48 protein-coding genes and 1 pseudogene are annotated in these 99,833 nt (G+C 64.7%); 25 read left to right on the top strand and 24 right to left on the bottom strand.

Annotated features, from left to right (window positions below):
* The first annotated feature begins 349 nt into the window (after nt 1-349).
* The 7 genes from ACOZJV_RS33940 (at nt 350) to ACOZJV_RS33910 (ending at nt 8,558) form a co-directional block, all read left to right on the top strand.
* Nucleotides 350-1,045, top strand: coding sequence for a Crp/Fnr family transcriptional regulator (locus ACOZJV_RS33940; RefSeq protein ID WP_421549539.1), 696 nt, complete (start codon nt 350-352; stop codon nt 1,043-1,045).
* A 183-nt stretch (nt 1,046-1,228) separates the two neighbouring features.
* Nucleotides 1,229-1,657, top strand: coding sequence for a hypothetical protein (locus ACOZJV_RS33935; protein WP_238596250.1), 429 nt, complete (start codon nt 1,229-1,231; stop codon nt 1,655-1,657).
* Entirely contained in the window at nt 1,654-3,147 is a 1,494-nt protein-coding gene (locus ACOZJV_RS33930) for an RAD55 family ATPase (protein ID WP_421549538.1), read from the top strand. Before ACOZJV_RS33935 ends, ACOZJV_RS33930 begins: the two co-directional genes overlap by 4 nt.
* Before the next feature lie 9 nt (nt 3,148-3,156).
* On the top strand, nt 3,157-4,758 hold the full coding sequence (locus tag ACOZJV_RS33925; protein ID WP_421549537.1) for a diguanylate cyclase domain-containing protein: 1,602 nt from the start codon (nt 3,157-3,159) through the stop codon (nt 4,756-4,758).
* A gap of 363 nt (nt 4,759-5,121) precedes the next feature.
* Entirely contained in the window at nt 5,122-5,727 is a 606-nt protein-coding gene (locus ACOZJV_RS33920; RefSeq protein ID WP_020296877.1) for an SCO family protein, read from the top strand.
* Entirely contained in the window at nt 5,727-6,215 is a 489-nt protein-coding gene (locus ACOZJV_RS33915; protein ID WP_078473966.1) for a copper chaperone PCu(A)C, read from the top strand. Before ACOZJV_RS33920 ends, ACOZJV_RS33915 begins: the two co-directional genes overlap by 1 nt.
* A gap of 255 nt (nt 6,216-6,470) precedes the next feature.
* Nucleotides 6,471-8,558 (top strand): sensor domain-containing protein, encoded by a 2,088-nt coding sequence (locus ACOZJV_RS33910; RefSeq protein ID WP_421549541.1) that lies wholly within the window; start codon nt 6,471-6,473, stop codon nt 8,556-8,558.
* An 18-nt stretch (nt 8,559-8,576) separates the two neighbouring features.
* On the opposite strand, the pseudogene ACOZJV_RS33905 reads toward ACOZJV_RS33910, so the two are convergent.
* The 3 genes and pseudogenes from ACOZJV_RS33905 to ACOZJV_RS33895 form a co-directional block, all read right to left on the bottom strand.
* Nucleotides 8,577-9,488: pseudogene (locus tag ACOZJV_RS33905) on the bottom strand (universal stress protein).
* A 110-nt stretch (nt 9,489-9,598) separates the two neighbouring features.
* Nucleotides 9,599-10,672, bottom strand: coding sequence for an NAD(P)-dependent alcohol dehydrogenase (locus ACOZJV_RS33900; protein WP_020296873.1), 1,074 nt, complete (start codon nt 10,670-10,672; stop codon nt 9,599-9,601).
* 139 nt (nt 10,673-10,811) lie between these two features.
* A complete protein-coding gene (locus tag ACOZJV_RS33895; RefSeq protein ID WP_421549536.1) occupies nt 10,812-12,050 on the bottom strand; it encodes an MFS transporter in 1,239 nt (412 codons plus the stop codon).
* A gap of 395 nt (nt 12,051-12,445) precedes the next feature.
* Between ACOZJV_RS33895 and ACOZJV_RS33890 the strand changes: the two genes are divergently transcribed.
* Together ACOZJV_RS33890 and ACOZJV_RS33885 are read left to right on the top strand one after the other, a co-directional pair.
* Nucleotides 12,446-13,576 (top strand): HlyD family secretion protein, encoded by a 1,131-nt coding sequence (locus tag ACOZJV_RS33890; protein ID WP_421549535.1) that lies wholly within the window; start codon nt 12,446-12,448, stop codon nt 13,574-13,576.
* Nucleotides 13,573-15,162 (top strand): DHA2 family efflux MFS transporter permease subunit, encoded by a 1,590-nt coding sequence (locus tag ACOZJV_RS33885; RefSeq protein WP_078473962.1) that lies wholly within the window; start codon nt 13,573-13,575, stop codon nt 15,160-15,162. Before ACOZJV_RS33890 ends, ACOZJV_RS33885 begins: the two co-directional genes overlap by 4 nt.
* A gap of 6 nt (nt 15,163-15,168) precedes the next feature.
* Here the strand turns inward: ACOZJV_RS33885 and ACOZJV_RS33880 are convergent, their stop codons facing one another.
* The 8 genes from ACOZJV_RS33880 to ACOZJV_RS33845 form a co-directional block, all read right to left on the bottom strand.
* On the bottom strand, nt 15,169-17,235 hold the full coding sequence (locus ACOZJV_RS33880) for a hypothetical protein (protein ID WP_421549534.1): 2,067 nt from the start codon (nt 17,233-17,235) through the stop codon (nt 15,169-15,171).
* A complete protein-coding gene (locus ACOZJV_RS33875) occupies nt 17,232-18,359 on the bottom strand; it encodes a VWA domain-containing protein (protein ID WP_421549533.1) in 1,128 nt (375 codons plus the stop codon). Before ACOZJV_RS33875 ends, ACOZJV_RS33880 begins: the two co-directional genes overlap by 4 nt.
* Entirely contained in the window at nt 18,356-20,812 is a 2,457-nt protein-coding gene (locus tag ACOZJV_RS33870) for a DUF5682 family protein (RefSeq protein ID WP_421549532.1), read from the bottom strand. The genes ACOZJV_RS33875 and ACOZJV_RS33870 overlap by 4 nt, the downstream gene beginning before the upstream one ends.
* Nucleotides 20,796-21,896, bottom strand: a complete 1,101-nt coding sequence (locus ACOZJV_RS33865; RefSeq protein WP_078473958.1) for an ATP-binding protein — start codon at nt 21,894-21,896, stop codon at nt 20,796-20,798. Before ACOZJV_RS33865 ends, ACOZJV_RS33870 begins: the two co-directional genes overlap by 17 nt.
* 33 nt (nt 21,897-21,929) lie before the next feature.
* Nucleotides 21,930-25,613: a DUF4132 domain-containing protein gene (locus tag ACOZJV_RS33860; protein ID WP_421549531.1), complete on the bottom strand. Its 3,684-nt coding sequence runs from the start codon at nt 25,611-25,613 to the stop codon at nt 21,930-21,932.
* A 107-nt stretch (nt 25,614-25,720) separates the two neighbouring features.
* Complete coding sequence (locus ACOZJV_RS33855) at nt 25,721-26,161, bottom strand: carboxymuconolactone decarboxylase family protein (RefSeq protein WP_020295525.1); 441 nt, start codon at nt 26,159-26,161, stop codon at nt 25,721-25,723.
* Between the two features lie 107 nt (nt 26,162-26,268).
* A complete protein-coding gene (locus ACOZJV_RS33850; RefSeq protein ID WP_201131799.1) occupies nt 26,269-27,711 on the bottom strand; it encodes a mechanosensitive ion channel family protein in 1,443 nt (480 codons plus the stop codon).
* Nucleotides 27,712-27,850: 139 nt separating this feature from the next.
* Complete coding sequence (locus tag ACOZJV_RS33845; protein ID WP_078473954.1) at nt 27,851-28,723, bottom strand: pirin family protein; 873 nt, start codon at nt 28,721-28,723, stop codon at nt 27,851-27,853.
* 219 nt (nt 28,724-28,942) lie between these two features.
* Here ACOZJV_RS33845 and ACOZJV_RS33840 point away from each other — a divergent pair, with 219 nt between their 5' ends.
* Together ACOZJV_RS33840 and dkgB are read left to right on the top strand one after the other, a co-directional pair.
* Nucleotides 28,943-29,479, top strand: coding sequence for a PaaI family thioesterase (locus ACOZJV_RS33840; protein WP_421549530.1), 537 nt, complete (start codon nt 28,943-28,945; stop codon nt 29,477-29,479).
* A gap of 238 nt (nt 29,480-29,717) precedes the next feature.
* Complete coding sequence (gene dkgB / locus ACOZJV_RS33835) at nt 29,718-30,521, top strand: 2,5-didehydrogluconate reductase DkgB (RefSeq protein ID WP_078473953.1); 804 nt, start codon at nt 29,718-29,720, stop codon at nt 30,519-30,521.
* Between the two features lie 54 nt (nt 30,522-30,575).
* Here dkgB and ACOZJV_RS33830 read toward each other — a convergent pair whose 3' ends face one another.
* Nucleotides 30,576-31,004 (bottom strand): chemotaxis protein CheY, encoded by a 429-nt coding sequence (locus ACOZJV_RS33830; protein ID WP_078473952.1) that lies wholly within the window; start codon nt 31,002-31,004, stop codon nt 30,576-30,578.
* Nucleotides 31,005-31,606: 602 nt separating this feature from the next.
* On the opposite strand from ACOZJV_RS33830, the gene ACOZJV_RS33825 reads away from it, so the two are divergent.
* Nucleotides 31,607-31,921: a hypothetical protein gene (locus ACOZJV_RS33825; RefSeq protein WP_078473951.1), complete on the top strand. Its 315-nt coding sequence runs from the start codon at nt 31,607-31,609 to the stop codon at nt 31,919-31,921.
* A 29-nt stretch (nt 31,922-31,950) separates the two neighbouring features.
* On the opposite strand, the gene ACOZJV_RS33820 is transcribed toward ACOZJV_RS33825, so the two are convergent.
* The 4 genes from ACOZJV_RS33820 to ACOZJV_RS33805 all read right to left on the bottom strand — a co-directional run bounded on the left by ACOZJV_RS33820 (nt 31,951) and on the right by ACOZJV_RS33805 (nt 38,477).
* Nucleotides 31,951-32,667, bottom strand: coding sequence for an MgtC/SapB family protein (locus ACOZJV_RS33820; RefSeq protein ID WP_020295518.1), 717 nt, complete (start codon nt 32,665-32,667; stop codon nt 31,951-31,953).
* 348 nt (nt 32,668-33,015) lie between these two features.
* Nucleotides 33,016-35,781, bottom strand: a complete 2,766-nt coding sequence (gene mgtA, locus ACOZJV_RS33815; RefSeq protein WP_201131801.1) for a magnesium-translocating P-type ATPase — start codon at nt 35,779-35,781, stop codon at nt 33,016-33,018.
* 744 nt (nt 35,782-36,525) lie between these two features.
* Nucleotides 36,526-37,863, bottom strand: coding sequence for a lysine N(6)-hydroxylase/L-ornithine N(5)-oxygenase family protein (locus ACOZJV_RS33810; protein ID WP_078473949.1), 1,338 nt, complete (start codon nt 37,861-37,863; stop codon nt 36,526-36,528).
* A gap of 131 nt (nt 37,864-37,994) precedes the next feature.
* On the bottom strand, nt 37,995-38,477 hold the full coding sequence (locus ACOZJV_RS33805) for a sigma-70 family RNA polymerase sigma factor (protein WP_421549529.1): 483 nt from the start codon (nt 38,475-38,477) through the stop codon (nt 37,995-37,997).
* 327 nt (nt 38,478-38,804) lie between these two features.
* On the opposite strand from ACOZJV_RS33805, the gene ACOZJV_RS33800 reads away from it, so the two are divergent.
* From ACOZJV_RS33800 to ACOZJV_RS33790, 3 genes are read left to right on the top strand one after another with little or no spacing between them, the layout of a single operon-like run.
* Nucleotides 38,805-39,977, top strand: a complete 1,173-nt coding sequence (locus ACOZJV_RS33800) for an efflux RND transporter periplasmic adaptor subunit (RefSeq protein WP_421549528.1) — start codon at nt 38,805-38,807, stop codon at nt 39,975-39,977.
* Nucleotides 39,978-41,948, top strand: a complete 1,971-nt coding sequence (locus ACOZJV_RS33795) for a MacB family efflux pump subunit (RefSeq protein ID WP_421549527.1) — start codon at nt 39,978-39,980, stop codon at nt 41,946-41,948.
* 7 nt (nt 41,949-41,955) lie between these two features.
* Nucleotides 41,956-43,350 carry an efflux transporter outer membrane subunit gene (locus tag ACOZJV_RS33790; protein ID WP_421549526.1) on the top strand — a complete coding sequence of 465 codons (1,395 nt, stop codon included), beginning with the start codon at nt 41,956-41,958 and terminating at the stop codon, nt 43,348-43,350.
* 49 nt (nt 43,351-43,399) lie between these two features.
* On the opposite strand, the gene ACOZJV_RS33785 is transcribed toward ACOZJV_RS33790, so the two are convergent.
* Both ACOZJV_RS33785 and ACOZJV_RS33780 read right to left on the bottom strand, forming a co-directional pair.
* Nucleotides 43,400-43,744, bottom strand: coding sequence for a DUF6124 family protein (locus ACOZJV_RS33785; RefSeq protein ID WP_078473944.1), 345 nt, complete (start codon nt 43,742-43,744; stop codon nt 43,400-43,402).
* A 463-nt stretch (nt 43,745-44,207) separates the two neighbouring features.
* Nucleotides 44,208-45,830: a PvdJ/PvdD/PvdP-like protein gene (locus ACOZJV_RS33780; protein WP_421549525.1), complete on the bottom strand. Its 1,623-nt coding sequence runs from the start codon at nt 45,828-45,830 to the stop codon at nt 44,208-44,210.
* A gap of 186 nt (nt 45,831-46,016) precedes the next feature.
* On the opposite strand from ACOZJV_RS33780, the gene pvdM reads away from it, so the two are divergent.
* The 7 genes from pvdM (at nt 46,017) to ACOZJV_RS33745 (ending at nt 67,779) form a co-directional block, all read left to right on the top strand.
* The gene (gene pvdM, locus ACOZJV_RS33775) at nt 46,017-47,372 is read left to right on the top strand and encodes a pyoverdine-tailoring dipeptidase-like protein PvdM (RefSeq protein WP_421549524.1); all 1,356 of its coding nucleotides are present in this window, start codon (nt 46,017-46,019) and stop codon (nt 47,370-47,372) included.
* A 9-nt stretch (nt 47,373-47,381) separates the two neighbouring features.
* Nucleotides 47,382-48,662 carry an aminotransferase class V-fold PLP-dependent enzyme gene (locus ACOZJV_RS33770; protein ID WP_078473941.1) on the top strand — a complete coding sequence of 427 codons (1,281 nt, stop codon included), beginning with the start codon at nt 47,382-47,384 and terminating at the stop codon, nt 48,660-48,662.
* Nucleotides 48,663-48,692: 30 nt separating this feature from the next.
* On the top strand, nt 48,693-49,601 hold the full coding sequence (locus tag ACOZJV_RS33765) for a formylglycine-generating enzyme family protein (protein WP_078473940.1): 909 nt from the start codon (nt 48,693-48,695) through the stop codon (nt 49,599-49,601).
* Nucleotides 49,602-49,813: 212 nt separating this feature from the next.
* Nucleotides 49,814-51,463, top strand: coding sequence for a cyclic peptide export ABC transporter (locus tag ACOZJV_RS33760; RefSeq protein WP_421549523.1), 1,650 nt, complete (start codon nt 49,814-49,816; stop codon nt 51,461-51,463).
* A 127-nt stretch (nt 51,464-51,590) separates the two neighbouring features.
* On the top strand, nt 51,591-58,088 hold the full coding sequence (locus ACOZJV_RS33755; protein WP_421549522.1) for an amino acid adenylation domain-containing protein: 6,498 nt from the start codon (nt 51,591-51,593) through the stop codon (nt 58,086-58,088).
* A complete protein-coding gene (locus ACOZJV_RS33750; RefSeq protein ID WP_421549521.1) occupies nt 58,088-66,748 on the top strand; it encodes an amino acid adenylation domain-containing protein in 8,661 nt (2,886 codons plus the stop codon). The genes ACOZJV_RS33755 and ACOZJV_RS33750 overlap by 1 nt, the downstream gene beginning before the upstream one ends.
* A gap of 68 nt (nt 66,749-66,816) precedes the next feature.
* A complete protein-coding gene (locus ACOZJV_RS33745) occupies nt 66,817-67,779 on the top strand; it encodes an alpha/beta hydrolase (protein WP_421549520.1) in 963 nt (320 codons plus the stop codon).
* Nucleotides 67,780-67,884: 105 nt separating this feature from the next.
* Here the strand turns inward: ACOZJV_RS33745 and ACOZJV_RS33740 are convergent, their stop codons facing one another.
* The 4 genes from ACOZJV_RS33740 to ACOZJV_RS33725 form a co-directional block, all read right to left on the bottom strand.
* Complete coding sequence (locus ACOZJV_RS33740) at nt 67,885-70,452, bottom strand: TonB-dependent siderophore receptor (RefSeq protein ID WP_078474075.1); 2,568 nt, start codon at nt 70,450-70,452, stop codon at nt 67,885-67,887.
* A gap of 320 nt (nt 70,453-70,772) precedes the next feature.
* A complete protein-coding gene (locus ACOZJV_RS33735; protein ID WP_421549519.1) occupies nt 70,773-74,021 on the bottom strand; it encodes a non-ribosomal peptide synthetase in 3,249 nt (1,082 codons plus the stop codon).
* Nucleotides 74,018-84,304 carry an amino acid adenylation domain-containing protein gene (locus ACOZJV_RS33730; protein WP_421549540.1) on the bottom strand — a complete coding sequence of 3,429 codons (10,287 nt, stop codon included), beginning with the start codon at nt 84,302-84,304 and terminating at the stop codon, nt 74,018-74,020. The genes ACOZJV_RS33735 and ACOZJV_RS33730 overlap by 4 nt, the downstream gene beginning before the upstream one ends.
* A 68-nt stretch (nt 84,305-84,372) precedes the next feature.
* Nucleotides 84,373-94,191 (bottom strand): amino acid adenylation domain-containing protein, encoded by a 9,819-nt coding sequence (locus ACOZJV_RS33725; RefSeq protein WP_421549518.1) that lies wholly within the window; start codon nt 94,189-94,191, stop codon nt 84,373-84,375.
* A 175-nt stretch (nt 94,192-94,366) separates the two neighbouring features.
* Between ACOZJV_RS33725 and ACOZJV_RS33720 the strand changes: the two genes are divergently transcribed.
* Both ACOZJV_RS33720 and ACOZJV_RS33715 read left to right on the top strand, forming a co-directional pair.
* Entirely contained in the window at nt 94,367-95,341 is a 975-nt protein-coding gene (locus tag ACOZJV_RS33720; protein ID WP_421549517.1) for a siderophore-interacting protein, read from the top strand.
* A 148-nt stretch (nt 95,342-95,489) separates the two neighbouring features.
* Nucleotides 95,490-96,620 (top strand): cupin-like domain-containing protein, encoded by a 1,131-nt coding sequence (locus ACOZJV_RS33715; protein ID WP_078473839.1) that lies wholly within the window; start codon nt 95,490-95,492, stop codon nt 96,618-96,620.
* Nucleotides 96,621-96,698: 78 nt separating this feature from the next.
* Here ACOZJV_RS33715 and ACOZJV_RS33710 read toward each other — a convergent pair whose 3' ends face one another.
* Both ACOZJV_RS33710 and ACOZJV_RS33705 read right to left on the bottom strand, forming a co-directional pair.
* Nucleotides 96,699-97,439, bottom strand: coding sequence for a thioesterase II family protein (locus ACOZJV_RS33710; RefSeq protein ID WP_421549516.1), 741 nt, complete (start codon nt 97,437-97,439; stop codon nt 96,699-96,701).
* 54 nt (nt 97,440-97,493) lie between these two features.
* Nucleotides 97,494-98,687 (bottom strand): MFS transporter, encoded by a 1,194-nt coding sequence (locus tag ACOZJV_RS33705; RefSeq protein ID WP_421549515.1) that lies wholly within the window; start codon nt 98,685-98,687, stop codon nt 97,494-97,496.
* A 137-nt stretch (nt 98,688-98,824) separates the two neighbouring features.
* Between ACOZJV_RS33705 and ACOZJV_RS33700 the strand changes: the two genes are divergently transcribed.
* On the top strand, nt 98,825-99,442 hold the full coding sequence (locus ACOZJV_RS33700; RefSeq protein WP_421549514.1) for a TetR/AcrR family transcriptional regulator: 618 nt from the start codon (nt 98,825-98,827) through the stop codon (nt 99,440-99,442).
* The last annotated feature ends 391 nt before the right edge of the window (nt 99,443-99,833 follow it).

The following is a 99,833-nucleotide window of genomic DNA, read 5'->3' as shown; positions in this document are numbered from 1 at the left end:
GGCGTCCTGGAGATCCGCAAAGGCTTTGCCGTCCTTGGCGTTGAAGGGGTAGCCCATTCGGGAGGTGGGTTTGGGGGCAACGGTCATCTTTGATGTGCTCCTACAGATTCAACGGGTGAACTGCCAGACCCAGGTCTCGCCATAGGCGTGCGGGCTGGTCCCGGCTGCGGGAATCTAAGGCCCGGATCGAGAGCCGGGCTATAAGGTGAGTCTGAAACTCAGCCGCCGGTCTTTTGGCCCTCCCCTCTTCGCCACACTCTGTGCTGTAGCGAACAGACCCGCTGCCGGATGTTGCCCACACTGCATCACCACTCATCCTCTGCTCCCTGATGCGCTACAGGACCTTCGCATGCCAGCCACCGTGATCCGCAGTGCACACAATCAGCTGATCCAGGGTTTGCCCCCGGGGCAGCGCCTGAGTGTGCTGGCCCATTGCGAAACCGTGGAGCTGAGTTTCGGCAAGGTTTTGTGCGAGGCACGCCAGCCGCTGGAGCACCTGTATTTTCCGCAGACCGCGTTTATCTCCCTGGTGGCGACCCTGCGCGGCCACCCGCCGCTGGAGATGGGCCTGACCGGCAACGAGGGGGTGCTTGGGGCCAGTGTGCTGCTGGGGGTCGAGACGGCGCCGTTGCGCGCGGTGGTCCAGGGCGCCGGTAGTTGCCTGCGCATGGGCCTGGGCCAGTTGCCCCTGGCCCTGGCCGCCAACCCGCTGTTGCGCGCGGCGCTGGATCGCAGCCTGTATCGCCTGCTGCTGCAACTGTCGCAAACGGCGGTGTGCACGCACTTTCATGAAATCGAACCGCGCCTGGCGCTGTGGCTGCTGATGATTCACGACCGCGCCCACGCCGACCATTTCCACCTGACCCATGAGTTCCTCGGCAATATGCTCGGTGTGCGGCGCAGCGGCGTGACCGTGGCCGCGGGGGTCTTGCAGCAGCGCAAGCTGATCCGCTACAGCCGTGGCGAGATCACCATCCTCGACCGCACGGGGCTGGAAGCCGCCGCCTGCGAGTGCTACGCCACGCTGAATCGACAGACGCCGTAGGCCCATTGCCCGATTCTGGACAAGGTCCAGGCAATCGCAGTGCCACTATGTGCGCTAACAGACAGACAAGGCCCGGGCTCCCCTCCAGACTGTCGCGACAGGTATACGGCACAGGCCTTGATGCCTCGCCGGCACTGGTCGCGACACACCGCCTGGCCCCAACAATTTTAGTGAACCAAGCCCATGGAAAGCGAAGACAAGCGCCGGATCACGGAATCGCTGACCCGGCGTGCCGGGGAGAGTCCGAGTGCCCCGCAGGTCGCCGCCGCCACGGTGTCGACCCTGCAGGCTATGGACGCCGCCCTGACGCCTATCATCGGCCAGCGCGGAGTCGCCGCCCTCTACAGGCGCAGCCTGTTCCTCTGCACGCCCGGCTGCGACGGCCTGACGGCGGTGCTTGAAAACGTGCACAGCGTGATGGAGCTGGCGCCACTGGAGCAGTTTCTGGCCGGGCAACACAGCGCCGACACCTTCACCGCCAGCGTCACGCTCCTGACCACGTTCAACGAGTTGCTCGCCACCCTGGTCGGCCCCTCGCTCACCGAACGTCTGCTTCGTTCTGTGTGGGAACACTCTTTTAGCGGTACAGCCCCGCAGGACATTTCGCCATGAGCAGCAAAGTGACAATCAACCGCCTGGCTACCGGGGTTCCAGGCCTGGATGAAGTACTGGGCGGCGGGCTGCCGGAGTTCTCCTTCAACCTGATCGCCGGTCCCCCAGGCTGCGGCAAGACCACCCTGGCCCACCAGATGATGTTCGCCCTGGCCACGCCGGAACGCCCGGCGCTGTACTTCACCGTGCTCGGCGAGCCGCCGCTGAAGATGCTGCGCTACCAGCAGCAGTTCGACTTTTTCGACAGCGAGTCGGTCAACCATTCGGTGCGCTACATCAACCTGGCGGACGACACCCTGGCCGGCGACCTGGACGAAGTGCTGCGGCGCATCGTCGCCGAAGTCGAGGCCCATGGCCCGGCGCTGGTATTCGTCGACTCGTTCCGTTCGGTGGTGCTGGCCAGCCGCACCCAGGACAACCCCAACAACAACCTGCCGCAGTTCGTGCAACAGCTGGGCATGTTGATGACCACCTGGCAGGCCACCACCTTCCTGATTGGCGAGTACTTCACCGAGACCGACACCAACCCGATCTTCACCGTGGCCGACTGCCTGATCTGGCTGCGCCAGAGCGTCCAGCGCAACTCCATGGTGCGCAAGATGGAAATCATGAAGATGCGCGGCCAGCCAACCCTGCCCGGCCTGCACAGTTTTCGCATCAGCCAGGCCGGGGTGAAGATCTTCTCCCCGAGCGCCTGTCACAGCCCGGCACCCGGGGCACTGAGCCCGCAGCCGTTGAGCGAGCGCCTGCCGATGGGCGTGCCGGGCCTCGACGAGATGCTCGGCGGCGGCCTGCCCCGAGGTTATTCACTGCTGGTGGCCGGCCCGTCCGGCTCGGGCAAGAGCATCCTGGCCGCGACCTTCCTCGCCGAAGGCGCGCGCCGGGGCGAGACCGGGGTGATCGCGGTGTTCGAACAACACCCCAATCGCTCCCATAACCCGGGCCTGATGCAGTTGATCGAGTCGGGCCAGGTTGGTCTGGTGGACAGCCGCGCGCCGGACCTGTCGATCGATGAGATCGTCCACCTGCTGCTGGACGAGATCCATCGGCTCAAGGCAACCCGGGTGGTGATCGATTCGCTGTCCGGGTTCGAGCTGGCCCTGGCGCCGACCTTCCGCGAGGACTTTCGCGAGTCGCTGTCGCGCCTGGTCAGCGCCATGGCCCAGGCCGGGGTCAGCGTGCTGATGACCTCGGAACTGGAAGACCGCTACACCGACCTGCGCTTCAGCCCCTATGGCACGGCCTTCATGACCGACGCCATCATCGTCCAGCGCTACATCGAGGTCGACAGCCGCCTGCTGCGGGTGATGGCAGTGGTCAAGGTGCGGGCCAGCACTCACTCCGACCAGTTGCGTCTGTATGACATCGATGACCGCGGGATCCGCATCGGCCAGATGCTGCCCGACCGTGAAGGGTTGCTGGGTGGCCGGCCATCGCGCAAATCGGCGGTGGACGTGCCCTTGCCCCTGCACAGCCTCCCTGAGCAGTGAGCGGCACTTATGAACGATGCCCGCAGCGATAACCCGCGCTCACTGACCGCCGCTCAGCAAGAGCTGGCGCAGTTGCGGGTGCAGACGCTGGAAGTGCGGGCGACCCTGGCACGCCTGCAGGATGAGGTGGTGCAGGCGCAGCGCGGCCCGGCGAATACGTTGCTGGAGGCCAACCAGGAACTGGTGATCCGCCTGCTGCGGGCTCAGGACGAGGCGCAGACGGCGGCCAAGGCGCTGCACGAGATCTCCCACTCGATCGGCATCGATGACCTGACCAACCTGCCCAACCGCCGGCAATTGCTCACCCGCATCGAACACGCCATCGCCAACGCGGTGCGCCTGGGCGATGGCTTTGCCCTGCTGTTTCTCGACCTCAACGACTTCAAGGTGATCAACGATCGCCTTGGCCATGGGGTAGGCGATGCGATGCTCAAGCAAGTCGCGCAGTGCCTCAAGGCCTCGGTTCGCGAGACCGACACCGTGAGCCGCTACGGCGGCGACGAGTTCCTGATCCTGCTCAATAACGTGTCGCGCAAGGCCGATGCGACCCGGGTCGTGGAAAAAATCATCAGTTCCCTGAGTACGCCGTACCACGTCGGCCAGCACGAGTTGAGCCTGAAGGTCAGCATCGGCATCTGCCTGTACCCCGATGACGCCGAGCACCCGCAGCAACTGATCGACCAGGCCGATGCCGCCATGTATCGGGCCAAGCGCCAGGGCAGCGGCGGTTTCGAGTTTCACGACCCACACCTGCTGCCGGGCATCGCCCTGCCAGCGCCTTTCGGTGACATCAGCCACGACCGGCGCGGGAATGAAGCGGAACACCTGCATATCGGGCAATTGCGCGAGGCCAACGAGCAGCTGGTGATGGCCGCCCTCAGCGCCCAGCAGCTGCAATCGGGGGCCGAGCAGGCGTTTCTGCAGCAGAAGGACCTGTTGGCCAAGGTCGCCCATGAACTGCGAACTCCCCTGACCCCGCTGAGCCTGACGGCCGGCATGCTGTTGCGCCTCAAGCATGAGGAGCTGCCGCGGATCCAGGCAATCATCGAGCGCCAGGTGCGGCATATGTCGCGGCTGGTGGAAGACCTGGTGGACGTGTCCCGGGTCAGTGCCGGCAAGTTGCGCCTGGACCGGCAGCCGATCGACCTCGGCGTGATCATCACCGAGGCCCTGGAAACCTGCCATGAGGCAATGGAACTGCGCCGGCAGCAGATCAGGGTGCAACTGCCGAAACAGGAAATCCCCGTCAACGGCGACTCGCTGCGCCTGGCGCAGATCTTCGGCAACCTGTTGGGCAATGCCTCCAAGTACACGCCGCTGGAAGGTGAGATCGCGCTTTCGGTGCATGTCGCCGAGGGGGCCGTGGAAGTCATCATCAGCGACACCGGGATCGGTATCTCGGCCGCCATGCTGCCTTTTATCTTCGAGCCCTATGTGCAGGATGTGCACGCCATGAAGTTCGATGGCGGTGGGCTCGGCATCGGCCTGACGGTGGTCCGCGAGCTGGTGCTGGCCCACGACGGCCACGTCTCGGCCCACAGTGCCGGGCCGGGCCTGGGCAGTCAGTTCGTGCTCAAGTTGCCACTGCTGGGGTGCACAGTCGAGGCCTGAAACCCCACAGTTACTGGGGTTACAGGGCCAGCGGCGGCGCTGCCCGCGCGCCTGCGGCGCAATGTCGCACGGAACAGGCATGGGGCCAGCCTTGCGCAAACCGCATCTGCCCACCGCCGGTTTTTCCTTGGTCTGCGTGCAGCCCGCCCACAGCAGTGCCTGCGCGGTTTTTCAGGTGGTCGCGAGGGCTGCCGGCGCAGCGTTGATCCAGGGCCTGGCGTGGCGGTTCGGGGGCGGGCCGCGGTGACCTGTCGTCGTGCTCCGGCGCCCCAACGGCCCGGGGTTTGTTAATATCCGCGGCCTTGAAACAAACCCACCGCCTGGCCTTCTTCGACTGCCAGCCTTGGCAAAGGGCAGTAATGCATGAGTGTTTTAGTCACCCGCCGCAAAGTGATTGCCGGCATGGGCCTGCTGGGCCTGGGCCTGCTCGCCGGCTGCGACAGCAGCAGCAAACTCTCCTACAAGTACGGCAAGGACTTGAGCGACAAGATCCTCGGCCGGACCTTCAAGCTGCGCGACACCGACGGCAATCAGAAGCTGCTGTCGAGCTACCGGGGCCTGATGCCCATGGTCTTCTTCGGCTTCACCCAATGCCCGGCGGTCTGCCCCACGGCACTGGCGCGGGCGGTGCAGGCCAAGAAGTTGATGGGGCGCGACGGTGATCGCCTGCAGGTGATCTTCATCACCCTGGACCCGGAGCGCGATACGCCCGAGGTACTCAAGGCCTACGTCAAGGCCTTCGACCCCAGTTTCGAGGCGCTGTACGGCACCCTGGAAGAAACCGCGGAGACCGCCAAGGAGTTCGGCGTGTTCTATGAAAAGATCCCCAGCGGCTCGACCTACACCCTGTCCCACAGCGCCACCAGTTTTGTCTTCGACTCCCGCGGCGTACTGCGCCTGGGGCTGTCCCCTTCCCTTACCGCGCAGGAATGCGCGGAAGATCTGCTTACCGTGATGGAGGTCTGCTGATGCACCCCGCCCCTCGTAACCCTGCTTTTGCCCGCCGCGCCAAACAGGCCGTGGCCATTCTTTCGCTGCTGGGCCTGGCCTGGCACGCGTCGGCCCAGACCCGGGTCGACGACGCCTGGGTCCGCGCCACCGTACCCGGCCAGCAGGCCACCGGCGCGTTCATGACCCTGACCGCCGACAGCGACAGCAAACTGCTGAGCGTGCAATCGCCGGTGGCCAAGACCGTGCAGATCCACCAATCGAGCATGAACAACGACGTGATGCGCATGGAAGCCGTGCAAGCGGTGGACCTGCCGGCCGGCAAGGCGGTCAACTTCGACCCCCACGGCTATCACGTGATGCTGATCGACCTGGTGGCCCAGGTGAAGGAAGGCGACCAGGTGCCGCTGACCCTGACGGTGCAGAACGCCAAGGGCGAGCAGGAGTCGATCCAGCTCCAGGCGCCGGTGCGGGCGCTGAACATGCCTGAGCACCACATGCAGCACTGAGCCTTGATCGGGTAATGCCAGCGGCCTTGAATCCTCCCGGATCAAGGCCGTTTTGCTGTGTGCGGCCCGGTGCCACGTCCCTCTGACAGCCCTGCTCCCGAGCCTCAAGTACAGCGCTGAACCCGACAAAACCTGTACTAAAGAACCATTGTCAGACAAAAACCTGTTTGCTATTCAGTGCGGCCTCTTTTTGAGCCCCACCCGCAGGCGTGTGTTGCCCCTGTAAGCGGTCTGGCCAATACCCGTTTCGAGACCCTGACGATGATAGAAAACTCCGATGTGATGTACCGCCTGCTGGTACAGAGCGTGATCGACTACGCCATTTATAGGCTGACCCCGGACGGCATCGTCTGTAACTGGAATGCCGGGGCCCAACGGGCCAAGGGCTACACCTCGGAAGAAATCGTCGGCGAGCATTTCTCGGTGTTTTACGACCCCGTGGAACAGGCTGCCCAGACCCCGCAACAGAACCTGGATACCGCCCGCGACACCGGGCGCTTCGAAGCCGAGGGCTGGCGCCTGCGCAAGGACGGCAGCTCGTTCTGGGCCCGCGTGGTGATCGATGCCATCCATGACGATGACGGGCAGTTGGTCGGCTTCGCCAAAATCACCCGCGACATCACCGAACGCCGCCAATATGAAATGGACCTGCTGCAGGCCAAGGAACTGGCGGAAAGCCAAAGCGAGAAAATGGCCTCGCTGTCGATGTTCCTCGATTCGGTGATCTCCAACATCCCGTCCAGCGTCATGGTGCAGGACGTCGCCACACGGCAGATCCTGCTGGCCAATCCCCAGGCCGAACGCCTGTTCGGCAACGAGCGCCGGCACATGATCGGGCGCACCGCCAGCGACTGCATGGCGCCGGCCATCGCCGGCTATATCGAACATCTCACCGAGCATTGCCTGCACCACGACGGCCTGCACCTGACCGAAGATCGCCTGGACACCCAGTCGGGCACGCGCACCCTGCGCACCCGCACCCTGCTCAGCAAAAGCACCGAGGCCCGTGGCAACTATGTGTTGCAGATCGCCGATGACGTCACCGATGAAATCGCCGCCCATGCCCAGATCCATCACATGGCCCACCACGACGAACTCACCGGCCTGCCCAACCGCACCCTGTTCCATGCCTGCCTCGACGAAGCCCTCAAAGAAGGCAGCCGGCGGCAGAACCTGACGGCGGCGCTGTGCCTGGACCTGGACAACTTCAAGAACATCAACGACGCCCTGGGCCATGCCTTCGGCGATCGCCTGCTGCGGGCCCTGGGCCAGCGCCTGCGCGGCGTGCTGCGCGACCAGGACACCCTGGCGCGGCTGGGGGGCGATGAGTTCGCCATTGTCCTGCCCCACCTCGCCAGTGCCGAAGACGCCCAGAGCACCGCGCGCCGCTTGATCGAGGCAGTCGCCCCGCCCTTCCTGATCGATGGCCACAGCTTTGCCGTGGGCCTGAGCCTGGGCATCGCCATCGCCCCCGACGACCACAACACCCCGGAGCAACTGCTGCGCTACGCCGACATGGCGCTGTATGAAGCCAAGCGCAACGGCCGCAACCGCTATGAACTGTTCCGCGCCGAGCTGGATGAAGCGGCACGCCGGCGCCGCGTGATGGAGACCGACCTGCGCACCGCCCTGCACCTGGGGCAGTTGCAGCTGTATTACCAGCCGATCATCGGCCAGCACGACCAGCAGATTTCCGGCTACGAGGCCCTGATGCGCTGGCAGCACCCGAGCAAGGGGCTGATCATGCCGATGGACTTTATCCCCATCGCCGAAGAAACCGGGCTGATCCACGAGATCGGCGCCCGCGCCCTGAACCTGGCCTGCCAGGAAGCCGCGAGCTGGGCCACCGAGCAATCGGTGGCGGTCAACCTGTCGCCGATCCAATTCAAGAACAACGATCTGCTGGGCATCGTGCAACTGGCCCTGGCCGACTCGGGGCTGGCACCGTCGCGCCTGGAACTGGAGATCACCGAGTCGGTGCTGCTGGACAACAGCGAAGGCAACCTGCGGACCTTGCAGGCCCTCAAGGAATTGGGGGTGTGCATCGCCCTCGATGACTTCGGCACCGGCTATTCGTCACTGGGCTACCTGCGCTCGTTCCCCTTCGACCGGATCAAGATCGACAAATCCTTTGTCAAGGACATGGGCCAGAGCCGCGAGGCGCTGTCGATCATCCGCGCCATCACCGGGATGAGCAGCAGCCTGCTGATCAAGACCACCGCCGAAGGTGTGGAGACCCACGAACAGTTCAACCAGTTGCAGGCCGAAGGCTGTTCGCACTTCCAGGGCTACCTGTTCGGCCACCCGCGCCCGGCGGCGGAGCGCTGCAAGAAACTGCCGTGACCCGGCGCCGGGCCGGGCCTACCCCTGGCCCAGGGGCTTGACCGCCAGCACGCTGCCGGGCATCGAGTACAGCGCACGCTCGGTGGTGCTGCCGATCAGCCGGCCAAAGCCGCTACGGTGCACGGTGCCCATGACCACCACGTCCACCAGAAACTCGTCGACGAACTCGGCGATGGTCGGCACCGGCGGGCCCATGACGAAATGCCGCTGTTCGGGCGGCACCCCGTATTGCTCGGCCAGGGCGATAAAGGCGCGGTGCAGGGATTCGCGCAACTCTTCCATGATGTTGCTGGCCTAGGCGGACGCCGTCATCGGCACCTCGGGGTTGAAGGCCGGAGTCAGGTCGTAGGCGTACAGCAGGTGCAACTGCGCGTCGCATTGCAGGGCCAGGGCATTGGCGGTCTGAATGATCTGGCCGTTGTGGCCGCTGATCAGGGTGTCGGGATCGGCCGGGTCGACGGCGGCAACGATGCGCCGTGGCAGCGCATGGGCCACCTGATTGACCAGGTGCACCGGCACCGGGCATTCGCGCAGCAGGTGACAATCGATGGGGGTCACGAACGCGCGCTTCAGTGCCGATTCCAGCACCACATCCTTGATCAGCAGGTCCGGCTGAAACTCCGCGACATACTGCAACATGTCCTTGAGCGGCTCTGCGGTCCAGACCACCTGGGTGGTGACCTTGACCCCCTGCTCGCGCATCCACTGCGCCTCCACCTGCAACCAGTGTTCGGCCCGTTGCAGGTAACGCTCGCGCGCCGCGTCACTCATGCGCTCCTCCCACAGGTGGATGCGCGGCGGCGGCTCGACAAATATCAGCGCATGCAGGCTCGCCTCACTGGCCAGGGCCAGGGCGGCGGCACGCCGCGCGGCGGGTGAGCGGTGCTGCTCGGGGTCGACGATCAACAACAGGCGCTGATACTGGCTCATTTTTTCTCTCCATGACCTTGAGTGTCGGGTATGGAGCCCATGGTGAGCGCTCTGCCGGCGCGACACTTGATCTCCATCAAGCCAGTGCCGCGCCGAGCGTCATCCGCCACTCAGGGGGTAATGGCAATCTTCATGACGCCATCGCGCTGATGGGCGAAGAGCTCATACGCGGCCTCGATGTCATCCAGCTTGAAGCGGTGGGTGACCAGCGGCGAGAGGTCGACGCAGCCGCTGGCGACCACTTCCATCAAGCGCCGCATGCGCTCCTTGCCGCCCGGGCACAGGGTGCTGACGATGCTCAGGTCGCCGAGGCCGGCGGCAAAGGCATCGAGAGGGATATGCAGGTCGCTGGAATACACCCCCAGGCTCGACAGCGTGCCGCCCGGGCGCAGCACCCGCAGCGCCGACTCGAAAGTGCCCTGGGTGCCGAGCGCCTCGATGGCCACGTCCACCCCACGGCCCTGGGTCAGGGCCATGATCTGCTGCACCACGTCGCCGTTCTTGAAATCCACCACATGGGTCGCGCCCAGGCCACGGGCGACCTGCATGCGCTCGGCCACGGTGTCGATGCCGATGATGGTGGTCGCGCCCTTGAGCCGCGCCCCGGCCACCGCACACAGGCCGATCGGCCCTAGGGCGAACACCGCCACCGTGTCGCCGATATCCACCGCGCCGCGCTCGGCCCCGGAGAACCCGGTGGACATAATGTCCGGGCACATCAGCACCTGTTCGTCGCTGAGGCCATCGGGGATCGGGCACAGGTTGGCCAGGGCATCCGGCACCAGCACGTATTCGGCCTGGCAGCCGTCGATGGTGTTGCCGAACTTCCAGCCGCCGGCGGCCCGGAAACCGTGGCGGGTATCGGGTCCATCCTGGGCGCCGCAGCCGCAGAGGCAAGCGAAACTCTGGCCGCTGGGAGTGATGGCGCCGGCAATCACCCGCTGACCCTCGCTGAACCCGCGCACCTGGGAACCCAGGCGTTCAATGATGCCCACCGGTTCGTGGCCGATGGTCAGGCCCTTGGCCACCGGGTACTCGCCGCGCAGGATGTGCACGTCGGTGCCGCAGATGGTGGTGGTGGTAATGCGCACCAGCGCATCCAGCGGGCCGACCTCAGGGATGGTCTTGTCTTCGAGCACGATCCGGTTTTTCTCGACGAATACCGCCGCCTTCATCTTGGCCATGAGCATGATCTCCTGTTGGATTGAGCGATCACTACAGGCTGCGCCCCAGGCGCCACCCAGGGGTTGATCATGGTCAACAAAGCGCGGATTGACAGCCGCGGATGCTCCCTGAAGCCTGCCCAGCGCTCTATTGCGGGGCTTACGCGTGGATCGGAGCGCTGCTATTGCGACGAACGGCGAGTTGCAGAAAGGCCGCCGAGGCTAAAGCGCACAACGCGCCCAGGGCGATGGTTGCACTGTAGCTCTGGTACAGATCGAACAGCAGCCCGCCCAGACTGCCTCCGGCCAACGCCGCAACGCCCACCGAGACATACAGCGCACCGAGGATGGCCCCCAGGTTTGCGGTGCCGAACCAGCCAGCCGCCACAGACGGATAGAGGGCGATGCAACCGCCATTGGCCAGGCCGAACAACAGCGCGAACAGGCCGAGGGTCACTGGGGTCTGGGCGCCCAGCCACAGCCCATTGAGCCCGCCCAGGATCAGGGTCAGTACCAGCAGCAGGCGGTGGGCGCCGATGCGGTCACCCAGGCGCCCTAAAAACCGGCGCCCGACAATATTGCCGACGCCGATCAGGCCAATGAACAGGTTGGCCTGCGCGCTCGATACGCCCAGCGCCCGTGCATAAGGGTTGATATGCACCAGGGCGCTGAACAGCCCCACGGAACCCAGGAAAATCGCCACGAAGTAACACCAGAAACGCGCCGTGCCGAGGGCTTCCCCCAGACGCATGCCCTGAGGCGTGCCAACACCCGGGCCCGGCGCGCCGACGCCGGGCCTGGCGCCATCCGGCAACAAGCCCAGGGCCTGGGGCGAGCGCCGGACCAGCAGCGCCATGGGCAAGCCAACCAGGGCTATCACCAGGGCAAAGATGCGCAGCGTCGACTCCCACGACAGGTGCTGCATCAGCAAACCGGCCGCCACCGGCCCGATAAACGTACCGACCCCGGTGCCCGCCAGCGCGATGCCCGACGCCTGGTTGCGCTGGATGACAAACCAGCGCTGCACGGTCGCGACCAGGGGCACATACACCAGGCCGACACCCAGCCCGACCAGCGAGCAGAACAGGGCAATAAACAGCGACAACGAGCCGGATGCATAGCTGCTGAAGAAAAACCCCAGGGCCAGCAACACCACCCCGGCCCCCACCACGGCCCGGGGCGAGGTGCGATCGGCCAGGGCCCCGGAAAAAACCCCGGCGCCGTAATAGATAAACGCCGTCAGTGAAAACACCGAGGCCACGGAAAAGCGCCCGACGGCAAAGCTGTCCTGAATGGGCACGAAGAACGCGCCAAAGGAGTACGCCGCGCCAAAAATCAGGGTCAGCAGCACATGCGCCGCACCCACCAGATACCACCCTGGAAATACTCTGGATTTCATCCTGTCGATCCTGCGTCTGCCTGAGACCCTTGGAGGTCGCGCCCGCGCCCCTCATGTATATACAACCATATGCAAGTTTTCGACCAAGCGAATCCAGCGCCCTGCACTCACCGTCGACAGGCTAAAAAATCATTGATTAACAGTGGGTTGAGCGCCTGAAGTGGTGTTCGGGGTCGGGGGCTTGTCACTGCAGCATCGGGCCGGCATGCGGTGTTTGGTAACGGCCATGACCTGAAATGAATCTGTACTGCGGCACACCTCCGCGCCTGCCCCAGCACGCTTGCCTGGCAATAGGTGGGTCCCACAACCGGATGATCGGCAGAAATCCGTACTTGTTAGAAAATATTACATGAATCATATTACACACATAATATTTCAGCCTCGGATGCCCTCCCATGACCAGCCTGTCCGCCGCCACCGAAACCGCCATCACCCCGCCACCGGCCCCACCGCGCCGACGCAAACCCCTGCTGTTCGGCGCCCTGGGCCTGGCTGCCCTGGTGGCGCTGGGGCTGTACGCCGAGCACTGGTGGAGCGCCGGGCGTTTTATCGAAACCACCGACGACGCCTACATCGGCGGCGATGTGACGGTGATCGGGCCCAAGGTCGCCGGGTATATCGAGCAGGTGCTGGTCAGCGATAACCAGCGGGTACAGGCCGGTGATCTGCTGATTCGTCTGGATTCGCGGGACTACCGCGCCAACCTGGACAAGGCCGAAGGCGCGGTGGCCGGCCAAGAAGCGCTGCTGGCCAACCTGGACGCCACCGAGCAATTGCAGCACGCGGTGATTGGCCAGGCCCGGGCCGGGATCGACGCCACGGGGGCGGAGATGAGCCGCTCGCGGGAAGACAATGCGCGCTACAAACGCCTGGTGGGCAGCTCGGCGGTGTCGGTGGAAAGCGCCCAGCGCGCCGATGCCACGTTCAAGACCGCCCAGGCCCTGAACGCCCGGGCCGAGGCTGAGTTGCTGGCCAGCCAGCGCCAGTTACAGGTGATTGCCACGCAAAAACTCCAGGCACGCGCCGCGTTGATGCAGGCCCGGGCCGAACGCGACCTGGCGCGCCTGAACCTGGCCTACACCGAGCTGCGGGCGCCCGTGGACGGGGTGATCGGCAACCGCCGCGCGCGTCCCGGCGCCTATGCCCAGGCCGGCTCGCAACTGCTGTCGCTGGTGCCGGCCAGCGGCCTGTGGGTAGACGCCAATTTCAAGGAAGACCAGCTCGAACACATGCTCCCCGGCCAACGGGTGGTGATTCGTGCCGACGTGCTGCCCGGGCGTGAATTCCACGGTCACCTCGACAGCCTGGCACCGGCCACCGGCGCGCAGTTCAGCGTGCTGCCACCGGAAAACGCCACCGGCAACTTCACCAAGATCGTGCAACGGGTGCCGGTGCGGGTGATCCTCGACCCGGCGGACGGCGTGCTTGGCCAACTGCGCCCGGGGCTGTCGGTGAACGCGGCGGTCAACACCCTGCATGAAGACCCCGCGCCGGCCTCGGCCGTGGCCCAGGCCAGCGCGCCATGAGTCGCGCCCTCGCCGCTCCGGCGTTGCCCTTCGATGCCGCGAGCATGGCCACCGCGACCAAGGTCTTCGCCTTTGCCAGCATGTGCATCGGCATGTTTATCGCCCTGCTGGATATCCAGATCGTCTCGGCGTCGCTGCGGGATATCGGCGGCGGCCTGTCGGCCGGCACCGATGAAACCGCCTGGGTCCAGACCAGCTACCTGATTGCCGAGATCATCGTGATCCCGCTGTCCGGCTGGCTGTCGCGGGTGTTCTCCACACGCTGGCTGTTCTGCGCCTCGGCCGTGGGCTTCACCCTGGCCAGCCTGCTCTGCGGCGCGGCCTGGAACATCCAGAGCATGATCGCCTTTCGCGCCCTGCAAGGCTTTCTCGGCGGCTCGATGATCCCCCTGGTGTTCACCACCGCGTTCTTTTTCTTCACCGGCAAGCAGCGGGTGATTGCCGCCGCCACCATCGGCGCAGTGGCGTCTCTGGCGCCGACCCTGGGCCCGGTGATCGGTGGCTGGATCACCGATGTTTCATCCTGGCACTGGCTGTTCTACATCAACCTGGTGCCGGGGATTTTCGTCGCCGTGGCGGTGCCGATGCTGGTCAAGATCGACCAGCCGGAGCTGTCGCTGCTCAAGGGCGCCGACTACCTGAGCATGGTCTTTCTCGCGCTGTTTCTCGGCTGCCTGGAATACACCCTGGAGGAAGGCCCGCGCTGGAACTGGTTCAGCGACAGCACCATCCTCTGCACGGCGTGGATCTCCGGGCTGGCCGGGCTGGCGTTTATCGGCCGGACCCTGCACGTGGCCAACCCGATTGTCGACCTGCGGGCGCTCAAGGACCGCAACTTCGCCCTCGGCTGTTTCTTTTCGTTCGTCACCGGCATCGGCCTGTTCGCGACCATTTACCTGACCCCGCTGTTCCTCGGCCGGGTCCGTGGCTACAGCGCCCTGGACATCGGCATGGCGGTGTTTTCCACGGGGGTGTTCCAGATCCTGGCGATCCCGCTCTACGCCTTCCTCGCCAACCGTCTCGACCTGCGCTGGATCATGATGACCGGGCTGGGGTTGTTTGCCCTGTCGATGTGGGACTTCAGCCCGATCACCCACGACTGGGGCGCCCGCGAACTGTTGCTGCCCCAGGCACTGCGCGGCATTGCCCAGCAACTGGCGGTGCCACCGGCGGTGACCCTGACCCTCGGCGGCCTGTCCCAGGCCCGGCTGAAACATGCCTCGGGGCTGTTCAACCTGATGCGCAACCTGGGCGGGGCGATCGGCATCGCAGCCTGCGCCACCGTCCTCAATGACCGCACCAACCTGCACTTCACCCGTCTCGCCGAGCACCTGAACAGCAGCAACGAGGCGCTCAACCAGTGGCTGGCCACGGTCGGCGGCAACTTCGCCAGCCAAAGCCTGGGCGGCGACGCCGGGCTTAATGCCAGCCTGCATCAACTGTGGCTGCTGACCTACCGCGAGGCGCAGACGCAAACCTATGGCGATGCGTTTTTGATGATCATGCTGTGCTTTATCGTCGCCACTGCCATGGTGCCGCTGATGCGCAAGGTGGCACCGCCCACGGCCCCGGTGGCCGATCACTGAGGCCCTTCAGCGGGCGGGAATTTCGCCACCGGCGGCCTGCAAGTGCTGGTATTGCAGGCACAGGTAGTGGGCAATGATCAGCCGCGCCGGCACCCCGGCCTCCGGCGCCATGCGCTCAAAGGCGCTGTAGCCCGCCGCGCGCAGGGCCAGGCCGCGCTGCTGCAAGGCCTGGTCGACACCCGACGCCACGTGCGGGTCCACCCCACGCTCGGCCTGCTGGCACAACCAGCCGGCGAACTCCGGTAGCAGGTGGCCGCTGGGCAGCAGCACCTCCTGCTCTGGCGCGTCCAGCGTCTCATCCACAGCCGCCAGCGGCGTTGCGGTGGCCGGTGCCTGATCGAAATGCAGCGCATCGAGCAACGGCTGGCCGGGGGCGGCATCGGCGCGAATCAGGCTCAAGGGCTCGGCAATCAGCCGGCCCGCCTGCTCATAGACCCGCGCCACCAGCCGCGCCCCCTCGACCCAGGGTTCGCCAGCCACTTGCTCGATCCGGCCGATGGCGTGCCGGGTGTAGGCCGAATAGCGCAACTCGACCCACAGGGTCGCGCCTTGATGGTCGTGCAGCGGCCAGACCAGGGTCTGGCGTGTGCTGTCGAACTGCACCGTGCCCACGGCAGCCGGCTGCAACAGCGTCCAGTCGTTCATCGGCCGCGCCGGGGTCAGCAAGCTGCGGCGCTGGGCCGAACGGGCCTGGAGCAAAGCGCTCCAATCCTCTGCCGCCGGCAGTTGCTGCCACTGCGCCGTGGTCAATGGTTCAAGCACGGTGGCCTGTACCGACTCGGCCACCGACAGGCGCCCGTCGCCATTGACCTGGGCGCCCATCAACGACAGCCGCCGGCCGCTGGCATGGGCCGGCGACAGCAGACCGCTCCAGGGGCCCGGATGGCGGTAGCGCAGCAACGGGTTGAAGCCGCGTTGCAGCTCGGGCCGGGCCTCGGTGCAGGACAAAAAACCCTGTTGCGCCGGGCTCCAGAACACCAGGCTCAAGCCCTGGTAACCGGATGCCGTGCGCCAGGCATTGGCGCCCAACCCCCACAGTTCCAGGGCCGTCGACGGCGTGTACTGGCTGCGCGCCTGGCCCAGCAGGCGCACCGGCTCTTCGCCACGTTGCGCGGCGCTGGCCAAGGCCTGGAGCAAGGCATAACAGCGGCTCAGTTCATCGAACAGGCGCTGGCCATCGGCCCCGGCCGCCCGCTCCAGCAGCAGTTGCACCTGATCCGCCAGGCGCCGCAGCGACAGGGCCAGGCGCGGGTAATCGGCGCCCTGGGCCCACACCGCCAGGGTCACGTAACGCTGCTGCATGGCCTGGGACAAATGGGCCAGGCCCACCGCCACCGACTCCTCCAGCAATTGCCGCGCGCCCTGGCGCAATCTGCTGCGCGCGGCCTCCCGCAGGGCCGGGCTCGACTCGGCATTGGCGCCGCCCAGCGGCTCGGGCGCGATCAGTTCCAGCCCTTGCCGACGGCGCAGCGCCAGCACCGCCGCCACCTGGTGCTTCTCCAGGGCGCCGCTGCGCTGGTCGGCGAGCATGCCACCCAGGGGGCCGCCCATATAGCGCAGGGTCAGGGGTGGCGTGCCCAGGGTCAGGGTCAGGTTGTGCTCGCCGCCCAGGTGCAGCTCCTGTTCCATGTCCAGGTCCATGACGAACTGCCAGGCCCAGCGATAACCCGGCTTGCCCCCATGCTTGAGCAACTCGGCATGGGGCAGCGCGAGCAAGCTGTCGAGCAGCACCTGGCGCTGATCCGGCGCCGGTTCGGGCTCGGCGCCAGGCGCCAGCGGCGGACCCTGCTCGGCCAAAATCTCACGCAGACCCAGGGCGCCGGCCAGGATGTGCTGGCACACGCCGCTGGCCGGGCAGCTGCACTGGGCAAAGGCCGGCCCGCGCTGATCAAAGCGCAGTTGATAAGGGCCGCACTCCAGCAGCAGGTGCTCCGGGCCCTCCTCCAGCAGCCGTGGCGGGCTGTTTTCCAGGTCTTTATAGGCGCGGCGCAACAGGCCGCGATTGGCCAGGGCGACAAAGGCTTCGTCGTCAAAACTCAGCAGTTGCGCCAGCAGCGCCGGGCGCAGGCTCATGAGATCACCTTGAGCAGCCAGTGGGCCAGGCGCTGCGGGCTCAGGGCGGCGATCTGCATGCCGCAGGCGGCGAGGCTGGTGGCCATCTGCCGGTCGTAATCGGGGTTGGCCTGGTCGTCGAGAGCGGCCAGCCCGAGCAGGGTCACCCGCGCCTCGGCCAGTTGCTTGACGGTGCGCAGCAGCTCATTGGGCGATGCCCCTTCGTAGAAGTCACTGACCAGCACCAGCACCGTGCGCTGGGGGTTTTCCAGCAACTGGCTGCAGTAGCGCAGGGCCTTGCCGATATCGGTGCCGCCCCCCAGTTGCACGCGCATCAGGGTTTCCACCGGATCGCCCGCATGCTCGCTGAGGTCGACCACGTCGGTGTCGAACACCACCACCTTGACCCGCAGCGCCGGCAGCCCGGCGAGAATCCCGGCCATTACCGCGCTGTGGATCACCGAATCGGCCATGCTCCCGCTCTGGTCCACGCAGAGGATGATGTCCCACGGCAGGCGCCGGCTGTTGCGCTGGAAGAAGTACAGTTTTTCCACCACCAGCCGCTGGCGCTCGACGTCGTAGTGCTTGAGGTTGCGCCGCAGGGTGCCCAGGGCATCGAAATTGCGGGCCACGGCCATGGGCGAATGGCGCTGGCGATTGAGGCGCCCGGACAGCACCTGGCGCACCTGCGGCTCCAGCCGCTGGCGAATCTCTTCCACCACCTGGCGAATGATGCGCCGCACCATCACCAGCACCTCGCCCTGCAAGTGCCCGCGCAGGGCAAGCAAGGTGCGCAACAGCTGTTGGTTGGGTTCCAGGCGCTCCAGGGCCTGGGGGTCGGTGACCAGCTCGGTCAGGCCGTAGCGGTCCAGGGCGTGCTGCTCGATCACCTCCACCGTGTCCACCGGGAACAGCTCGCGTACCTCGCCCAGCCAGGTCACCAGGGTCAGTTGGCTCGGGTCGAGGGAGCCAGCGCGAGCGTCTTCACGCAGCCCCCGGCCCTGGTATTCACGGCCGTAGAGGTATTCCAGGGCCACGTCCATGCGCGCCGCCCGGCCTTCCAGCCCGGCACCGCCGGCGGCGTCACGCAGGGGTTTATCGGCGTATTTGCCCAGCACCAGGCGCCAGCGTTCGAGGGGGGTCATGGCGTCATCCAGGGGTCGAGGCCGTCGCCCTGCAACACCAGGGCCAGGCTTTGCGACAGGCGCAGGTTGGCCTGGACCTGATCGGCCTGCAGCGAGGCATGGCGCAACCGGCCCAAGTCATCGGCGCCGTGCAATTGGGCGACCCGGGTTGCGATGCGGTCGGTTTCACGCGGGGTCATTTCGGCAAAGGCCAGGCGCAGCTCCGGCAGGCAGGCGACAAACTGCGCCTCGCCCCACTGGCTGAGCAATGGGTCCAGCACCTCGAGCAGGCTGGGGACCTGCCAGGCGCTCTCGCGAGCGGTGGACAGCAAGCCGCGCAGGTAGGCCACGGCTTCCTGGGGTTGACGCAGGCCGTGCAGGTGCCCGGCCAGTTCCGTGGCCAGTTGTGCTTCGGACAAGCGCCCGGCCAGGTACAGCAAGCCGGCACAGGCACCGCGCAGCAGCAGGTTGGGCTGCTGGTGCAACTGGCTGACCAGGGCCCAGTACAACGCCTGATCCAGCTCCGCACCCGCGGCCCCGGCCAGCAATTCGCGCAACTGCACCAGGCAGGCCACATGCCCCAAGGCCTCGGCTTCGCTCACGCCCTGGGCGCCGAGGTAGGTGGCACGCTGATAGGCACTGCGCAGCAACCCCGGCAAGCCCGGCAGATGCGCGGCCTGCAACGGCTCGCGGGACTCCAGCAGCAGCGACAGGCTGGCCGTGGCCGCCACCAGCGAGGCAAATACCGGGTCGGCGCCTATGGCGTCCGCCAGATGCTGCAAGGGCGTGGCCAACTGCTCATGCAGCCCCAGCACACAGGCCTGCACCAACAGCGCCGCCGCACCCCGGGCATCGGCCACGCCGTCGCCGGCCTGCTGCTCCAGGCGCTGGGCGAAGCGACTGGCCACCGCCTGGGGCAGGGTCGCGCCATACACCGACGCCTCCACCAGCGCTCCTTCGGTGCTGGCCGTCCAGGCGTACTCCCAGTGTTCCTGGAGCAGATGCAAACCGTGGCCACCGACAAAATCCGGGCCGCCGGTGCGCCAGGCGAAGGGGATGCCCAACAGCAGCAGGCCATGCAGCAACTGGCTGCTGCGCCGGTGTTCGGCGCGCCGGTACAGGTCCAGCACCACCCGGCGCGGCTGCGAGTCGTGGAGCTTCAGGCGCTGGCGCCGGGCACGGTATTCCACGTCCTTGACCAACGGCGGCGTGCCAGCCCCGGGCGGCACGCGGCCCAGGGCCTGGCCGGTGAAACAGGCGCGGGCCACTTGTCGCACCCGGACGCCGTCGGCGTCGGCATCGCCCTGGATAAAACAACTGAGGATGGCGTCGTCGACATCCACCCGGATCGGCGCATCGCGCCCGCGCAGGGTGGCCAGACGCAGCATCTGTTCGTAGGCGGCGGTGAGGGTCGGCAACGGCAGCGCCACGGCCTGCTCGCGGAGCTTTTCCGCGACCTCGAACAACAGCTCCAGGGCCGCCGCCTGCCGTGGCCGGGCCGGAGCCTGCGCGCTGCGCTGCGAGTGCTTGAGCTGGGCGTGCCACAGCCGCTGGTGCCAGGCCGGTGCGGTCATGCCGGCGGCGTAGCCATTGAGGCGTTCCAGGCGGTCGAAGCTGTAGCGGATCAGCGCGCTGGCTTCATCGGTCAGCCCGGCGCGGCTGATGGCCGGCCGCTCGACCCCGGTCGCGAGCAAGCCCGGTAACGCCACCGCATGCAGGCCACCGACCACCACCAGCACCGGCCCCTCCCCCGGACGCCGGGCGGCCAGGGCCTGCTGGATATGCCAGGCCATTTCCGCCTCACGGGCCAGGGTGCCGTCGGCCTGCAGCTCGTCGTGGCTGCAATCCAGGCGCGCCAGTTGGCAATAGGCCGCGACCCGGGTCAGGTGCTCGGACCAATCGCCCCGGGTCGCCGGCACCTCGAACAGGTGCTCCCAGAGTTCTTCGTGGTCGCGGCAACCCAGCTGGCTGGCCAGGCGTTGCAGGTGTTCGCTGCGCTGGTAACGACCTTCGTCGAGCAGCGAGTCCTGGCCGAGCTCCACCTCAGGCGGCGACGCCTCCAGGGCGCATTGCTCGGCAAAGTCGAGGTCGATAAAGCGTGCGGGAATGCCCTGGGCCGCTGCGGCGCGCAGGGCCACCAGCTCCGGCGAATAGTCACAGAACGGGTAATAGGCCGCGCGCCGCGAATCCGCCGCCGCGCCGCCCACGGCGTAGGTGTAGATCGCCAGGGGCATCTGCGCTTGGGGGTGCACCAGCAGCGGCAGCAACGGGTCGAAGGACCGTGGCCCTTCCACCAGCACCACGCTCGGCGGATGGCTGGCGAACAGTTGCTGCAATTGCCAGGCGCAACCTGGGCTGTGGTGGCGCACGGCAAACACAATCAACTCATCGCTGGCCAGGCTCTGACCCAGGGCGCGCAGGCTGGCGCTGTCCAGCCCGGTGCCAGCCAGGGACGCCTCAGCGATCAAGCTCACGCCGCGCCTCGAGCACCCGCTGCCATTGCGGTTGGCGCTGGGCCCGCTGGCGCACCACCACGTCGAAATAGTGGCGCAGCTTGCCGCCGTCCTCGGGGTTGTCCTTGAGCACGGTGCCGATCAGTTGCCGGGCAATATGCTCGCCGCCGACCACGCCGTTGCCGAAGTAGTGGGCATCCAGGCTGGCGGCGTACCCCACCGCCACCGCTTCGGCGGCAGACATCACCGCGCTGGGTTTCTCCAGCACCGTGCCTTCGGCGGTGGCGCCGTGGCGCAGGTCGTTGAACGCAGTCACCAGCAGTTCGAGCACGTCGGGGCTGAAGTCGACCTTGACCTGGGCCTGTTGCAACAGGGCTTCGGTCTGTTCGCGCACCAGCTGGGTTTCCAGGCGCCGGTCGCTGATGGGGCGCACGGTTTCGAAGTTGAAGCGGCGCTTGAGGGCGCTGGACATCTCATGCACGCCCCGGTCACGCAAGTTGGCGGTGGCCAGGATATTGAACCCCGGCGCGGCAAATACCGTGGCCTCTTCGCCCTTGAGTTCGGGTACGTGCAGCACTTTGTCCGAGAGCAGGCTGATCAGGCTGTCCTGGATCTCGGGCTGCATGCGGGTGATTTCTTCGATCCGGCACAGGCTGCCGCTGCGCATCGCCTCATACATCGGGCCGCGCACCAGGGCGCGCTGGGTCGGGCCTTCGGCCAGCAGCAAGGCGTAGTTCCACGAATAGCGGATCTGCTCCTCGGTGGTCCCGGCCGTGCCCTGTACCGTGCACAACGACTGGCCGCAGATCGCCGCCGCCAGCAGCTCGGAGAGCATCGACTTGGCGGTCCCCGGCTCGCCCACCAGCATCAACCCACGGTTGCTCATCAGGGTCACGATGCAGCGGTCGATCAGGGCATCGTCGCCATAGAACTTGCGCCGCACCTGCAACGCCCCGTCGCCGAGGATAAACCCGCGCACCGCACGCGGTGACAGGCGCCAGCCGCTGGGGCGCGGGCCGCTGTCGTGCTGTTGCAGGCGCGCCAGTTCTGCGGCGTGGGCCTGTTCGGCCGGGGCCTTGAGCATTGCGCCAGGCGCAGGGGTCATGGGCGTGGTCCTTTAAGGTGGCGTGCCAGGCGTTCAGTATTCACTTTTCTTTTCCCAATCCGGGTCGAACCCTGTGCCCTGGGCGGCGATCGAGCGCAGGTCGTGGTAGCACTCCGAGAGCAGAATCGTCGGCACCTCGGCCAGGGGCATGCTGTAGCCGCCGCGGTAGAACGTCAGGTCGACCAGGGCCACGGTGCGGTTGCTCTCCGGCAGCGGGTTGCCGGTAAAGCGGATATCGGCCGACAGCCCGAGGCTGACAAAGGACTTTTCATAGGTGTAGAACCAGCCGGCATCCTCGGTCGCGCCCCGGGTATAACCCAGCTTCAGCGCGCGGCCGCGCAGGGCGAAGGCTTCCAGCAGGTGGCCCTTGAAGTCCTCGATGGCATGGGCGTCGCCCTGCCCTTCGGGCAACTGATAGACGCCCTTGCCCAACTGCTGGAACAGCGGCGTCACTTCGTAGTCCACCAGGTGCTGCTGCCACTGGGCCAGTTCCTCGGCGCCCAGCAGCGAGTCGTGGGCCAGGCGCACCTGGGCGTCGTCGGCCAGGGTCAGCGGGTTGTCCTCGCAATCGGTCAGGCTGCCATCGTCCAGCGGGCGGAAGCTGGCCACTGCCCGGTCCCCCTCGACCTGCACCCAGACCAGGCGCTGCAACAGCCGGCGCATGATCGGGTGCTGGTTGAGGTAACGCTGCCAGTCCGCGTACGGCCACTCACGGCCCGTGCACAGAGCTTCGTAGAGGCGCTCGGTCTGCTGTTTGACGATGCTGGCCAGGGATTTCTTGGCGCTGGCGAACTGCTTCTTCGCCTCTTTGGCTTCGTCGGCGTCGTCGTCCTGGCGCGGGTCGGGCAAGGCGGCGATTTTCTTGCCGTCGGGGTTGTACAGCTCGATCTTGAAGTCGGCCAGCAAACGCGCGCTGAACAGCCGCTCGCCGTAACTCAGCTCCAGCAGGCCGTGCTCGTCGAAGCCGGCCGAAGGCAAGGTGCGGTCCGCCAGCTCGGCCAGGGTCCAGTGGTTGCGTTCGGCCAGGGCCTGGGCTTGCTGGATGGCTTCTTCCTGAAAGCCTGCGGTGCGAAAGCGACTGGCAATGGACAGCAACAGCTGGGTCGCGGACGGGTGCTCGACCCAGGCCAGCATGGCGATCAGCGCCTTGCCCTGGGACGCGCGGGTGCCATAGAACTCCTTGAGGTAACGCCCGGCCGGGGCCGCAGCATCAGCCCCGGCACAGGCCGCCACCACCGCCAGCAAGCCTTTGCTGGCCGCCGCCGAGCCTTGGGGCTGGCGCATGAAACGCGGCAGAAAGCTGGCGCTCAGCTCGTCCAGGCTCTTGCCCAGGTGCGGGCTGTCCTTGTAGTCGTCCGGGTAGCGCTGGATGAAAAACAGGGTGTTGGTGGCATGCTGCTCGGCCAGCTGCTGGGCCTGCTCCAGCGGGATCGGCCGGGTGTCTTCGGCGAGCCAGATTTCCAGCACGAACTGGCCGAAACGCTCGCGGCCGCGGGCCTCGAACATCCCGCAGAAACGCCGCAGCAACGCCCCCGGCTGCGCCGACTTGAGCTTGACCGCCTGGGCCAGCAGGCCCTGGGCCGCCAGGGCCGGAACCGGCTCCTGGGTATCGGCCCAGCGCAGTTCGGGCAAGGCGTCCCACGGGAACCACGCCAGGTCCTTGGGCGCGCCCTTGGCCATGGCCTTGCTGGTGTCGATGACCCATTGTTCGCGGTCCAGGTACTGCTCCACCGGCTGGCCCATTTGCTCCAGGGCTTCGATCATGGCGGTGCGCACGCCGTCGTTCTTGTCCTTTTTCAGGGCCTGTTCCAAGGCCGGGATCGCCGGCTGATGGCCCAGGTTGCCGAGCCACTTGGTGGCCAGCAGCCGGACCTCGGACTTGCCGGAACCCAGGGCGGCAATCAGGTGCGCCTCCTTGCCCGGCAGCTGTTCCAGAGCACGCTGGGCCAGGGCCCGCTCACCCTGGTTGGAGCCCAGGGCGATCTCGAACAGACGGTTGATCAAGGACGCGGGCGGCGCTGTCATCTTAACCACCGCGGCGTACAGCGCGTCGGTGTGATACACCTCCAGGGCCGCCAGCGCCTGCTCCAGCCAGCCCACGTGCAGGGCAAAATACGGGGCCACGGCGTCGGCATCCCAGCCCTCGGCGAACCCGTTATTGAAGCAGTCCTGCAACAGGCTGTCGCCGTCGCGGCCACGGTCCTCGAGCATCTGTGCCAGGGCCATCAGACTCAGCGAATCGTCCTGCCGATAGGCTTGCTCCAACGCGCGACAGGTGATGTGGCTCAGGCGGCCCTCGCCACTGCCCAGGGCGTTGCAGAAATCCAGGACCTTGAACGCCATCACCGCCGTCAACGCCTCGCTGTCAGCGAAGGCCTGCATCGCCGAGCGGGAAAAGTACTCACTGTGGTCTTGCGGCAGCTCGCGGGACGCCGGCGGCACCACCTCGGACGAGGCCAGGAATGCCTTGAGCTGGTTCAGGGCCGCAGCGCTGTAGTTGGGCCACAACTCCGACTTGCCGGCGGTTTTTTTCTCCGGGTGGGCGGTGTAGTACTCGGTGATGCTTTCGTTATGCCGGTCGATCAGTTGATTGAGGTCGGCCCACAATTGCTCGACCACTTCCAGGCGCTCGGGGGTCAGCGCCACCGCCCAGTCAATCACCGGGCCGCTGTAGTGAACCGGCCCCTGCTCGTGGGCAGGCTCGGCGTCCCACTCGGCAAGCAGGCCGCGCACCGAGGCCGCACGGTCGGCTTCGGCCAGGGCCCGGGCCTCGGCGCGCAGGGGCGAATCAGCCAACTGGTTGGCCAGGGCCCACAGCAGGCGCAGGGCATGGGCGCGCTGCTCGGGTTTGCCGCCCTGGATCATCAGGGTCAAGGGTTGCAGGGCACCGCGCTGGCACTTGAGCAGCAGCGGCGCCGCCTGCTCACGCACTTCGCGATTGCCGCCACAGGCCATCTCACACAGCTCACCGGCCATGGCGCTCATGACCGGCGGATCGAGGTCGTTCATCAGGTTCAGAACCTGGTGCTTGAGGTACATGTCCCCCGCCAGCAGCAACGGCCGCAGCGCCTCGACATGGCGCAGCACCCACTGTGAATAACCGTCCATATAGGGCACCAGGTAGATGCCGTAGCCCTGGCGGTAGGCGTCGTTCGAGCCGCTGAAACACGCGGTCAGCAGCGCCGAGGGCGGCAGCTGCGCTTCCAGCAGCAGAGTTTCCATCAAGGGTGCGCTGATGCGCTGGACGATGCGGGTTTCGTCGGTCTGCGGGTCGCGCAACAGCTCGACGCTGTGGGTCAGGAGCAGCTCCGGCCAATGGCTGCCGTCGGCCATGGTGATGCCGAAGCGGCGTGCCGGGCAGGCTTGCAGCACCCGCGCCCAGCGCAACAGCTGGGCCGGGTCGACATCGGTCAGATCGTGATACAGCTGCGGCCCGAGGCTGCCGACCCGGCACGCGTGCCCGCTCAAAATGTGCAGGTAGTTGGCGACGGCGTAACGCTGGCCCAGTTCGGCCAGGACCTGCGGCCCATCGCCCTGGCGCACATAGGTCAGGATCGCCTCGGCCAGGCCGGCGCGGCCGCCGTTATCGGGCAAGTGGTCAAGGGGTTCGAGGTAGGTCTGCAGGCGCTGCAGCCAGACGTTGCCCGGCACGTCGCGCGCCGCTGCGGCCGGCGTTGCGCTGGCCCCACCCAATACCTTGCCTATCCATTTGAGCATCTGTCGTCCTGTTCGCTATCGGTCCGTTTCGGGCGCGCAGGATATAACACAATGTCCCTCGGCGGCAGGGCGGCCTGCGCCGCAGGTGCCCTGCCCGGGCCGTTCGCTTATGCCTGCGGCAGCTTGCGGAAGCCCACGGCCAGGCGGTTCCAGCTATTGATGGTGGAGATTGCCACGGTGAGGTCGACCATTTCGCTGGGGCTGAACGCGCTGGCCAGCAGCTCGTAGTCGGCGTCCGGGGCGTGGGTCTGGCTGATCAGGGTCATCGATTCGGTCCAGGCCAGGGCGGCCCGTTCGCGCGGGGTGAAGAACGGCGCCTCGCGCCACACCGACACCGCGTACAGGCGGCGCTCGGTCTCGCCACCCTTGCGCGCATCGGCAGTGTGCATGTCGACGCAGAAGGCGCAGCTGTTGATCTGCGAGGCGCGCAGCTTGACCAGCTCGATCAGCGATTTTTCCAGGGGCAGTTTCGACACCGCATTTTCCAGGGCCATCATGGCTTTGAGGGCATCGGGCGAGGCGGTGTAGAAATCGATACGAGGTTGCATGAACGTGCTCCGGTACAAGTGAATGTGCCGCTACGTTAAGCCCGCCACCGCTGCCGACCCATATCCAATTGTGACAAAGATGAGGTGGCCAATCGGCCACCGCCGGCCTAGGTGTGGCTGCGCAACCACTGCATAAAGCCTTTTTTCGCCGGGGCCGGGGGCAAGTCGGCGGTCAGCACCTGGGCGCTGTGCAGGCGCAGGTCGAGCAGGTTCTTCATGGCCTCGCCGATATCCTGGCGCGCTTCCAGGCACGGCTTGAGGTAGTCCTTCTCGATGCGGTACAGGCTGCAGAAGGTCTTGGCGCTGAAGTCCGCCGGCACCGATTGCTCAGCCAGGATCCCCGCTTCGCCGATCACCTCCCCCGGCCCCATGCGCCCGGCCTCGAACGGCACGCCGGCGCGGCTCAGGGTCACCGAGACCACGCCCGACTCGATGATGAACAAATGGTCGCTGACCTCCCCCGCCGGCAGGATCATCGCCCCGGCGCGGAAGGTCTGCAGGTGCATGTTCTGGCTGAAGGTATCTTTTTCCTCCTGGCGCAGGGTCGAGAAAATCGACGAGCTTTCGAGCAAGGCCCGGGGCCGCGACAGGTTGCTGGGGGCGGCGCTCTCGCCAGTGGACAGCAGGCTCACCCCGGCGGTCTGCAGGTGGCGGAACGCCAGGTCATACAGCTGATTGCGCACCTCGCGCTTGAGCCCCATAGAGGCCACGAAGCCACTGATTTCGTACTCGACGCCGGCGCTGCCGGAGCTTTTGAGGGCCACGCTGGGCGCCGGGGTCGCCAGCAACTGGCGACAGCCGAGCATCGCCCGCTCCAGTGCCTCGATCACCCGGTGCGGCCGGGCATGGGGGCTGACCTGCACACTGATGGACACCCCGTGCATATCGCTGGGGCGGCTGAAGTTGATGATCTTGGCCTTGGCCGCCAGGGAGTTGGGGATCACCGCCATGCTGCCCTGGGCGGTTTGCAGGCGCGTGGCGCGCCAATCGATATCGGTGACCCGGCCTTCGGTGCCGTCGATGGAGATCCAGTCATCGAGCTGATAGGGCTTGGTGGTGTTGAGCACGATCCCGGAAAACACATCGCTGAGGGTGCTCTGCAACGCCAGGCCGACAATGATCGCCACGGCCCCGGAAGTGGCCAGCACGCCCTTGACCGGCAGGTCGAGCACGTAGGCCAGGGCGGCGATGATCGCGATCAGGAAGATCACCGCCCCCAGCAGGTCCTGCAACAACCGCCCGGTGTGGCCGACCCGCTGCATCATCAGGGTGCCCAGGAGCACGGTCAGGGTGCGCGCGCCAAACAGCCACCAGCCAATCTGCAAACCGGTGGCCGCCAGGTGCAGCGGCACGTTCTCCGGCCAGGGTGCCGGCTGCATGGGGTTCATGCCTTCGTTGAACAACAGCAGGCTGAACAACGAGAAAATCAGCACCCGCACCGCCAGTTGCCACCGGCTGCCCCGGCTGCCGATCAGCCGCCACAACACAATGTCGATAAAGATCAGCGCCAGGGCGCAGAGCAACGGGTGATCGGTGAGGACAGACGGCATCGCGCAACTCCAGCAAACCAGTGGCGCGAAGATCGCACACCACCTGCAGCAGCAGGTATAGCTGGAAATAAAAAACCCGGGGAATGGCGGGAAGGCGGGCTGCGGCGCGGGGCTCAAGCCCGACCGCAGCGATGGCTACCTAATGCGCGGCGTCCATCCGGCCAAAACCACCGGACTGGAAGTCGATGAAGGCCTGGTGGATTTCCTGCTCGCTGTTCATCACGAACGGGCCGTGGCCGACGATGGGCTCGTCGATCGGCTCGCCGCTGAGCAGCAGCACCACCGCATCGTTGTTGGCCTCCAGGCTCAGTTGCTGGCCGTCGCGCTCGAACAGCACCAGTTGCCCTTCGCGCGCCAGTTCCTGGCCGTTGACCTGGACCGTGCCATGCAGCACCACCAGGGCCGTGTTGCGCCCGGCGGGCAGGTCCAGGGTCAGGGGCTTGCCGGCGTTGAGGCGGATGTCCCAGACGTCGATCGGGGTAAAGGTGCGCGCCGGTCCCTGTTGCCCGGCGAACTCACCGGCGATCAGCCGCAGGTTACCGGCGTCGTCAGGCAGGCTGATGAGCGGGATATCGCCATCGATCAGGGTCTGGTAGCCGGGCGCGGCCATCTTGTCCCGGGCTGGCAGGTTGACCCACAACTGGACCATTTCCAGGGTGCCGCCACGCTGGGCGAAACCCTGGGAGTGGAACTCCTCGTGCAGGATGCCCTTGGCGGCGGTCATCCACTGCACGTCGCCGGCGCCGATGATGCCGCCGCTGCCGGTGGAATCGCGGTGCTCCAGCTCGCCCTGGTAGACGATGGTCACGGTCTCGAAGCCGCGATGGGGGTGCTGGCCCACGCCACGGCGCTCGGTGGTCGGGCTGAACTCGGTGGGTGCGGCGTGATCGAGCAGCAGAAACGGGCTGATGTGCTGGCCCAGGTTGTCGTAGGAAAACAGCGTGCGAACCGGGAAACCATCGCCCACCCAATGTGCTCGGGGGCTGGTGTAGATACCGATGATGTTCTTCATGGCGGGCCTCGAAGGGGTGGATAAAAACCGATGCGCCACCTTAAAGCAGCGCCCCGGGGCGCACTAGACGGCAAAAATCAGTTACTGCGTTCCATGGAGAGGACGATGGTGCACGCACCGCCAGCTTCCGACCTGTGGCGGTTTTGACACTGGCCGATGAAATATTTCGAGCATAATATTCACCCCTCATCGTCCTGTCCGCTCCCAGAGGAAATGCCCATGCAAAGCCCATCCCGTGATGCCACCCTGGCCCAATGGATCGCCCAGGAGCAGGACATGCGCGCCCGCCTGGCCGGGCCCGGGAGCCTGAGCCTGGCCGAAGTCAGCGCGCTCTCGCCCAGTGAATTCTTCGAAGGCATCGGCAATGGCGAACTGCCCTCGCCGCCGATTGGCAGCCTGCTGGACTTTATCCCCATCGAATGGTCGGCCGGGATGTTCCTGTTCCAGGGCACACCGGATTCACGGCACTACAACCCCCTGGGCAGCGTGCACGGCGGCTACGCCGCGACCCTGCTCGACTCGTGCATGGGCTGCGCGATTCATACCCAACTGCAAAAGGGCCAGGGCTATACCACCCTCGACCTGCGCATCAGCTACGTCCGCGCCCTCACCGGCAGCAGCGGCCCGATCCGCGCCGAAGGCAAAGTCGTGCATCTGGGCCGCTCCACCGCCCTGGCCGAAGGGCGCATCTACGATGTGGATGGGCGCCTGTATGCCACGGGGTCGACCACCTGCATGATCTTGCAGCCGCGATGAAGACGGGCGGGCCACCAGGCTGCGCTGGCCATGACAGGCGCTGTGTACATCCGGAGTATCTCCGGCGTTATTGAGGGACTGCGCAGCCTAGCGGCAGTGGCTACAGGTGTGGGTCTGGGTGCGGGCGGGGGATGGATTCGTGCGTGGGGGGCAATATTGCTTTGCCCGACCTTGGGTTTTTCTTCGGGCGGCAGGTGCGGATACTCGGGGCATTCCCACCACACTTTCGGAGTTTCTTATGTCTGTACCCGCCTTTGGCCTTGGCACGTTTCGTTTACAGGGCCAGGTTGTGATCGATTCGGTGAGCACCGGCCTGGAGCTGGGTTACCGGGCAATCGATACCGCGCAGATTTATGACAACGAAGCCGAGGTCGGCGAGGCCATTGCCGCCAGTGGCATCGCCCGCGACCAGCTGTTTATCACCAGCAAGATCTGGGTCGCCCATTTCGCCGCCGACACACTGATCCCCAGCCTCAAGGAAAGCCTGCGCAAGCTGCAAACCGACTACCTGGACCTGACCCTGATCCATTGGCCCTCCCCCGATGACCAAGTGCCGGTCGAGGAATTCATGAGCGCGCTGCTGGAGGCCAAGCAACTGGGGCTGACCCGGCAGATCGGCATCTCCAATTTCACCATCGACCTGATGCAACAAGCGATCAAGGTCGTCGGCGCCGAGCAGATCGCCACCAACCAGATCGAGCTGCACCCCTACCTGCAAAACCGCAAGGTGGCGGAGTTCGCCCGCAGCCAGGGGATCCAGATCACGTCCTACATGACCCTGGCCTACGGTGAGGTGCTGAACGATCCGGTGATCCAGCAGATCGCCACGCAGCATCAGGCCACGCCGGCGCAGGTGACCCTGGCCTGGGCCATGCAGCTGGGTTATGCGGTGATTCCGTCATCGACCAAGCGCGCCAACCTGCAAAGCAACCTGGGCGCCTGTGACCTGCGCCTGACCGAGGACGACATGGCGCGCATTGCCGGCCTGGAACGCGCCCATCGCCTGACCAGCCCCGCCGGCCTGGCGCCACACTGGGACTGAACCAAACCCCAGGGTGCTGACGCAGGCCCTGGCCGTTTTCGCTGGCGCAGGTGGTTAAAAAGCGTGCAACTTGCGCTGGCTGTTGAGGCTGGCTTGCTCCAGAGAGGGGTCGACCCAGGCCATCAGGCGCTTCAGGCTTTCCCGGTCCGGCAGTTGCTGCTGGTTGAGCTGGATCTTCTGCTGACGGCGCGACAGCACCTGGGATTGCTCCAGGCGTTGCCCGTCGTAGATCAATGCGTGGTTGATCTGAGGGTTGTCCAGACAAAAGGACAGCAGATCGAACTGGGCCTGGCCCACAAACGCGGCACTGATGATCAACAGGTCGAACGGTTCACACCCGTACTCCACCAGGGTCAGCAACTCTTCCAGGTGGTGAACCGGGGCAATCCGGAAATAGCGCAGCTGGTTCAAGTCCCTTTCTATTTTCATGCGATTGAAGTGCTGCTCATCGGCAATCAGGACACGCAAGGTTTTATTCAACATTTTTTGTCAGACCGTGACGGTTAATTCAGCGGGATGAACGTTCTAGCTCCCTAGAGATCCGGGCAGAGGTTATGCAAGTCGATAGGGGTTTGCTGTAGGAACAATCTGAAAAGCGATATAGCAACCTCATACCCGCGGCCCCTTTCAAAGACCCGAAAATTTTACTTAGGTGCCACCCCGGCAAAACAAAAAGTCCAAGCGCCCAGTAGCAAGCGTCAAGTTTCAAGCTCCACGCGAGTTGGGGCTAGGGGCTGGGCGAGTGAATTGTCGCTTTGTTTTGTAAGGCTTTTCCTAGAGAATCCCAACGGTCATTTTTGGGTGCTGCGGGCTCTTGTTCTGTATCGGGTGGGTGGCTAGTCTCCGGGTGTCGCTGCACATCAGCGATCGGGTTTCGCAGCCCGAGCCAACCCTGGACGCACAGAGCTCACCATCTGATGCAGGCATGTTGTTATGCCTGTTCATCGTTTTTATGGCGGCTGTGCGCGGGAGACTTTCGAGTCTGCCGGGGTTCCTAGGGCCCGGTCTGCGAACCTGCGTACAGCTGCCACCCTCTTCGCTTCGCAGCGAAACGTGGCGGCTCCACCACCCTAGGAGCTGCACCCATGAAAAAACTCGTTCCCGATCCCCCCTCTTCCCTGACCGATGCACTCGGCAGCACCGCCAGCCGCGCTTTTGGCTGCCGCGATGCCCGGCAGCGTTCGCTGTTGGCGATTCGCGAAGGATTCAATGCTGAAGAGGCGCTAATCCAGGTGTCGCAACTGCTGTTGAGCGCCGAGGAAGTGTCGGATGAAATCAGCAGCGCCAGCGGCGTCGAGCGGGGCCTGATCTGGTCGATGATCCATTGCGTGGAAACCGCGCGGGCCATTGTCGACGCGCTGCTCGACGGGGCCAAGGTCAAGGCCGGCAACGTCCCCTGAGCGCTTGAATCGCGAACGGTGACGGCGTTTCACTCGGTGGTGCTCGGGCTCCAGAACGCCTGTTGCACCAGCGGCGAGGTCGACAGCCGCGCCACCAGGGCATCGAGTTCGTCACCGTCAACCGAGGTGGTGGCCAGGGTCGCTTCGATCTCCACCTCCTCGCTGCCAAAGGCATGCACGTCGACGTCGCTGGCCGGGTAGTTGCTGCGCTCAAGCTCGGCTTCCAGCAGCGCCAGCACCGCCTTTTGCCGCGCGCGCTGGGCGATGACGTAGACGATATTGGTGACCTCGGCGGAAATCACATCCAGCGGCTGGCGGTTGATGTTATTGACGATCGGCCGCAGCAGGGTGTTGGCCGCCAACACAAACAGGGTGCCGAGCAACGCCTCCAGAATCAGGTCGGCACCGGCGCACGCCCCGACACCCGCCGACGCCCAGAGCGTGGCCGCGGTATTGAGGCCGCGCACATTGCCCTCCTCGCGCATGATCACCCCGGCCCCGAGAAAGCCGATGCCCGACACCACATACGCCACCACCCGCACCGCACCCTCGGCGCCGCCCAGGCGGTTGGCCATGTCGACAAAAATCGCCGCCCCCACGGCCACCAGCACATTGGTGCGCAACCCGGCCGTGCGCTGGCGATACTGACGCTCGAAACCAATCAAGCCACCGAGAACAAACGCCGCGCTGAGGCTAACCAGGGTGTCGACCAACGAGGTCAGGTTGATGTTGTCGATGGCTTGCATGGGCAGGGTCCTTGTGCGAAATGGCAAAGCGGCGTGGGCCACTGTGCCAGGGGCAGATGAACATCTGTTGAAGGGCGGAGCCTGCGTCTATTGTGGCAAAGAAATGCACAAGCCCCTTTGTGGCGAGGGAGCTTGCTCCCGCTGGGCTGCGAAGCGGCCCCAAAACCGGGCGACAAGGTGTATCAGGCACTACTCAGTGAGCTGGTTTGGGAGGGCTGCGCCCTCCAGCGGGAGCAAGCTCCCTCGCCACAAAAACTGAAGCCTGCCCCAACCCTCTTGCCGCTTGCCGCTTACCGCTTACCGCTTACCGCTTACCGCTTACCGCTAAAAGCTCGCAGCTGCTCCCTCTTATTGCCAACCAAAGCGCCGTACATAGAAGCCCTTCACCGCCTGGGTAAGTGCCATGTACGCCAGCAATATCACCGGTAAAAACACAAAATACAGCGACGGCAGCGCCTGCAATTTGAAGTAGTGCGCCAGCGGGCCCATGGGCAGGAAGATGCCGACCGCCATGATGATCCCGGTCATCACCATCAGCGGCATGGCCGCGCGGCTTTGCAGGAACGGAATTTTCGGGGTGCGGATCATGTGCACGATCAGGGTCTGGGTCAGCAGCCCGACCACGAACCAGCCGGACTGGAACAGGGTCTGGTGGTCCGGGGTGTTGGCGTCGAACACGTACCACATCAGGGCAAAGGTGGTGATGTCGAAGATCGAGCTGATGGGCCCGAAAAACAACATGAAACGCCCGACGTCCGCCGGCTGCCAGCGCTGAGGTTTTTTCAGCATTTCTTCGTCGACGTTGTCGAAGGGAATGGCAATTTGCGAAATGTCGTACAGCAGGTTCTGCACCAGCAGGTGCATCGGCAACATCGGCAGAAACGGAATGAAGGCACTGGCCACCAGCACCGAGAACACGTTGCCGAAGTTCGAGCTGGCGGTCATTTTGATGTACTTGAGCATGTTGGCGAAGGTCCGGCGGCCTTCCAGCACGCCCTCCTCCAGCACCATCAGGCTTTTTTCCAGGAGGATGATATCGGCAGCCTCTTTGGCGATATCCACCGCGCTGTCCACCGAAATACCGATGTCGGCGGTGCGCAGGGCCGGGGCGTCGTTGATGCCGTCGCCCATAAAGCCCACCACATGCCCGTTGGCCTTGAGCAGGCGGACGATGCGCTCCTTGTGGGACGGGGTGAGTTTGGCGAAGACGTTGGTGGTTTCCACCGCCAGTGCCAGCTCGGTGTCACTCATGCGTTCGACGTCGTTGCCCAGCAGCAGGCCTTGCTGCTCCAGGCCGACCTCGCGGCAGATCTTGGCCGTGACCAGCTCGTTGTCGCCGGTCAGCACCTTGACCGCCACCCCATGCTCGGCCAGGGCCCGCAGCGCCGGGGCGGTGCTTTCCTTGGGCGGATCGAGAAAGGCCACGTAGCCGATCAGGGTCAGGTCCTGCTCATCGGCCAGGCTGTAGGTGTCGCGCCCCGGGGCCATGGCCCGCGCGGCCACGGCCACCACTCGCAGGCCTTCGCCGTTGAGCCCGGAAGTGACCTGACGGATCCGCGCCAGCAATTCATCGCTCAGGGTCTCTTCGGATTCGCCATGGCGCACCTTGTTGCACACCGCCAGTACCTCTTCCACCGCGCCCTTGCAGATCAGCAGGTGCGGATGTTCCTGCTCGGCCACCACCACCGACATGCGGCGGCGGGTGAAGTCGAACGGGATCTCATCGACCTTCTGGAAGGCGGTGCCGACTTGCAGTTCGCGGTGCACTTCGACGTGCTCCAGCACCGCCACGTCCAGCAGGTTTTTCAGGCCGGTCTGGTAGTAGCTGTTGAGGTAGGCCATTTCCAGCACGTCGTCGGACTCCAGGCCCCAGACATCAACGTGCCGGGCGAGGAAGATTTTGTCCTGGGTCAGGGTCCCGGTCTTGTCGGTGCACAGCACGTCCATGGCGCCGAAGTTCTGGATCGCGTCCAGGCGCTTGACGATGACTTTCTTGCGCGACAGAAACACCGCGCCCTTGGCCAGGGTCGAGGTGACGATCATCGGCAGCATTTCCGGGGTCAGGCCCACGGCGATGGAAAGCGCGAACAGCAGCGCCTGCATCCAGTCGCCCTTGGTGAAGCCATTGATGAACAGCACCAGCGGCGCCATCACGAACATGAAGCGGATCAGCAGCCAGCTGACTTTATTGACCCCGGTCTGGAACGAAGTGGGCGCGCGATCGGTGGCGCCGACGCGCTGGGCCAGGGCGCCGAAATAGGTGCTGTTGCCGGTGGTGAGGATCAGCGCGGTGGCGGAACCTGAGACCACGTTGGTGCCCATGAACAGGATGTTGTCCAGGTCCAAGGGGTTGCTGGTGCCTTCGTCCTGCTGGCGTGGGAATTTTTCCACCGGCATCGATTCGCCGGTCATTGCCGCCTGGCTGACAAACAGGTCCTTGGCGCTGAGTACCCGGCAATCGGCGGGAATCATGTCGCCCGCCGAGAGCACGATCAGGTCGCCTGGCACCAGTTGCTTGATCGGCAGCTCGAAGGTCCGCGCCCCGCGGTTGGCCAGGGTCGCGCTGGGCAGGCGCGCCGCCGGTATCGCGGCGTCGGGGCTGAAGTCGCGGCGGATTACGGTGGCGGTGTTGCTGACCATGGCTTTCAAGGCATCGGCGGCCTTGTTCGACTTGGCCTCCTGCCAGAACCGCAGCAGGGTCGAAAGCACCACCATGGAGAAAATCACCGTGGCGGCCTTCATGTCTTCGGTCAGCCAGGAGATGACCGCCAGCAGGGTCAGCAGCAGGTTGAACGGGTTTTTATAGCAGTGCCACAGGTGCACCCACCACGGCAGGGGCTGCTCGTGCTCGACCTCGTTGAGGCCATGCCGGGCCTGCAGGCTGTCGGCCTCTTCCTGGCTCAGGCCGTCGGTGTGGCTGCCGAGGCTGTCGAGCAGGGTGGTGGCATCGCTGTTGGCCGCGCCGACCAGAGTTTGCGCGAGCGTCGGCGGCACTTCCCGGCTGACGCTGGCGTCGCTGAAGCTTTCCAGCAGCGCCAGGCGGCGAAAATGCCGGGAGAAATGCCGGGTCCGCAGAAAGCCGGCGAAAAACTCTTTCAACAGAGTGAGGTTCATGGTCGTGCCCCTAGCGGTCAGCGCAGGGAAAACCTTTGGCAGGCACGGCCACACCCCACTGGAACGACGCCCAGGCAGTTGCGGCCCGCAGGATTGAACCTGCGCGTCCGTGGCACGAGTCAGGCTTGGGGCCTGGCATCACGCACTGTTCAGAGTCGTTGAGAGAGACATCGAAGCGCGGCCGGAGCTGGCCGCGATCGGGGTGCCGCTTCTCGCTACACGGCGAGACAACGGCACAAGAAGCTGCGCGTTATCGAGCCGAGAATGCGCCGGTTATCGCAACCGGCCGACTACTGTCACTCGAACAAGTCCCCACTCCGGGTCTCCGCTATTGATGAAATCGCGCGCAGCTTACGCCGCGATATTTCGAGAGTAAATCAATAGTCGGAGTCTGATATTGCAATCAGATAGTTCTTCAGGGGAGGTTCAGGAAGAGAGGGACAAACAGCAAAATCGATCACCTATCGCGCGCGAAAAGCAGTCCTGTGGCGAGGGGGCTTGCTCCCGCTGGAGGGCAAAGCCCTCCCAAATGTTCCACTGCAATCGGTGCTAAAAACCCCCAGTACTTCAGCCCCCTGGTGGCTCGCACTGGGGGGCCGCCGACGCTCCAGGGCGGCGCATGCCCAACACCGCAATACCGCGTTTGTCAGGCACACCGCACACCCCTTGTTTGCGACCGCTGCGCGGTCGAGCGGGAGCAAGCGCCCTCACCACAAGACCTCTGAGCCTGTTCGCTGCAGCCGATCAGCTCGCGGTGGCCAGCAACACATCCCTGACCGAACGGCTATGGCCACGGCTCTTGCCATGTTCATACAGGGAGCCGGCGATTTCCTCGGCGCGGATCGGCAGGATCGACAGCAGCGTGTCGCTCAAGCCGTGGCTGGCCTGGCTGAAGCCCTGCATATAGATGCCGGCCTTGCAGCGCTCATCGGTGAGCACGCGGTAGTTGCGGTCGACCTCGAACTCGCCCAGGTACTCCTGCAACGGGGCCAGCAGTTGACGGTGCATCTGCCGCTCGTAGCCGGTGGCCAGGACCACGGCGTCGTAGTGCTGCACCGAACGTTCGCCGGTGGCGTTGTTGCGCAGCACCAGTTCCACGCCCTGGGCGCTGGCAGTGGCTTGCTCGACGGTGGTCAGAGTGCGGAAGGCGTGGCGGGCGACCCCGGAGACTTTCTGCCGGTAGAAGATGCCGTAGATGCGTTCGATCAGGTCGATGTCGACCACCGAGTAGTTGGTGTTGTGGTACTCGTTGACCAGGCGCTCACGCTCGCTGCTGGCCTGCTGGAACACCAGGTCGGTGAATTCCGGCGAGAACACTTCGTTGACGAACGGGCTGTCGTCGGCCGGCTTGAGCGCCGAGCCGCGAATGATCATGTCCACCTGCACCGACGGGAAGCTGTCGTTGAGGTCGATAAAGGCCTCGGCCGCGCTCTGCCCGCCACCGATGATCGCGATCTTCATCGGCTGGCCGGCAACACACGGCTGCTCGGCCATGCGCGCCAGGTACTGGGAATGGTGGAACACCCGAGGGTCATCCTTGAGCGCCTGGAAGGTTTCGGGGATCCGCGGCGTGCCGCCGGCGCTGACCACCACCGAACGGGTGGTGCGCACCTGCTCCTGGCCCTGGGCATCACGGGAAATCACCCGCAGGGCTTCAACCTGCTGGTTGTGCAGCACCGGCTCGATGGCCAGCACGTCTTCGCCGTAGCGGCTCTGGCCCTGGAAGTGCGAGGCCACCCAGCGCAGGTAATCGTTGAACTCCATGCGGCACGGGTAAAAGGTGCCGAGGTTGATGAAATCCACCAGGCGCCCGTGGTGCTTGAGGTAATTGACAAAGGAGTAGGGGCTGGTGGGGTTGCGCAGGGTCACCAGGTCCTTGAGGAACGAGATCTGCAACTCGCTCTGGGTGACCAGGGTGTTGCCGTGCCAGCGGTAGTCCAGTTGCTTGTCGAGAAACAACGCGTCCAGCGGACCTTGAACCTGGCCACGCTCCTCCAGGGCAATGGCCAGCGCCAGGTTCGAGGGGCCGAAACCAATACCAATCAAGTCGTGAACGGTGGCCGATGCAATTGCCTGTGTCATTTCCAGTGTCCTCTGGATAAGCCCCTCAACGCGGGGAGAAAGCGACGGTGACCTGGTCGGCCCATGGCAAGACAGCAGGTCGTCTGTTGAGTAGGAACGAGGACAATGAAAAAAAATTTAACCCAGGGGGATCAGTGGGTGTCCCACTGACGCGCACGAGCACGACAATGCTTCATGGCGTTGACGATGTGTTTTTCCACCAGGCTGCGGGAGATTCCCAGGCGCTCGGCGATTTCCGGGTGCGACAGGCCTTCGAGCTTGCGCAGCAGGAAACTGTCGCGGCACAGGGGCGGCAACTCGGCCAGGGCGCGTTGCAGCATGTCCAGGCGCTGGCTGTGGTCCATACCGGTTTGCGGCGAGGGGCTGAAAAAACGCTCTTCGTTGTCGAGCACTTCCAAGGGCTCGGACTGACGCAGCGCGCTGCGCCGATGGCCGTCGATCACCAGGTTCAGCGCGGTGCGGTAGAGAAAGGCACGTGGCTGCTCGATGGGGGTGTCGCTGGCGCGTTCCAGCACCCGCACATACGCGTCATGCACCACATCTTCGGCCACCTGGCGGTTGCCGAGCTTGGCGTTGAGGAAACTCACCAGCTCGCGATAGTAGTTTTCCAACATGACTCCCGCCCCCGAAAAACGAGGGACTTTTGTCCTTGAGTACGACGCTCCGCCAGGGCTTGTGCAGGGCATCAGAATGATGGCAGCTTATAAGCAACGCAATTTATAGTAATTCTCATATAGATTTAAAGCGCTAACGCTGTGCCCGACGTTTATTTTGTGAATCCATACCTGTAACCCTATGTTTCCGGGCTTAAATCCGCTCCGCCGAACTTCGTATACTTGACAGCCCCCGTGTCTGCCGACCCTTCCGGCAGCGTCCAGCGGCGCCCCAGCTCGGGCAACACCTGGACCACGGGCCGATTTTTCCATTGGCCGGAACCCTGCATGAAACGTCCCCGTCATACCCGACGCGCACTGCTTGTAGCACTTTGTCTGATCCCCGTTATTGCCGTTGCCGCCTGGCAGATCCTGCCCGCTGGGCGAGATCAATTTGCCACCGTACAGGTCAGCCGGGGTGACATCGAAAGCAGCGTGACCGCCCTCGGCACCTTGCAGCCCAGGCGTTATGTGGACGTCGGCGCCCAGGCCTCCGGGCAGATCCGCAAGATCCATGTCGAGGCCGGCGACCTGGTCAAGGAAGGCCAGTTGCTGGTGGAAATCGACCCCGCCACGCAACAGGCCAAGCTCGACGCCAGCCGTTTCTCCATCGAAAACCTGCAAGCCCAACTGCAGGAACAGCGCGCCCAGCACCAGTTGGCCGAGCAGAAGTTCCGGCGCCAGCAAAACCTCGCCGCCGGCGGCGCCACCCGTGAAGAAGACGTGCAGACCGCCCAGGCCGAACTCAAGGCCACCCAGGCGCGGATCGACATGTTCAAGGCGCAGATCCGCCAGGCCCAGGCCAGCCTGCGCAGCGACCAGGCCGAGCTTGGCTACACACGGATTTATGCGCCCATGGACGGCACCGTGGTCGCGGTGGACGCCCGCGAAGGCCAGACCCTCAACGCCCAGCAGCAGACGCCGCTGATCCTGCGGATCGCCAAGCTGTCGCCGATGACGGTGTGGGCCGAGGTGTCGGAAGCCGATATCGGCCACGTCAAGCCGGGCATGACCGCCTACTTCACCACCCTGAGCGGTGGCAACCGGCGCTGGACCAGCACCGTGCGCCAGATCCTGCCGATCCCGCCCAAGCCACTGAACGAAACCGCCCAGGGTGGCGGCAGCCCCAACAGTTCGAGCAAAAGTGGCAGTGGCCGGGTGGTGCTCTACACCGTGCTGCTGGATGTGGATAACAACGACAACGCGCTGATGGCGGAAATGACCACCCAGGTGTTCTTTGTCTCCAGCCAGGCACAGAACGTCTTGACCGCCCCCATTGCTGCCCTGCAGGGCAGCACCGCCGCCGACCGGCAGATCGCCCGGGTAGTGGCGAAAAACGGCGCCATCGAGGAGCGTGAAGTCCGGGTCGGCATCAGCGACCGCCTGCGGATTCAGGTGCTGGACGGCCTGAACGAAGGCGATCACCTGCTGATCGGTCCGGCCGAAGCCAGCGGAGGTTGAATGTTGACCCCGCTGATCGACCTCAGGAACATCCGCAAATCCTACGGCGGTGGCGACACGCCGCAAGTTGATGTCCTGCGCGGGATCGACCTGTCGATCCACGCCGGCGAATTCGTGGCCATCGTCGGCGCTTCCGGCTCCGGCAAATCGACGCTGATGAATATCCTCGGCTGCCTGGATCGCCCGACGTCCGGCGAGTACCGCTTCGCTGGCGAAGACGTGGCACAACTGGGGAGCGACGAGTTGGCCTGGCTGCGCCGCGAGGCCTTCGGCTTCGTGTTCCAGGGTTACCACCTGATCCCCTCGGCATCGGCCCAGGAAAACGTCGAGATGCCGGCGATCTACGCCGGCACCCCCGCCGCCGAGCGCCATGCCCGCGCCGCTGCCCTGCTCGAACGCCTGGGCCTGGCCAGCCGCACCGGCAACCGTCCGCACCAGCTCTCCGGCGGCCAGCAGCAACGGGTGTCGATTGCCCGGGCGCTGATGAACGGCGGCCATATCATCCTCGCCGACGAACCCACCGGCGCCCTCGACAGCCACAGCGGCACCGAGGTCATGGCCCTGCTCGACGAGCTGGCCGACCAGGGCCACGTGGTGATCCTGATCACCCACGACCGCGAAGTCGCCGCCCGCGCCAAGCGCATCATTGAAATCCGCGACGGCGAAATCATCAGCGACACCGCCGACCGCCAACCGGGCGTCCAGGCCAGCGCCAACAGCGGCGCCCTGCAAGCGGTGGACCTGCGCCAGCGCCTGGCCGACGGCAGCGAACACAACGGCGCCTGGAAAGGCGAACTGGTGGACGCAGTGCAAGCGGCCTGGCGGGTGATGTGGGTCAACCGCTTCCGCACCGCCCTGACCCTGCTCGGGATCGTGATCGGCGTGGCCTCGGTGGTGGTGATGCTGGCGGTGGGCGAAGGCAGCAAGCGCCAGGTCATGGCGCAGATGGGGGCGTTTGGTTCGAACATCATTTACCTCAACGGCATCTCCCCCAGCCCCCGGGCACCGCTTGGCGTGGTCAGCCTCGACGACGTCCGCGCTCTGGCGAGCCTGCCCCAGGTGAAAATGATCATGCCGGTCAACGGTGACGACGCCAATATCCGCTTCGGCAATGTCGACTACGAGGTCTATACCGGAGGCAGCAACACGCTGTTCCCCGAGATTTTCAACTGGCCGGTGGTGGAAGGCAGTTTCTTCTCCGAAGCCGACGAAGCCAGCGCCGCGGCGGTGGCGGTGATCGGCGAAAAGGTCAGGGAAAAGTTCTTCACCGGCATCAACCCCATCGGCCAGTACATCCTGGTCGAGAACGTGCCGTTCCAGGTCATCGGCGTATTGGCCGGCAAGGGCGCCAGTTCAGGAGAAAAGGACAGCGATATCCGGGTGATGATTCCCTACTCGGCGGCCAACATTCGTCTGTTCAGCTCTCCCAACCCGATGTACGTGGTGATCGCCGCCGCCGATGCGAAAAAGGTCAAGGAAACCGAAAAGGCCATCGATGAACTGATGCTCAAGCTGCACAAAGGCCAGCGTGACTTCGTCCTGACCAACAATGCGGCGATGATCCAGGCCGAAGCCCGGACCCAGAACACTCTGTCGCTGATGCTCGGTGCCATCGCCGCGATTTCCCTGCTGGTGGGCGGTATCGGGGTGATGAACATCATGCTGATGACCGTGCGTGAACGGACCCGGGAGATCGGTATCCGCATGGCCACCGGCGCCCGTCAGCGAGACATCCTGCGCCAGTTCCTCACCGAGGCGGTGATGCTCTCGGTGGTGGGCGGCCTGACCGGTATCGTCCTGGCCATGCTGTTGGGCGGCTTGCTGATCGTGGGTGATGTGGCCGTGGCCTTTTCCCTGCCGGCCGTGCTGGGCGCCTTTGGCTGCGCCCTGGTCACCGGGGTTATTTTCGGCTTCATGCCGGCTCGCAAAGCTGCCCGGCTTGATCCGGTCACAGCCCTTACCAGTGAATGACCATTCTATGAAAGCGCAATTGACCCTACTGGCCGCCAGCCTGCTGCTGGTGGCCTGCGGCGGCACCGCCCCGCGTCCGGAGAGCGGCCTGCAGGCGCAGGCTTCGTGGGATTCGTCGACCGACGTCACCACCCAGCGCAGCAACCAGCAGTGGTGGACCCAGTTCGCCAGCCCCGACCTCGATCGCCTGATCGAACAGGCCCGAGGCGGCAGCTACGACCTGGCGGCCGCCATCGCCCGCGTCCGCCAGGCCCAGGCCAGCGCCGTGGTAGCGGGCGCACCGCTGCTTCCGGAGATCAAGGGCGGGCTGAATGCCAATCGGCAGAAACTGTTGCGAGGCAACGGCTACAGCCAGCTGGATGCCGACAGCGACAACAAGGCCGTGGACTATTTCGACGCCAGCCTGAGCGCCAGCTACGAAATCGACTTCTGGGGCGGCAAACGTGCCGCCCGCGACAGCGCCGTTGAAGGCGTGCGTGCCAGCGAATTCGACCAGGCCACCGTGGAGCTGACCCTGCTCAGCGGTGTCGCCAACAGTTACACCCAGGCCCTGGCCCTGGGCGAACAGCAACGGATTGCCGAACTGAATCTGGCCAACGCCCAAAGCGTGCTGAGGCTGGTGCAGACCCGCTACGACTCGGGCTCCACCACCGCCCTGGAACTGGCCCAGCAAAAAAGCCTGGTGGCCGCCCAGCAGCAACAGTTGCCGCTGTTCAGGCAACAGGCTGCGGAGGCGATGATCACCCTCGCCGCCCTGCTCGGCCAGCCCGTGCAGGCCTTGCAACTGGGCCCGCAATCCTTCGCCGAGCTGCGCTGGCCGGAGATTGCCGCCGGCGTGCCCAGCGAGCTGCTGCAGCGACGCCCGGACATTGCCGGGGCCGAAGCCCGACTGGCCGCCGCCCAGGCCGATGTCAGCGTGGCCCGCGCCGCCATGCTGCCCAGCGTGACCCTGACGGCCAACCTGGGATCGGGGGCCAACAGTGCCGGGGATATCCTGCGCAGCCCGTTCTATAACCTCACCGCCGGCCTGGTGGCCCCGATCTTCAACAACGGCCGCCTGAGCGCCGAGCGCGACAAGGCCAAGGCGCGCCAGGAGGAGTTGCTGGAGACTTACCGCGGCACGATCATCAACGGCTTTGCCGATGTCGAGAAAGCCCTGAACAGCATCAGCGGCGTCGACCAGCGCCGGCAGTGGCAGGACGAAGAACTGAACCAGGCGCAGATCGCCTTCCGGATTGCGCAAAGCCGCTACCAGGCCGGGGCGGTCGACCTGCTGACCGTCCTCGAGACGCAACGCACCCTCTACGCCGCCCAGGACCTCAACGTGCAACTGCGCCTGTTGCGCCTGCAAGCCAGCATCGCCCTCTACAAAGCCCTGGGCGGCGGCTGGCAAACCCTGTAGCCGCTGCCGAGCCCGCCGCCTCCCGGGCTCGACGGCGGCTACAGCGGTGTTAATCCCGGAGGTGGGCGCCATCAAGCAGTGCTTCCACCACCGCCCGGGCCATTTCCACCGAGTGCACCATGGCCCAGATCAGCCCGCGTTCGATGCCGCTGGCGCGTTCGGTGATTTCATCGGACACCTCTTCGGCACATTTCAGCAGCAGCGCGACGTGCATCAGCGCGTCTTCGGCGTTGACTCCGGGCTGCACGGCAAATAGCGCATGGCCCTTGGCATCACGCAGACCAAAAGGGCGAGGCCGGGTGTCTTTCAAGGCGTGGAGCAGGTGGGCGTTGGCGCGATCCAGTTCCGGGTTGCGGCGTCGTTGTTGAGGTGGATCGGGGACGAGCTTTTTCATGAGATTGGTTCCTTTAAGTGTTAAGGAACTGCCAGATCTCACTTCCACATGAGAAGGAGGCAGCCGTACGTGGGTGTGGAAGACCGGCTTAAAGGACCCGGCGCACCCGAAGGTGCCCCACGTACAACCGCCATAAAACGAGATCACCGGCGCTGAGAATCACCGATGTTCGAATGAGACGAATTGCACGTTCCTCTGAGCCAGACTTCCACATCCGGGCCGCTGTTTTTGCAGCGACGGCTGAAGACTGCCTGAGGCCAGAAGAGGGTACAAGCCGCTCAAAGGCGTTTTGGATTCTCTAGGAAATGCCCTACAAAACAAAGCGAAACCTCTTCAGGACTCAGCGCTATACGGCCCTGGCACCTATGGCGAGTGTCGAGGCTGCGCTGGCCGAAATGGGCGCCGCAAGGGTGTCAGGCAGATTAGAGTCACCTGGAAAGGACAGCGCAGCCTTCGGCAGCAACTACGCAGGCGTGACCTTGAGGTGGCGCGCGTACCAGGGGCGTTGCGGGACTTTGCGGAACAGCTGGGCAAGCCGGTCCTTGTCGCTGCCGAAGGTGATGCGCAGCGCCAGTTTCATGGTCTCAGGGTCCATCTCCATCGACTTGCCTGCCTGCAACCCCGGCGTGGTGCTGCACCCATGGGTCACCGGCCCCAGCCACGGGTCACCGACCTCGACCCAGCGCCCCTGGGCGAACCAGGGCACACCGTTGACTTCCAGCCGCGCCACTTCACCCGGATGAAAACGCTCATGGGCCCGGAACCAGTCCTCGATACGGTCATCGATCCAGCCATGGAAATACCAGAACACCGGGTTCACATGGGAGGAGAACGGGTCGCCGAGAAAATCGTTTTCCGGCTCGAACCAGCGCGCGGCGAAATCGTCCGGATTGCGCGCCTTGGGCACCGGCGCGCCGTTGGACGGGTCACGCGGCACCGAGGCCCAGCGCATGTGCAGCCAATCGTGCAGGCCCAGTTCGACCTCAGAGCCGAACTGACCCAGGGTCAATTTCGCCAGATAGGCCGGGTCACGGTATTGCGACTCCCAGACCTGGAAGTTGCTGTTGTAGGTCTCGGCACTCTTGATGTCACTGACCCACTGCGTGTACTCGGCATCGTCTTCAGCCAGCCAGGTCGGCGGCAAGGCATAACCATCGTGATTGTCGAAGTAGCGCGCGAAACCCGCGCGGTCGCGCAGCAGTTCCGGCTGCGGCATCGGGAAGCGGCGCCAGGACGGCAGAGGCTGCAGGGAACGAGCAGTGCCGAGCATGTGCCGATGCATGAAAAAGAAATCAATCCCGGACCCGTTGCGATCCTTGCGCAGGCCACGAGCGTCACGCTCCTGGTCCCGTGGCCCAGGTTGCCAGCCAATGCCGCGCAGGCCATTGCGACGCTCTTCGGACAGCTCATGCCATTGATCCCGGGAGGCATGCCACAGCTGGTGAAACAGACGGTGTTCGGGTGACACCAGCCAGGCCAGCAAGGCCGGCTGCAAGCCGATCCGCTCACGGGCCTCGGGAAACACCTGCTTGACCGCAATGAAACGGTTGTCCTGTTCCAGCAAGGCCAGGGGCCGATCCAGGCTCAGCACTCGCCCGCTAAGGGTGCCACTGCCGGCATTGCCGAAACTGGCCCAGACCTCATCCAGCACCATGCGAAATTCATAGCTGGGTGCCCCGTCCACCGCGTTCGGGTCGATCAGGCGCCAGCTCAGTTGAGCGGGATCGGCCGGCGCCAGGTCGCCCAGCACCTGAAAACGAGGCTCGTCTTCACCACGCAGGCGCTGCGCCGTATCGAGGTAGCCACGCAGGCCGCGTCCGCGCGGGGCAATGTCGAGAAACAGCTCCAGGCCTTCTTGAGGAAGGCCTTGCAGCCCGGCATCGCGACCTTCGAAGCGCAGGCTCCAGACGCCGCGCAAGGTGTCCGCCAACTGGCGCCCGGCCGTGTCCGGCAGGTCGACGCTGGCCTCCCCCGGGGTCACGGGTTCATCGACCCGGGTCAATTCACGATGGGCAAAGTATGCCGCGGGCACGGCAGCGCCCGTCAGTGCCAAACCGGCTATGAAGCCTCGTCGAGAAATCGTCATCGCCCTACCTGTGTCAGCCATGAAGCAGGCTTTATCCAAGCTAGAACGTTGAGTTGGCGAACAAATTTAGGGCGTCGGCGCCGGTACGCCGATGCCCAGTAAATTTGTCCGGCCATCGCTCGTTCTTCCCAGATAGCAAAGGCCCCATGCACCCGCACCTCAACGGCGAACCTGACTGAGATGGCAATGAAAAAACCGCGTTCGAAGAAGGCTCTTTATATCGGCCTGCCTCTGGCCCTGGCTGTGTCCATCGGTGCCGGCTTCCTGGCCTGGAACTACCTGTGGAAGGACAACCCCGGTTACCCGCTCAAAGTGATGCACCAGGCGAGCGAGTTGCAGGAGCGGATCATTTCCTTTGATAGCCATATCTCCATCCCGTTGGACTTCGGCGCCGAAGGCAACGAAGTCGACAAGGACGGCTCGGGGCAGTTCGACCTGGTCAAGGCCAACCGTGGACGCCTCTCCGGCGCAGCCCTGACCATCTTCGGCTGGCCGGAAATGTGGAATGGGCCCAATGCGCCACACCGCCCGACTCCAGGTTTTGTCGACGAAGCCCGCAACCAGCAGGAGATTCGCTACAAGATCATTTCCGGCATGGTCCGCGACTTCCCCAACCAGGTGGCCATCGCCTATACCCCGGACGATTTCCGCCGCCTGCACGGCGAAGGCAAGTTCGCGATTTTCATCAGCATGCTCAATGCCTACCCCTTGGGTAATGACCTGAACCTGCTGGACCAATGGGCCGCGCGCGGCATGCGCATGTTCGGCTTCAGCTATGTCGGCAACAACGACTGGGCCGACTCTTCGCGGCCCCTGCCCTTCTTCAACGACTCGCCGGACGCCCTCAACGGCCTGTCTGCCATCGGCCAGCAGGCGGTGCACCGGCTCAATGATCTGGGGGTAATCATCGACGTCTCGCAGATGTCGACCAAGGCCCTGGAGCAGGTAATCCAGCTCAGCCGCAGCCCGATCATCGCCTCGCACTCGGCGCCACGGGCCCTGGTGGATATCCCGCGCAACCTCAGCGATCACGAGCTGCAACTGATCAAGGACAACGGCGGGGTGGTGCAGATTGTCGGTTTCCCGGCCTACCTGAAGCCCCTGAGCCAGCCGACCCGAGACAAGCTCAACGCCTTGCGCGCGCGCTTCGACCTGCAGCCCCTGCCCAACCTGGCCTTTGCCCTGATGCCCGGGGACCCGATCATTACCGTCTGGCCCGAGCAGCGCTTCGGCGAGTACGCCAATGCGCTCTACGCCATTCTCGAAGAAGAGCCCAAGGCCACGCTCAAGGACCTGGGGGACGCCATTGACTACGCAGTGAAGAAGATCGGCATCGACCATGTCGGCATCAGCTCGGACTTCAACGAAGGCGGCGGCGTGCAAGGCTGGAAGGATGTCAGCGAAATCCGCAATGTCACCGCCGAGCTGATCACTCGCGGCTACTCCGAAGCCGACATCGCCAAACTCTGGGGCGGCAACTTCCTGCGCGTGTGGGATCAGGTGCAAAAAGCCGCCAAACCCATCAAGCCTTCCGCCGAGTAGATCGCGCCCATGACTGACCGTAGAACTTTCCTCAAGCAGGCCGGCATTCTGGCTGCCAGCCTGCCTCTGGGCGCCAGCCTGGGTGCTCCCGCCCTGGCCGCCACCCTGCCGGGCCTGCCCCGGGACAAATGGGCACAACTGCGCCAGCTGTTTTTGCTGGACCCCGACTACATCCATTTTTCCAACTTCCTGATCGCCTCGCACCCCAAGCCGGTGCGCGACGCCATCGAGCAGCACCGCGCCTGGCTTGACCGCAACCCCGGCCTGGCCATGGACTGGGACCGCGAAGAAACCTGGAAGCACGAAGCCGAAGTGCGCCTCTGGGCCGGCCGCTACCTGCAAGCCAAGCCAGGCCAGATCGCCCTGACCGCCAGCACCACCGAAGGCCTGGCCATGGTCTACGGCGGCGTCCATGTGCGGCCGGACCAGGAGATCCTGACCACCGAGCACGAACACTACTCAACCCAGTGCGTGCTCGAGTACCGCACCCGCAAGGAAGGCACCCAGGTCCGCCAGATCAGGCTGTTCAAGGACCCACACCAGGTGTCGACGGACGAGGTCATCGCCTCGATTGCCCGCAGTATCCGGCCCAATACCCGAGTGCTGGGGATGACCTGGGTGCAGTCGGGCAGCGGGGTCAAACTGCCCGTCGGTGAGATCGGCAAGCTGGTGGCCGAGCACAACCGCGAGCGCGACGACAAGGACCGCATCCTCTACGTGATCGATGGCGTGCATGGCTTTGGCGTCGAAGACCTGAGTTTTCCCGATATGCACTGCGACTTCTTTATCGCCGGCACCCACAAGTGGATGTTCGGCCCGCGCGGCACGGGCCTGGTCTGCGCCCGCTCGGAAGAGGTCAAGGACATCACCCCGACCATGCCGACCTTCTCCGAAGACAACAATTTCGCCACTTCGATGTCCCCTGGCGGCTATCACGCCTTTGAGCATCGCTGGGCACTGAGCAAGGCCTTCGAACTGCATCTGCAACTGGGCAAGGCCGAGGTCCAGGCACGGATCCATGAACTCAACAGCTACCTCAAAAAGCGCCTGCTGGAGCACCCCTCCATCGAGCTGGTCACGCCCCTGAGCCCCGAGTACTCGGCCGGCTTCACTTTCTTCCGGGTCAAGGGCCAGGACAGCGACAAGGTCGCGGCCTACCTGATGCAGAACCGCGTGGTCGCCGATGCCGTTGATCGCGACGTCGGCCCGGTGATCCGGACCGCTCCGGGCCTGCTCAACACCGAGGCCGAAGTCGACCGTTTCATGACCCTGCTCAGCCAAAAGCTCTGAATCCTGCGCCCCTTTCACTGGAGACCCACGATGCCCCGCTTCCCGCTACCCGCGCTGCGCGCCGCCTTCTCACTGCCCGCCCTGGCCCTGGCCGCACTGCTCGGCACCCTGCTGCCGAGCGCCGCCGAGGCCGCCGCGCCGCCCGTACCCGGCCAGGTGTTCAAGGACTGCCGGGACTGCCCGGAAATGGTCGTGCTGCCCAGCGGCAGTTTCATCATGGGCACCCCGGATGACGAAGTCGGGCGCCAGCCTGACGAAGGCCCGATGCATGAAGTGACCTTCAGCAAGCCTTTCGCCCTCAGCCGCTTCACCGTGACCGCCGGCGAATGGGCAGTCTACCTGCGCGAAAGCGGCTACACGATGCCTGACGGAGACGCCCGCCCCGGTCGCGAATGCATTGCCGGCAAGCCACGCTACCCGGTGTCGCCGCGCCAGCCGGCGGTGTGCCTGACCTGGCACGAGGCACAGAGCTACATCGCCTGGCTGTCGAAGAAAACCGGCAAGGCCTATCGCATGCCCAGTGAATCGGTGCGTGAATACGCGGCCCGGGCGGGCAGCAAGGGGCCCTTCCCCTTCCCGTTCGATGAGGGCAAGGAATACAGCATCGCCAAACACGCCAACACCTACGGCCCCGAAGACGGCTTCAGCTACACCGCCCCCGTTGGCAGCTTCCCGCCCAACGCCTTTGGCCTGTATGACATGCACGGCAATGTCTACGAATGGCTGGCGGATATCATCCACGAAAACTATGTCGGCGCCCCCACCGATGGCAGTGCCTGGACCGACCAGCCCAACCCCGATGACGACTGCGACTACCGGGCCATGCGCGGCAATGACTGGACCGAAGCCCCGATCTTTTCCCGCTCCGGCAACCGCAACGATCGCTGTTCGAAAACCGCTGGTGACTGGCTGGGGTTTCGCGTGATGCGCGATCTGTAAGTCACCCAGACCGGGGAGCGCCGGCCCGTCGAGGGACCTGGCAGGCCGCGCCCGCCGCACATCGAACCGACTGCACACTGTCACGCAACGAGGGCTAAATCCCCCTCCCCCGAACTCGTCCTCTTACAGACAGCTCGCCAGGCGCACCCAAGCCTCGACGCGGGCTTCCACTCGCCCTTAGCACGTAGTCACGTCGCGACCGAGGTAGTTTCATGACCGCAGCACCCCGTAGCGCCATTCGCGAACTCTTGAGCCTGCTCAAGCCCTATCGTCCTATCGTGATCTCTTCCATTATGCTGGGCATCGTCGGCGGGCTGAGCGTCACGGCGCTGCTGGCCACGGTCAACCAGGGCCTGCACAACGCCGACGGCATGAGCAAAGGCGTGGTCCTGGCCTTTGCCGGCCTGTGCGCCCTGGCCTTGCTCAGCACCATTGCCGCCGATATCGGCACCAACTTCGTCGGCCAGAAGATCATTGCCAAGCTGCGCAAGGACCTGGGCGCCAAGGTCCTGGCGGCGCCCATCGAGCAGATCGAACGCTATCGCACCCACCGCCTGATTCCGGTACTGACCCATGACGTCGACACCATCAGCGACTTCGCCTTCGCCTTCGCCCCCCTGGCCATTTCCCTGACCGTGGTGATCGGCTGCCTGGGGTATCTGGCGGTGCTGTCGTGGCCGATCTTCCTCATGACGCTGATCGCCATCGGCGTCGGCTCGGCGGTGCAATATGTGGCGCAGACCAAGGGCGTCAAAGGTTTCTACGCCGCACGGGAAGCCGAGGACAACCTGCAAAAGCACTACCAGGCCATCGCCGAGGGCGCCAAGGAACTGCGCATCCACCGCCCTCGCCGGCATGCCATGTTCACCCGCAATATCCAGGGCACTGCCGATCACATCTGCGATACCCATATCCGTTCGATCAACATTTTCGTGATCGCCAAGAGCCTGGGTTCGATGCTGTTCTTCGTGGTGATCGGCCTGGCGCTGGCCCTGCAATCGCTGTGGCCGGCGGCCGATCCGGCGGTCATGAGCGGCTTCGTGCTGGTGCTGCTGTACATGAAAGGCCCGCTGGAGAACCTGATCGGCAACATCCCGATCATCAGCCGGGCGCAGGTGGCCTTCCGCCGCATTGCCGACCTTTCCGAACGCTTCTCGTCGCCGGAGCCGCACCTGCTGCTGAGTGCGGCCGAACACCCCGCGACGCCGCTCAAGCGCCTTGAACTGCGCGACGTGCAATACGCCTTCCCCCCGGTGGAAGGCAGCGTCCCGTTCAAGCTGGGCCCGGTCAACCTCTGCATCGAGCCGGGGGAAATTCTGTTTATCGTCGGCGAAAACGGCTGCGGCAAGACCACCCTGATCAAACTCCTGCTGGGCCTCTACACCCCGCAACAGGGCCAGGTCCTGCTCAACGGCAAGACGGTCGACGCCCAGGGCCTGGACGACTACCGCCAGCTGTTCACCACCATCTTTGCCGACTACTACCTGTTCGACGAACTGGTGCAGAACGACAAGGCCCTGCCACCCGATGCCGGGCAATACCTGGAGCGCCTGGAAATCGCCCATAAGGTCAGCGTGCGCAACGGCGCCTTCACCACCACCGACCTCTCCACCGGCCAGCGCAAGCGCCTGGCCCTGGTCAATGCCTGGCTGGATGAACGCCCGGTGCTAGTGTTCGATGAATGGGCCGCCGATCAGGACCCGACTTTCCGCCGGATCTTCTACACCGAACTGCTGCCGGACCTGAAAAAACTCGGCAAGACCATCATTGTCATTTCCCACGACGATCGTTACTTCGACGTCGCCGACCAACTGGTGCGCATGGAAACCGGCCAGGTCATCAGCGACAAGGCCTTTGCCTGATATCAGCAGCACCCCGGCGAGCGCCCAGCCGCTCGCCGTCCCCTCCCAGATGCGCCTAAATCCCCCCCGCCACACTTCGTCTTCATGACAACGCTTATTTCCTCTGCCGACGGCGACGAGATCGATCATGAATCAAATGAACCAACTACCTGACGACGACCTGCTGGCCTTGTTGATGGCCGACGAGGCTGGTAGTGAACAGTCCATCCAGCGCGCGACCGAGTCAGGGCCAAGTGAACTGTCCTTCGCCCAGCAACGGCTGTGGTTCCTGCAACAACTGGCCCCCGAGAGCAGTGCCTATAACCTGCCGCGTGCCATCCAGCTGCGTGGTGCACTGGACGCGACCGTGCTGCAGGACGCCTTGCAACACATCATTGATAAACATGACATTCTCAAGACCGCCTTCCTCGAGATCGAGGGGCAGCCCAGGCAGGTCGTGGTTCCCGAGGCACGGCTCAGGCTGTCGCTGGAAGACCTCTCGACACTGGAACCGACGCAACGCAGCCAAACCCTGCGCGCCCGCCTGGACGCGGAGGCCGGGCGAGCCTTTGACCTGAGCCAGGCGCCGCTGATTCGCAGCGCACTGCTGAGGATGGCGCCTGACGAGCACGTCCTGCTGCTGAACATGCACCACATCGTTTCGGACGCGTGGTCCAACCCGATTCTCATGCAAGACCTGGGCGCAGCCTATGAACTGGCTGGCAGTGGCGATCCAGGCCGCCTTGCCCGACCGGCGATCCAATATCACGACTACGCTCGCTGGCAACGCCGGGATTACCCACGGACACCCCAGCACGACGCCGCGGCCGCCTACTGGAAAACCTACCTGGGCGAGGAAATCCTCCCTCTTGAACTGCCCGCTGACTTCCTCGTGGCACAGGACACCCGCCACCCGGCGGCGTCTCATTCGCTGAGCCTGGCTCCCGAGCTGAGCCGCAACCTCAATGCCTTTTGCCAGGCTCATGGGCTCACGCCGTTCGTGGTGCTTCTGGGGGCCTGGCAACTGTTGCTGGGGCGCTACAGCAATCAGCACGACTTCACCGTGGGCGTACCCAACGCCACCCGCAACCAGAGTGAAACCCAAGACCTGGTTGGCTTTTTTGTCAGCAGCCTGATCTATCGGGCGCAACTGGATCACAGCCCGACCACACTCGACTTCCTGCAGCGTCTGCGCCAAGAGTCCCTGGCCGCCTTGGAGCACTCCGACTACCCGGTCGAGCTGATTATCGAAGACCTGCACGTGCAGCGCAGGACTCAAGCCAATCCGTTGTTCCAGACCCTGTTCAACTGGCGTGTCGCAGGCCCGCAACAAGGCCCCATGGCGTTGGGCGAACTGCAGCTGGAGTTTCTTCCCCTGGAGCAACAAGAGGCCAAGTTCGACCTGGCTCTGGAGGTCGAGTACCAACCACAGGCCATTCACGCCAGTCTTGAGTACAGCAGTGCACTGTTCAGGCCGGAGACCATCGAACGCATGGCGCAGCACTGGCAGAACCTGCTGCACGCGATGGTGGCCGATGCCAACCAGCGCATTGGCGATCTGGCGTTGCTGGATACTGCCGAGCAACAGGCGAGCATCGCGGCCTGGAACCCGGCTCGGGTCGAATTCCCGGCCACCCAGGGCATTCATCAGCTGATCGAACAGCAGGTCGAGCGCACGCCCGAGGCCGTGGCAGTGGTATTCGAGCAGCAGTCCCTGAGCTATCGCCAGCTCAATCAGCGGGCCAACCGGTTGGCCCATCAACTGATTGAAAACGGCGTCGGTCCTGATGTGCTGGTCGGCCTGGCGGTGGAGCGCAGCCTGGAGATGGTGGTCGGGCTGCTGGCGATCCTCAAGGCCGGCGGTGCCTATGTGCCTCTGGACCCGGCTTATCCACAGGAGCGGCTGGCCTACATGATCGAGGACAGCGGCATTCGTCTGCTGCTGACCCAGCCGTCTCTGCTTAAAACGCTGCCGATCCCGGACGGGGTGCGCACGCTGCTACTCGACACCCCCGAATTGGCTGGCTACAGCCTGGACAACCCACAGGTGGCGATCGACCCGGCCAACCTGGCCTATGTGATTTACACCTCCGGTTCCACTGGCAAACCCAAGGGCACCTTGCTCCCGCACCACAATGTGCTGCGCCTGTTCCAGGCCACCGACCGCTGGTTCAACTTTGGCCCGCAGGATGTCTGGAGCCTGTTCCATTCCTACGCCTTCGACTTCTCGGTGTGGGAGATCTTTGGCGCACTGCTGTACGGCGGCAAGCTGGTGGTGGTGCCCCATGACGTCAGCCGCTCGCCAGAAGACTTCTTCAAGCTGTTGTGCGACGAGGGTGTCACGGTGCTGAACCAGACCCCGTCGGCCTTCAAGCAGTTGATGCCAGTGGCCTGCGCCAATGAATCCGGCAACGCTCTGCGCTATGTGGTATTTGGCGGCGAGGCCCTGGAAGTGAAAGCCCTGCAGCCCTGGTTCCAGCGTTTTGGCGACCAGCAGCCGCAACTGATCAATATGTACGGCATCACTGAAACCACGGTGCACGTGACGTACCGCCCGATCACCCAGGCCGATCTGCAGGCAGACGCCAGCAGCCCGATTGGTGAGGTGATCCCGGATCTCTCCTGGTACTTGCTCGACAGCAGCCTCAACCCGGTGGCCAAGGGCTGCATCGGTGAGCTGTATGTTGGTCAGGCCGGCCTGGCCCGTGGCTACCTCAATCGCGGCGACCTGACGGCCACGCGTTTTATTGCTGACCCGTTTTCCAATCATGGCGAGCGGCTGTACCGCACCGGTGACCTGGCGCGTTACCGCGCCGATGGGGTCATCGAGTACATCGGGCGTATCGATCATCAGGTGAAGATCCGCGGTTTCCGCATCGAACTGGGGGAGATCGAAGCGCGTTTGCTGCAACTGCCGGCCGTGCGCGAAGCCGTGGTCCTGGCCATGGACGGTGCCAGCGGCCAACAGCTGGTGGGCTATATCGTGGCCCAACCGGGGCAGGCGGCTGACGCCGAGCTGCGGGAAGCAATCAAGGCTCAACTGCGCACGGAACTGCCGGACTATATGGTCCCGGCGCACCTGTTGTTCCTCGACACCCTGCCATTGACCGGCAACGGCAAGCTGGACCGCAAGGCCTTGCCCCAGCCCGATGCCAGCCTGTTGCAACAGGCCTATGTGGCGCCGCAAAGCGAGCTGGAACAGCAGATCGCGGCGATCTGGCAGGACGTGCTGAAGCTGGAGCAGGTCGGCCTCACAGACGATTTTTTCGAACTCGGCGGGCATTCGCTGCTGGCGACCCAGGTAGTGTCGCGGGTGCGCCAGAGCCTGGGTCTTGAGGTGGCGCTGCGGACCTTGTTCGAGCACAGCCGGCTGGCGGAGTTTGCCGCGTCCCTGGGTTGCACGACTTCCGCCGGCGAGCCACCGCTGAAAAGGGTCGAACGCAACAAGCCGCTGCCACTGTCCTATGCCCAGGAGCGGCAGCTGTTTCTATGGCAGTTCTACCCCGAGAGCAACGCGTACCACATTCCGGCCGCCATCCGCATGCGCGGTGAGTTGGATATCCAGGCGTTGCAATACAGCCTGAATGCGCTTCTGGCACGCCACGAAAGCTTGCGCACGACATTCGTCGAACAAGGCGAACACAGCGTGCAAGTCATCGCCGACCACGCACTCCTTGGCCTGAGTGTGGATCAGCGACCGGTGCAGCCGCTCTCCCCCCAACAAATCGAAGACTGCATCGAGCACGAAACCCGCAAGCCATTCAACCTGGCGCAAGGGCCTCTGTTGCGAGCCAAGCTCGTGTCCCTGGCCGACGACGAGTACCTGTTGCTGCTGACACAGCACCACATCGTGTCGGACGGCTGGTCAACCCAGGTCATGGTCGAAGAGTTGATCGAACTCTATGCAGCAAACACCGAGCAGCGTGCGCCGAACCTGCCCGAGCTGCCGATTCAGTACGCCGACTATGCGGTCTGGCAGCGGCAATGGATGGAGGCAGGCGAGCGCGAGCGGCAGCTGGCGTACTGGGTCGGGCAACTGGGCGGTGAGCAGAAGACACTGGAACTGCCGACCGATCACCTGCGACCTGCCAGGCAGAGCTTTCGTGGCGCGAAAATCGATGTGCCATTGAGCGCCGCACTGAGCCAGGGCTTGAAGGCGCTGGCACACCGCGAAGGTGTTACCCCCTTTATGTTGCTCCTGGCGTCGTTCCAGATCTTGCTGCATCGCTACAGCGGGCAGACGGATATTCGCGTCGGTACTCCTATTGCCAACCGCAATCGGGTCGAGACCGAGCGCCTGATCGGCTTCTTCGTCAACACCCTGGTGCTGAAGTCGGAACTGAACGGCCTGATGTCCGTCACTCAGTTGCTGGCGCAAGTCAAACAGACCGCTCTGGATGCCCAGAGCCATCAGGACCTGCCGTTCGAGCAACTGGTGGAAGCCCTGCAACCGGAACGCACCTTGAGCCAGAACCCGTTGTTCCAGGTGCTGTTCAACCATCACAGTGAGCAGTTGCAACAGCGAACCGATAGGCAATTGCCGAACCTGCAACTCGAAAGCCTGGAAGCCGACAGCCTTACCGCAAAATTCGACCTGGCCCTGGACACCTTCGACAGCAGCGAAGGCCTGCATGCCGTATTGACCTACGCCGCGGATCTGTTTGCACCCTCGACGGCCGAGCGCATGGCCCGGCATTGGCAGAACCTGCTGCAGACCATGGTCAGCGACCCTGAACAAGCCATCAGCGATCTGGCGATGATCGATGCCAGTGAACAACAGCTGATGGTCAACCACTGGAACGCGACGGCGGTCGACAATTCGCTGGAGCGGGCCATCCACCAGTTGATCGAAGAGCAGGTCGAGAGAACTCCCGATGCGCCGGCACTGGCTTTTGCCAGCGAGCAGTTGAGCTACCGCCAGCTCAACCAGCGGGCCAACCAGCTCGCGCACAAGCTGATCGAACAGGGCGTGGGCCCGGATGTGCGGGTGGGCATCGCCCTTGAGCGCAGCGTGGAAATGATCGTCGGGCTGCTGGCCGTGCTCAAGGCCGGTGGCGCTTATGTGCCGCTGGATCCGGCCTACCCCGAAGATCGCCTGTTCTACATGATGCAGGACAGCGGGCTGCGGCTGCTGCTGACCCAGCGCGCGCTGCTGGAGCAATTACCGATCCCCGAAGGTGTGCAGAGCCTGGAGCTGGATCAGGATCCGTCCTGGCTCGAGGGTTATGACAAGGCCAACCCGACCCGCCGCCTCTCCCCGGAAAACCTGGCCTACGTCATCTACACCTCCGGTTCCACGGGCAAGCCCAAGGGGGTCATGGTGCGCCACGGCGCGCTGAACAACTTCATCTCCAGCATGGCCCGGGCTCCGGGGCTGGCCAGCAGCGATTGCATGATGTCGCTGACCACTTTCTCCTTCGATATCTTCGGCCTGGAAATCTACCTGCCGCTCAAGGTCGGCGCGCGCATTGTCCTCAGCGGCCAAGGCATGAACCTCGACCCCCAGGCCATCCTGGACAGCGTGCAACGCCAGGGCGTCACCGCGCTCCAGGCCACGCCATCGACCTGGCGGATGCTGCTCGACCACCCGCACCACGAGGCCCTGCGCAACTGCAAACTGCTGTGCGGCGGCGAAGCGCTGTCCGAGGAACTGGCAGCGCGCATGCTCGGGTTGTCGGCGCAGGTGTGGAACCTGTACGGCCCGACGGAAACCACCATCTGGTCGGCGGTCTACCCCTTGAGTCCGCAGCAGCCTGCGCCGTACCTCGGTCACCCGATCGACAACACCTCGCTGTACATCGTCGACCCGTACCTGGCCACCGCGCCTGTGGGCGCCGCAGGCGAACTGCTGATTGGCGGCGACGGTCTGGCCCGGGGCTATTTCCAGCGGCCGGCGCTGACGGCGGAACGCTTCCTGCCGGATCCGTTCGGGCCACCGGGCGCGCGGGTCTATCGCACCGGCGACCTGGCCCGGTATCGCCAGGACGGCGTGATCGAATACCTCAGCCGTATCGACCACCAGGTGAAGATCCGCGGCTTCAGGATCGAGCTGGGAGAAATCGAATCCCGGGTCCTGGAACTGGACGAAGTACGTGAGGTGGCGGTCGTCGCCAATGACACCCACGCCGGGCCACAACTGGTGGGTTATGTCGTGGCCGTCGAACCTCCAGCCGTTGCCGAGCACCAGGCCCTGCACCTGAAACTCAAGGCCTGGCTCAGCGAAAGCCTGCCTGACTACATGGTCCCGGCGCACTGGGTGGTCGTGGAAAAACTGCCGCTCACGCCCAACGGCAAGCTGGATCGCAAGGCGCTGCCCGCGATCGATATCAGCCTGTTGCAAAGAACCTACGTCGCCCCGCACAGCGAGCTGGAAAAACAACTGGCAGCGATCTGGGCCAGCATCCTCAACGTCGAGTCGATCGGTTTGAACGACAACTTCTTCGAGCTCGGCGGGCACTCCCTGCTGGCGGTACGCGTGGTATCGCGGGTGCAACTGGAGTTGGGCATGCAGATGAGCGCACAACAGATGTTCCAGTCACCCACCCTCGGCGCCCTGGCCGGCGAACTGCAACAGTCCGGCAACCCGATCGACACCCTGAAACTGAGCAAGCTAGAAGCACTGTTCGACGAAATGGAGGAAGTTTGATGGACCAGAATATGGCCGCACGAATCGCCAAGCGGTTCATCACCCTGCCGTTGGACAAGCGCAAGCTGTTCCTGGAAAAGATGCTCGGCGAAGGCGTTTCACCCGCCAACCTGCCGATTCCTGCGGTGCAATCGGAGGTGGAGCTGATCCCCCTGTCGTTTGCTCAGGAACGCCAGTGGTTTCTCTGGCAACTGGAGCCTACGAGCACCGCCTACCACCTGTCTGTGGCCTTGCGCATGCAGGGCGAGCTGGATGTCCAGGCGCTGGAGCGCAGCTTCAATGCCTTGATCGAGCGCCACCAGACCTTGCGCACCACCTTTGAACAGACCGAAGACGGCACGGTGCAGGTGATCGCTCCGCAGTGGTCGCTCAAGGTCGTTGTCGAGCAGGCCGAGCCGGTGCTGGACGAACTGGCCCGCGAGCGCGTGATCAAGGCCTTCGTCGATGCCCAGACCCAGGAGCTGTTCGACCTGCAACAGGGCCCCCTGCTGCGGGTCAGGTTGCTGCGGCTGGCGGCGCACGAGCACATCATGGTGATCGCCCAGCACCACATCGTTTCCGACGCCGCCTCGCTGCAGGTCATGGTCAGCGACCTGGTCCAGTTGTATGCCGCCTGCAGCCTGGGGCAGCCGGCTGACTTGGCGCAACTGCCGATCCAGTACGCCGACTACGCCATCTGGCAACGACGCTGGATGGAAGCCGGCGAGCGCGAGCGGCAACTGGCCTACTGGACGGACCAGCTCGGCGGTGAACAACCGGTGCTCGAACTGCCCCTCGATCGGCCACGCCCAGCGGTCCAGAGCTACCGCGGCGCGCGCCTGGATATGGTGCTCGACACGGCCCTGGGTCAGGGCCTCAAGCAGCTCGCCCAGCAGGAAAACGTGACCCCGTTCATGCTGTTGCTGGCCTCGTTCCAGACCTTGCTCCACCGCTACAGCCGCCAGGACGACATCCGCATCGGCGTGCCGGTGGCCAACCGCAATCGGGTTGAAACCGAAGGCCTGATCGGCTTCTTCGTCAATACCCAGGTACTCAAGGCCGACTTCACCGAGGCGCTGCGCTTCTGTGACCTGCTGCAACAGGTCAAGCACACCGCGATACAGGCCCAGGCCTACCAGGACTTGCCATTTGGCCATCTGGTAGAAGCCCTGCAACCGGAACGCAACCTGAGCCTTACACCGCTGTTCCAGGTGCTGTACAACCACCGCGGCTCGGCCCGGGACGCCAGCAGCGAGAAAGCGACGCACCCGCAACCGCTGCTGATCGAAAGCCTGGACTGGGAAATCACCAGCGCCCAGTTCGACCTGACCCTGAACACGGTGGAGTCCGCCGAAGGCATCGCCGCGACACTGACTTACGCCACGGATCTGTTCGACCGCAGCACCGTCGAACGCCTGGCCGGTCACTGGCAGAACCTGCTGCGGGGAATCGTCGCCAACCCGCAGCAAGCCATCGCCGAGCTGCCCTTGCTGGACGCCAGCGAGCAGCAACAGAACCTCAAGCAGTGGAACCCCGATACGGCGCACTGCCCCAGCGAACGCTGCCTGCATCAACTGATCGAGGCCCAGGCCGAGCGCGCGCCCCAGGCCATTGCGGTGAGCCTGGGCCAGCAACGGTTGACCTATGCCCAGCTCAACAGCCGGGCCAACCAGTTGGCCCACGCCCTGATCGAGCACCAGGTCGGACCGGACGTCATGGTCGGGCTGGCGGTCGAGCGCAGCCTGGACATGATCATCGGCCTGCTGGCCATCCTCAAGGCCGGCGGTGCCTACGTGCCGCTGGACCCAGCCTACCCGCAGGAGCGCCTGGCCTACATGATGCAAGACAGCGGCCTGTCGCTGTTGCTGACCCAGGCCGAGGTCCGGGATCGCCTGCCGATCCCACCGCAGGTCAGGACCCTGCTGATCGATGCCCACGAAACGGATGGCTTCAGCAGCGCCAACCCGCAGGTCGCGCTGGACCCGGCCAACCTGGCCTATGTGATCTACACCTCCGGCTCCACCGGCAAACCCAAGGGCGCCCTGCTCGCCCATCACAACGTGCTGCGCCTGTTCAAGGCCACCGAGGGCTGGTTCCAGTTTGGCCCGCAGGACGTCTGGAGCCTGTTTCACTCCTATGCCTTCGACTTTTCGGTCTGGGAAATCTTTGGCGCGCTGCTTTACGGCGGCCGGCTGGCTATGGTGCCGCAGGAGGTCAGCCGCTCACCGGAAGACTTCTTCACGCTGTTGTGCGACGAGGGCGTCACGGTGCTGAACCAGACACCCTCCGCCTTCAAGCAACTGCTGCAAGTGGCCTGCTCCCCCGAGCAGGCCGGGGCCAGCCTCGCCCTGCGCTATGTGGTATTTGGCGGCGAAGCCCTGGAAGTGCAGAGCCTGCGCCCCTGGTTCCAGCGGTTTGGCGACCAGCAGCCGCAGTTGATCAATATGTACGGCATCACCGAAACCACGGTGCATGTGACCTACCGCCCCATCACCCTGGCCGACTTGCAGCAGGAAGCCTCCAGCCCGATCGGCGTACCGATTCCCGACCTGTCCTGGTACCTGCTCGACGCGCATTTGAACCCGGTGCCCAAAGGCTGCATCGGTGAGCTCTATGTCGGCCAGGCCGGCCTGGCCCGCGGCTATCTGAAACGTGCCGACCTGAGCGCCACGCGTTTTATTCCCGATCCGTTCGGCGCCCCGGGTGAACGCCTGTACCGTACCGGCGACCTGGCGCGCTATCGCGCCGACGGCGTGATCGAGTACGCCGGGCGCATCGACCATCAGGTCAAGATCCGCGGTTTCCGCATCGAACTGGGAGAGATCGAAGCCCGTTTGCTGCACCTGCCGCTGATCCGCGAAGCGGTGGTGCTGGCCCAAGCCGGGCCGAATGGCCAGCAACTGGTGGCGTATGTGGTGCCCAGCAGTGCCCCGGACGGGGCCGAGGCCAGCAGCGCACTGCGCGATGAGATCAAGGCCCGGCTCAAGGAAGAGCTGCCGGACTACATGGTTCCGGCGCACCTGCTGTTTATCCCGCAGCTGCCGCTGACGGCCAATGGCAAGCTGGACCGCAAGGCCCTGCCGCAGCCGGACGCCAGCCAACTGCAACGGGCCTATGTGGCGCCGCAAAGCGAGCTGGAACAACGGATCGCCGAACTCTGGCAGAGCGTGCTGAAACTGCCGCAAGTGGGGTTGAACGACAACTTCTTCGAACTCGGCGGCGACTCGATCATCTCCATCCAGCTGGTCAGCCGCGCGCGCCAGGCCGGCATCCGCTTCAGCCCCAAGGACCTGTTTCAGCACCAGACCGTCAGGAGCCTGGCCAACGTCGCCCAGACCACCCAGGACAGCGGGCAAATCGACCAGGGCGCGGTCACGGGCACCACGCCGTTGCTGGCCATCCAGCAGATGTTTTTCGACACCCCGATTCCCCAGCGCCAGCACTGGAACCAGTCGGTCATGCTCAAGCCCGCCAAGCCGTTGGATGGCGAACTGCTGGAGCAGACCCTGCAGCACCTGACCCGCCACCACGATGCCCTGCGCCTGAGTTTCAGCGAGGATCAGGGGCAATGGCGCGCGACGTTCCTGGCGCCCCAGCCGAGCACCCGACTGCTCTGGCAGGCAAGCGTCGCCAACACCGACGAACTGGAACACTGGGCGGAAAAAGCCCAGGCCAGCCTCGATCTGCACGCCGGCCCCTTGCTGCGCGGGCTGCTGGCCACGTTGCAGGACGGCAGTCAGCGCCTGTTGCTGGTGGTGCACCACCTGGCGGTCGACGGGGTGTCGTGGCGGATTCTGTTCGAAGACTTGCAACACGCCTACACCCAGTTGCTGGGCGGCCAGGCCGTGGCCCTGCAAGACAAGACCAGCGCCGTCAAGGACTGGGCCGAACAGTTGCAAGGCCACGCCCGCAGTGAAGCCTTGCAGAAAGAGCTGACCTATTGGCAGGAGCAATTGCAGGAAGTGCCGGCAACGCTGCCCTGCGATCGCCCCGACGGCGGCCTGCAGAACCGCCATGGCCGCAGCCTGGAAACGCGCCTGGACCCGCACCTGACTCGACAACTGCTGCAAGACGCCCCCGCGGCCTACCGGACCCAGATCAACGACCTGCTGCTCACCGCCCTGGCACGGGTGCTCCAGCGCTGGACCGGTTACTCCAGCAACCTGATCCAGCTCGAAGGCCATGGCCGCGAAGAGCTGTTCGATCATCTGGACCTGACGCGCACCGTCGGCTGGTTCACCAGTGTCTTCCCGGTCAAGTTGAGCCTGGCCGCCGACCTCGGCGACTCGATCAAGCAGATCAAGGAACAACTGCGGGCAATCCCCAACAAAGGTATCGGCTTCGGTGCCCTGCGCTACCTCGGGGACCCGCAGACCCGGGACACCCTGAGCCGTTTGCCCGAACCGCGGATCACCTTCAACTACCTGGGCCAGTTCGATGGCAGCTTCGATCGCGACCAAGGTGCGCTGTTCGCCCCCGCCGAGGAAAGCACCGGCGCCAATCAAAGCCCGCAGGCGCCCCTGGGCAACTGGCTCAGCCTCAATGGCCAGGTCTACGGTGGCGAGCTGAAGATCGGCTGGGGCTACAGCAGCGACATGTTCGATGATTCGACCATCCAGCACCTGGCGGACGACTTTGCCCGTGAACTGGCGGTGGTCATCGAACACTGCTGCGACCCTCGCCATCAGGGGCTGACCCCGGCGGACTTCCCGGTCGCCCGCATCACCCAGCAGCAACTGGACCGCCTGCCGGTCCCGGCCAATCGGGTGGAAGACCTTTATCCACTGTCACCGATGCAGCAAGGCATGCTGTTCCACAGCCTGGAAGCGTCCGGCGACAGCCTGTACATCAACCAGATGAGCGTCGCGGTCGAAGGCCTGGATCCCGCGCGGTTCATTGCCGCGTGGAACAGCGCCATCGCCCGCCATGAAATCCTGCGCAGCGGGTTCTGGTCGGCCAGCGAACTCGCCGAGCCGCTGCAGGTTGTGTACAAGAGCGCCACCCTGCCGACCCGGATCCTCGACTGGCAGGATCGCCCCTTCGACCCGCAAGCGCTGGAGGCACTGCTCGCCGAGGACTGCGCCGAAGGTTTCGACCTGCTGCGCGCGCCGCTGACCCGGCTGACCCTGGTCAAGCTCGACGGGCAACGCTATCACCTGATCTGGACCAGCCACCACATCCTCATGGATGGCTGGTCCAGCTCGCGCCTGCTGGGTGAGGTCTTTGAGCTGTACAACGGCCGCCCCGCGCCGGCCATTCGCGGTCACTACCGTGACTATATCCAGTGGTTGCAGAATCAGTCCCAGGCCACCCTCGAGCAGTTCTGGAAAGACAAGCTGCAAGGCTTCGGCGGCTCGACCTCGCTGTCCAACAGCCTGAGCCCGCGCCCTGCCGCCGACCTGCAAGGCCATGCCGCGCTGTACCTGAATTGGGATGAAGGCCAGACCCGGCGCCTGCGCGAGCAGGCCCAACGCCTGCGAGTGACCCCCAACACGCTGATCCAGGCCACCTGGCTGCTCTTGCTGCAGCGCTACACCGGCCAGGAAAGCGTGTGCTTCGGCGCCACGGTGGCCGGTCGTCCGGCCAGCCTGCCGGGCGCCGAAGATGTGCTCGGGCTGTTCATCAATACCCTGCCGATCATCCAGGCGCCGCAGCCGCAGGCGCTGCTGGGCCAGTGGCTGCAAGATCTGCAGAGCTACAACCTGGAAGTCCGTGATCACGAACATGCCTCCCTGGCCGACGTGCAGCGCTGGTCCGGTCAAGGCGGCCAGGCGCTGTTCGACAGCATCATCGTGTTCGAAAACTACCCGGTGGATGAGCGTCTGCAGGAAGCCGGGCAGAATCAGCTCAGCTTCGGCGAAGTCAGCAACCGCGACGTCACCAACTTTGCCATGGACCTGGCGATCAACCTCGGCACGACGCTGAAGATCGAGTTCCTGTATCTGCGCAACCGCTTTACCGAAGACGCCACCGAGCAGGTCCGACGCAGCTTCGAGACGCTGCTGCTGGCCATGCTCGATCAGCCGGACGCCACCCTGGGCAGCCTCGGCATGCTGGCCGCCGCCGAGCAGCACGCCCTGCTGCAAAGCAACCAACTGCCAGCCCCGGGCACTTCCCAGCCGCTGCTGGCCGAGGTCGTGCGCCACCACGCCAGCACCCGCCCGGATGCCCTGGCAGTGGTCTGTGGCGATAGCCGCCTGACCTATGGCGAGCTGGAAGCCCGCGCCAACCGCCTGGCCCATTACCTGATCAGCCAGGGCGTGGGGCCGGAAGTGTTCGTCGGCATCGCCCTGGAACGCTCGGTAGACGTGATCGTGGCCTTCTACGCAGTGATGAAGACCGGTGGTGCCTATGTGCCACTGGACATCGACTATCCGCCGGAGCGGATCCAGTGGATCGTCGAAGACTCGGCCATGAGCGTGCTGATCACCCAGGGCGCCCTGGCTTCACGTTTCGAGGGCCTCTCGACCGCACGCCTGGAGCTCGACCGGCTGCGACTGGATGCACAGCCGTCGACCTGCCCGGCCACGGCCGTACTGGACGACAACCTCGCGTACCTGATCTACACCTCGGGGTCCACCGGCAAACCCAAGGGCGTGGCGGTGTCCCATGGCCAGATCCGCATGCATTGCCAGGCGATTGCCGAGCGCTATGACATGGATGTGAATACCCGCGAACTGCTGTTTATGTCCTTCGCCTTCGACGGCGCCCAGGAACGCTGGCTGGCGACCCTGCTCAGCGGCGCCCAACTGGTGGTCCGCGGCAACCCGCTGTGGACCCCGGAAGAAACCTGGCACGCACTGCATGCCCATCAGATCAGCATCGCCTGCTTCCCGCCGGCCTACCTGCAGCAACTGGCCGAGTACGCCGAAAGCCAGGATCAGGCGCCACCGCCGGTGCGCATCTATTGCTTCGGCGGCGATGCGGTGGCCGAAGCCAACTTCGAGCTCGTCAAGCGCGCCCTCAAGCCCGCCTACCTGACCAATGGCTACGGCCCGACGGAGACGGTCGTGACCCCGCTGCTGTGGAAGGTCAAAGCTGACCAGAACTGCGGCGCGGTCTACGCGCCAATCGGCACACGCATCGGGGAACGTACCCTGTACGTGCTCGATGAGCAGCTCAACCCGCTGCCCAATGGGGTCGCGGGCGAGCTGTATATCGGCGGCGAAGGCGTGGCCCGGGGTTATCACCAGCGCCCCGGCCTGAGTGCAGAGCGGTTTGTTGTCGACCCGTTCAGCGCCAATGGCAGCCGCCTGTATCGCACCGGCGACCTGGTGCGCCAGCGCGTCGACGGTGTGATCGACTACCTCGGGCGCCTGGACAACCAGGTCAAGATCCGTGGCTTTCGCATCGAACTGGGGGAAATCGAGGCCCGCCTGCGCGATCAAGCCCTGGTGCAGGACGCCGTGGTGGTCGCCCGGGAAACCGGCGCCGGCAAACAACTGATCGGTTATGTGGTCGCCGCCCCGGACCCGAGCCTGGGTGAGCAACTGCGCAACGCCTTGAGTCGGGAACTGCCCGACTACATGGTGCCTTCGCAGATCCTGGTCCTGGCGGCCTTGCCATTGAACCCCAACGGCAAGCTGGATCGCCTGGCCCTGCCGGACCCGGATTTCAAGGGACGGGAGTTCGTCGCGCCGCGCAATGCCCTGGAACAGGCTCTGGCCAGCATCTGGCAAGAGGTCCTGGAGCTTGAGCAGGTCGGCGTCACCGATAACTTCTTCGAGCTGGGCGGCGACTCCCTGCGGATTCTCAAGGTCCTGTCCAAGGTCCGTGGACGCAGCGACCTGGGCATCGAGCTGAAGCTGCGGGACATGATCGGCAAGCCGACCATTGCCGAGCTGTCGGGCTATGACCCCGAGGCGCACAACAGCCTCGATCCGTTGCTGCTGCTCAACAGCCGGGTGGCGGCACGCCGTCCGTTGTTCTGCCTGCACGCCGGCTTCGGCACGGTGTTCGACTACGAGCCCCTGGCCCGGCGCCTGGAAGGCCAGCGCAGTGTCTACGGACTGCAATGCCGGATGCTGCTGGACCGTCACTGGGAGGACGAATCCCTGGGCGCCATGGCCATCGACTATGCCCAGTACATTCGCCAGAAACAGGCTGACGGCCCGTACCACCTGCTGGGCTGGTCCCTGGGTGGCACCCTGGCGCTGCTGGTGGCCCAGGAGCTGGAGAGCCAGGGGCAACAGGTGGAGTTCCTGGGCCTGGTGGACAGCTTTGTGCCGAGCCTGACGCCCGAAGTCGACAATGACGACTGGAGCGATGATCTGCGCAGCTTCCTCGCGGTGATCTTCGGCTTGCCGGCGCACCAGCTGCCGCCGTTAAGCCTTCGCGCCCACAGCGACCTGGCGACCCTGGAGCCGCTGATCGCCGGGGTGCAGCAGGCCCTGGCGAGCGCCTCGGCTTACGCCGGGATCAGCAGCGATGAGCTGGCCCATACCTTCAGCGTGGCCATGAAACTCAAGGCCCTGTCGCTGCAACTGGACGCCCTGCCCGAGACCCGCAGCCGCCCGTATTGCTGGTGGGCCAAGGCTAACGCCAGCGACCCGAACCAGCGCCTCGAGGCGGCACAGGCCAACGAGCAACTGCTGGCCGGGCACTTCGACATCCTCAAGCAAGCGGCCTTCCTCAAGGACGCACTGCAACAGCTGGAGCAACCGGAAACGGTGGCCCCGTAAGCCCTTTGCCGCTGCGGATGGTCCGCAGCGGCAGCCTGAACCGACACTGTTTTCACAAGGAACCCGCAATGCCCCTGGACCCCGATCTCGAAGGCTTTCTGGAGCTGGCACACATGGGCCGCCTGAGCGGCAAGAGCCAGCCCATGCATGCGTTGAGCGTGCAACAGGCCCGCGCCGAATTCGAGCAGACCTCCGCCGTGCTCGACCCCTGCCCGCCGGCCTCGGTCAGCGTCATCACCCTGAGCGTGCCGACCCGGGACGGCCAGGCCATGCCGGCACGGCTGTACCGCGCCGCAGGCACCGGCAGCGAACTGCAAGCCACGATTCTGTACCTGCATGGTGGCGGCTATGTGGTCGGTAGCCTGGACTCCCACGATTCGATCTGTCGGCGCCTGGCCGCCAGCGGCCGGCATGCGGTCCTGGCGCCGGCCTATCGCCTGGCCCCGGAATCACCGTTCCCAACCGCGGTGCACGACGCCCTGGATGCGGCCAACTGGCTGGCGGAAAATGCCGCCTCGCTGCACCTGGACCACCAGCGCACCCATGTCGCCGGCGACAGCGTCGGCGCCACCCTGGCCACCGTGCTGGCCATTTCGGCGGTCATGCAGCCCCGGCAGATCCAGCTCAAGCCCAGGAGCCAATTGCTGTTTTACCCGGTGACCGACACCTCGACCCTGCGTCCGTCCCACAGCCGTTATGCCGAAGACCACCTGCTGGAAACCGCGACCCTGGAGTGGTTTTACCAGCACTACTGCCCGACGCCGGAGCAGCGTCTGGACTGGCGGGTCTCGCCCCTGCTGACCCAGGACCTGCCGGCCCTGGCACCGGCCTACATCAGCCTCGCGGAATACGACCCGCTGTATGACGAAGGCCTGGCCTACGCCGAGCTCCTGCAGGCACGCGGCACCGCGGTGACCCTTGAGGTGCAGAAGGGCCTGACCCATGACTTCCTGCGCATGAATGGCATCGTCGCGGGGGTCGAGGGGATCTACCAGAAGCTTGAGCAGTGGCTGGCCGATCAACCCGCTTGATACCTTGCGCCCAAAAAAAAGCCCGATGCAGTGCATCGGGCTTTTTATTGGGCGCCACTTGCCATTGGGGGCCTGCTGGACGACAGGCGTCGCCTTCGGTGTGACCTACCAGAATGTCCCGCGCAGGGTCAGCATCTGATTGCGCGGCTCGCCATACCAGTTCTGCCGGTTGGAAGGGCCGACTGTCGAGTAGTAGACCTTGTCGAAAATATTGTTGAGGTTGTAGGCCAGGGTCCAGTGCTCGTCCACCCGGTATTCCGCCATGGCATTCCAGACCGCGTAGCCACTCTGGTTATAGTCGAAAGGGTGAGTCAATGGCCGGCCGTTAGAGCCGAGCACCGGCTTGAGGTCGCTATCCAGCACGGTGGCCACGCCGCTGACGTAGTCCTTGCTCTGCAGCGTTACCCCGCCCCCGACCTTCAGGTCATTGAGCACGCCCGGCAGGCGATAGGTGGACCACAGCTTGGCACTGTGCCTCGGCGTGATGCTGCTGAAGGTGGAATTGGTCGTGCGGTCCTTGTTGTGGTTGTAGGTGTAACCCGCCATGAGGTTCCAGTCAGGCATGACTTCGCCGCTGATCTCGGCATCGAAGCCTTTGCTGACCACCTTGCCCTGGGCCAGGTAGCAACAACTGCCGGCGAACAGGACGTCAGTCTCGGGGTAGTTTGGATCGAGTACGGCCTGGTTTTCACGCTCGGTGTAGTACAGCGCAAACGAGGTATTGACGGCCCCACCCCACAACTCGCCCTTGATTCCGGTTTCATAGGTCTTGCCGGTCATGGCCTCCAGCGAGCTACCGGGCAACGGCCCCTTGGATTGCAGCTGCTGCGGCTTGTAGATCTCTGAATAGCTGACATAGGTCGACCACTGGTCATTCAGGTCAAAGACCAGGCCACCGTAGGGGACCACCTTGGTCGGTTCGCGACGGTGGACGTCGGACAGTGTGGTCCAGGCATCCGGGTTGGCTGGGTCGATCGGGTCCACGTCCCGCTCGCGATAGGTCTGGTCAAACTTGTAGCGCTGCACCCGGGCACCGACGATCAGGTGCAGCGGATCGGCCAGTTGCAGGCGCAAGGTCGAGTACAGGCCGTACTGGGCTTGTGAGTTGGGGCTGTAGTCCCGGGTGTAGCGCCGGTCGTTGGGCTGGTTGGGCCAGGGCGTGGAATCCGGGTCGAATACATCCACATCACCGCCATTGGGCAAACCATCGGTCCCGCGCCAGCGGCTGGTGATCTTCTGATAGTCCGCGCCCAGGAGCAGTTCGTGCTCCCGATCAAAGGCCGTGAATTTGCCGGCAAGGTTCATATCTAAGAGCCGCTGCTCACTGCGATAGGAGTTGATCGAGCCGTACCAGAAAGGCCCGGTCTTATCGACCAGATCCACCCCGCCCAGGACCGCGGAGCTCTTGATCAGACCCGACTCCAGGGTTTGGGTGTAGCTGAGGTTGCCCTTCCAGTTGTCATTGAATTCATGGTCGACCTTGGCAAACAGTTCGTCCGAGCGACCATCCTGATAAGCCCAATTGGTGGTCAGGCTGGTGCGCCGAGACAAGCCCAGGTCACCACCGTCGAGGTAGCGCGGCACACCGGTGCCGATGCCGTTGTCGTGCAGGCGTTCGGAACGACCGCCCAGGGTCAGGCGCGTGGCATCGGTGACATCCGCTTCGAGCACGCCATAGATAATGGGTTTTTCAGTGCTGCGATTGTCCAGGAAGTACTGGCGGTCGGTGTAGGCCGCCACCAGGCGCCCACGCAGCTTGCCATCAAAGGCCAAGGGGCCGGTGACATCGAGCTGCGTACGGTAGTTGTCCCAGGTCCCTGCGGAAGTCTCGACCTTCAACTGGTAGGCATCCAGGGGGCGTTTGCGCACCAGGTTGATCATGCCGCCCGGATCGCCGGTGCCGCCGAACAAACCGGAGGACCCGCGCAGCACTTCAACGTGGTCGAATTCCACCAGGTCATAGTTCTTATACGAATAGAAACTACCGGCCGTGGTCCCTAGCGCCATGGGGGCCGCCCCATCGATCTGGATATTCTCGATGACGAAGCCGCGCGAGTAGTAGCTGGACAGGTTGGAGTTGGCGGTTTTCACCGTGATCCCGGGGGTCTCCTTCATCGCATCGGTCAGGCTGCTCATGCGCCGTTCCTGGATCACCTGGTCGGTGATCACCGACACCGATTGCGGAGTCTGACGCAAGCTGGTCGGGGTCTTCGAACCGATACTGGTCAGCCCGGTGGTGTAGGAGCCCGAGTTCTCGGTCATCTCCCCCATGCCCTGGCCTTTGATACTGGTGGTGCCCAACTCCAGCGCCGTGGAGCCTCCGGCGTCATTGGTCAGGAACACCGTGTTGTTCTCGATCCGATATTTGAGCCCCGCGCCTTGCAGCAGGGTGTTCAGGGCCTCCCCAGGCTCCATTTCACCGATCACCGGCGAGGACTTTTTGCCACGCACCAGTTCCGGCCCGTAGAGAATCTGCAGCCCGGTCTGGTTCCCCAGCTCAGTCAGCGCCTTGTCCAGCGGCTGGGCCGGGATATTGACGTGGGCGCTTTGTGCCTGGACGCCGCTGGAGACGCCAAGGGCCAGACCCAAGACTACGATGGAAGCCGACGTGCGCCAGAGGGCCAATGGCTGTTTCAGCACATTCCGTGCGCGCCTTGCCTGTTCAGGTTTCATAGCGTTGGATCACCCCAGATATCGTCATTCAAGTTGGAAGATCGCCACCTCTTGGGATGGCTGACCGGTCATTTGGCGGTCCACTGCCACAATCGTCCCGGCATCATGAGGGGGCGATTTCCTTCAAATTCGGTGTAGAACCATTAGAAGACGAGCAAAAATAAAATAAATTAGAAAGATTCACATTCAGGACACAAAAAAATACAAAGCACCGCCGGCGCGGCGGGCCATGCGTCGGTTTTTCATGACAGGGGACTGATAAAAAAGCCCCTGCCAGAACCGTTGGCCGGCTCGGACAGGGGCAGCAAGGCTGGGGGGAATCAGCCTTCGAGTTGCTCTTTGGCCTGTTGCAACTGACGCGCCTTTTCCAGCAACAGGGCTTTTTCTTCGGGGCTCATGGCGTCCAGGCGCAGGCGCGCCTGGGCCTGTTTCTCCAACTGCCCCGGCGCTGCTTCCTGCAAGCGCAAAGCCTGGGCCAGTGCCGCCACTGTCGGGTTGTCGAAGACCACCCCGGGATGGGTTTCGCATTGCAGCAGCTTGCGTATCCCGGCCACCAGCTTGATCACCAGCAGCGAGTGCCCACCGGCGGCAAAGAAGTCCTGCTCGATGCTCAGGCGCTCCAGCCCCAACAGCTGCGCCATGCGCGCCGCGAGCAACTGTTCCAGGGCATCCCGTGGCGCCACATACTCGGCTTGCACCAGGCTCAGGTCCCGCTGCTGCAAGGCCTGACGATCGACCTTGCCGTTGCCCAGGCGCGGCATCGATTCCACGAGCTGGATATGCCGCGGCACCATGGCCGCCGGCAACTGCTCGGCCAGTTGTGCGGCCAGGGCCGCTGGCAAATCCCCTGCTCCGGTGTGCGCGGCCACCACAAAGGCGATCGGCTCGCCTGGCCCCTCCTCGCTCTTGCCCAGCACCACCACTGCTTCATTGACCCCCGGCAGGCGCAGCAACTGGGCCTCGATCTCGGCCAGTTCGATGCGGAACCCGCGCACCTTGACCTGCTGGTCGCCGCGCCCGAACAGCTGCACCCCGCCTTCCGGGCGGTAGCGGGCCAGGTCGCCGCTGCGGTACAGGCGCTGGCCGTCCAGGGGGCTGCTGATAAACGCCTGGGCTTCCTGCTCGGGAGCGTGGAGGTAACCCCGGGCCAGTTGCTGCCCACCGATATACAGCTCACCCAGTTCACCGGTGGCCATCAGTTGCAGGCGCTCGCCGAGCACCAGCACCTGGTTGTTGGCCAGCACCCGGGTCAGGGGCATGCTCACCTGCTGCGCATCCGCAGGTGATAGCGGATGGACCAGCACCCCGACCGTGGTCTCGGTCGGGCCGTAGTGGTTGAACACCCGGCAGTCCGCCTTGATCTGATAGATCCGCTGCACCAGGCGTCCTGGGATCGCTTCACCGCCCAGGATCAGCGTGGCAGGCAGGGCCGGCGGTTCGGCCTCGAGCAAGGCCGCCAAATGGGAGGGCACGATTTTCAGGCAGTCGATGCCCTGCTCCCGGATAAAACCGGCAAAGGCATGGGGATCCTGCATCACCGGGTCGTCGGCAATGTGCAGGGCCGCGCCGTTGTAGAGCGCGCCGAACAAGGCGGTGTTGCCGAGGTCGGCGGCCACCGTCGAGCCCAGGGCAAAGTGCCGGCAGGCTGCCAGCTCCAGGGCATCACTGACCCCGGCGGTGTAGTTGAGCAGTTGCCGGTGTTCGATCACCACGCCCTTCGGTGTACCGGTGGTGCCCGAGGTGAAGAGCACATAGGCGACATCAGTGGCCTGCGGGGCATGCCGGGCGAGCAGCGATCCGTCCTGGCCCGCCATCGATTCCCCGGCGATATCCAGGGCCTCGACGCCGCGCGCCTGCCAGGCCGGCAACTGTTCCGCAGCCGCTACCACCCAGGGGGTCTGCGCCTGCTCGACGACGTGCGCCTGACGGGCCAGGGGCCATTGCGGATCCAGTGGCAAGTAGCCGGCACCGACGCGCCAACTGGCCAGAATCGCCACGATCAGCTCGGCAGATCGGGGCAGCGCCAGCGCCACCAGGGCGCCGGCCGCGACCCCTTGCGCCGCGAGCCGCAACGCCAGGTCATGGGCGCGGCTGTCGAGCTGGGCATAGGTCAGGGTCTGCCCGGCGCTGACCAGGGCCACGGCATCCGGGGTGATCTGCGCCCACTCGGCAATGCGCTCGGGCAACAGCACGCGCTCATCCAGCGCTTCTGGCGCCGGGTTCAGGCCCAGCAGCGCGGCGGTCTCGGCCTCTCCCAGCAGATTGAGCCGGGACAGAGGCTGGTGCACGTCCTCGACAATGCTCTGCAGCAAGGTCAGGTATTGCGCCTGCAGGCCTTGCAGGGCCGCCAGCGAATAGCGTGCCTGCAGTGCCTCTATGCTCAGTGCCACGGGAACCCCCTGGGCACTCAACCCCAGTTGCAGAGACAGTTCGAACAGCGGCGCCGACGCGGCGAGGTGCGACGCGGACCATTGGCCCCCGGCCACCGCCTGCGGACCGAAGGCTTGGCGAGTGGCGAACCCGTAAAGCGGGTTCGCCAACACCGGCGCCAGGTCGGCCGCCCAGTACTCCTGCCAGGTGCCATGGTGTTCAAGCTGCTGCGCCAGGGCGTCAAGCACCGTGGAGAAGCCCTGGGTCTGGGGCAGAACCAGGTGCAAGGGCAGGGTTTTCTCGAACAGACCCAGGGTCTCGGCGAAGAACTCGTAGTCCTGGCGTCCGTCATGCCGCCAGCCGGCGAGGAAACGCTCACGGCCGCTGATGCGCCCGAGCAGGACCCACCAGGCCGCCTGCAACAGCACCTCAACCGGCTTGGCGCAGGCAGTGGCCACCTCTTGCAGGGCGCTGGCCAGTCTGGCGTCCAGCGCCTGTGTCAGTTGCAGCACCGCAGCGCCGTCGTGCGCCAGGGCATCGGCGCGACGATAAGGCAGGTACGGCGCGCTCAAGCCCTCTTCGGCAGGCGCCAGGGCCTGCCAATAAGCCTTGGCGGTATCGGCATCCTCGTCGAACAGCACTTCACTGCGCCATTCCAGGTACTGGGAAAACTGCCCCAGCTCTTCGTCGACCTCCAGACCGCCCTGCTCATAGCCACTGATCAGCGCCCGCAGCAGCACCGCGAGGCTGCCGGCGTCCGCCACCAGGCGCGCCACACTCAGCAGCAGCTGCCATTGGCGGTCGGCGGTGCGCAGCAACAGCGCCTGGGCAAAGGGTCCGCCATGCGGGGTCGATTGTTCCTGCCAAGCCTCCCGCCGCGACGCCGCCTGGCTGGCGGAAACCACGTCGGCCTGTACTTGAAGAGCAAATGACGGCCCCCCGGCAGCGGCCAGGAACTGCCGCAGGCCATGGTAGCCAGGCACCGACTCCAGGCGTGTGGTCAGTACGTCGTGACGCTGCAACAGACCATCCAGTACCCGCTGCAATCGCGCCGGATCCAACTCGCCTTGGATCTCCACCGCCAGCAAGTGCGCCGTCGCCCTATGGCGTGCACCGGCTTCCAGGGCCGCCAGATGCTGCTGTTGCTCGGGGAGCAGGGCCAAGCCCGCGTCCAGTGTTTCCAGGTCTGCCGTACTCATGCTTGCGCCTCTTGCGTTTGCCGATCGGCGACTGGCGCCTGTTCCGACAGTGCCTCCAGGGCACTGCGTTCGATCATTTCACCCATGGCCACGACAATTTTGCGCGGCCCCTCGAACGGGTCCCGGGCATGCGCGGCCAACATGTTGTCCAGCAGAATCACATCGCCCTTGCGCCAGTCGAAACGCACCGCGCACTCCTCGTAGAGGTCGCCAACCAATTGCATGACCTCGTCTTCGATCGGCGAGCCATCGCCGTAATACACATGGCGCGGCATGCGCTGCTCACCGAAGAGCCCGAGCAGGTCCTCGCGCACATCCGGATCCAGGCAATAAATGTGGTGCAACTGGACCTGATTGAAGAAGCTTTTCTCACCGGTCACCGGGTGGCTGATGATGGCCGGGCACGGGGTGCGGATCTGCAATTCATCGTTGTCCAGCCAGGTCCACTGGATCCCTGCGGCGCGGCAGCGGGCCTCGACTTCGTCGCGCACCTCGGTCTTGAAGAAGTGCTGCCAGGACACATCGAGCTTGTCGGCGAAGGTGCGCACGTACAGCAGGCCCTTGCTCTCGAATTTTTCGCGCAGGGCCAGCGGCAGTTTCTGGTACATCAAGCGGCAGTCCACCACCGGGGTTGCACCGCCGACGGGTGACGGCTGTTCACAGAAGAACAGCTGCTTGCGCGGCCAGCGATCCTGGTGGGAGCTCTCGTTGTGGAACAGGATCATTTTCTTTTCCGGGTACGGCGTGGAGCGGTAGGTGTTCTTGCCGCCCTCTTTCTTCGGCAGGTCGCCGTACTGTCCGTAGAGGCCCGGCTGCACCGCTTCGGCGAACGCCTCGAAGGCATGGATGTCGCTCATGGCGAAGCCACGGAACAGGATCCCGGCATGCCGCGCGAGTTTCTCTTCCACCAGGGCCCGGTTGTTGCGGATCCACTGCACCAGGTCCAGACCCGGGTCCGTAGGCTCCCACAACAAGGGGAATACCTGCCCCGGGACCATCAGGGTTTCCCGAAATGCCGGCGCAGTGGGCCGGGTTGCCGGGCTCTGGGCCTTTTTCAGGAACTTGCCCAGCTTGTCGGCCTTGCTCGAAGCTGCGGGTGCAGTGGTCGTGGCGGCAAGCGCCACGGTGTTGGTAGGCATGTTGATATCCCCTAGTCGTATATCCGGATCACGCACAATCTGTTCGAGAATGGTCATCCAGCTGTTCACGCAGAGCTCTATACGTTCTTGTTTGAATAAGTCGCAGGCGAATTGCCAGGTCCCATACAGCTGCCCGGCCTCATCGTCGATAAACAGCGCCATGTCGAACTTCGAGTAGGCTCCGGCCGACGGCAGGGCCTGGACGCGAATGTCTTCAATGCCGGCGCTGCGAATCGGCAGGTTGTTCATCACGAACAGCACCTGCACCAGCGGGTTGACACCCTTGCGGCGGTTGACTGCAGCGGCCTCGACCAGCATGTCGAATGGCAGGTCCTGATGTTCGAAGGCACTCAGGCTGGTTTCCTGGGCCTGGGCCAGGAAAGCGGCGAATGACTGGTCGGCATCGAAGCGCGAGCGCAGGGGCAGGATATTGACGAAAAAGCCGATCAGGCTTTCCAGCTCGGCTTGCGGCCGCCCGGCGACATCCGCCCCCACCAGCACGTCGTCGCTGCCACTGAGGCGGTGCAACAACACCTGGAAGCTCGCAAGCAGGGTGCTGTAGAGCGTGACCCCGGCCTCGCGCGCCAGGGCACTGAGGGCCTGGTGCAAATCGGGAGCCATCGAGAAGCTGCAATCGCGCCCCTCGAACGACGCCACTTCCGGGCGTGGATGATCGGTGGGCAATTGCAGCAGGCCGCCATGCCCGGCCAGGGCGTCTTTCCAGTACGCCGCCTGGTCGCGGAAAACGCCGGCCTGTTCCAGTTGCTGCTGCCACTGCGCATAGTCGGAGTACTGCAGCGCCAGCGCCGGCAACGGCTGCTCGATACCCGCCTTGAGCCTGGCGTAGACCTCGACCATTTCGTTGCTCAGGATCGACATCGACCAACCATCAGAAATGATGTGGTGCATGGCAAACAGCACCACGTGCTCGGTCGGCCCCAGGCGCAGGACCTGGCCGCGCAACAGTGGGGCCTTGAGCAGGCTGATGGGAGTCCGGGCGTTCTGTTCCACCGCCTCGGCCACCCGGGCTTCGCGCTCGACCGGGTCCAGGGCCGAGAGGTCGAGCAACGGCAGGTCCACCGCAACCTCGGCACTGATCAGCGCCAGCGGATCGCCCTCCTCGTCCGCCACATAAGCAGTACGGAGCACCTCATGGCGCTGCGCCAGTTGCCGCAGGCTGGCCACCAGCAGCGGCACCGACAATTCACCTTCAAGACGCAGCGCCAACGGCATGCCATAGGCGCCGCTGGCCGAGGCAAACTGCTCCACGACCCACAACCGGCGCTGCGCCAGGGACAGGCACGCCTGCGCCTTGCCCGCCGTCGCCACCAGCTCGGGCAAGCGCGCACGGGCGATACCGACCCGCGGTGCCAGAGCCGCGGCGAAGGCGCCCAGGGTCGGGGTGCCGAACAGGTCGCGCAACCCTACCTCGCACACCAGCACCTGCTTCAGCCGCGCCACGACCTGGGTCGCCAGCAGGGAATGCCCGCCCAGTTCGAAGAAGTTGTCGTTGAGCCCGATGCGCTCGAGCTCCAACACCTCTTGCCAGACCGCTGCCACCTGCTGCTCCAGCTCGCTCTGCGGCGCCAGGTACTGTTGCTGCAACAGGCTCGCATCGGGGGCCGGCAGGGCCCGGCGGTCGAGCTTGCCGTTGGCCGTCAAGGGCCAGCGTTCGAGGAACAGCAGGTGAGCCGGGACCATATAGTCCGGCAGCACGTTCTTGAGCCGGCCCTTGATGACGTCGCGCAGGGCTGCGGCGGCGTCGACCTCGGTCACGTCGCGGCGTGCGATCAGGTACCCCACCAACTGCTGGCCACTGGGGCCATCCACCGCCAGAACCAGCGCTTCACGCACTTCGTCCTGTTGCTGCAAGCGGGCTTCGATCTCCCCCAACTCGATGCGGAAACCCCGGATCTTCACCTGATGGTCGATGCGCCCGACATACTCGACCACCCCGTCGGTGCGATAGCGCGCCAGGTCGCCGGTGCGATACAGGCGCTCACCCGACGCCGAGAACGGGTCGGGGATAAACCGTGTCGCGCTCAGGTCCGGCCGTTTCAGGTAACCCCGAGCCAGGCCGGCCTGGCCGACATACAGCTCACCGACGCAGCCTTTGGGCACCGGGTTGAGGTCGGCATCGAGCAGGTACCAGGACAGGTCGACAATCGGCTCGCCAATCGGGCTCGCGGCGTCCTGTTGCAGGTCGGCCAGGCTGATCGGCCGGTAGGTGACGTGGACCGTGGTTTCGGTGATGCCGTACATATTGATCAATTGCGCGGCCTGATCGCCGAACCGCTCGAACCAGGGGCGCAGGCTCTGCACATCCAGGGCTTCGCCGCCAAAGATCACGTAGCGCAGGGCTAGGCGGGCCTGGGCCTGCTCGGGGGAGCAGGCCACTTGCAGCAACTGCTTGAAGGCTGACGGCGTCTGGTTGAGCACGGTGACGCCCTGCTCCCTCAGCAGGCTGAAAAACTCCTCCGGGGAACGACTGACGTCCTGAGGCACCAGCACCAGGCGGCCGCCATACAACAGCGCGCCGAAGATCTCCCAGACCGAGAAGTCGAAAGCATAGGAATGGAACAGGCTCCAGACATCCTGCGGACCGAACCCGAACCAGCCATCGGTGGCCTGGAACAGGCGCAGCACGTTGTGGTGACTCAGCAGCGCGCCCTTGGGCTTGCCGGTGGAACCGGAGGTGTAAATGACATACGCCAGGTTGGCCGGGTCCACCTTGAGCCCGGGGTTGCTCTCGCGGTAGCCGGCCAGGCCCTGCTCATCGAGCAGCAAGGTGGGCAATTGCGCCGCCAGCGGCAAGCGCGACAGCAGGTGCGCTTGAGTCAGCAGCAACTGCAAGCCGCTGTCTTCGATCATGTAGGCCAGGCGATCCTCGGGGTACGCCGGGTCCAGGGGCACATAGGCGCCACCGGCCTTGAGGATCGCCAGCAGGCCCACCAGCATGTCCAGGCTGCGCTCGACCGCCAGCCCCACCAGCACATCAGGACCGACACCCTGCTCGATCAGCCGGTGCGCCAGTTGGTTGGCCCGGCTGTTGAGCTGGCGATAGGTCATTTGCTGTGCGCCCAGGGTCAGCGCGATCGCCTCCGGTGCGCGCTCGACCTGGGCCTCGATCAAAGCATGCAGGGGCTGCTCGCTCACCAGACGGGCCGGACGCGGATTCCACTCGGCAAGGGTTTCGCTGCGCTCGCGCTGATTCAGCAGGCGCCACTCGCTGAGCGGACGTTCGGCCAACTCGGGCATTTGCTGCAACAGGTGCATCAGATGCGCCGCAAGCTGCTCGATCATCGCCGACGAGAAATGCCCGCGGTCGAAACTAAAGTGCAGCCCCAGCTCCTCGCCCAGGCCCACAGCCAGGGTCAAGGGGTAGTTGGTCTGCTCGTGACTGTCGATTGCGCCGAAGCGCAAGCCTTCGGGGGCACCCTGCTCCAGGGCCTCGGACACCGGGTAGTTTTCGAACACCAGGATATTGTCGAACAGGGCCTCGCCGCTGCGGGCCGCCCAACGCTGGATCTCGAACAAGGGTGTGTGTTCGTGCTCGCGCAGCCCCAGGTTCTGCGCCTGGACCTTCTGCAGCCAGCTGGCGAGGGTCTGTTCCGGTTGCGGCGTGGCGACCACCGGCAGGGTGTTGATAAACAGCCCGATCTGCTGCTCGACGCCCTTGAGCTCCGCCGGACGCCCGGCCACGGTCGCGCCGAATGCCACGGTGGCCTGCCCGGTATAGCGTTGCAGCAACAGCAGCCAGGCCGCTTGCAGCAGGGTATTGGCGGTGACTTTCTGCGCCCTGGCAAAGTCGTTGAGGCGCAGGGTCCGGGCCGCGTCGAGCTGGACATGGCAATCGCCATAGCCGGTCTCCCGGCTCAGGGGCGCCATCGCCAGGGCCAGGCGCGTCGGCTCTTCCAGGTCCCGCAGTTGCTCCTTCCAGAACCCTTCGCTGAGGGCCTGGTCCTGCCTTTGCAGCCAGGCGATGTAGTCGTGATAGCGGCTGCCCTGGGCAGCAACAGCCTGGCCGCTGTAACGCTGCAGCACCTCGCCCAGCAGCTGCGAGTTGCTCCAGCCATCCATCAGAATGTGGTGGCTGGTGTAGATCAATTGATGGCGCTCATCGCCGATGCGCACCAGGTGCAGGCGCAGCAAAGGTGCCTGGCTCAACTCGAAGCCCTGGCGCCGTTCGGCCTCGGCCAGAGCGTCGAGCGCCGCTGCCAGGTCGGCACGGCCGCGCCAGTCCTGCTGGCTGAACGGCACCTCGACCTGCTTGAGCACCACCTGCATCGGCTGGGCGAACTCGCCCTGGTAGACAAAGCCTGTGCGCAGGATGTCGTGGGCATCCACCGCCCCTTGCCAGGCCTGGCGGAAGCGCTCGGGGTCGAGGCCGCTGACCTCGAGGCTCATCTGGATGATGTAGTCCCCGGAACCCTGCTCGTACAGGGTATGGAACAGCATGCCCTGCTGCATCGGCGCCAAGGGGTAGATGTCCTTGATCGCCGCCGGCGTGAGCGGCAGGCGATCCAGTTGCGCCTGGTCGAGCCGCGCCAGGGGGAAGTCGGACGGGGTCACCCCGCCGCTGCCGTAGCGGGTGCAATGGGCGATCAGTTGTTCCAGCTCCAGGGCATAGGCGTCGGCCAGCTCCTGGACCTGGGCCTGGCTGAACATCTCGTGGCTGAAGGTCCAGCTCAGGTCCAGCTCACCGTTGTAGACCTGGCCATTGATACTCAGCCAATTGCCCAGGGGCGCCTCTGCGCTCTGCTCGCTGCCGGCGTTCTCAGCACTGGGCACAAACAGCGCGTCGTCATCGTCGAAGCTGGCGTCGAACTGGCCGAGGTAGTTGAAGGTAATACGCGGCACCGGCAGGTCGGCCAACCGCTGCTGCGCCTGGGGATCACCCAGGTAGCGCAAGGCGCCGAAGCCGATGCCCTTGTGTGGAATGGCGCGCAATTGCTCCTTGATGCCCTTGATCGAATCGCCAAGGCTGAGTGCCGGCGTCAACTTGACCGGGTACAGGCTGGTGAACCAGCCAACGGTCCGGGTCAGGTCGATACCGTCGAACAGCTCCTCGCGGCCGTGGCCTTCCATCTGCAACAGCACCGAAGGGGACTCGGTCCAGCGGGCGATCACCCGCGCCAGGGCGGTCAGCAGCAGATCGTTGACCTGGGTGCGGTAGGCCGCCGGGGCCTCTTGCAGCAGTTGGCGGGTGTGCTCCTGGTCCAGCCGCGTACGCACACTCACCCCCAGGTGGCTGTGCAGGCCGCCCGCCGGGTTGGCGCACGGCAGATCCGCGGCAACGCCCTGCAATTGCGCTTGCCAGTACGGCAGTTCGTCCTGCAACGCCGGGCTGCGGGCATAGGCTTGCAACTGTTCGGCCCAGGCCTTGACCGAGCTGCTCTTGAGCGGCAGGCGCACCGCCTGGCCGGCCGCCAGCTGGTTGTAGGCCTGTTGCAGGTCCTCGAACAGAATGCGCCAGGACACCCCATCCACCGCCAGGTGATGGATGGCCAGCAGCAAGCGCTGCCCGTCGTCCGGCAGCTTGACCAGCACCGCCCGCAGCAGCGGGCCCTGTTGCAAGTCGAGGCTGCGCTGGGCTTCTTCGCCCAGTTGCGCCAGCTCGGCGATATCCGCCAGTTCGCTGCACCACAACACCGACTGCGAGGACGGCGGCGCAAAGCGGGCGACCCAGGCTTGGTCTTGCTCGGTGAAGGTCAGGCGCAAGGCATCGTGGTGAGCGATCAAGGCCTGCAGCGCGGCATCCAGCAACGGGGCATCCAGCGCCATGGCCGGTTTGAGCAGCACCGACTGGTTCCAGTGATGGCGCTCGGGAATCGACTCTTCGAAAAACACCTGATGGATCGGCAACAAGGCCATGCTGCCGGTGACCGGCGCCTGGTCGATCACCTCATCGGTGTCCCCGGTCTGCGCCACACTCGCCAGCCCCTGCACCGTCTGGTGCTGGAACAGCTCTTTGGGGGTAAAGCGAATACCCGCCTGACGAGCGCGGCTGACCACCTGGATCGAGATGATCGAGTCGCCGCCCAGCTCGAAGAAGTTGTCGGTGAGGCCGACCTGCTCCAGTTTCAGCACGTCCTGCCAGATCGCCGCGATCTGCTGTTCCAACTCGCTTTGCGGCGCCACATAGGCTTGCTGCAACAGGCTGGCATCCGGCTGGGGCAGAGCCTTGCGGTCCAGCTTGCCGTTGCCGGTCAATGGCAGGGTGTCGAGGAACAACAGGTGCGCCGGGACCATATAGTCCGGCAGTTCCGTGCGCAGTTGAGCCTTGATTGCTTCCCGCAGCTCGGCGTCAGCCGACTGCCCCGGCTGGGCCACGATATAGCCCACCAGCTGTTGGCCGTTGGCACCGTCCATGGCCAGAACCACGGCTTCGCGCACGGCCGGCAGTTGCAGCAAGCGCGCTTCGATCTCCCCCAGTTCGATACGGAAACCGCGGATCTTCACCTGATGGTCGATACGCCCGATGTACTCGATGACCCCATTGGCGCGGTAACGCGCCAGGTCCCCGGTGCGGTACAGGCGCTCGCCCGACGTCGAGAATGGGTCAGCAATAAAACGCGTGGCCGTCAGGTCGCCGCGATTGAGGTAGCCACGGGCCAAACCGGCCTGGCCAACATACAGCTCACCTATGCAGCCCTTGGCCACCGGGTTGAGGCTGCTGTCGAGCAAGTACCAGGAGAGGTCCGGGATCACCTCACCAATCGGGCTGCTGGCGTCTGCCTGCAGATCGGCCTGGGTGATCGGACGGTACGTCACGTGCACCGTGGTTTCAGTGATGCCGTACATATTGATCAGTTGCGGCTGCTGGTCGCCAAAACGCTGGAACCAGGGCTGCAGGGCTTTCACTTCCAGGGCCTCGCCGCCAAATACCACATAACGCAGGGCATGAATCTCGGAGCTGGCGCAGGCCACTGGCATCAACTGCTTGAAGGCCGACGGGGTCTGGTTCAGCACCGTGACCCCCTCGTTGCACAACAGCTTGAAGAAGTCTTCTGGCGAGCGGCTGATGTCATGGGGCACCACCACCAGCTTGCCGCCATACAGCAAGGCGCCAAAGATTTCCCACACCGAGAAGTCGAAGGCGTAGGAATGGAACAGGCTCCAGACATCCTGCGGGCCAAAGTTGAACCAGCGGTCGGTGGCCTGGAACAGGCGCAGCACATTGTGATGCGGGAGCAAGGTGCCCTTGGGTTTTCCGGTGGAGCCGGAGGTGTAGATCACATAGGCCAGGCTGGCCGGGTCGATCGCTACCTGTGGATTATCCAGGCTGTAGCCAGCCAGTTCAGGAGTATCGAGTAGCAGCGTGCGCACCCCGTCCGGGATCGGCAGCGTTTTAAGCAAAGACGGCTGGGTCAGCAGCAGGCGAATGCCGCTGTCCTCAATCATGTAGGCCAGCCGCTCCTGTGGATAAGCCGGGTCCAGAGGCACATAGGCACCGCCGGCTTTAAGAATCGCCAGCAGCCCGACCACCATCTCCAGGCTGCGCTCCACCGCCAGGCCGACCAGCACATCAGGGCCGACGCCGTTTTCAATCAGTTGATGGGCCAACCGGTTAGCCCGCTGATTGAGCTGGCGATAGCTCAGGGACTGCTGCTCGAATACCACCGCCACGGCCTCGGGCGTGCGCTCGACCTGTTGTTCGATCAGTTGATGAATGCCCTGGGTGGCCGGGAATTCAACCCGGGCCGGGTTCCAGGCCGCGATGCTCGCCTGTTGCTCGGCAGTATCCAGCAACGCCAGATCGCCAATGCGCTGGTTGGCATCGGCCACCATCGCGTGCAGCAGGTTTTGCCAATGCTGCGCCATGCGCTCGGCGGTGGCCGGGTCGAACAGGTCGGTGGCGTAGGTCAGGGCGGCCGATACGCCCTGCTCGGTATCGAAGGTGTCGAGGGTCAGGTCGAACTGCGCGGTGGGGTTGTCCCAGTGCAATCCTTCCAGACGCAGCGTGGGCAACTGGATGCCCACCGCTCCTCGTCGATCCTCGCTCTGGTGGTTGTACATCACCTGGAACAGCGCGTTATGGCTCAGGCTGCGTTCGGGTTGCAGCGCGTCGACCAATTGCTCGAAGGGCAAATCCTGATGGCCCTGGGCCGCCAACACCGTCTGCTTGACCTGCTGCAACAGCGTGTTGAAGCGCACCTGGTCATCGAACCGGGCCTTGAGGATCTGGGTGTTGACGAAGAAGCCGATCAGGCCTTCGGTTTCGACCCGGTTGCGGTTGGCAATCGGCACGCCCACGCGGATATCCGCCTGGCCGCTGTAGCGGTGGAGCAAGGTCTGGAATGAGGCCAGCAACAGCATGAACAGGGTGACGTTCTGTTGCTGGGCCAGGCGCTTGAGCCCCGCGCCAAGGGCTGGCGGCAACTCGATGGGCAACTGCGCCCCGCGAAAACTCTGCTCGGCCGGACGCGGACGATCCAGCGGCAGTTCCAGCAGCGGTTGCTCGCCCGCCAGTTGTTCGACCCAGTACGCCAACTGCCGCTCACGCTCGCCAGCGTCCATCCACTGCCGCTGCCACAAGGCGTAGTCCGGGTATTGCACCGGCAGGGGCGGCAAGCTTGCGCTGCGCCCTTCGCTGTCGGCGGCATACAACTGCATCAGCTCATCGACCATCAGTTGCATCGACCAGCCATCGGAGATGATGTGATGCTGGGTAATGGTCAACACGTGATGCTCGTCGGCCACCCACAGCAACTTGACCCGCAGCAGCGGGCCCTGCTGCAAGTCGAACAACTGCCGGGTTTCATCCTCGACAAAGGCCTTGATCGCAGCACTGCGCTGCGCCTCGTCCAGGCCTTCGGCCAACTGCGCCCGACCCATGACCAGAGGCTGTTCGGCGGCAATGACTTGCAGGGTCTGTTCCGCGTCCTGGACAAAGGTGGTGCGCAGCGCCTCGTGGCGAGCCATCAGGGCATTGAAGCTGCGCTCCAGCGCGGCGATGTCCAGCTCCCCCCGCAGTTGCAGGGCGCTGGACAGGTGGTAGGCGGCACTGGCCGGATCGAGCTGCCAGAGGAACCACTGGCGCTCCTGGGCATAGGACAGGAGTAGCGCTTCTTCAGGCTTCCTTCTGAACACCGGAGCAATGCCGAAAAGGTTGATCCCTTTCTGTTTAAGCAGGATTGCCAAGGCTTTCCGCTCTTTCGGTGAAAGCTCGCCCACCGCCCCGATCAGTTCTTGCACGCCACCACTCCTCGCTATGAAATTAGCTTCTCAAGCTCTTCTCCTGATAAACGTTTGAGGGCAGCCAAAGATTTAGCTAATTCGTCTTGAAGTGGCTGACTATCGGATTTCAGGGCGGCGATACCCTCGGCGAACGCTTGCAGGTTGCTGGCAATGAACAAATCCTTGAGCGGCACTTCGACGCCAAGCTGCTCACGCACCCGGACAATCACCTGGGTCGCCAGCAGCGAGTGCCCACCCAGCTCAAAGAAGCTGTCAGTCAAACCCACCTGCTCCAGCTTCAACACCTCCTGCCAGATTGCCGCCACCTGCTGCTCCAGCTCGCTGCGTGGCGCCACGTACAACTGCTGCATCTGGCTGGCGTCGGCCTTCGGCAGCGCCTTGCGGTCCAGCTTGCCGTTGGGGCTCAGGGGCAGTTTTTCGAGGAACAGCAGGTACGCCGGGACCATGTAGTCCGGCAGGTGCTCGCGCAATCGACCCTTGATCGCCTCGCGCAGGCTGGCCTGGACTTCCGGCTCGGTGCCGACCTGGCGCACATCCTCGGGCACCACGTAGCCCACCAGTTGCAAACCATTGGCACTGGCCTGGGCCAGGACGATGGCTTCGCGGATCCCCTCTTGCTCCAGCAGGCGTGCTTCGATTTCACCCAGCTCGATGCGGAAACCGCGGATCTTCACCTGATGGTCGATACGCCCGACGTACTCGATGATGCCGTCGGCATTGAAACGCGCGAGGTCACCGGTGCGGTACAGGCGACCACCGGGTTGCTCGGCAAACGGGTCCGGCATAAAACGTTCGGCGCTGAGGTCCGGACGATTGAAATAACCACGGGCCAACAACTCGCCGCCAATCACCAGCTCACCCACCACGCCAATGGGCGCCGGGCTGCCGGTGTCGTCGAGGACATAGATGCTGCGCCCCGGCAGGACATTGCCGATGGGCATGGTCAGCGGTGTCGGTCGCGCACCACTGACGTAGTCGGTGCAATCCAGGGCAGTCACCGTGACCGTGGCTTCGGTGGGACCGTAGGTATTGAGCAGCACTACCTGTTCCAGACCCGCCTGTTTCCAGGCCGCCAGACCTTCCGGTGGCATGGCTTCGCCACCGGCATGCACCTGTTTGAGCACCCCGTAATCCCGTGGGCCGATGGCCGCGAAATCCTTGGCCAGCAAGTTCCAGTAAGCGGTGGTCAGGTCGAGCACGCTGATGCGCTTGCTGATCAGCTCACGGTAGAAGCGCTCGCTGTCCCAGATCTCGGTACCGCGCAACACCACCGACGCACCACAGATCAGCGCCGGATAAAGCTGCTCGACAAAGCCGTCGAAGTTGAAAGTGGAGAACTGCAGAATCCGGTCGCTGCCATTGAGATTGAAGAATCCAAGAGACACATAGGCGTGCCGGGTCAGGGCCGACTGACTGATGCCAACCCCCTTCGGCCGTCCGGTGGAACCGGAGGTGAACATCACGTAGGCCAGGTTATCCGCCAGGGCGCGGTTGACCAGGTTGCCGTCATCCAGGCCAGCCCAATCGGCGTCCTGATCCAGGCACAGGCTGGCGACCCCGACGGGAATGCTCAGGCGCGACTGCAAGTGGCTCTGGGTCAGCAGCAAGCGGGTGCCGCTGTCTTCGATCATGCACAGCAGGCGATCCTGGGGGTACTCCGGGTCCAATGGCACGTAGGCGCCGCCGGCCTTGAGCACCGCCAGCAGGCCAATGATCATGTCCAGACCGCGCTCCACCGCGATGCCCACCAGCACATCCGGGCCGACACCGCGCTCTTGCAGGTGGCGAGCCAGGCGGTTGGCCCGGCTGTTGAGCTGGCGGTAGCTCAGTTGTGCATCCTCGAAAATCAGCGCCACCGCCTCGGGCTGGGCCTCGACCCGCGCTTCGAACAACTGGTGCACCCGCGCCTGGCTCGGGTAGTCCAGGGTCGCCCGGCCCCAGTCGGTGATCATGCGCTGCTGCTCGGCAGCATCCAGCAACGGCAGATCGCCGATGCGCTGCTCTGGGTCGGCAACAATCGCCTGCAGCAGGTTCTGCCAGTGCCGGGCCAGACGTTCGATGGTCGACGCCTCGAACAGGTCGGTGGCGTAGGTCAGGATCGCGGAAAATTCCTCGCCGTATTCCTGGGTGTCCAGGGACAGGTCGAACTGCGAGGTGGGGTTGTCCCACTCCAGGGCCTCCAGGCGCAGGTGCGGCAATTGCCGCCCAGTCTGGGCCTGCTGGGCCTGGGCCTGGTGGTTGAACATCACCTGGAACAAGGGGTTGTGGCTCAGGCTGCGCTCCGGATGCAGCTCCTCCACCAACTGTTCAAACGGCAGATCCTGATGCGCCTGGGCGCCAAGCGCCGCCTGCCGGACCTGTTGCAGCACCGCCCGGAACGGCTGCTGGGCATCCAGTTCGGCTTTCAGTACCTGGGTGTTGACGAAGAAGCCGATCAAGCCTTCCGTTTCAACCCGGTTGCGGTTGGCAATCGGCACCCCGACGCGGATATCCGCCTGACCGCTGTAGCGATGCAGCAAAATCTGGAACGAGGCCAGGAGCAGCATGAACGGCGTCACCCCTTCGCGCTGGGCCAGGCTTCGCAAGGCGCCACTGAGCTGCGGCGGCAACGGCACATCCAGATGGGCACCGCGATAGCTCTGTTCAGCCGGGCGCGGGAAATCGGTGGGCAGTTCAAGCACCGGTTGCTCACCGCCCAGTTGCCCGACCCAATAACCCAGCTGCCGCTCACGCTCGCCCGCGTCCATCCACTGCCGCTGCCAGATGCCATAGTCGGCGTATTGAATCGGCAGCTCGGGCAGCTCGACCGTCAGGCCCTGGCTGTAGGCGGCATACAACGCCACCAGCTCATCGACCATCAGGTCCATCGACCAGCCATCGGAGACAATGTGGTGCTGGGTCATCACCAGCACATGGTCATCCGGCGCCAGGCGCAAGAGCTTGACCCGCAACAGCGCGCCTTCGCGCAGGTCGAACAGGCGGCTGGTTTCAGCCTCGACATAGGCGCGGACCTGGCCGGCCTGATCGCCGCCGGCCGGCAATACATCCCATTGCAGATTCAACGGCGCCCCGTGGTCGATGACCTGCAAGGTGCGCTCGCCGTCGTCGACAAAACGGGTACGCAGTGACTCGTGACGAGCGACCAGGGTATTGAAGCTGCGCTCCAGGGCTGGCACATCCAGCGGGCCGTGCAGGCGCAACGCAGCAGGGATATGGTAGGCGGCGCTTTCGGGCTCCAGCTTCCAGAGGAACCACTGCCGCTCCTGGGCGTAGGACAAGGCCAGCGGTCGGTCACGTTCAACTCGCACAAACGGCGGTTCGTGACGGGCCGGCCGATCCCCGAGGGAGGCGACAAAATCCTGCAGGCTGCTGTGCTCGAACAGACTGCGCAGCGGCACCTCCCGATTCAAGGCGTGCCGTACTCGGGACACCACCTGGGTCGCCAGCAGCGAGTGCCCACCCAGTTCAAAGAAGCTGTCAGTCAAACCCACCTGCTCCAGCTTCAACACCTCCTGCCAGATTGCCGCCACCTGCTGCTCCAGCTCGCTGCGTGGCGCCACGTACAACTGCTGCATCTGGCTGGCGTCGGCCTTTGGCAGCGCCTTGCGATCCAGCTTGCCGTTGGGGCTCAGGGGCAGTTTTTCGAGGAACAGCAGGTACGCCGGGACCATGTAGTCCGGCAGGTGCTCGCGCAATCGACCCTTGATCGCCTCGCGCAGGCTGGCCTGGACTTCCGGCTCGGTGCCGACCTGGCGCACATCCTCGGGCACCACGTAGCCCACCAGTTGCAAACCGTTGGCACTGGCCTGGGCCAGGACGATGGCTTCGCGGATCCCGTCTTGCTCCAGCAGCCGCGCTTCGATTTCACCCAGCTCGATGCGGAAACCGCGGATCTTCACCTGATGGTCGATACGCCCGACGTACTCGATGATGCCGTCGGCATTGAAACGCGCGAGGTCACCGGTGCGGTACAGGCGACCACCGGGTTGCTCGGCAAACGGGTCCGGCATAAAGCGTTCGGCGCTGAGGTCCGGACGATTGAAATAACCACGGGCCAACAACTCGCCGCCAATCACCAGCTCACCCACCACGCCAATGGGCGCCGGGCTGCCGGTGTCGTCGAGGACATAGATGCTGCGCCCCGGCAGGACATTGCCGATGGGCATGGTCAGTGGAGTCGGTCGCGCACCACTGACGTAGTCGGTGCAATCCAGGGCAGTTACCGTGACCGTGGCTTCGGTCGGGCCGTAAGTGTTGAGCAGCACCACCTGTTCCAGGCCCGCCTGCTTCCAGGCCGCCAGACCTTCCGGCGGCATGGCTTCGCCACCGGCATGCACCTGTTTGAGCACCCCGTAATCCCGTGGGCCGATGGCCGCGAAATCCTTGGCCAGCAAGTTCCAGTAAGCGGTGGTCAGGTCGAGCACGCTGATGCGCTTGCTGATCAGCTCACAGTAGAAGCGCTCGCTGTCCCAGATCTCGGTACCGCGCAATACCACCGACGCACCGCAAATCAGCGCCGGGTACAGCTGCTCGACAAAGCCGTCGAAGTTGAAAGTGGAGAACTGCAGAATCCGGTCGCTGCCATTGAGATTGAAGAATCCAAGGGACACATAGGCGTGCCGGGTCAGGGCCGACTGACTGATGCCAACCCCCTTCGGCCGTCCGGTGGAACCGGAGGTGAACATCACGTAGGCCAGGTTATCCGCCAGGGCGCGGTTGACCAGGTTGCCGTCATCCAGGCCGGCCCAATCGGCGTCCCGATCCAGGCACAGGCTGGCGACCCCGACCGGAATGCTCAGGCGCGACTGCAAGTGGCTCTGGGTCAGCAGCAAGCGGGTGCCGCTGTCTTCGATCATGCACAGCAGGCGATCCTGGGGGTATTCCGGGTCCAGTGGCACGTAGGCGCCGCCGGCCTTGAGCACCGCCAGCAGGCCAATGATCATGTCCAGACCCCGCTCCACCGCGATGCCCACCAGCACATCCGGGCCGACACCGCGCTCTTGCAGGTGGCGAGCCAGGCGGTTGGCCCGGCTGTTGAGCTGGCGGTAGCTCAGTTGTGCATCCTCGAAAATCAGCGCCACCGCCTCGGGCTGGGCCTCGACCCGCGCTTCGAACAACTGGTGCACCCGCGCCTGGCTCGGGTAGTCCAGGGTCGCCCGGCCCCAGTCACTGATCATGCGCTGCTGCTCGGCAGCATCCAGCAACGGCAGATCGCCGATACGCTGCTCTGGGTCGGCAACAATCGCCTGCAACAGGTTCTGCCAATGCCGGGCCAGACGCTCGATGGTCGACGCCTCGAACAGGTCGGTGGCGTAGGTCAGGATCGCGGAAAATTCCTCGCCGTGTTCCTGGGTGTCCAGGGACAGGTCAAATTGCGAGGTGGGGTTGTCCCACTCCAAGGCCTCCAAGCGCAAGTGCTGCAATTGCCGCGCAGCCTGGGCCTGCTGGCCTTCCCCTTGATGGTTGTACATCACCTGGAACAGCGGGCTCTGGCTCAGGCTACGTTCGGGCTGCAAGGCCTCCACCAACTGTTCGAAGGGCAGGTCCTGATGGCTCTGGGCATCCAGGGCGGTCTGGCGCACGTGCTGCAACAGTTCGCTAAAGGGCACCTGGCCATCCAGTTCGGCCTTGAGCACCAGGGTGTTGACGAAGAAGCCTATCAGGCGCTCGGTCTCGACCCGATTACGGTTGGCTATCGGCACGCCCACGCGGATATCCGTCTGCCCGCTGTAGCGATGCAGCAAGGCCTGGAACGAGGCCAGGAGCAGCATGAACGGGGTGACGCCTTGCTGCTGGGCCAAGTGGCGCAGCGCCTTGCTCAGTTCGGCGCCAAGGGCCAGGTCGACTTTCGCGCCACGAAAACTCTGTTCCGCCGGGCGCCCATGATCGGCCGGCAGCTCCAGCACCGTCTGCTCACCACCCAGTTGCCCGACCCAGTACGCCAACTGCCGCTCGCGCTCGCCAGCATCCATCCATTGCCGCTGCCAGACGCCATAGTCGGCGTACTGAATCGGCAGCTCGGGCAGCTCGACCTTCAGGCCCTGGCTGTGGCCGGCATACAACGCCACCAGTTCATCGACCATGACCTGCATCGACCAGCCATCGGACACGATATGGTGCTGAGTCAGGATCAGCACATGGTCATCCGGCGCCAGGCGCAGCAGCTTGACCCGCAGCAACGGTCCTTGCTGCAAGTCGAACAGGCGCGCGGTTTCCACCTCGACCCTGGCCTTGATTTGCGCCGCGCGGTCCTCGACCGGCGGCAAGACTTCAAGGTCGATTGGCAGCGCCATCTGCCCGGCAATTCGTTGCAGGGTGCGCTCGCTCGTCTCGACAAAGGTGGTGCGCAAAGACTCATGGCGCTCGATCAGGGTGTCGAGGCTGCGCTGCAAGGTCTGGACATCCAGGTCCCCATGCAAGCGCAAGGCAGTTGGCAGGTGATAGGCGGCACTCTCGGGGTCCAGTTGCCAGAGAAACCACTGCCGCTCCTGGGCATAGGACAGGGCCAGGGGCTGCTCGCGATCAACCCGCACAAATGGCGGCTCCTGGCCCTGGGTCACTGGCCCCAGGGACGCGGCAAACTCCGCCAACCGGCTGTGCTCGAACAAGGTCCGCAGCGCCACTTCCAGGCCCAGGCTCTGGCGCACCCGCGACACCACCTGGGTCGCCAGCAGGGAATGCCCGCCGAGTTCGAAGAAATCGTCAGTGAGGCCGACCTGTTCCAGTTTCAGCACGTCCTGCCAGATCGCCGCGATCTGCTGTTCCAACTCGGTGCGCGGCGCCTGATAGATATTCTGCTGTTGCAGTGCATCAGGCTTGGGCAGTGCCTTGCGCTCCAGCTTGCCGTTGGGGCTCAGGGGAAGTTGTTGAAGAAAAATAATCTGCGTCGGGACCATGTAGTCCGGTAGGTTTTGCTTGAGTTGCGCCTGGATCTGCGCGCGCAATTCGGACTGCTCAGTCGTACACGCGGGCACCACATAACCGACCAGTTGCTGGCCGCCGGGACCTGCAACCGCCAGAACCACCGCCTCACGGACCACATCCTGTTCCATCAGGCGCGCTTCGATTTCTCCCAGCTCGATGCGCAAGCCGCGAATTTTCACCTGATGGTCAATCCGCCCGCGGTACTCGATCACACCATCGGCGCGATAACAGGCCAGGTCGCCCGTACGATACAGACGAGCACCATCACCGAACGGGCTGGTCAGGAAGCGCTCCGCCGTCAGCCCCGCACGACGGTGGTAACCACGGGCCAGGCCGGCACCACCCAGGTACAGCTCGCCCACCACCCCCACCGGTACAGGCTCCAGGGCGCCATCGAGAATGTAGGTGGTCAGGTTCGCAATCGGCTGGCCGATTGGCACCCCGTCCCTGCCTTCTTCACGGCAGGTCCAGTGGGTGACATCGATGGCCGCTTCAGTCGGACCATACAGGTTGAACAGCCCGGCCCCAGGCAACTTGGCGAAAACCTGCTGCTGGGTATCAACCTGCAGCGCCTCGCCACTGCACACAATGCGCCTGAGGCTGGTGCAACTGGCAACCTGCGGATCCAGCAGAAACACCTGCAGCATCGACGGGACGAAGTGCAGCGTGCTGACCTGGTACCCCTGGATCAGCTCGACCATTTTGGCCGGATCCCGGTGATCACCTGGCCCGGCCACGGCAAGACGGGCACCCGTCATCAGCGGCCAGAAAAACTCCCAGACCGAGACATCGAAACTGAAAGGGGTCTTTTGCAGGACCGTGTCCCTGGCGTCCAGGCTGTAGGCCTGTTGCATCCAGCACAGGCGGTTGGTCAGGGCCAAGTGGCGGTTGCCGGCCCCCTTGGGCTTGCCGGTGGAACCGGAGGTGTAGATGACATAAGCCAGGCTCTCAGGGTGCACTGCGACCTGAGGATTACTGACAACGCCGGCACCGGGATCAAGCTGGTCCAGTGCCAGGAGCGCAAGAGATTCGGGTATTGGCAGTTGCTCGAGCAAATGGCCTTGAGTCAACAGCAGACCAATGCCGCTGTCCTCGATCATGTAGGCCAGGCGCTCCTGCGGGTACTCTGGGTCCAGAGGGACATAGGCGCCACCGGCCTTGAGCACCGCCAGCAAGCCAATGACCATCTCCAGGCTGCGCTCGACGGCAATGCCCACCAGCACGCCTGGACCTACGCCCAGCTCGATCAGGCGGTTTGCCAAGTGGTTGGCGCGCTCGTTGAGCTGCCGGTAGGTCAGTTGCTCTCTCCCAAAAACCAGGGCAGGCGCCTCCGGAGTTCGGGCGACCTGCGCCTCGATCAGATGATGCACTGGTCGCTCCAGCGGGTAGTCCACCTCCGTCGCGTTCCAATCGTTGATGAGCTGGCGCTGCTCGTAGGTGTCCAGCAACGCCAGGTCGCCAATGCGCTGGCTGGCATCGGCCACCATCGCGTGCAGCAGGTTCTGCCAGTGCTGCGCCATGCGCTCGGCGGTGGCCGGGTCGAACAGGTCGGTGGCGTAGGTCAGGGCGGCATGCAGCTTGCCGTTTTTTTCGTAGGTATCCAGGGTCAGGTCAAACTGGGTGGTGCGGCTCTGCCAGTGGATCAACCCCAGCTCCAGGCCGGACTCCAGCTGCAAAGTGGTGACGTCGGCGACCTGGGGCTGGTGGTTGTACATCACCTGGAACAGCGGCGTATGGCTCATGCTGCGCTCAAGGCGCAAGGCCTCCACCAACTGCTCGAATGGCAGGTCCTGATGGGCCTGGGCTCCCAGGGCAGTGTCCCTGATCGCCAGCAACAGCTCAGCCACCGTGGCCTGTGGGTCGATCCGGGTGCGCAGCACCTGGGTGTTGACGAAGAAACCGATCAGGCCTTCCAGTTCGCTGCGGTTACGGTTGGCGATCGGCACCCCGACGCGGATATCGGTCTGCCCGCTGTAGCGCTGCAAAAGAAGAGTGAAAGCCCCCAGCAGCAGCATGAACAGGGTGACGTTCTGCTGGCGTGCCAGGTTGCGCAATTGCTGCGCCAGGCCATCGTCCATGGCGAATTCATGACGGGTCCCGCGATGGCTCGGCAGCGCCGGGCGCGGGCGGTCCGTGGGCAGTTCCAGCACCGGGTGTTCGTCACCCAGTTGCTCGCGCCAGTAATCGAGCTGGCGCTCCTGCTCGCCGGCTTCGAGCCAGCGTCGCTGCCACAGGCCGTAGTCGCTGTACTGGATCGGCAGCGGCGCCAGCAGCGCCTCGGCGCCGGTGACATGGGCGCTGTAGAAACGGCTGAACTCGTCGATCAGCAGGTTCATCGACCAACCGTCGGAAACAATGTGGTGCAAGGTCAGCAGCAGCACATGTTCGGCGTGGTCGAGCTTGAGCAGGCGCACTCGCAGCAGCGGCCCCTGCTCCAGATCGAAGGGTTCCAGAGACTGCCGCTCAGCCTCCTGGCGCACCCGGGCCTCGCGCTGATCCACCGACAGCTCGGTCAGGTCCAGGTGTTCGACCCGCAGCGGCTGTTGCAGGGGCACCTGCTCCAGGCGCTGGTCGGCCATTGGCCGGAACACCGTGCGCAAGGTCTCATGACGCGCCACCAGGCTGGCGAATGCCTGCTCCAGCGCCAGCTCATGCAAAGGCCCAGTCAAGCGCACGGCCCCCGGCAGGTTATAGGCACCGCTCTGCGGGTCCAGCTGCCACAGGAACCACATGCGCTGCTGGGCATAGGAAAGGGCCTGACGGTCCTCGACCAGCACCCCGGCCGGAATCGGGAACAGCGAAAAGTCGATCTTTTCCGCGCGCAGGCCTTCAAGGAACAGCCGGCGCTTTTCCAGCGGCAATTCGATGAAGCGGCGGGCAAGTTTCAGGGACTTTTCAGCATTCATCTGGGGCCTTCCGTACATGTTGGGTATCGAGCTTTGGCTCGGCTATCCCTACGGAACGGATAACCCGCACAGAAAATTAGCGCCCTGCGCCCTGACGCAAGCCCCCTGCGGCACGGGTAAATCCCCCTCGGTACAACTCGTCCAATCAGTAACCCCTTCGCAAAAAGGCATTTCCATGTCCTCAGCAGCATCCCTCGGCCGCGCCCTGAGTAACGGCTTGCGCAGACTGGTCGGCACCCCGGCCGGGCAGCCCACTGCCTACCGCATGATCGATGCCCAGCTCAAGCGCCGGATTGTGCTCAGCCCGTCGCTGACACGCCTGGTGTTTGCCAGCCCCGACATTGCCCTGGCCCGCACCCTGGCCCCGGACCAACGGATCAAGCTGTTCTTTCCCGGCGCCGACGGCACGCCGTCGAACCTGCCCCGGCAGGGCGACTGGCAAGCCGTCAGGCGCCAGATGAGCAAGGGCCAATGCCCGCCCATGCGCACCTACACCATCCGCGACCTGCGTCGCGAGCCGTGCGAGCTGGACGTCGACTTCGTGCTGCATGGGGTCAACGGCCCGGCCTCGGCCTGGGCCACCGAGGCCCAGGTCGGCGACAGCGTGCAGATGCTCGTGCCCAACCTGGAGTTTGCCGACGACCCGGGCGGCTATGAATGGCAACCGCCCACGGACGCCCGGCAGATTCTGCTGATTGGCGATGAAACCGCCCTGCCGGCACTGGCCGGCATTCTCGAAGAGTTGGCCGATCACCCCGAAGCCATGGCGGTGCAGGCCTTTATTGAAGTGCCCGGCGAAGCCGACTGCCTGTCGCTGCGCACCGGCCCGAACACCCGCCTGAACTGGCTGCCCCGCGACCTGCTGCAATGCGCCCATGGTGAAGCCATGCTGCATGCCGCCCGCGAACTGGCGGACCTGGGGCCCAGGGCCAGTGGCACCCAGCGCGCCGCGAAGCTGCCGGAGGTCGACATCGAGCAACAGATCCTCTGGGAACGCGCAAGCCCCTCCCACAGCCACTTCTATGCCTGGGTTGCCGGCGAATCCGCTGCGGTGATGAGCATTCGCCGCCATCTGATCACCGAGCGCGGCCTGGATCGCCGCGAACTGACGCTGATGGGCTACTGGCGCCAAGGGCGAAGCCTGAACTGAGGACTTGTTCACGATCTGCTGCGCCTGGCTCATGGGGTGTCAAATCTGAGGCCTGTCGATACCCGGCGCGGGAGCCAGCGCCCTGGATAAATTTTCCAGCCCAGGCTTCGTTCCCTCTTCAGGCCCACATACACCCAGAGGGAATGCCGTGGATTTGCAGAACGTTCTGTCAAAGCTGTTCGCCAATGCCGGCTCCGTCGGCATCGAAGGCGTATTTCAATTCGTCTTCGCCCCCAACCTGATGTTCTGGTCCGAAATCAGGGAGCGCACCACCACCCAGAGCGGCCTGCACGCCCGCCCGGATGTCACCATCAACGTCGCGGAAAAAGACTTTCTCGGCATCATGGGCGGCGTTGCCGATGTCGAAGAACTGTTTGCCAGCGGCCGCCTGAAAATCGACGGCAACATGGGCCTGGCCACCCTGCTGCCGCAAATCATCGAAAGCGCACGCCATGGCGACCGGGCGGAAAAGGTCGACATGAACAAGCGCTACCCGACGCCGCCCAGGTTCAGCGAGCGGGTTTCAGCGGCGCAGCCGGTACAGCGAGAGGTTGCGCGGATCGCCCGCCAGGCGTTGTCGATCGGCGACTTCCGCGCCCACTACCTACCCGAAGGCATTCCCCTGGTAATCAGCAATGCCCTGAATGACTGGCCATTGTTCAACATGGGCCGCGAAGAATCCCTGGTGCACTTCGCCGAGTTGCAGGGCATTACCCGCCACGGCGACTACGTGAAAAAGACCTTTTCCACCGACCGCGACTTCCGCTCCACCTCCATGGCCGACTTCATCGCGTCCCTCGATGCCCCGGCCCAAAAGGGGCCCAACGGCGAACCGCCGGCCTATATGGGCAACAACATTTTGCCGGCGCAATTGATGGAGCAGATCAGCTACCCGCCCTATTTCGACCGCGCGCTGTTCATTGCGCCACGGATCTGGATCGGCCCCAAAGGCACCCTGACGCCCCTGCACCGTGACGACACCGACAACCTGTTCGCCCAGGTCTGGGGGCAGAAGTCGTTTATTCTCGCTGCGCCCCACCATCGTCCCGCCCTGGGTACCTGGTCCACGGCGCCCAAAGGCGGGCTCGACGGCTGTGACTTCAATCCGGATGCGCCTGACTACCAACGCTTCCCCCAGGCCCGTGACGTGACCTTCCTGCGGGTGACCCTGGAGGCCGGCGACCTGCTGTTTCTGCCGGAAGGCTGGTTCCACCAGGTGGAGTCGGTCTCCACCTCGCTCTCGGTGAATTTCTGGGTCAATTCGGGACGCGGCTGGTAACCGGTGCCGGCACTGGCCCCTGGGTCAGTGCCGGAGGCGCGTGAGTGCAGGAGCAACCCGCAGGGGAAAAGCGTCCGCTCAGACGCTCAATGCAACCTTTTGCCCATGCCGCCGATGATGCACCTCCAGGTAATCCTTGATTGCCCGCAGCACCTTGGCTTCGTGTTCATGGATAAAGAAGTGCCCGCCGGCCAGCATGTCCACCGAGAAACTGCCGTGGGTTTCCTTGCTCCAGCCGATCAGTTGCTCGGTGGTGGCGCGGTCGGCCTTGCCGCCCAGTACATGCACCGGGCAACTGAGCAGCGGGCGATTGGCCGGCTGGAAACGCCCGCAGAGCAGAAAGTCGGCCCGCAGGATGGGCAACGTCAGGCTCATCAGCTCTTCATTGCCCAGCACTTCTTCACTGGTGCCCTGCAGGGAGCGCAACTGCTCGATCAGTTGCGCGTCGGTCTTGGGCTCGGAGAACCCGCGGTCGTACTCCGAGCGCATGCTCGGGGCCGCGGTGCCGGAGGCGAACAGGGCCACCGGTTCCGGCCCGCCCAGGGCACGCAGGGCGTGGGCCATTTCACAGGCGAGCAAGGCGCCCAGGCTGTGGCCGAACAGTGCATAGGGCGCTTTCAGGCTGGGCAGCAGTTCGCTGGCCAGTTGCCGCGCCAGTGCGCGCATGTCGGTCTGCAACGGCTCGCCGAAACGCGCACCGCGCCCCGGCAATTCCACCGGCTGCAGTTTCAGCCACTGCGGCAGCTTGCGCCGCCAGCGGCTGTAGACCATGGCGCTGGCGCCGGAATAGGGCAGGCACAGCAGTGTCAGTTGGGTCACTGCACTTACCTCAATCAGTTATGTGTAAAGAGAACGGATTGAGGTCACCGCAAATTAGTCCGGCTGTGGTGCCCCGCGGCTCAGGCGGCGACAGCTCTGCACCGCCGTCCACAACACCACCGCCCCGGCGCCCAGGGCCACCCAGAACCCGCTGCGCGCGCCATAGTGGTCGGCGAGCCAGCCGGAGCTGGCGGCCCCGATGGCCACGCCGATGCTCAGGCCGGTGACCAGCCAGGTCAGGCCCTCGGTGAGTTTGGCCGGGGGTACGATGTTCTCCACCAGGGCCATGGCCACGATCAGGGTCGGAGCGAAGAACAGACCGGCGACAAATACCGCCAGGGACAGCCCGGGAATATTGCTCACGATCAGCAGCGGCAAGGTGGTGACGGCGGTGGCGATGCCGCCGTACATAAACAGGCGGGGCAAGGGCAAGGTCGGCTTCCAGGCGCCGAAGGCAATGCCGGCCAGGCATGAACCGATGGCGTACACCGAAAGCACGATGCTCGCCGCCGCCGGCTGGCCCTGCTGCTGGGCAAAGGCCACGCTGACCACGTCCACCACCCCGGCAGTGGTGCCCATGGCGACCATCAACAGCACCAGCAGGCGCAGTTCCACCGAGCGAATGATCGAACCTTGCTGCGAACCGGTATGGGGGTGCACCGCCGGTTCCGTGGCGCGTTGCAACACCAGCGCGGTGACGCCGACGGCCAGGGCCAGCAGCGCCACCAGCGGCCCGGCCTCGGGGAACACCGCCACGCACAGCCCTACCGACAACGGCGGGCCGACGATAAAGCACAGTTCATCGAGCACCGATTCCAGGGCATAGGCGGTCTGCAACAGCGGCTGGCCACGGTACAGCTCGGTCCAGCGCGCCCGGACCATGGCCGACATGCTCGGCATGCAGCCGGCCAGGGCGGCAAACAGGAACAGGGTCCAGGTCGGCGCCTGCAAGCGGGTGCACAGCAACAGGGCCAGCAACGCCCCGCCACCGACGCCGGCGGCGATCGGCAGGATCCGGCCCTGGCCAAAGCGGTCGACCATGCGTGATACCTGGGGCGCACAAAACGCCGTGGCCAGGGCGAAGGTAGCGGCCACCGCGCCGGCCAGGCCGTAACCGCCCTTGAGCTGGGAGAGCATGGTGATGATGCCGATACCGGTCATGGAGATCGGCATGCGGGCGATCATCCCGGCGATGACAAAGGCGCGAGAGCCCGGGGCGTGGAACAGCTCGCGGTACGGATTAACCATGGACTTTCAACCTCGGCAGGGGCGTGCAACTTGCCATAAACAGCAGCTGCAGTAAAAATACATACGGTGCGTATGTGAGAAATAATGCGAACATACGCGCCGTATGTCAAACCCCATTGCCCAGATGAGTAGCCGCCATGAGCCCCCGCCCCCGCGCTGAAATGATCGAAGCCACCCGTGCCAAGCTGCTGGCCAGCGCGCGCCAGGCCTTTGGCCGCCTGGGTTACGCCCAGACCTCGATGGACGACCTGACCGCCGAAGCCGGCCTGACCCGGGGTGCCCTGTACCACCATTTCGGCGATAAAAAAGGCTTGCTGGCGGCGGTGGTGGCGCAGATCGACGCCGAAATGGACCAGCGCCTGGCGGCGATTTCCAGCACGGTGGCCGACCCCTGGCAGGCGTTCTGCGAGCGCTGTCATGCCTACCTGCACATGGCCCTGGAGCCTGAAATCCAGCGCATCCTGTTGCAGGATGCCCGGGCGGTGCTGGCCGACAGCGCCCAGGCCGGCGAAGAACAGTGCATCGAGTCCCTCGGCGCCCTGCTCCAGCAATTGATAGACGCCCGCGTGGTGGAGCCCGTCGCGCCCCTGGCCTTGGCGCGCCTGATCAACGGCAGCCTGGTGGAAGCTGCCCTGTGGATCGCCAATGCCGCGCACCCGGCACAAAAGCTCGAGCAAAGCCTGGGTGGCCTGAACCTGTTGCTGCGCGGGTTGCGCCGCAGCGATGCAGCGGCAGCAACCGCTGCCGAAGCCTGAACCTGAAACCCCTGAGCGCCTGAACACGCCACGGATTTATCGCGCCCGCTGAACTCCCGGCCACCTTCACCAGTCAGCTAATCACGCTCCCTGAGTTAAGGATTGCCCCATGCAGCTCTCCCTCGATGGACAAGTGGCCCTGGTCACCGGCGCCAGTTCCGGTATCGGTGCGGGGGGGGCCCCCCCCCCGGGGGGGCCCCGCGCCCCCCCGGGGGGGGGAGAAAACACCCCCCCCCCCCCCCCCCCCCAAAAACCCCCCCCCCCCCCCCCCCCCCCCCCCCCCCCCCCCCCGCGGCCGTGGCGCGCCGCCGCCCAAGGGCGAAGCCCCGGTGGCCGACTACAACGCCCTGTGGAGCAGCCTCTACAGCAATGCCGGCAAAGACCTCAACGC

The organism is Pseudomonas sp. QD4, from assembly GCF_049199125.1.
Lineage (GTDB): Bacteria > Pseudomonadota > Gammaproteobacteria > Pseudomonadales > Pseudomonadaceae > Aquipseudomonas.
This window is presented reverse-complemented; position numbering and strand designations above follow the sequence as displayed.

Excerpts from the sequence above, each read along its gene's own strand:
- ACOZJV_RS33940 (WP_421549539.1), top strand. The coding sequence starts at position 350 with ATGCCAGCCACCGTGATCCGCAGTGCACACAATCAGCTGATCCAGGGT.
- ACOZJV_RS33935 (WP_238596250.1), top strand. The coding sequence starts at position 1,229 with ATGGAAAGCGAAGACAAGCGCCGGATCACGGAATCGCTGACCCGGCGT.
- ACOZJV_RS33930 (WP_421549538.1), top strand. The coding sequence starts at position 1,654 with ATGAGCAGCAAAGTGACAATCAACCGCCTGGCTACCGGGGTTCCAGGC.
- ACOZJV_RS33925 (WP_421549537.1), top strand. The coding sequence starts at position 3,157 with ATGAACGATGCCCGCAGCGATAACCCGCGCTCACTGACCGCCGCTCAG.
- ACOZJV_RS33920 (WP_020296877.1), top strand. The coding sequence starts at position 5,122 with ATGAGTGTTTTAGTCACCCGCCGCAAAGTGATTGCCGGCATGGGCCTG.
- ACOZJV_RS33915 (WP_078473966.1), top strand. The coding sequence starts at position 5,727 with ATGCACCCCGCCCCTCGTAACCCTGCTTTTGCCCGCCGCGCCAAACAG.
- ACOZJV_RS33900 (WP_020296873.1), bottom strand. The coding sequence starts at position 10,672 with ATGGCCAAGATGAAGGCGGCGGTATTCGTCGAGAAAAACCGGATCGTG.
- ACOZJV_RS33895 (WP_421549536.1), bottom strand. The coding sequence starts at position 12,050 with ATGAAATCCAGAGTATTTCCAGGGTGGTATCTGGTGGGTGCGGCGCAT.
- ACOZJV_RS33890 (WP_421549535.1), top strand. The coding sequence starts at position 12,446 with ATGACCAGCCTGTCCGCCGCCACCGAAACCGCCATCACCCCGCCACCG.
- ACOZJV_RS33885 (WP_078473962.1), top strand. The coding sequence starts at position 13,573 with ATGAGTCGCGCCCTCGCCGCTCCGGCGTTGCCCTTCGATGCCGCGAGC.
- ACOZJV_RS33880 (WP_421549534.1), bottom strand. The coding sequence starts at position 17,235 with ATGAGCCTGCGCCCGGCGCTGCTGGCGCAACTGCTGAGTTTTGACGAC.
- ACOZJV_RS33875 (WP_421549533.1), bottom strand. The coding sequence starts at position 18,359 with ATGACCCCCCTCGAACGCTGGCGCCTGGTGCTGGGCAAATACGCCGAT.
- ACOZJV_RS33865 (WP_078473958.1), bottom strand. The coding sequence starts at position 21,896 with ATGACCCCTGCGCCTGGCGCAATGCTCAAGGCCCCGGCCGAACAGGCC.
- ACOZJV_RS33860 (WP_421549531.1), bottom strand. The coding sequence starts at position 25,613 with ATGCTCAAATGGATAGGCAAGGTATTGGGTGGGGCCAGCGCAACGCCG.
- ACOZJV_RS33855 (WP_020295525.1), bottom strand. The coding sequence starts at position 26,161 with ATGCAACCTCGTATCGATTTCTACACCGCCTCGCCCGATGCCCTCAAA.
- ACOZJV_RS33850 (WP_201131799.1), bottom strand. The coding sequence starts at position 27,711 with ATGCCGTCTGTCCTCACCGATCACCCGTTGCTCTGCGCCCTGGCGCTG.
- ACOZJV_RS33845 (WP_078473954.1), bottom strand. The coding sequence starts at position 28,723 with ATGAAGAACATCATCGGTATCTACACCAGCCCCCGAGCACATTGGGTG.
- ACOZJV_RS33840 (WP_421549530.1), top strand. The coding sequence starts at position 28,943 with ATGCAAAGCCCATCCCGTGATGCCACCCTGGCCCAATGGATCGCCCAG.
- dkgB (WP_078473953.1), top strand. The coding sequence starts at position 29,718 with ATGTCTGTACCCGCCTTTGGCCTTGGCACGTTTCGTTTACAGGGCCAG.
- ACOZJV_RS33830 (WP_078473952.1), bottom strand. The coding sequence starts at position 31,004 with ATGTTGAATAAAACCTTGCGTGTCCTGATTGCCGATGAGCAGCACTTC.
- ACOZJV_RS33825 (WP_078473951.1), top strand. The coding sequence starts at position 31,607 with ATGAAAAAACTCGTTCCCGATCCCCCCTCTTCCCTGACCGATGCACTC.
- ACOZJV_RS33820 (WP_020295518.1), bottom strand. The coding sequence starts at position 32,667 with ATGCAAGCCATCGACAACATCAACCTGACCTCGTTGGTCGACACCCTG.
- mgtA (WP_201131801.1), bottom strand. The coding sequence starts at position 35,781 with ATGAACCTCACTCTGTTGAAAGAGTTTTTCGCCGGCTTTCTGCGGACC.
- ACOZJV_RS33810 (WP_078473949.1), bottom strand. The coding sequence starts at position 37,863 with ATGACACAGGCAATTGCATCGGCCACCGTTCACGACTTGATTGGTATT.
- ACOZJV_RS33805 (WP_421549529.1), bottom strand. The coding sequence starts at position 38,477 with ATGTTGGAAAACTACTATCGCGAGCTGGTGAGTTTCCTCAACGCCAAG.
- ACOZJV_RS33800 (WP_421549528.1), top strand. The coding sequence starts at position 38,805 with ATGAAACGTCCCCGTCATACCCGACGCGCACTGCTTGTAGCACTTTGT.
- ACOZJV_RS33795 (WP_421549527.1), top strand. The coding sequence starts at position 39,978 with ATGTTGACCCCGCTGATCGACCTCAGGAACATCCGCAAATCCTACGGC.
- ACOZJV_RS33790 (WP_421549526.1), top strand. The coding sequence starts at position 41,956 with ATGAAAGCGCAATTGACCCTACTGGCCGCCAGCCTGCTGCTGGTGGCC.
- ACOZJV_RS33785 (WP_078473944.1), bottom strand. The coding sequence starts at position 43,744 with ATGAAAAAGCTCGTCCCCGATCCACCTCAACAACGACGCCGCAACCCG.
- ACOZJV_RS33780 (WP_421549525.1), bottom strand. The coding sequence starts at position 45,830 with ATGACGATTTCTCGACGAGGCTTCATAGCCGGTTTGGCACTGACGGGC.
- pvdM (WP_421549524.1), top strand. The coding sequence starts at position 46,017 with ATGAAAAAACCGCGTTCGAAGAAGGCTCTTTATATCGGCCTGCCTCTG.
- ACOZJV_RS33770 (WP_078473941.1), top strand. The coding sequence starts at position 47,382 with ATGACTGACCGTAGAACTTTCCTCAAGCAGGCCGGCATTCTGGCTGCC.
- ACOZJV_RS33765 (WP_078473940.1), top strand. The coding sequence starts at position 48,693 with ATGCCCCGCTTCCCGCTACCCGCGCTGCGCGCCGCCTTCTCACTGCCC.
- ACOZJV_RS33760 (WP_421549523.1), top strand. The coding sequence starts at position 49,814 with ATGACCGCAGCACCCCGTAGCGCCATTCGCGAACTCTTGAGCCTGCTC.
- ACOZJV_RS33755 (WP_421549522.1), top strand. The coding sequence starts at position 51,591 with ATGAATCAAATGAACCAACTACCTGACGACGACCTGCTGGCCTTGTTG.
- ACOZJV_RS33750 (WP_421549521.1), top strand. The coding sequence starts at position 58,088 with ATGGACCAGAATATGGCCGCACGAATCGCCAAGCGGTTCATCACCCTG.
- ACOZJV_RS33745 (WP_421549520.1), top strand. The coding sequence starts at position 66,817 with ATGCCCCTGGACCCCGATCTCGAAGGCTTTCTGGAGCTGGCACACATG.
- ACOZJV_RS33740 (WP_078474075.1), bottom strand. The coding sequence starts at position 70,452 with ATGAAACCTGAACAGGCAAGGCGCGCACGGAATGTGCTGAAACAGCCA.
- ACOZJV_RS33735 (WP_421549519.1), bottom strand. The coding sequence starts at position 74,021 with ATGAGTACGGCAGACCTGGAAACACTGGACGCGGGCTTGGCCCTGCTC.
- ACOZJV_RS33725 (WP_421549518.1), bottom strand. The coding sequence starts at position 94,191 with ATGAATGCTGAAAAGTCCCTGAAACTTGCCCGCCGCTTCATCGAATTG.
- ACOZJV_RS33720 (WP_421549517.1), top strand. The coding sequence starts at position 94,367 with ATGTCCTCAGCAGCATCCCTCGGCCGCGCCCTGAGTAACGGCTTGCGC.
- ACOZJV_RS33705 (WP_421549515.1), bottom strand. The coding sequence starts at position 98,687 with ATGGTTAATCCGTACCGCGAGCTGTTCCACGCCCCGGGCTCTCGCGCC.
- ACOZJV_RS33700 (WP_421549514.1), top strand. The coding sequence starts at position 98,825 with ATGAGCCCCCGCCCCCGCGCTGAAATGATCGAAGCCACCCGTGCCAAG.